This window comes from Streptomyces sp. HUAS TT11 (assembly GCF_051553595.1).
Taxonomy (GTDB): Bacteria; Actinomycetota; Actinomycetes; order Streptomycetales; family Streptomycetaceae; genus Streptomyces.
On sequence record NZ_CP196184.1, the window covers coordinates 8,883,477 to 8,996,436 of the forward strand.

Consider the following 112,960-nt stretch of genomic DNA (forward strand, 5'->3'; position numbering starts at 1 on the left):
CCCCTCGGCCTCGGCGCAATCTCCAGCAGCCGGAATCTCCCGGCCATCTTCCCCTTCGACGAAGACGACCGGCTGATGCTGTACACCGACGGTGTCACCGAAGCCCGTGACCAAAGCGGCGTCTTCTACCCACTCGCCGAACGGGTCTCCAGATGGGCGCACCACGAACCCGAAACGCTGCTCCGCAGAGTCGTCACCGACCTGCAGGAATACACCAATGGCCACCTGGACGACGACATGGCCATCGTCGTCGCCCGACGGGACGGCAAGGCCGCAGTCGCCTAACTGATCGGCTATCGGGAAGCGTGACGGCCAGAGTGCTCCCCCCTCGGGGTGGCTACTTCGCCAAGTGCTGAGTAACGAGGGTTTGGTTGGTAGGCCCGAGGGGATCGACGGGTGTTCGGAAGGGCGCCTCCTGCGCCGCATAGGCGGTTCCCGCCGTTCGGCCGGAGGCATGTCCACCACGGTGCACCACGGCAACCGCCGTAAGGGCGACGGCGAGTCCGAGGATGGTCTGGAGACTGAGCGGCTCACCGAACATGAGGACTCCCCAGACCACGGTGACGGGGGCCATCAGGAACATGAGCGCGTTGACCTTGGTGACGCCGGACCGCTTCAGGATGAGCCAGTACAGCCCGTACCCGCCGAAGGTAGGGAGCGCGACGAGCCAGATGACGGCGACCCAGAAGGTGACGTCGGCGGGCGGTGCCGTGGTTCCGGTGCCCACGGCGAGGGCCGTGAAGAGGACGGCGCTGGTGAGGCTGTGAATGGTCATGGACGTCGACGCGGCGACCGGCGTGCGCGACCGGTTTTCCAGGAAAGTGGCTGCCACCAGCGAGAACATACCGAGGAACGGTATGAGATACGCCCACCATGTCTCCGCCGTACCGGCCGACGCATCGGCCGTGGTGACCGCGGCGACACCAGCGGCCCCCAGGCACAGACCGAGCCACTGCCGGGGCGCGACGGGCTGGCGCAGCAGTGGTCCGGCGAGGGCGCCGGCGACCAAGGGCTGGACGCCGTCGATCAGGGCCGTGGTGCCGCTGGGGACTCCGAGTTGGATGGCGTAGTAGACGGTGAGGAGATAGCCGCTCTGGGAGAGCAGTCCGATCAGGCTCTGGCGGCCTACGACGCGCCAAGTCGGTCGACGCCTGAGCGTACTGGCCCGGGTGGCGGAGAAGACGAGCAGAAGGACGATCAGGGGCAGGAAGCGCCACATCAGGACAGTGGTCGCAGGTGCGCTGCCCGCGCCGAGCTTGGCGCCGATGAACCCCGAGCTCCAGCAGAGCACGAAGGAGAGGGAGAGCAGGAGATTCATGCCACCTCCAGGATGTATACAGATCGGTATACTCTCCTGGTCACTATACAGACCTGTATAGTGGGGCGGTATGAGTGGTACCGAAGAGGTGCGGCGGATCGTAATGACTCCTGCCGCACGCCGGGTCCTGGAGGCCGCCGAGCGGCTCTTCTACGAGCGGGGCATTCACGCCGTCGGGGTGGATCTCATCGCCGCCGAAGCCGGCGTCACGAAGAAGACCCTCTACGACCGGTTCGGCTCCAAGGACCAACTTGTCGTCGAGTACCTTGCCTATCGCGACGAGCGATGGAGAGACTTCCTGGCCACACGACTCGAGGCCGCAGGAACCACACCCCGGGACCGCATTCTGTGCGTCTTCGAGTCGTCCCGGGCGTGGGCGCAGGAGCACAGCTCCAAAGGCTGCAGCATGGTCAACGCCCACGCCGAGATCAGCTCTTCCTCCCACCCTGCGCATCCGGTGATCGCAGGGCAGAAGCAGTGGATGCTGCACCTGTTCGCCGACCTCACCTCAAAGGCCGTGACGACGGATTCCGAACAGCTCGCCCGCACGCTCATGCTCCTCCACGAGGGCGCGCTGGTCGCACACGGACTGGCCATCTTCCCCGACCCCATCGGCCATGCACGTGACCAGGCGCGGATCCTTCTGGACGTCGCCATGAGGGAGGAGACGCCCGGTGAGCGTCGAACGGACGACTCGTCCGCCTGAACGACTCACGTCTTCAACGTGGTGAACGTGAAGGGAGATGTGATCTTTCTCGACGGTCAGAGTGGGCATGCCACTCCCCAGGACCTATCGGAACTACGGATTCCTCAGGACTGACAAATGATCAGCCTCGATCGCGCAGCAGAGTTGGCCCAGAAATACGTGGACGAGGATCCGCTCAACTCCGAGGTGGACTTGGTCCCGATCGAGGGGTATGTGGCCGTAGTCGGTGAGGCCGCGTACTTCGGCTATCAGAACCGGGGTTACCTGGAAACCGGCGACCCGTCGCAGATGACCATCGGCATCGGCCCCGTCCGCGTGGATCTGGTGACGGGCGAATGCCGGATGCTCGGCTCTCTCGAAGCCAGCGAAATGGATCTGTTCGAAGTCGACGAGCTTTCCCTGCTGGGGCCGGGTGGCTGGAGGCTCGTCCCGCCCGAGCTGATGGACCGCTGGCGGGCCGCGTTCGACACGGAGCCGAGGGCTGCCGACCTCTCGGCGGCCTGCCCCCAGTGCGCCGCAACAGACCTCCACCGCTGGTACCGGGTGGAGGATCCTCTGGACGAGACGTTCGATGGGGTTCACGCAGTGGCCTACGGCTGGCTGACCGAGTGGTGCGCTTCGTGCCACCTCTGTTACCAGGACGGCGACACCTTCGTTCCCGACTTCTGGCAGTCTCCCTACGACGTGCCCGAGGCATACGAAGTCAAGTTTGCGCCGCGCTACATCGAGGCCGCTCGCCAGGCAAGACTCAAAGCTGCCTCGGCTCGGAACGACTGAGACCAGCGATGGCGACACCGTGCTTCCCGCTCATCGAGGAGCGGGAAACATGGACCATGAGCAGCCCCGGGCATGGGACGAGTGGTCCCTCCGCCTCGAATGGGCGCGCGCCACACGCACCTACCTTGGACTGCGGTCACACTCCGCCTCGCCCTCCGCGCCGGCAACGGCCACGCCAGCCAGCAGACAAGCGCCGTTACTCACTTTCGGGTAACGGCCTGGCGTACGCCGGAGTAGTGCGCCTGGCGCGTTCGGGCGCGGGTCAATCCGCACAACGCTCGGATAAGTGATGGGTCGTCAACCTCGCATATTCGGCATATAGATGCGTGCTGCACTTGTTTGTCTCGGTGATATGGTCGTCTTGTGACGCGATTCATGGAATGCGCGTATCACCTCCGCCTCGGCCGCAAAGTGCGGGGTGACCGCAGGTAGAAGGGGCTGCGCACCTATCGGGTCAAGCATCTTGATGCTTGGAGTGCGGATCCGGCGCTGAAGCCCATGACCAAGCTCCCGATTATTGGAGATACATGCCAAATGTCCGCGGTAGTCGTTTTCACCGAAGGGGACCCATGGTTCATCAATTCACGCAATTGGAGCGTGATTCTTGAGCGAATCATGGTCGCAGTTCAGCCCGGAGATCGACAGTCCTTCGATTGGTTCCTGAATGAAACCGGGCTTCATTTTCCATCAGTTGAACCGGTCGACCGGAACTCAGTAGCCCGAGTGGTTCTTTCGGTCGTGGAAGAGCTGCAGGTGGAAACTTCCGTCAAGACTGAGTGGGATGCGGTGGCAAGTGGCCCGTATTACGGAGATCTCGTGTCGAAGTTGAGAAACGAGATCGATGTCGAGCCGGGTGATGCGAGTGTTCTTGATGAGTAGTGGCTGGCTCCAGGTCTTGCGGAATGATTAAACGCGAGGTCGGTTGGTCGTGGTAATTTGAGAAGCCTGCCAGATCGAAGTGGCGTTCAATGTCCCGTCGAGTGCGGTTGGATTGTGCCCGCGGTCTTGCTATCACTCGCGAATCGCTACTTGGTGGGTGGTGCCCAGTGAGACCCTGCACTCCAGGATCCGGCCGTCGATGGTCCCGATGAGCAAGTGTCCTTGGGGCGTGACAGCGAGGGACAGTGCGGCGGTCGGTGCTCCGTCGACCTCGAGCTCGGTGTGCCATCGTACCGAGCCGTCGTCGGCGTCCAGTGCTGTCAAGGCGCCGGAGTTGTAGGCCACGTAGACGGTGCCCCCGTCGGTGTCGAGGGCGGTGGCGGGATGATCGGTGCGGTACTGCCACCGCACTGAGCCGTTTAGGGATCGCCGCACGACGTAGGCACCACCGGGTTGGAGCCCGTGACCGTCGTGGACGGTACCCGCATAGACAAGGGATTGCCCGATTTCGACCGCAGGACCCCCGAAATGATGCTCCTCCGGTACCCAGGAGTGTGGGAAGAGACGACGCAATGTCCCATCGGCGTGCAGGGCGGTGACCCACTTGTCCCTGTGCGGCTTGTCCGGGTCCGTACCGACCAACATGTACGGGCGGCTCGGGCGACGGACGACGAACGGGTGGTTGAACGGGTCGAAGGCGCCGACCTCCGGACCATCCACCGGACCCTCGAGGTCGAACATCAGCAGCTGTTGGGGACGCTTGCCGCGGTAGTCCAACGGCCGAAGGATCGTCCTGTGGTCGCCTGCGACGAGAACCGTGAACACGCCCGGACTCAGGGTCTCCAGCACCTGGCCTGTGTCGACAGCGATTCGGGCCAGCCGAGGTGCGGACGTCTCCCAGGTCCTTCCCTTGCGGCGACTGCGGCGTTCGGCGTTAGTCCAGACCGATGTGCCGTCGGAGGCCAGAACCAGCTGCCGGCCGCCTTCCTCGTCCTCGACCACCCATTGCAGGTCTCCTGATGGTAGCCACGACTCCGCGAGGACCCCGTCCAGAGCGGCCAGCACCCGGCCATCGTCCGTACCTTCGACAGCCCACACCCGCCGGCGTACGGACCACTGTCGACCGGCTGAGGCCGCGACGTCCGCGAGGAACCGGCGGGCCTCCGCGCTGTGGTCCGGCTTGACGACCGGGTCCGCGGGGGCGGCCAGTTCCTCGGCACCTATCGACCCCTGCCCGACGGCGCCCCAGTCTGAGCGAGCCACAACGACCGCATGACCCTGCTCGTGTGCCTGCGGGTTCTCCCAGTCGTCACACGGCGCCAAGACCAGACGAAGTGCTGTCTCACTGCGCCATTCCACGCCGAGCACCTCCCGCGAGTACTGCAGGGCGGACACCACGTCGCCGGAGTCCAGATGGATCAGCAGCAGTTCGCCTTCGAACGAGTAGCCGCCGTCGTATTGCCCGGTACCGACGGCCAACAGGGGAAGAACCGGGTGGAAGGCGAGACACCGAACGGGGTACCTCGACCGCACCAAGTGGCGACACCGCAGCCCGTCCTGCTCATAGACACCGATCCGGTGCCCCGTCCATCGGGAGTCTCCGGTCCCGCTGCCACTCCACTGGAGATGCCCGAGGTCCCCACCCACAGCGACCGTCCGCGAGCGCTCATCAGCGACGGCCAGAGCAGGTTCTCCGATCTCGGCGAATGGGCCGCCGCCGAGCACGCGTCGGACTATCGGCGCAAGGGTCATACAGGGTTCCTCCCAGGCTTTCGGCGGCGAGTGCAGTTGGGTGACGTTAGTCGGATCGGTCACGTGGTCGGCGGCGGCCGCCACCCACTCGTCCGATCGGTTGATCAGGATTCCGGGATGCCGTGTTCGGCACGTACGTGACGACCGAATGGTTACGGGTCTGGCGATGCCGGGTCACGGAGTGCGCGGGTTCCATTGGCGTGGCGCTTGGCCGGCGTAAGGCCGGGACGAGTTGTCAGCCGGCTAGGCCGATGGTCACGGTGCGCGACCCTGGAGCGAAGTCCCCGAAGGACTGCTCCCACGACTGGTCAGGCCAGTAATAGCTCACGCGGCCTTCCGAGGGCTGATAGCGGGCGGTGTAGACGGTTCCCAGTCCCTGGTCGTAGGCGGATTGATACAGCGGCGGTTTCAGCATCGCTGCCACGTCCGTGCCGGCTGCGCGCATGGCGCTCAGTCGTTCCTGGGTACGGGAGTACTGCTCCTGTTCGTCAGGCACCGGCAAGTGCTGGTGATTGGCAGCACAGGCGTCCGGTGCCTCGATCAGTGAGATGTCCGGTCCCACGAACACTGTCACCGCCTGCTCGGAGTCGACGAGGGTGACGTTCTGCGGGATTGCGATCGGTATGGATTGCAGCTTGCCGACCGCCTGGTCAACGGTGTTACACGTCTCCAGGAGGTAGCGAAGGACGATAAGGATGGCGAAGCCGGGGCCATGGACGAATCGCCCACCGAAGGTGAGAGAGACCGCGAGTCCGGCGTTGTTCATCCCGTCCAGCAAGCCCCAGGCGGCATCCTGCATTCCGATCACCGGTCGGAGGAAGCGAGAGGAGACAATGGTGCCCTCGCACTCGTCGGGGCTGAAGTCGTAGTTGCGCAGCAAGGTGCCTCTGCCGCCGATCTGGGTGCAGCCGGAGAAGAACGGTCGCAAGGTCGCGAGGGTGAGGAAGGCTTCTCCCTCGGGGCGGTCGAGCTGACCGGCGAGGCGGTCGAGCACGGGAACCAGCTCCGGCATGTGTGCCTCGAACAGCTTCCGAGCACGGTCTGCGCCCTTTGGGGTCCGGCTCTCGTCGGTCATCCACCCCTCCGCGAGCGGCCACAGGGCCTGTGTATGGGTGGCCCATCGCCCGTCGCTTCCGTTGCCGATCTCGATGGCACGGAAGGTCTTCTGCTGTTGGCTCATGGCTACCGCTCCCTTGTGGGCATCGAGTGAGGTGATGGCAACCTAGCCAATTTCGCCCGTAATTCACCAGATCAGGCTTGGCTGAGGGAGTGAGCCGAGGCGCTCGGGGATTGTGTCACCGGGCAGGCGCGGCAACTGGAAGTCCGGGGGTTCGGCTGCTGCCGGGTCGGTCTGGGCTGCGTCGAGTGCTTCCATGGCTGCGATGGCTGCGATGGCTGGGATGGCGGCGGTCGTATTGGAGGCCGGTTCTCGTGCTGTGGCCTCGGCAGCCGCGCGGGTGGTGTGGCCGCCGAGCGCGTAGCCGTGGTGCTGGTCCACGACCCGGTGCGGCCCTTCGTGCTCGGCGAAGGCGTACCGGACGGGTTGCCGGAAGCGGCGCCGAGGCATGACAGAACTCCACCCGTGCAACGGGGCGACGACGGCAGCGGGAGGACGGTTGGCCGTGGGCGGCCCGGGGTTTCCCAACGGTGAGCTCGCCCGCTACCACCACACCGGTCCGGGCTGGGCCGTGGCCGATCTCGCGGACGATCCGGTTACCTACCTGATCGCCGACCGCGTCGACGGCAACCTTCACGTCGAGCAGGTCTCGGTGCACCCGGACAGCGCGTCGCGGACTGGGCCGTTCGCTGCTGGACCGTCTGGCGGGCCACGTGGCGAGCGAGTCTGTACCCGCCCACTCACCACGTTCGCCCAGGTCCCATGGAACGCCTCGTATGACGCGCGGGCCGCGGGTCTGTATGTGTCGGGCGCTGTGAGATCACCGGGCGCATGCAAGTATTCCCAGGGACCGCAGAGCGGGCGTCACAGGTCCGGATGTTCTTGCGGACTACTCGGGACGGACCGCGGCGGCACGGGCGCGCATGACGGCGGCCGCTGCCGCGGCCAGACCCAGACCACCCACCACCAGCCCGGAGATCCCGAGGGTTCGGGCGGTCGAGTCGTCGGCTGAGGCGGTCTGCTTGGCGCTGCCCGACGTCTTCGAACCTGCCACCGGGACGGTCCGCGCGCTGCCCTGCCCTTCTCCGGCCGTGGCCGTGAGCCTCAGGGCCGGTGCCGGGTTCTCCGGCTCCTGGCCGCTCTGAGCCTCTTCGATCCAGCGGGTGATCATTCCGTCGGAGTACGTCTGCAGGGCCTTGAAGGTCAGTCGACCGGTGTGGTCGGGCAACTGGCCGAAAGCGACGTCGAAGTCCTCGTACCGGCCGGGACCGATCGTGCCGCCGGTCCAGCTGATCTCGGAGACGGCGTCGGTGATGACGCCGTCGTCGGTCTTGATCGGTGTCTTGAGCTTGGTGTGGGTGACCGTGGGGGTCCAGCCGTCCTGGGGCCGGACGAGCACGCCGAGAACGGGATCGTCGGTGGGCAGGAAGACCTGCACCTTTGTGGTGCGGGCGTCGTCCATCTCGTTCGGGACGCGGAAGGTCAGGACGCCGTCCGTGGCACCCCTGGCGTAGGAGTCCGGATGCACCCTGACGTGTGCGGAGGAGGCACCGGCCGCAGCGAGGAGGCCGACGGCGGCCGCCGCGGTGACGACGACGCCGCGGCGCATGTGGGTGCGGTTCGGGAGCATGGGTGTGATCGTGTCCGTTCCTGTGTTGCTGATCCCTGTGCCGTGGCGTGCGTGGCTGAGGTGGCGCAGTGACGACACGTTGAACACGTGGCTCGACTCGACAAAGGTTCACTGCCGTGCGCCGACAGGGCGGGGCATAGACGCCGAGGCGTCCAGGCAGCCCCGTGCAGGGGTAAGCCCACCTCTCGGAGAGGTGGGGGAGTGGGGTGCGTGGGTAGTGGCGGGGCGGGGCTCGTGAGAGGCCGGAGCCGGCGGCGGTCGCCCTCTGCGGTCGGCTGAGGGCCACGAACGATGTCGACGCGTCGTCCGCGGGGAGCCCTGATCTTCTTCGCCTTGACAGCGGTTGTTAGCCTTGGCTGTGATCGTTTTTCCCATGGCCGGCCCGAGTTCGTGATGAGCGACGCCGACTCGTTCCCGCTGGGAGCCGCAACCACCCTCGCCGAGCTGGCCCACGACCCGCATCCGCGGCTGGCGTTGCTCCGCACGCACGAGCCGGTGTCCTGGCTGCCCGAGCTGCGTGGCTGGTTGGTGACCCGTCGTGACCTCGCGTTGAGCGTGATGCGGGATGCCGAGACGTTCACCGTGGACGATCCCCGCTTCTCCACCGCACAGGTTGTCGGGCCGAGCATGCTGTCCTTGGACGGCGAACCGCACGCGCGTCACCGTGAGGCCTTCACCGCCCCCTTCCGCCCCCGAGAGGTGCACGACGGTTTCGCCTCGTTCATCGAGGAAGAGACCGACCGGCTCCTTGCCGCGCTGGAACCGGCGGGCGCCGGCGAACTGCGCCGGGCTTTCGCCGGCCCGCTCGCGGTCGCCGTCGTCACCCACGCACTCGGTCTGGTCGACACCCCGGCGGCCACGGTGCTCTCCTGGTACGACGCCATAGTGAAGTCGGTCTCCGACATCACCGCCGGGCAGATGGCCGGACCCGCCGGTACCGCGGCGTATCGGCAGCTTCGGGCGGCTGTGGAAGCCACCGTCGCCGAGCAGAACCCATCCTCGCTCCTCGTCTCCGCCGCCGGACGGCTGGCGCTGCCCGAAGTCGCCTCCAATGCCGCGGTCCTGATGTTCGGGGGGATCGAGACCACGGAAGCGATGATCACCAACGCACTGGTGCAGTTGCTGCAACACCCCGACCAACTCGCCCTGGTCCGAGAGGACCCCCGTCTGTTGGACGGCGCGATCGAGGAGTCCCTGCGCCTCGAACCCGGTGCTGCTGTCGTGGACCGCTATGCAACCCGTGACGTGGCCCTCGGTCAGGCCACGATCCGCCGCGGAGACTTGGTCAGCGTCTCCCTGACGGGCGCCAACCGCGACCCGGACGTCTTCCCCGACCCCGATCGTTTTGATGTCCGCCGGGAGAACACCCGGCTCCAACTGGCCTTCGCGCACGGCCCGCACTACTGTCTGGCCGCCCATCTCGCCCGTCTGGAGACCCGCATCGCCCTGAAGGGTCTGCTCCGGCGCCTTCCCGGGCTGCGTCTCGACCGGGACCGTCCCACCACTGCGCACGGTCTGGTCTTCCGCAAGGTCCCCGCTCTGCACGTGTTGTGGGACGAGACTGTGTGATCGCGCTGCCGTCAGGTGGTGAGGTCTCCGATGCCTTGACGGGTGCCGACGGCCGGGACAGGTGAGGTGACGGGAGTCGGTTTCGTTGTCCGCCGGTTGCCGGTTGCCGGTTGCCGGTTGCCGGTTGCCGGTTGCCCGATGCTCGACCGACAACCGGCAGCAGCAACGAGCGGTTGCCGGAACGCTCGGTGCCCGAATGCCCCCGGTTGACCGTCGCCGACTTCTCCCCACGCTGTCAGAACCCCTGCGCGCCTTCACTCGTGAGGAAGGCGCGGATATGAACGATCAAATCTTCAGGTCGGGTCGGAAGCGGACGGAACGCACCGGATGCCCTTGAAGGGGCGTGGTCAGGTCTGTTGGAGTGGGTGGATTCCGTTCCCAGGGGTTGACGGGATGCTCTGCCGAGGCCATCTTGAACGATCAAATCGGAGTTACGGTCGTCGACGAGATGCCGCCGGGGAGCCGGCTTGTGGCGCGCTCGGCGACCAGCCCGATGAACGGCGAGGAGGCCACGGTGAGTTCGTTGCGGATGGTGTTCGGCGTGGGACAGACACCCCCCGGCCCCGGGGGACCGAGGCCGCGGCGGCATGCCGCCGCGGCGATCGCCGCGATGGTGTGCGCGTCGCTGCTCGCCGGATGCGGCGACTCGGGCTCGAGCGATTCCAAGGGCGGTCCGAAGAAGTCCAACGATCGCGGTCCGATCACCTTGGCCACCGGCAAGGACACGACCGGCACCCTGCAAGGGCAGTTGGACCGCTGGAACAAGCAGCACCCCAGCGAGAAGGTCACCCTCGTCGAACTGCCGGAGAGCGCGGACCAGCAGCGTCAGCAGTTCATCCAGAACGCCCAGACCAAGTCGGACGCCTACACCGTGCTCAACCTCGACCCGATCTGGGTCGCCGAGTTCGCCGCCAACCAGTGGATCGACGAGCTGCCGGCCAAGGAGTTCCCGCTCGACAAGATGATCCCGGCCGTCGTGAAGACCGGTGACTACTTCGGCAGGCAGTACGCGATACCGTTCAACACCAATGCCGGGCTGCTCTTCTACCGCAAGGACCTGCTCGACAAGATCGGGGCCGAACCGCCCGCCACCTGGGCCGAGATGAAGCAGGACTGCGCCAAGGTGAAACAGCTGCCCGAAGGCAAGGGCGTCGACTGCTACGCGGGTCAGTTCGACAAGTACGAGGGCCTCACCGTCAACTTCTCCGAGGCGGTGGCGTCCGCGGGCGGCAGCGTCGTCGACGCCAAGGGCAAGGCGACGGTCGACACCGACGCCGCCAAGAAGGGCCTGCAGTTCCTTGTCGACGGCTTCAAGGACGGCACCATCCCCAAGCAGGCCGCCACCTACGAGGAAGAGGACGGCCGACGCGCCTTCCAGTCGGGCAAACTGCTCTTCCACCGGCAGTGGCCGTACCAGTGGACGCTGGCCAACGCCAAGGACGGCTCCAGCAAGGTGGCCGGAAAGTTCGGCGTTGCCCCGCTGCCCGGGCTCTCGGGGCCCGGAAGGTCGAGCCTCGGCGGACTCGACCTCGCCGTCAGCAAGTTCGCCAAGAACAAGGCGACTGCCCTCGACTTCATCAAGTTCTTCTCCGACGAGGAGAACGCCCGGACCAATCTCAAGGTCACCTCGGCGGCCCCGCCGTACACCGACCTCTACGACGACCCTGCGCTGCGCAAGCAGTTCCCCTACCTCGACACGCTGAAGCAGTCGCTGGCCACCGCGACACCCCGGCCGGTCGTGGTGCACTACGGTGACGCCACCGCAGCCATCCAGGAGAGTGCCGCGGCCGCCCTGAACGGCTCGAAGTCCGTCGACGACGCGCTCGCCGACATGCAGAAGAACCTCTCCGCGGCGATCTCCGAGAAGTAGGCGGGTCCCGCTCGTGTCCGTCATCGCCCCGACGCCGGGGCGCACAGCCCCGGCGTCCCGGCCCCCGCGCACCTCGCGCCGGGCCGGGACCGGCCGCCTGGCCGCGGCCCTGCTCTCGCCGACGCTCCTGGTCCTCGCCCTGGTCATCGGCTATCCGGTGGTGGCAGCCGTGCGGCTGTCGTTCCAGGTGTCGACCGAGGGCATCGACCCGCACACCGGCTTCGTCGCGAACACCAGTCACTACGGAACCGGCAACTACGCGACCGTGTTCACCGACGACCGGCTCCTGCGGCCCTGGTGGAACACCACGTCGTTCGCCCTGGCCTCGGTCACTCTCGAAGTCCTCATCGGCGTCTCCATGGCCCTCGTGATGCACCGTGCCTTCCGGGGCCGGGCACTGGTCCGCGCGGCGGTCCTGGTGCCCTGGGCCATCCCCACCGCGATATCCGGCATGCTCTGGAAATGGATCTTCAACAGTCAGGGAGTCGCCAACGACCTCCTCGGCACCCAGATCCTGTGGAGCAGCGAGGGGTTCCACGCCTGGCTCTCCGTGGTCGTCGCCGACACCTGGAAGACCGCGCCCTTCATCGGCCTGCTCGTACTCGCCGGGCTGCAGATCATCCCCGGTGAGTTGTACGAGGCGGCCCGCGTCGACGGCGCGTCCGCGTGGCGTGTCTTCTGGCGGATCACCCTGCCCCTGGTCCGCCCGGCCCTCGTGGTCGCCGTCTTGTTCCGACTGCTGGACGTACTGCGCATGTTCGACCTGCCGTATGTCCTGGTGGGGCCGCGCAAGCACTCGGTGGAGACGCTGTCGATGATCGCTTTCAACGAGATGACCAATCTGCGCTTCGGCTCGGCCGCCGCGTACGCGTCCGTCCTGTTCGTCTACATCGCCGTCGTCGCCCTCGCGTTCGTCAAGCTGTTCGGCGCCGATCTGCTCGGCCGGGGCACCAGGAGTGAGTCATGAGCACGCTGTCCTTCACACGACGTCCGCGGCGCGGTGTCGGCCAGGGCGGGCGGGGCGCGGCCTGGGCCGGGCGCCTGGGCATCGCCGTGATCGTCGCGTACTGCCTGGCACCGTTCTACTGGATGGTGGTGTCCAGCCTGCGCAGGCCGGCCGACCAGTTCTCCAACGCGCCGCTGCCCGCCCCGGCGTCCTTCGACAACTACGCGGCCGCCTTCGACCCGCACAACGGATTCGGCCGGGCTCTCGTCAACAGCCTCGTCGTCGCGGGCGTCACCACCGGAGTCACCCTGGTCGTCGGCATCTTCGCCGGATACGCCCTGGCGCGGCTGCAGTTCCGTGGCAAGACACTGATCCTGACGCTGATCATCGCCGCGTCGATGTTCCCGCCGATCATCCTGGTCGTCCCGCTGCTCCGGCTCTTCACGGACGTCGGATGGATCAACACCTACCAGGCGATGATCGTCCCGAGCATGAGCTTCGCCCTGCCGCTGGCCGTGTGGAACCTCACCGCGTTCTTCCGCCAGATGCCCGCCGAACTGGAGAAGGCCGCCCAGGTCGACGGCTGCACACCTGCGCAGGCGTTCCGCAAGGTCGTGCTTCCGCTTGCCGCGCCGGGCGTCTTCACCACGGCGATCCTCGTCTTCATCAGCGCCTGGAACGAATTCCTCATCGCCGTCAGCGTGGTGAACGACCGTCATATGATGACCGCCAACGTGATCGTGTCCCTCTTCACCGGACAGTACAAGTACGACCAGCCCTTCGGCACACAGATGGCGGCGGGCGTCGTGGTCACCCTGCCACTCGTTGCGGCCGTGCTCTTCTTCCAACGGCGGATCGTGGACGGCCTGACGGCAGGAGGGCTGAAGTAGTTGAGTGCTCCGACCGACGGCAGTCCCCTTCCCCCCGCCGACGCGTGGGTGCTGGCCACGGACGATCCTGCTTCGCCTGTCGGCTATCACCCCGCCTTCACCGGCAACGGCCGTTTCGGCGCACGGATTCCGGCGGCGGGCAACGGCTTCGCCGACGCCCCCGTACGGACTCAGTTCCACGTAGCGGGCCTTTACACCGGCCGCGACGGCAGTTGGTCGCGCAAGGCGTCCCTGCCGGCGTGGTCCACGCTCGATGTGAGCGACGGCAGCGGTTCGTTCAATGCCGCGTTCACCGACCCACCCGGAGCGCAGACAGCTGTCGACGAGAGCGAACCGCTGATCGGAGGCGACTGGGCCTCGGTGAGCAGTCCGCGCGTCGGCGCGGCCCGCGGCATCGAACGATACCGGCAGAGCCTCGATCTGCGCACCGGAGCGATCACCACCGAAGCCCGCTGGAACTCTCCCGCGGGCCGGATCACCGACGTGCGCTACGACGTGTTCACCGACCGGTCGAGGCCGCATGTGGCCGTTGTGAGCGTGACGGTCACGCCGCACTGGGAGGGTGAACTCGTCGTCACCGACGCGCTGGACGAGCGCGCCGGATCGCGCATCCGGACCGTGGAACGGGGCGGCGGCCAAGCGCGGATCTGGACGCTTGTGGAAGCCGAGGGCAGCGGCATCACGGCCGCGCTCGTCTCCGTCCTGCGGGGGCCGGACGGCGGTGCGGGATCCGCCCACGACGAGCCGGTCCCCCTGCCGGACGGAGGCGCGGCACAGACGCTTCGCGTCCGTACGTCCCCCGGACGTCCTCTGACCTTCACCAAGTACGTGGCCGTGGTGACGTCCCAGACCGCGGTCGATGCACTGAGCACAGCCCGGTCCCACGCCGAAGAGGCCGCCCGTGAGGGGTATGAGCGCCTGACGGAGGACAACCGGCGTGCCTGGCAACGGGAATGGGAGGGCGACATCGTCGTACGCGGCGATACATTGCTGCAACGCCGCGTACGGGCCTCGAAGTTCTACCTCCTCACCAGCGTGCACGAGGACTCGCCCTGGTCGCCGTCCCCCGCCGGGTTGTCCAGCGACGGCTACAACGGCCACGTCTTCTGGGACACCGAGACCTGGATCTGGCCCGCGCTGCTCGCCCAGCATCCGCACATCGCACGCAGCGTTCTCGACTACCGCCTCGCGCGTCTCGACGCGGCCCGCGCCGCCGCGGCCGAGGGGGGACACCGGGGGGCCCGCTTTCCTTGGGAGAGCGGTCTCACCGGTGAGGAGGACACCCCCGATTGGGCGCCCTTCGGACGCCTCGAACAGCACATCAGCGCCGATGTGGCCTTGGCCTTCTGGCAGTACTGGCTCGCCACCGGCGACAGGGGGTGGCTGCGTACCGCGGGGCTGCCGGTGCTGAGCGCGATCGCCGACTTCTGGGTGAGCCGTGTCACCGCCGATGCCGAGGGCCGTTGCCACATCAACGGCGTGATCCCGCCGGACGAGTACGCGGTGGGACCGCACGACGACTCCGTCTACACCAACGTCGCCGCCCGGGAATCCCTGCGCTTCGCTGCCAGTGCGGCAGAGGCCCTCGGCGAGTTCGCCGATCCGCGGTGGGCCGCGGTCGCGAACCGCATCGTCGTCCCTTTCGACGAAGTGCGGGGAGTCCACCCGGAGTTCGAGGGTTACGCGGGACGGACGATCAAGCAGGCCGACGTTGTGATGCTCGCCTATCCGTGGGAGAATCCGCAGTCTTCGCAGGTCACACGTGCCGACCTGGAGTTCTACGCAGCCCGCACCCACGAGGACGGGCCGTCGATGACGGACTCCGTGCACTCCATCGTGCACGCCGAACTCGGAGACGCCGAGGCGGCCTTCGAGTACACCCGCCGCAGCGTCGAACCGTTCGTGAGACCGCCCTTCGAGCAGTTCGCCGAGGCCCGCACCGGAGGTGCCTTCACCTTTCTGACCGGCCACGGCGGCTTCCTGCAGGAGTTCCTGTACGGCTATTCGGGGCTGCGCTGGCGTGCGGACCGGATCGCCCTCGCGCCGATCCTGCCCGCCGAGCTGGAGGGCATCACCCTGCGACGGCTGCGCTGGCGGGACCGTGTCTTCGACGTGGACATCCGGCCCGACGGCACCGCGGTGCGGCTTCACACGGGCGAACCGCTCCCGGTGGAAACGGCGGGGACGCTGCGGCATGTGCCGGCCGGGGGAGAGCTCACGATCACCACGCGGACGCCCTCACGACATCGGTGAGGGTGCCGCCGCACCTGCCGGGCCGTCAGGGGCGCAGAGAGTGCGCTTCCAGGTCGAACAGGGGTGCATCCGCGAGCGGGGCCGAACTCGCGCGTACCACCAACTCGGGTGTCAGGACTCGGTGCAAGGGCTCCGCGGGAGGTTCACCGTCCGCACCCGAGGTCCGGTCGGTGAGCCGCAGCATCTCCGCCATGACCAGCCGGCCCACTTCCTCGATCGGCTGGCGAACGCTGGTCAGCCCGAGTGCCGTGGCAGCGGGGGAGTCGTCGAAGCCCACCACGGCGATGTCCCGACCGGGGATCAGCCCGTGGTCGCGCACCGCGTGGAGTGCTCCCACCGCAAGGGTGTCGGTCACCGCGACGACCGCGGTCGGCGGGCCGGGCCTGTCCAGGAGTTCGGCCATCAGCCGGGTGCCGTTCGACGTCGTGTCGCCGCCCCGCACATCGAGTCGGTGGCTCCCCGCGAGCAGACCGTGCCGGTCCATGGCCGTCAGCCAGCCACGCGCCCGGGCATCGCCGACACTGGACCCCTCGGGCCAGCCCAGGAAGCCGATGCGCCGATGACCTGCGGCGACCAGATGGTCGATGGCGGCGGCGGTGCCCGCCGCGTTGTCGACGTCGGCCCAGCTGTACTGTTCTGTGCTGGTCGCCGTACGACCGAAGGCCGTGAACGGCACACCGGCCGCGGTGAGCCGGCCCACCCGTGGGTCGTCCGGCGTGATGTCGTAGAGCACCACGCCGCTCACGGCTCCCGCGCGCCACAGAGTCGTGCACCGCTCGGTCTCCGCGGCGACGTCCGCGGCGGTGAAGAGCAGCACATGGTGATCGCACTCCTGCCCCGCCTCGGCGAGCGCGTGCAGGAACCGGTCCTGGATGGCGGCCACCGTCTCCGCGTGCACGGGCAGGATGCGACAGCCGATCATGCGGGGCGAACTCGCCCGCAGGGAGCGCGCCATGTGGTTGGGGTGGTAGCCGAGTTCGGCGATGACCCGGGTGACCCGCTCCCGGGTCTCGGCGCGTACACGCTCCGGTGCGTTGAGCACGTTGGAGACCGTCTGCCGGGACACGCCCGCAGCCTCGGCGACGTCCGAAATCGTCACGGACTGCGCAGACGCCGGACGTGCGTCGCGAAAACCGGCTGTCACGTTCTCTCCCTCGCCCACGCTGGAACCCTCATTTTTATCGTTCATACGGAAGCTGTCGAGGCCGGACGCGCAGCCCACAGCCGTGCGCCCCAAGAAGGCCGAATGTGACCGAAGACGTCTCACGGGCGTTCATCCGCTCCGCACGGTGTCCCGACCACCTCCGCCGGCCCCTGATCGAGCTGCCGGCCGATCGGGGCCCGGCTCGACGACGGGATCGAGACGGGACACCCCCCGGTTCGACTGCGACGACACCTGCCCGGGCGAGGGGGTGTCCCGTACCGGATACGTCAAGGGATGTAAAAACGGTCCGGTTTGAGGGACCCCATGCGGTCGGAAGCCGAATGCGACGGAGTCGTCGGCTGCGAAACCAGTGCCGAGATCGGCGCCGTGTCGTCCGCAGGGTCACAACCCGACTGATTTCGGCTTCAGTTGTTGACGGCGGACATGGATGGGACTACAACCCCAGAGAGCGCTCTCATGTCTGCTGTTGCTCCATCCCCCACGCACGCCGAACCGGCTTGAGGAGACTCCGCATGCAGAGTTCCGCCAGCGCACTCACCCGCAGACCACCGGCCGGCGCCGCACGCTCACACGCGGCACTCGCCCTGGTCGTCGTCCTGATCGCCGCCTTCCTCGCGGTCATCGCACCGTCGCCCGCGCGCGCCGCCGACCAGTTGCTGTCCCAGGGCAGGCCTGCCACCGCCTCCTCGACCGAGAACGACTCCTTCCCCGCAAGCGCGGCGGTCGACGGCAACACCGGCACCCGCTGGTCCTCGGCCTTCTCCGACCCGCAATGGCTACGGGTCGACCTCGGGTCCGTCCAGCAGCTCAGCCGCGTCACCCTGAACTGGGAGGCCGCCTACGCGAGCGCCTTCCAGATCCAGACCTCGACCGACGCCAACACCTGGACCACCGTCCACTCCACCACCACCGCCACCGGCGGAACCCAAAACATCGCCATCACCGGCAGCGGCCGTTACGTCCGTGTCTACGGCACCGCGCGGGGCACCCCCTACGGCTACTCGTTGTGGGAGTTCCAGGTCTACGGCCCCGGCGGCACCACCACCCCGCCGGACGACTTCTGGGGCAGCACCAGCGACATTCCCCCGGCGAGCAACGCCGTCGAGGTGAAGATCCTCAACCGAACGAACGGCAAATACCCCGACAGCCAGGTGTACTGGAGCTTCAACGGCCAGGTGCACTCCATCGCCGAGCAGCCTTATCTCGACATGCCGGCCAACTCCGCCGGCCGCATGTACTTCTACCTCGGATCGCCCAACGGCCCGTACTACGACTTCATCGAGTTCACGGTCGGCAACAACGTCTTCAACGGCAACACCACCCGGGTCGACGCCTTCGGCCTGAAGCTGGCCATGCGTCTGCACACCAAGGACGGTTACGACGTCGAGGTCGGCGAGAACCGGCAGACCTTCGCCGAGGACCGCGCCACCACCTTCCAGCGCTTCACCGACGCCGTTCCGGCCCCCTTCAAGGTGCTGGCCCAGACCCAGGGCCCGTACCGGATCATCGCGCCCGGCAGCGACCCGAGCTTCCGCGCGGGCGGTGCCAACGCGAACTACTTCACCGCGTACGCCCAGTCCGTGGGCGTGAACGCCGCCACGTCCGACATCTTCGGCTGCGCGGCCTCCCTGGCAGGCAACCCGGACATGTGCGCCGCCCTCAACCGCCACGTCGCCACCCTGCCGGCCTCCCAGCAGTCCGACCCCGCCCAGTTCTACAAGGCGGCACCGGCGAACTACTACGCCAAGTTCTGGCACGACAACGCCATCAACCACCTCGCCTACGGCTTCCCCTACGACGACGTGGCCGGCCAGTCCTCCTTCATCTCCCACGCCAACCCGCAATGGCTTCTGGTCGCCGTCGGCTGGTAGCCGATCCGGTGGCGCGGACGCCGAACACACGCTGATTCCCTGACCGGAGGGTCCGGCCGGGTCACACCGACCCGGCGGGACCCTCTTGGCGCCGGTGCGGCGACAGCGAGGGTGGAGTCCGGCCGCCCGGCCGCTCGGACTTCGGCCACGGTTTCCAGGACGGTGCGGGTGACGCCGGCGGTGTGCACGGCGGCGGAGAACCGCTGCGGTCCTCGCGGCAGAGCGGCGATGCCGGCGGTGCAGCTGCCACTCGTCCGACCGGCCACACCTCCGTGCAGGCACACTCGGGTGACTGCCCGTCGGTCATGCCTGGCCCGACCGGCGGACGCGCGCTGAGGAGGAGGGGCTCGGGGCGTCAGAGCCAGCCGTTTCGGCGAAAAGCCCGGTACAGCAGGCCCGTCCCGAAGGCCATCGCGGCCAGCGCGCACGGATAGCCGTAGCGCCAGTCCAGTTCCGGCATATGGGCGAAGTTCATGCCGTAGACGCCGGCGATCAGGGTGGGGATGGCCAGGATGGCTGCCCACGCGCTGATGCGGCGCATGTCGTCGTTCTGCCAGGTGCCCACCTTCGCCAGGTGGGCGTCCAGGACGGAGCCGAGCAGGTCGTCCAGGGCGCGGACTTCGACGTCGGTGCGAGTGAGGTGGTCGGCGACGTCGCGGAAGTACGGCACCATCTGCCGCGGCCAGTCGTCATGCGGTGCGGTGAAGTACTGCACGACGGGGACCAGAGGCTGGACGGCGTCGCGGAACTCGACCACTTCCCGCTTGAGCGTGTAGATCTGCTCCGTCAGGTCCTCGCGGGCGGGTGAGAACATACACCGTTCCAGGTCGGTGAGGTCCGCACGGACCTGGACCGCTGCCTGCAGGTAGGCGTCGACGATCACGTCGATGACCGTATGCAGGACGCTCACCGGTCCGAGCCGGGCCCGTCGCGGGGCGGCTTCCAGCCGTCCGGCCGCTTCCACGGTCGGGTCGAGTGCGCCGTGGCGGACAGTCAGCGCGAAGGACGGGCCGAGGAAGATCATCACTTCGCCGGTTTCCACATCAGCGCTGTGTTCGACGAACCACAGGGTCTTCACGGCGACCGACAGCACATCACCGTAGCGCTCCTGCTTCGGCCGCTGGTGCGCGTGGACGGCGTCCTCGATCGCCAGGGGATGCAGCTGCAGGTACTTGCCCAGCTGCTGCAGCTCGTCCTCGCGGGGTCGTCCGTCCGGATCCAGGCGAACTCGCCGGGCTTGAGAACCGCCAGGCGGTCCAGGGTGTCCTGGCATCCTCCGTCTTCCTGCCGGACGTCGACCTTTTCGGACTCCCCCGTCTGCTCTCGGTAGATCACACACTCCATGCCCTCTCGGGTGCTTCCACCGCCACGTTCCATGCGCAGGCAGTGGGCAGACCCACCAGTCGAACGCCATCCGCACCTCGTGGGCACAAAACCTTCACATGAATCGGCTGTGGGTCGAGCTCTGGTGGGAACCCGGCCGACGCCACCCACCGGGAAGGAACTGCGCTGTGATCGTTGTCGCCGTGTTGCTGCTGCCCGTTCTGGGTGCGCTGCTGTACGCCATGGACCACATCGAGAACCGGTTGTCGGCCGGGCCGCGGGTGCCGCGCCACGCCCGGAGACGTCACCTGCGACTGGTACACGACGCCGGCCCGTCCGCCGTTGAGAACGGTCCGGCCGGGCAGACCGCGCAGCACATCGATGCAGCGTGACGCGGCCAGGGCGAAAAGAGCACCTCGACCACGACGAGGCTCCTGAACGTGAGGTCCCGCCGCCCGAGGAGGTGGGCCCCGGCCCCGCGGTGGAGCGGCGCGCCCCGGATACGCCTACGCAGTTTCCGAAGAAGGCGTGGGGGCGGTGCTGAAGGGCGGCCTGCGGGAGTTCAAGGACGACGAACTGACCGATCGGGCCGCGGCACTCACGTACTACGGACTGTTGTCACTGTTCCCCGCTCTGCTGGTCTTGGCGTCGCTGCTCGGTCTCACCGGAAGGTCCACCACGGACTCGGTGCTGAACAACCTCGAGCAGTTCACTCCGGGCTCCGCCCGCGACATCATCACAGCGGCCGTCTCGCAGTTGCAGAACAGTGCCGGCATCGGGTCGATCATGGCGGTCGTCGGTTTCGTCCTCGCGGTGTGGTCCGCCTCGGGGTACGTGGCCGCATTCATCCGTGCGGCCAACCGGGTCTACGACATGCCGGAAGGCCGCCCGGTCTGGAAGATCCTTCCCGTGCGGGTCGGGGTGACGGTCGTCCTGATGGTGCTCGCCGTCGCCAGCGGCCTGATCGTCGTCTTCACCGGCACTCTGGCCCGTCAGGCCGGTACGGCCCTCGGGATCGGCGACACCGCGCTCACGGTGTGGTCGATCGCCAAGTGGCCCGTCCTGGTGGTCCTGGTCACGATCATGATCGCGCTTTTGTACTGGGCCACCCCGAACGCCAGGGTGAGGGGGTTCAGGTGGATCACACCGGGCAGCTTCCTCGCCCTGGTCATCTGGCTGGTCGCCTCCGGTGCCTTCGCGCTCTACGTCGCCGACTTCGCCTCGTACAACAAGACCTACGGCACCATGGCCGGTGTCATCGTCTTCCTGATCTGGCTGTGGATCACCAACCTGGCGATCCTTCTGGGCCTGGAGTTCGACGCCGAGACCGTACGGCAGCGGTCGATCGCCGGCGGTCTACCGGCGGACAAGGAGCCCTACGCCGAGCCGCGCGACACACGGAAATGGGATGAGCAGGACCTGCGTCGACTGGACGAAGCGTGACCGTCGCACAGCAGGTGACGGACTGATCCTGGCAGTCGGGTCGCCTACCGACCAAGTCTTGGGACAACCCCGGTTCGCGAGGTTGTTGACGGGTCTGAGACATGTACACCCCAGCGGAGGGGGCCTGGTGATGGCGGATGTGGGCGTGCCGCGCGCCCCCATGTTGCCGCCGATCCGAAAGGCGATTTCCGGCACCGGCTGCGCGCCTGCCCTGAACCTGGGCGTTCGGGGTACTCGAGCCGCGGTGAATGGGCCGGAGCGCCCGGCCCGTTGGAACGAGATGGACGGGAGGTGACCGCCGTGTCGAGCACGCAGCCGCACTCGCCCGGGACCGACCACAGCCCGCATGCCTCCGGCCAGGAGCCGGTGAGCGAGTTGGTGCAGAGGGCGTCGCAGCAGCTGGCGGAACTGGTGCGCGGTGAAATGCGCCTGGCGCAGGCGGAGATGAAGGAGAAGGCCAAGCGCTTCGGCAAGGGGGGCGGCCTGTTCGGCGGAGCCGGGTTGGTCGGCTTCCTTACGCTGCAAGCCCTGGTGGCGACTGTGATCGCCGCACTGGCGCTCCTGTTGCCGGTATGGGCCGCGGCTCTGATCGTCACCGCAGTGCTGGGTGTGATCACCGCGGTGATGGCCAGGAGCGGGAAGAAGCAGGTTGCCCAGGCTGCACCGCCTGCACCGGCGCAGACGGTCGAGAACGTGAAGGCCGATGTGGCCGAGATCAAGGAGAGCGTGCACCGATGACAAAGCCACCCCACGACGAGCCCACCGCCGCCGGCCCCGAGGAGCTGCGCGAGCAGGTCGAACAGAGCCGCGAGGAGCCCGGCCGGACGGTCGAGGCCCTCGCGGCCAAGGCCGACGTCAAGGCCCGCGCCCAGGAGAAGGCGACAGTGGTCAAGGAACAAGTCACCGCCAGGGCAGGTGATCTGAAGGAGCAGGCCGCGGTCACGGCCGGAGAGCTGAAGGACAAGGCGGCGCAGGCCGCCCGACACCTTGAGGACAAGCTGCCCGTTCCGGTGAAGGACAGGACGGCGCGGGCCATCGATCAGTCCCGTGCGGTGGCCACCCAACTGTGGCAGGACAAGGCCCCCGAACCGATGCAGCAGAAGACCGCTCAGGGTGCACGGATGGCGCGGGACAACCGCAGCCTGCTGCTGGCGGCGGCCGGTGTGGCCCTCATGGCGTGGTTGGCCGGCCGCCGTCGCAAGGGGTGAACCGTCTCGCGATCCCCAGCTGCGATCTTGTCCCTCGATCCCACGCAATGACACGGCCTTGACCGTCGATGAGGGTCGGCCTCGAAGGCGCCACGATGACCGAGATGATGGTCGCTTGGCAGCAGCGCGCCCCGAGCATCGTCGAGCATCTCACCTCCCTTGCCGCCCTCGGCCGGCCCGGCCGACCGGACGAGGGCGCTGAAGCCGCCGCCTGGCTCCACGGCGGCACCGGCCCCCGGCCGCACTGAGCCGTCCCGAGCAGCACCGCCACCTTGGGCCGGGTCTGTCGCGCCCACCAGCTGCCGCACTTCATACGGCGCTGTCCAGACCGACGAACAGCTTCGCGATGCGCCACTCGCCTTCGGTGTGCTGCAGCGTGAACGTGTAGAAGCCGGTCGTGATCACGGTCGGGCTCCCACCTGTGTTCGAGGTCAGCATCAGGTAGGCCCACACCACTGCCGTGTCGGCGTCCGCACGGTGGCAGATCATGTTGGTCAGGTGATGCCTTCGCTGCTCGGCTTGTTCTTCCGTCGCACTCCGCACGAGGTCGAGAATCGCCGCGCGCCCGACGAAGGGGCCTTGCTCAACCTCACCGGCGATCGTGGCCGTCCAGGTGGCGTCCTCGGCCAGGATGTCCTCCAGCGCCACCAGATCTCCGTGATCCAGGGCGAAGGCGTAGCGGGCCAGGGTCTGCTGGACGGCGAGCCACTCTGCAGGGTCGAGATTCACCTCTCCCGCAGGCGTTGCGTCGAGGTAGCTGCTTCCCCAGCCGAAAGCCGCAGTTGTTGTCATGTCGCACCTCGCTCGTGCTCGGTTCTCGGGTGAAAGACGGGTCGCAGCCGGCAAAGTCGGCCGCCTGGTGTGCGATGAGAGGACGGAGCGCGTGGCGTGCCGGTCCGCGATCGTTCGCTGTACCGTCAGCGCGCCGGAGGGTTGCCGTCGGCGACGGGGCGTCGTCGGGCGCGAGGATTGCGACCGTCTTGGTGATCTCCTGCAGCGAACCGAATCGAGTCCGATGGAATCGACCGAACGGGTCCGCTCGGTTCGCCGCCACCGGTATCGCGGTCACTTGGCCCGGAGACGCGGCCCGAGGTCTCCACGTCGGCGTCTCGTTGGCCACGTGGGTCCGAAGGGCGAGCGCAGGCCGCGCCGATGAGACGGGTCGTCCCTACGCGACGGTGAGCACGATCTTGCCCTGGATGTGCCCTCGGGCGGCGCGTTCGTGCGCCGCTCGGGCATCCGCGAGTGAGAACGTGCTGTCGATCGCGACGTGGACCGTGCCTGTGTCGAGCAGACGTCCCAGTTCGGCGAGCTGCGCGCCGTTCGAGCGGACCTGGGTGCCCGAGACCGTGACGCCCAGCCTCGCGGTCTCCTCGTCGTCGTATTCGCCGAAGAACACGGGGAACAGGGCGCCGCCGCGCTTCAGCGTGCGCAGGAAGCGGTTGCTGTTGCGGCCACCGACGGCGTCGAGAACAAGGTCGACGTCGTGCACGAGTTCCTCGGGACGACTCTTGGTGTAGTCGATGAACTCGTCGGCGCCCAGCTCGCGCAGGAACGACTCGTGCGCGCCCGATGCCACCGCGATGACATGGGCGCCCTTCCACTTCGCCAACTGCAGTGCGAAGTGCCCTACGCCACCCGCGGCGCCGTTGACGAGCACTGTCGTGTCGGGGGCGAGGGGCACCGGGCGATGCCGCGCCGCCTGGAACGGCGAGGGGCGGTCGTGTCCGAGCTCGATCAGGAACTGCCACGCCGTCAGCAGGGCCATGGGCGCACCGGCGGCATGTATGTGATCGATGCCGGTCGGCTTGTGTGCGAGGTCCGACGCGGGCGCGGCCACGTACTCGGCGTATGCGCTGCCGTCGAAGCTGGGAAAGCGCAGGAGACCGAAGACTTCATCACCGGTGGAGAAGCCCTCCACATCCGCGGCGACCGCCTCGACGACGCCCGACACATCCGTGCCCGGAATGATGGGCAGGTCGAACTTCGGCCTCGTCTGCGGAGGTATGTTGGTCAGCCCGTCGCGCAGGTACCAGTCCGGGGGATTGACGCCGACCGCGCGTACGCGGACGAGTACCTCGCCCGGCCCCGGCTCGGGAATCGGCACCTCGTCGTCACGCAGAACCTCGGGGCCGCCGTGCTCGTGAAGCCGGACTGCCCTCATCGTGTGTGTCGGCATCGTTTTCTCCTGCCCGCGCTGCGGGATACGCTGATCTGGATCGGCGATCCAGATAAATGGACCACTGATCCAAATATATGGACCACTGATCCGGATAGTCAAGAGGCACAGATGCGGGCCGACGCCAGGAAGAACCGCGACCACCTGCTCGCAGTGGCGGACACCGCCATCACCGAGCAGGGTGTGGACGTGTCACTGCGCGACATCGCGCGCAGGGCCGATGTCGGGCTCGCGACCCTGCTGCGTCACTTCCCGACGCGCGAGGCGCTGCTCGACGCCCTGCTCCGGACGAGCTTCGACGAACTGACGGCGAAGGCGGGCGCGCTCGAGACGTCGAGCTCACCCGAGGTCGCTCTCGTTTCATGGTTGCGCGACTGCGTAGCGTGGACAACCGAGTACCGTGGCGTGACGGTGCTGATGGCGGCCGCCATCGAGGACACCGAATCCGCCCTCCACGCTTCGTGCGTCACCCTGCGCGCGGCCGGTGCGCGGCTCCTCAGCCGTGCCCAGGCCGCGGGTATGGCGCGGAGCGACATCGATGGCGCCGATGTGTTTGCGCTGGTAGCCATGCTCGCTTGGCTCGGCGATCAACCCTCGCTCGCACCGCGCGCCGATCACCTCTTCGAGGTCGTCGCGGGCGCGATCCTGACGAGCGAGGGGAGCAGCGTTCCCGAGGCGGAACGCCACCTTCGGGCCAGTGACTGACATCGGACGAGCGGACCCGACTGCTCGCTCGACGGGAGGGCGACGCCGAGTGCACCGAGGCGGTCAACGGTGCGGGCGGCGAGCTGCTGCCCACCCGGAAGTGCACGACCGCCGCCGAGCGGCTCACCGCCTTGTCCCTCCGACGGTCGACGCTGCCCGCCGCCGTCCTCTTCCGCCTCCGGCGCATCCGCGTCGCGCAAGGGGCGCGGCGCACCATCGTGACGAACCGGTTCCGTGCCGAGTCCTCCAGCATGACCAGTCGGAACGACCCCAGCCGTCGTGCCGTTTGAGATGCGAAGAAGGCGGCAGGCTCGTGTGTCCGTAGGGCGGGGGAAGTCGGGTTGTGCGACCACGTGGACCGTGGGCTTGATCGCTGGCGGTTGCCCCGCCGCGGCACGGCGGGCGGTGGAGGCTTCCCGATGTCCGGGGCCGATTGCAGGATGTCCGGGGCCGGTTGCAGGCAGGCGGTGTCCCGGACCGACCGGGTGGGCCTACTCGGTGTCCATGCCGCCGGGCAGGAGGCCCCCCACCGTGCGCTCCAGTTGCCCGATGCGGTCGGCGAGGCCGTCGGCGTCGGCTTCCGTCCGGTTGCGCAGCAGCAGTTCGATCTGGGTCAGTCGCTCGGTGATCTCCGTGAGCCGATCGGTGTCGGCCGCCACCGCGCGCAGGGCCAACTGGCGGTTCTTGCGATGCAGATCGAGAAAAACGCTGATCTTGGTACGTAGCACCCAGGGGTCGACGGGCTTGGTGATGAAGTCGGCGGCGCCGATGGCGTATCCCCGGTAGGCGTAGTCCGCGCCGGCCTCGGTTCCGGTCACCAGGATGATGGGCACGTCCTTGGTCTGGTCGAGGCGCTTGATGTTGGCAGCCGTCTCGAAGCCGTCCATGTCGGGCATCCGGACATCCAGGAGAACCACCGCGAACTCCTGGCGTAGCATGCACTTGAGTGCCTGCTCACCCGACTGCGCGCGGACGAGGCGCTGGTGGAGAGGGCCGAGTACGGCCTCGAACGCGACGAGGTTCTCCTCCATGTCGTCGACGATGAGGATGCTGCACTGGTCGGCCGGATTGATGCTCATGGTGCGTCCCTCGGTGGGTCGTCGGCACGGTGGTCCGTGGCCTCCGGTTCATCGGCGGCACCGGGATCCTGCGCCGACTGCGGGGCGTCGTTCTGCGGGTCGAACAGATCACAGATGACGGACAGCAGGCGGTCGACGTTCACCGGCTTGGGTACGTAGTCGTCGGCACCGCTGTCGATCGCCTTGTCACGGTCTCCGGGCATCGCCTTGGCGGTGATCGCGATGATCGGCAGATGGGCGAGGCGGGGCGTGTTCCTGATGCTGCGGATCGTGTCGTATCCATCCATCTCCGGCATCATGATGTCCATGAGGACCAGGGACACCTCGGGGGAGCGTTCCAGGACCTCGAGGCCTTCCCGGCCGTTCTCCGCGTACTTCACGGTGATGCCGACACGTCCCAGCACATGGGTGAGGGCGAAGACGTTGCGGATGTCGTCGTCGACGATGAGGATGTGACGACCCGCCAGGACGCGGCCCGGGCGCCCGCTGAGCCATTCCTTGAGCCGTGTCGTCTTGGGCCAGGAGTCCTCACGGCCGTCGGGCGCCGCCGTGACGCCCATGCCCGACAGGTCGTCGGCGAGGTGCTCCGGAACCGACAGCCCGGCGTCGAGGTCCTCCGCACGGTGGAGTGCTTCCTCCGTCGAAGTGTCGTCGTCGGTGACATCGGCCGCTGCCCGGGCTTCCGTGGTGAGCATGGGCGTGACGCCGGCGGCACGCAGTTCCGCCAAGGCCTGCGTGGCGGTGGCGCCGGGGTAGTGCGAGGGGATGTACAGGGTGAATCGGGAGCCCGCGCCCGGCTCGCTCTCGGCGACGATCTTGCCGCCGAGCATTCCGGCTATCTCCCGGCTGATGGACAGGCCGAGTCCGGTGCCACCGTACTTGCGGTTGGTGGTGCCCTCGGACTGCTGGAACGCTTCGAAGATGATCGGAAGCTTCTCGGGTGCGATGCCGATCCCGGTGTCCTTGACGGAGAACGCGATGACGGATTCCGCGTCCCTGAGGGTCTCCTCGCCGAACTGCTCGCCCGGCACCCGGGTGACGCGAAGCTCGACACTTCCCGAGTGAGTGAACTTCACCGCGTTGGACAGCAGGTTGCGCAGGATCTGCTGCAGCCTCTGCTCGTCGGAGTACAACTCGGTCGGCACGTCCTCGCCGACCGCGATGTCGAAGCCCAGACCGCGGTCGATGGTCATCGGCCGGAAGGTGGCATGGACGTAGTCGAGCAACTTGATCAGCGGCAGCGTCTTCGGACGCACGTCCATGCGTCCGGCCTCGATCTTCGACAGGTCGAGGATGTCGCTGATGAGCTGGAGCAGGTCCGAACCCGAGCGGTGGATGGTCGTCGCGAACTGCACCTCCTGGTCGTTGAGATGCCCGTCCGGGTTGTCGGCGAGCAGCCTGGCCAGGATCAGCAGCGAGTTGAGCGGCGTGCGCAACTCGTGCGACATGTTCGCGAGGAACTCGGACTTGTACTGCGAGGCGGTGGCGAGCAGTGCCGCCTTCTCTTCCAGTTCCGCGTTGGAGCGCTGGAGTTCGTCCGACCGTTCACGCAACTCGGACGTGAGCCGTTGGGACTCCGACAGCAGCGACTCCGTACGGGAGTTGGCGATGATCGTGTTGATCGACACGCCGATCGTGTTGGCGAACTGGTCGATGAAGGCCAGGTGCACATCGCTGAACTTGCTGAGCGAGGCCAGCTCGATCACTCCGAGCACCTGGTCCTCGAACAGGATGGGGATGATGACGATGCTGGCCGGGTAGGCCGTGCCCAGGCCGGAGTTGATGGTGATGTAGTCGGGCGGCACGTCCGTGATGAAGATGCGTTGCTGCTCCTGTGCGGCCTGGGTGATCAGTCCGCGTCCCGGGGTGCCGGTACCCGGGAGCGGACTGCCTCCGCCGGCCTGGTCGGTGCCGTACCCGGCGATGAACTGCAGGCCCTCGCCGGGCGGTGCCCCCGCCTCGGCGAGGAAGAACGCACCGAACTGCGCGTTCACGAGCGGGGTCAGCTCCCGCAGGATCAGGTCGGCGACCTCCACCAGGTCGCGGTGGCCCTGCATCAGCGCGGCCATGCGGGTGAGGTTCGACTCCAGCCAGTCCTTCGCGCGGGTGGTCTCGCGGAGGTTGGAGACCATGAGGTTGATGTTGTTCTTCAGCTCGGCGACCTCGCCCTGTGCCTCGACCGTGATCGCGCGGGACATGTCGCCCTGGGTGACCGCGGAGGCCACCTCGGCGATCGCGCGGACCTGGGTCGTCAGGTTGAGGGCCAGTTCGTTGACGTTGGTCGTCAGGCGCTTCCAGGTGCCGTAGACGCCCTCGACGCGTGCCTGGCCGCCGAGCTGGCCCTCGCTGCCGACCTCCCGGGCCACGCGGGTGACCTCGGAGGAGAAGGACGAGAGGGTGTCGACCATCGTGTTGATGGTGGTCTTCAGCTCCAGGATCTCGCCGCGGGCGTCCACGTCGATCTTCTTCGACAGGTCGCCCTGGGCGACGGCGGTGGCGACCTGGGCGATGTTGCGGACCTGGGAGGTGAGGTTGTCCGCCATGAAGTTGACGTTGTCGGTGAGGTCCTTCCACACTCCGGAGACCCCTCGGACCTGGGCCCGGCCGCCCAGCCGACCTTCGGTGCCGACCTCGCGGGCCACGCGTGTGACCTCGTCCGCGAAGGCCCGCAGCTGTTCGACCATCGTGTTGACGGTGTCCTTGAGCTCGAGGATCTCGCCGCGGGCGTCGACGGTGATCTTCTTGGAGAGGTCGCCGTTCGCGACCGATGTGGTCACCTGGGCGATGTTGCGGACCTGCGAGGTCAGGTTCGACGCCATGAAGTTGACGTTGTCCGTCAGCTCCTTCCAGACCCCGCTCACCCCGCGCACCTGGGCCTGACCGCCGAGGTTGCCCTCGGTGCCGACCTCGCGGGCGACCCGGGTCACCTCGTCGGCGAACGCGGAGAGCTGGTCGACCATCGTGTTGATGGTCGACTTCAGTTCCAGGATCTCGCCCTTCGCCTCGACCGTGATCGTCTTGCCGAGGTCGCCCTGGGCGACGGCGGTGGCGACCTGCGCGATGTTGCGGACCTGGGAGGTGAGGTTGTCCGCCATGAAGTTGACGTTCTCCGTCAGGTCCTTCCACACCCCCGACACGCCTCGGACCTGGGCCCGGCCGCCGAGCCGTCCCTCGGTGCCGACCTCGCGGGCGACCCGGGTCACCTCGTCGGCGAACGCGGAGAGCTGGTCGACCATCGTGTTCACGGTGTCCTTGAGTTGAAGGATCTCGCCGCGTGCGTCCACGGTGATCTTCTGGCTGAGGTCGCCGTTGGCGACCGCCGTGGTCACCTGGGCGATGTTGCGGACCTGAGCCGTGAGGTTCGACGCCATGAAGTTGACGTTGTCGGTGAGGTCCTTCCAGACCCCCGAGACGCCCGGCACCTGCGCCCGTCCGCCGAGCTGGCCTTCCGTGCCGACCTCGCGGGACACCCTCGTCACTTCGTCCGCGAACGCCCGCAACTGGTCGACCATCGTGTTCACGGTGAGCTTCAGCTCCAGCAGCTCGCCGCCCGCCTCGACCGTGACCTGTCGAGTCAGATCGCCGCGTGCGACCGCAGTGGTCACGGTCGCGATGTCGCGCACCTGGGCTGTCAGCCGGGAGCCCATGGTGTTGACTGCCTCGGTCACATAGCGCCAGTCACCGGCGAGTCCCTGCACCGTGGCACGCCCGCCGAGGCGACCCTCGATCCCTTCCCGGGCGACGCGGTTGAGCTCGCCGGTGAAGAGCGACAGCTGCTCCACCATACGGTTCGCCCCACGCCCCAGGCGCCGTAGATCACCGCGGAGCTGGCGCTTGCCGTCGTGCAACTCGGCGCGCTGTGTCAGATCGCCGTCCGCCACGGCATTGAGGACGCGGGTGGCGTTGACGACCGGGACGGCCAGTGCTTCCAGCAGGGTGTTGGCCGCCTCCACGTTCGCGGTCCACCCTCCCTGCCCGGGACTGGCTGCCAGCCGCTCGTCGAGCCGCCCCTGCCGGACCACCTCCCTGCGCACTCTGTCGAGCTCCGAGGCCAAGTGCGCGTTGCGCGTGACGATCTGGTTGAAGACCCCCGCCATTTCGGCGAGGACTCCTTCGGGGAGATTCCCGGTACGGACGGTGAAATCGCCGTCACACAGGGAATTCATGGCTGCGAGCAGCGGGCGCAATTCGGCCACGCGTATCCACTCGCCGTCCGGAGCGGGGGCGGGCGGTGCGGTCTCGGGCTTGGTCTCAGCGCGCTGCTCCCGGAGCTCGGGCCCAAGGTGAGCGAGATCAGGGTGGGTGGCAGATTCCATGGCAACCCACTTCCGGGCAGACGATTACCTCCCGTTTAGACTACATTCGTCTTATATGCCTCGACAGTGAGCTTGGCCTGGAGTCGCCAGTGAGGTCCTCCCTTGATCCACGTCCGGCCGTCGCACGGATGCGCATTCCCGCCAACGAGCTCGCGGCCTCGGCAGTACGCAAGTTCGTGCGTGCCGTACTCGCCGAGCGGATGACCCTGCAGTTCCCCGGGGCGCCGACCGTCAACGACCGCCTGGTGGACGACGCCGTCCTTCTCGCCGATGAACTGGTCGCCAGTGCCGTCACGCACACGGGATACGAGGTTGAGGTCGCATGCCGCCTGGAAGCGGGCCACTGCTCCCTGGTCGATTTCTCCGAGGGCGGCTCCGGGCGGGTCGCTCTTGTGGTCGAGGTGCTGGAGCGCGACCCCTCCGCTCCCCCCGACGACGCGGCCACCGGCTCGCCCGGTGAAGGGAAGGGCGTGCAAGGCCACGTGCGGGGCTATGGCCGGCAGCTCGTGCGATCGCTCGCCGAGTCGTGGGGCGTGACGTACCGGTGCTCCGGGAAGGCCACCTGGTTCCGTCTGGAGTGCGCCCTGGCGAGCCCGCTCTCCACCATGGGCGAGACGGACATCGAGCGCCTCACCGAGGCTGTGCGCCACGAGCCCTCGGCCGTCGAGCCCCTTGCGGCCGGGCTGCCCCCCGACCGCCGGGTCCGCAGTACCGACTGGGCCGAGCGCGAGGGTCAGTCGTTCCTCGCCGAGGCCGGAGAACTCCTTGCCGGGCAGATGGACGAGGACATGGTCGCGGCACTCGCCGGCCAGCTGCTCGTGCCCAGGCTCTCCGACTGGTGCGGGGTCTGGCTGACCACGGAGAACGACGACATGCGGATCTCCCACGTGTGGCACGTGGACGAACGCCGGATCCGTGAACTGCGCCTGTCGCTGGAGAAGGAGCGACCGCCCGTCAGGCTGAGCACCACCTGTGTTCCGTGGCCCTGGCCCGACTGTCTGGGCGCCGAGAGCGCCGCCGGTTCGGCCTTGGCGTTCCCACTGGTGGTGGGTGGGCGGTGCCAGGGTGCACTGCTGATCGGCCGGGCAGGTCTGACCCGGATGACCGACGCCGTCGTGCGGCTCGTCGAGGACGTGGCCCGACGCGTAGCCCAGGCGGTCGTCACGGCGCGCCACTACACCCGACAGGCCAGCATCAGCCGGACGCTCCAGCGTGGGCAGCTTCCCACGTGCCTGGCCCCGATTCCGGGCGTGGACACGGCGATCGTCTACGAGCCCTGGGGAGAGGGGCAGACCGTGGGCGGGGACTTCTACGACCTGTTCCCGCTGGGAGAGCGGCGGTGGTGTTTCCTGCTCGGCGACGTGTGCGGCCACGACCTTGAAGCGATGTCGGTCACCGGCCTGGCACGGCACCTCGTACGGCTGCTTGCGCGCGAGGGTCACGGCATCGAGTCCTTGCTGAACCGGTTGAACCTCGCCATGGCCGAGGAGGCGGCCGAAGCCGTGACGTACCGCGGCGAGCGGGAGGGATCGCGGTTCCTGAGCCTCCTGTACGGGGAGTTGGAACCCGATCTGGCCGCAGGTGGCGCACGGTGCACGATAGCGAGCGCCGGGCACCCGCCTCCGCTGCGGCTGGCGATCGACGGCTCGGTCACACCGGCGACGAACCCGCAGATGCTGCTCGGCGTCGATGAGCACGCGGAGTTCCGCGCCAACACCTTCACCTTCGCGCCGGGCGAGACACTGCTGTGCGTCACCGACGGAGTGACCGAACGGCGCAGGGGATCGCGGCAGTTGGACGACAACGACGGTCTGGCGGAGGTGCTGCGAGGATGCATGGGGCTGGGTGCGAAGGCGGTGGCGGAACGAGTCCGGCAAGCCGCCCACGACTTCAGCACCGAGCCCTTGGGCGACGATCTGGCCGTGCTGGTCCTGGAGGCGGTGCCGGTGCTGAGGCGTGCGGGGTTGAGGGGCACGACGGCGTTGCGCGGTGATCGGGCCTGTTGATGTCGGAAGGCATTGGAAAGGGTGACTGACGGCGACCATGTAGGTGCCGCCTGTACTGGCCGGGCACATGACCGAAGTCGCCGTTCCGTCGGCCTTGATGCGCACACGTACTGCCGGATTTGCGTAGAAGGAACGTTCTATATAATGGGTACGTGTCGAAGTCAATGTCTGCATCGGGTCGCCGTTCGGAAGCGCGTGAGCGGCTGTTGAGCACGGCGAGCCGGCTCTTCTACACCGAGGGCATCCGGGCCGTCGGTGTCGACCGGGTCATGGCGGAAGCGGATGTCGCCCGGGGGACCTTCTACCGGCACTTCGACGGCAAGGACGATCTCGTCCGGGCCTACCTCGAAGCAACCGATCAGCAGATCCGTGCCCGCATCGCCGCCGCCCAGAAGGAGATCGATGACCCGGCGGTCTTCCTGCAGGCAGTCGCCCGGGGTGTCGGGGAGGAACTGTGCGGTGCGGGCTTCCGCGGTTGTCCGTTCATCAACGCCGCCGCCGAATACCCGGACCAGGACAGCGCCATCCATCAGGCCGTGCTGACGCACCGCTCCTGGTTCCATCAAGTGCTGCAGGACGCCTTCGCGCAGACCGGCGCGGCCGACGCCGTGCGGTCGGCCGACGTCATGGTGGCCCTGCGGGACGGCGCCATGGTGGCCGGCTATCTGAGCGATCCGCAGAAGGCGAGCGACACCCTGGTGCACGGCGTCGCCTCACTCGCGGCCGCGGGCTGACCACCGGCGCTTCCCGCCCGGTGTGTGAGGTCCGCCCGGCATCACGCGTCCGGCCCCCGCCCCGTCGAGCAGTCGGGCGGAGGCCGGTGGGCGGAGCAGTGTTACTCGGCGGTCGCGGCGCGCTCCACGAGCTTCGTCACGGTGCCCGGGTTGGTCAGCTGGACGGCGTGGGGGGCGTCGACCTCGGTGGTGTGGGCGTGCGCGCGCGATGCCATGAACCGTTCGGCGGCGGCAGGGATGGCATGGTCGGCGCGGGCGACGAGGTACCACGAGGGAATGGTCTTCCAGGCAGGCGTGCCGGAGGGCTCGCCGAGGCCTTCTGCGCCGGCGGGGCGCTGGGTGGCGGCGAGCTCCGCGGCTTCGGCCTTGCTGAGCCGGTTGCTGAGGAAGACGTCGCGGAATTTGTCGGGCTTGAGGTACAGGTCGGTGCCCGTACTGCCGTCGGGCTGGGTGAAGGGAACGGCGTTGAGGGCCGTGGGGACGGGCGCGTCGGGGTCGTCGCTGAGGTGGCTGCCCGGGAACTTCACGCTGAGAGCCGCGGCGCTTTCGCCCTTGTCGGGTGCGAAGGCGGCGATGTAGACGAGTGCTTTGACGTTCGGGTTGCCGGTGGCGGCGTTGGTGATGACCGCGCCTCCGTAGGAGTGGCCGACCAGGATGATCGGACCGTGGATCGTCTTGAGGTAGTCGGCGAGGTAGGCGGAGTCGCTGCTGAGGCCGCGCAGTGGGTTGGCCGGGGCGGTGACCGGATAGCCGTCGGCCTGAAGGCGCTTGACGACACCACTCCATCCGGCCGAGTCGGCCCAGGCGCCGTGCACGAGGACGACGGTCGGCTTGGCCGCGGTGTGATGGCCGGCGTGGTGACCGGCGTGGTGCGTCGGGTCGGCTGAGGCGGTCGTGGCGAGGCCTACGGCGAGAGCGAGGCCGGTTGCGCCGAGGACGGCACGTCGGACCGGGCGGTTGAACACCGGGATTCTCCTTGGATCGTTGGGCGACGGACTGCTGGTGCTGTCCGTCGAGAGTGGGGGGGCGGCCTCGGCCAGGGGAGGGGAACCGACCCGCGCAGTTCGAGGGCGGCAGCGCGGACAGCGGTGTGTCAGCTGCGGCTGTGGCGAGTCGCCCAGTCGAGGGCGTAGTCGGCGACTTCTTCCCATCCGTCCTGGCCGATGATGAAGTGCGAGCGGCCGGGGAACTCGTGGTACTCGGTGACGGCCGGAGACTTCCGGTAGAGGCGCCAGTTGGCCTTGTTGACCTTCGGTGGCACGATGTGGTCCTTCTCACCGGCGATCAGCAGCAGGGGAGCACGCCGCGGGTTGCGGGCGTCGATCTTCGTGACGGCACGGGGGTTGAAATTGGCGAATGCCCCTTGGAAGAGCACACGGGCCGATCCCGGCACCTGGTAGCGCTCGTTGACGACGGCGGACTCCTCCTCGCTGAGGGTGTTGGTGAAGCCGTAGTGGAACTGCCGCGGCGTCAGGGCGATGGCCTTGTTCTTGTTGGCGGGGTTGCCCAGGACCGGCCAGGCCGATTTCAGCGTGGAGTAGGGCAGCGGAAGGACCCCTTTGACAGGTGCCGAGTCGATGGCCACGCCGGCACTTCCGAGGCCGCGGTCCAGCAGGATCTGCGTGACGGCCCCGCCGAAGGAGTGCCCGATGATGACGGGTGCCTCGTCCAGGCTGCGGACGACCTCCTCGTAGCGGGCGATCACTTCGCGCAGGCCCACCCCGGCGATACGGGAGGGGTCGCGCCGGATCTCCTCGACCTCGCCGTCGAGCCCGGGCCAGGCGGGGGCGATGACCCGGTGTCCCTGCGACCGGTAGCGCTCGGTCCATCCCTCCCAGCTGCGCGGGGTCATCCAGAGCCCGTGGATCAGCACGACAGTGCGGGCGGGTGAGGTGCCAGTCATCGGAACTCCAGTAGATAGAACGTTCTGTCCACCCAGACGATAGGCGGGGATCGTTGCCCGGAGCAAGCGAGCCGGGGGACGGCTGCGTCACATTCAGGGCGCAGGGCGCAACGCCCCGCGTGGTGGGAGAGCCGGCCTGGTGTGGATGACGGGCGGATGTGGTCGGGCAGACCGGGGCCACCGTGCTTCTTGAGCCGATGAGCGGTGGAGCCCGGACGCCCTGAGGTTCCGCCGGTGGCGCGCGTACAAGCCTTCGGCGCGCGCCGGAACGCCCCTGCCGCTACTCGCAGCGGGGGAGCGGTCCAGTTCCGCGATCGGACCTCACCCGTGCCGGCGCTCCCGGGCGATCTGCCCGACTGGCTCGCGAAGCGGCTGAGCGCGAAAGGCGTGCGGTCCGCCTGACTACCTGGCGAAGCGGCTGAGCGCGAAAGGCGTGAGGTCGATGGTGGAGGTGCCGTCCGTGACCGATTCGGCCAGCGCCTCGCCGATCGCCGCGGAGTGCTTGAAGCCGTGGCCCGAGCAGGGGGAGGCGATCAGTACCCGCTCCCGGCCCGGCAGACGGTCGATGACAAAGGCCTCGTCCGGTGTGACGGTGTACATGCACACTTCCGAGCGTGCGGCGCGAGCGGACACCTGCGGCAGCCGACCGTTGATCATGGTCCGGTGGAAGGCGGCCGCCTCCCCGGGAGCGACGAGGCGATCGAGCTGGTCCGGGCTCGGCGTGCGGTGATCGAGCTGCCCGGTGGCCACCTTGAGCGTCGCGCCGTCGACGGACGGGAACCCGTAGAAGTACTCCTCCGGGCGGCTCACCCCTTCCCAGATATAGGTGGGAAGTCGCTCGGGGGCGAAGTCCTGCCCGGAGCCCTCGAGCTCGAACCAGTGCAGGACCTGGCGGTAGACACCGAAGAGCCGGGCGAGGCCGGGATCGTCGAGCAGGCCCGCCAGCCAGCCACCCGCGCACAGCACGACCTGGTCGGCGGTGTACGTGGCCGCGTCGGTGCGGACGGTGACGGCCGACGCCGTGGCCTCGACCCCGAGGACCCGCTCCCCGCGATGAAGCTGCGCGCCGTACCGCTCCGCCAGCTCCAATTGGGCGTTGATCGCCGCTTCGGGCCGGACGAAACCGCCACCGGGCTCCAGCAGACCCACGCGACCTGCGTCCACACGGAACTGCGGGAACCGGTCTCGCAACGCGGCCGCGTCCAGCAGTTCGTACTCGATGCCGAAGGCCGCCGCGGCCCTTTCGTGGACGGCGAAGGCGCCGGGGTCGACGGCAAGGTCGGACAGGCTCAGAACGCCGCACTCGGTGAGCACCGAGACTCCGGTCTCCGCCTCGATCCGCCGCCACCACTCGTGGGAGCGCACCGCCAGGGGCGCATACTCCGCGCCCTCCAGAGTCAACCGGCGGGTGATCCGCGTCTCGCCGTGGCTGGAGCCGAACGTGTGCGGCGGGCTGTGGCGGTCGATACCCAGCACCTCGACACCACGGCGCGCGAGCTGATGGACCGTGGCGCTGCCCATGGCCCCCAGGCCGACCACGATCACGTCCATGTCCGCACAGCCCCCGACGCTCGCTCCCCTGACCTGGGCTCACCCTACACAGCGAGGTCAAGGGGAAGATCGGCGGCGGCGTGGGCTCTGATCGGCCGCTCCGGCCACGGGCGACGGCGGGTCGTTCAAGGCGCGTGAGTCGTTCGCGGACTATCGGCGGGCGTCACCGCCCCGGCCACGATCTGCTCGTGGTCCGGGGCGGTGGGACGGCCGCCGTCACGGGAACAGGCGGGAAGGCATGGTGCTCGCAGGGGGGCCGGGTCAGCCGGTGATGCTGGCCTTGCCCGTCTCCAGGTGACCGGTGAACCGCTGGGACCAGCCGTGGTCGCAGTCGGCCGTGACGGTCACGTCGTACCAGCCGTTGCTGATCTCCAGCGCATCGACGGCCCACGCCTCACTGCTGTGGGAGGCCACCCGCACCTTCTTCGGGGCGCCGGAGACGTAGCGGTTGTGGGTGATGGTGAACGTCACCGGCTTGTGGCCGTTGTTCCGCAGCGCCAGCTTCAGCTTCGGGTGCGCAGTCGACCGGCCGTCGTAGTAGCTCGCCTCGACGACGAGGTCCTTGCCGGCGGTGCCTGCGTCACCGATGAAGCGGCGCAGGAACCGGTTCGGGCCCGTGACGGTGAGGTCGTACGCGGTGTCGCTCTCGGAGGAGCCCACGGGGCCGACTCCGTTGACCGTGCCCTTGGCCTCGACGGTGTACTGACCCGGGAACTTGGCCGGGTACTCGGCCAGCGTCGGGAGGCCGCCCAGGTTGTTGTAGACGGCGAAGTGGCTCGCCTTGGTGACGAACCGGGCCTCGTTGGAGAACGCCAGCTCCGCCGTGCCGTGGGCGAACCCGGTCAGGTTGGCGTTCGGCTGGTACGGCAGCGGACGGGCCGGCTTGCTGCCCTTCTCCTGCGTGGGCATCGTGTTGTCGCCCGGCAGCGGGGTGTAGCGGGTTTCGGGGATCAGGTCCCCGGTGTCGGGCAGGTGGGGCAGCCCGTAGACCGGTGAGGTGAAGTCGAAGGCCCCGGTGAGGTCACCGCAGACCTTGCGGCGCCACTTGCTGATGTTGGGGCTGACGGCCGGCTTGCCGATCGCGGTGGTCCACTTCTCCATGAACTGGATGACCGAGGTGTGGTCGGAGACCTCGGAGGTGACCCAACCGCCACGCGTCCAGGGCGAGATGAGCACCAGCGGCACGCGGAAGCCGAGACCGACCGGCAGCGGCTCCTTCACTCCGTACTGGCTCATGGTGCCGGCGACGAACTCGTCCTCCTCGCCCGGCGCCGGCAGCGGCGGCGGAACGTGGTCGAACTGGCCGTCGTTCTCGTCGTAGTTGATGACTACCAGGGTCGAGTTGAAAACCTCCGGGTCCGCGTTCAGCGCCTCGAGGACACCGCGGAGGAAGTACGCGCCGTTGCTCGGGGAGGTGACCGGGTGTTCCGAGAAGAACTGGTTGTTGACGACCCAGCTGACCTGCGGCAGCGTGCCGTTCACCACGTCCTCGCGGATCGCGGCGTTGATGTTGTCGGCGTTGCCCGCGAGGCCGGTGGCCGGCTCGGGGACGTTCTTGACACCGTTGTCGTAGTAGACGTTGCCCGGAGCGGCCGTGCCGCCCTGGGTCGGGTCCAGCTTGGCGAAGGTGTTGAAGTACTCCAGGCCGTTGTCGCCGTAGTCGTCGGCGCACTGGTAGACCCGCCAGCTGACGCCCGCCTGCTGAAGCGTCTCGGCGTAGGACTCCCAGGGCAGGAACTTGCCGCGCTCGTCGCCGCCGTCGTTGGCCGTGAAGGTGCCGTGCTTCTTGGCGGCGTTGATCGTGCCGCTCCACAGGTAGGTGCGGTTCGGGCCCGTCGCACTGAGCACGGAGCAGTGGTACGCGTCACCCACCGTGTAGGCGTCGGCGAGGGCGTAGTGGAACGGAAGGTCCTTGCGGTCCAGGTAGCCGAGCGTGGTCGGGCCGCCCTTGGCGTAGTACCAGCCGTTCATCAGGCCGCCGTACCAGGCGCCGTGCTGGTCGGTCCAACCGTGGCTGGTGCCACCGTAGTTGGCCGCACCCATCTCAGGGCTGGGCGGTGTGGCGCCGTCCCAGGTCTTCGCGCCGCTCAGTCGCCACGGGTACTGGGTCTCGGAACCCTCGGTCAAGGTCTTCGGCTGCTCCCAGACGGACTTGCCGCCGGGCAGCTGGATCGTCGCGTGGTCGCCGAAGCCGCGTACACCCTTGAGCGCGCCGAAGTAGTGGTCGAAGCTGCGGTTCTCCTGCATGATCACGACGATGTGCTTGATGTCGCGGATGTCACCGTGCTTGTGGCCGTGGTGACCGTGCTCGTGGCCGTGCTCGGGGCTCGCGGCCGCGACGCCGGGCATCGCGGCACCCATGGCGGCCGCACCGGTGACGGTGGCGGCGGTGCCCAGGAATTTTCTACGGGACAGTGCGGACATTCTCGATTCCTCCAGATCCGGTGGCAATCGAGACACTGGTGGCGCGATCTTGCGGTAAGGCGTCCGGAATCCGACATGCGAGTAGCTGGACGCCCAAGAACAGCTGAGTGGTACACAGATTTCTCGACCCGCCGTGCGCGTGCGGAGCGGCCCTCAACGGTCCGCATCGCCCCGGCCGTGCCCCTGACCGGGGCGCGGCCGGTCCCCGTCCTTGCCGACGAAGCCCACCGTGTGCGGGACACGGGCCGAGTGATCGCGGCAGGGCACCACTGTCACTCCGACAAGGCGCGCTGACGCGCTCGTGAAGGTGCACCACTGCCACTCCGGCCGAGTCGCGTTGGCGCGCTCGTGGGGGTGCATTCACTCCTCGACCGGCAGCGCAACCCCACCGACTCGAACACCACGCAGACCACGGCCCCGTGCGCCGCCTCGGCGGGTCCTTGGACGCAATCCTGTGAGCGGCCTCGATCCCGTCGGCTGTGCCCGCCCTGCGGCGCCGTCCAGGCTCAGCGCCTGCCGACCGTGTCCTGCCCGCCCACCGATTCCCGCAGCTCCTCGCCGCGTGCTTCCGGGACTTCGGCCGGTGTCCTGTCCCTCGGTGCCGACCGGCCGAGCCGGGCCGTCAGACGCAGGGCCACCGGTTCCGTGTAGCGGGCGGCGAGCGGGCCGAGGATCACCAGGATGAGCACGTACGCCGTGGCCAGTGGGCCGAGCGAGGGCTCGATCCCCGCGGTGACCGCAAGTCCCGCGATGACGATGGAGAATTCGCCGCGTGCCACCAGGGTCCCGCCCGCACGCCAGCGGCCCTTGGCGGAGATTCCGGCTCGCTTCGCGGCCCAGTACCCGGTGGCGATCTTCGTGAGTGCGGTGACGGCGGCCAGGACGAGTGCGGGCAGCAGCACCGGTGGAATGCTGGACGGATCGGTGTGCAGTCCGAAGAAGACGAAGAACACCGCGGCGAACAGGTCCCGCAGCGGCGCGAGCAGATTGTGCGCGCCCTCGGCGACCTCGCCGGACAGGGCGATACCGACAAGGAACGCGCCGACGGCGGCAGAGACCTGGAGCTGCTGGGCCACGCCCGCGACCAGGAGGGTCAGACCCAGCACCACCAGCAGCAGCTTCTCGGGGTCCTCGTTGGAGACGAACCGGGAGATGTGCCGCCCGTAGCGCACCGCCAGCAGCAGCACCAACCCTGCGACGCCGAGCGCGATGGCCAGCGTGATGCCACCCGCGGCGAAACCGGTCCCGGCCAGCAGCGCGGTGATGATCGGCAGATAGACCGCCATGGACAGGTCTTCCAGCACGAGGATGCTCAGGATCACCGGGGTCTCACGGTTGCCGAGCCGCCCGAGATCGCCGAGCACCTTGGCGATGACGCCGGACGAGGAGACCCAGGTGACACCGGCCAGGACGACCGCCGCGACCGGGCCCCAGCCCAGCAGCAGTGCCATCGCGGCGCCGGGCACCGCGTTGAACGCCATGTCGACCAGCCCGGCCGGGTACTGGGTCTTGAGGTTGGAGACCAGATCGCTGGCCGTGTACTCCAGGCCCAGCATCAGCAACAGCAGGATCACGCCGATCTCGGCGCCGGTCGCCACGAACTCCTCGCTCGTGTTCAGTGGGAGCAGCCCGCCCTCACCGAAAGCCAGACCGGCCAGTAGATACAGGGGGATCGGCGAGAACCGGAAGCGCGCGGCGAATCGGCCCAGCAGGCCGAGACCGAGGATGATCGCGCCGAACTCCGTCAGGAACACCGCAGAGGAGTGCACCGCGATCAGTCCCGTCCGAGAATCGCGGCCGAGGCATCCACACCTTCGCGCGTGCCGATCACGATGAGCGTGTCACCGCCGGCCAGCCGGAAGTCCGGTCCGGGAGAGGGGATCGCCTCGGCGCGGCGCAGCACGGCCACGATCGACACGCCGGTCTCCGTGCGCATCCGCGTCTCGCCCAGCACCCGCCCGTTCCAGTACGACGTCGCCGCCAACTCGATCCGCTCGGCGACCAGTCCGAGCTCGGTGGTCGACAGCAGACTCGAGCTGTGATGCTGGGGCATCATCGCGTCGATGAGCGTCTCCGCCTCCCCGGAGGTCAGTCGTACCGACAAAGCACACGCGTCCGGATCGTCATCCTGGTAGGCACTCAGCGTTCGTGAACCGTCGCGGTGGGCCACCACCGACAGGCGACGCTGTTCTCGCGTGGTGAGGTCGTAGCGCACGCCGATCCCCGGCAACGGCGTACTGCTCATTCGCGTGGTGCCCACGGTTGCCCCTCCTGTCCGAGCGGATGTCCTTGACCGTCTCTTTGGAAAATCTTGATGCCACCTTAACGGCTGCCTCGGATACGGCCGAAGGTGCCCACTTGCGGACGGTCGGCCGGCAGCGGGCTCCGCGGCCTGTGGGCGAGGGAGCCGGAGAGGGGCCGCATCCTCGTCGTCACCTTGGTTCGGTCGGCTTCCGCTGCTGCCGATCGATCAACGCGGCTCGGGCTACCGGAAGACCATGGCCGTCGACATTCAAGTGATCTATCTCACGCGGCCCGAGTCCCGGTTGCCGCGGATCTGCCCCCGGGGGCTACGTGTGCCCGCCGGAGGACGGGACGGCCCGTTCCGTGTCGGACGAGGTGGGCGACGCGCCGGCGAGCTCGCGTTCGAGGTCGTCCAGGGCGCGACGGGCGATGATGACGCGCTCGAGCAGCGCCTGCTGCGCGACCGGGACGGATGCCGGTCGAGGCGCCGGCGGCGAGGGGTCCTGTTCCATGTGGCGGGCTTCCTCGAGGGAGGTCAGTACGACTCCGATGAGGACGTTGACGAGGACGAAGGAAGCAAGCAGGACGTAGGAGGCGTAGTAGAGGAGGCTCCAGCGAGAGACCTCGAGGCCCGCGTGCACGGCGTCGGTGATGCCGTCGAGAGTCATGAGCAGGAACAGGGTGAGGACTGCGCGGCCGACGGAGCCGTAGTGCTCCGGGTCGTGGTGAGCGAAGAGGACCCAGCCGACCATCGCGTAGAGATACAGCAGCAGGGCGCCGACGAGGAGGAAGCTGACGGTGCCGGGCAGGCTGCGGCCGACGGCGACGAGGACGATGCGCAGCTGGGGCAGGAACCGGGCCGTGCGCAGCACACGTGCCAGGCGCAGCAGCCGTAGGACCGTGGTGTTCTCGCGGACGACGGGCAGGAAGGTGCTCAGTACGACGGCGAGGTCGAAGAGGTTCCACGGGTCGCGGAAGAAGTCGCGGGGGCGGTCCGCGTGTGCGCCCAGACGCAACAGGATCTCCGCGGTGAAACCGGCCACGCAGATGTGCTCGGCCAGGCCCAGCCGGCCGCGCCAGACCGTGGCCAATCCGGCGTACGTCTCCATGCCGAGCAGTGCGGCGTTGGCGAGGATCAGGCAGAAGACGGTGACGGCGAACCACCGTGCCTCGGTGACCGCGCGGCACCATTGTGCCGTGGCCCGTAACGGGGTCGGCCGCATGGTCGGAGCGCCGTCCGTCATCCCGCTGTGTTCCTCCGTGCAGCACACTGTTCCCGGCCATCCGGGCCGGAAGGCGGGCTTGTTGAGAGATCGCGCTCTGCGCGAGACTTCTACAGTAATGTAGTAGACAGTGGCCCGCGCCGATGTGCCGGCCGGTCGTCGTTCGCGGAGAGGGAGTTGATCTGATGTTCGGCCTGAGTGAGCTGGCGCTTGTGCTCCTCGTGGTGGTCGTCGTGCTCGGGGTGAAGAAGCTGCCCGAGTTGACGCGTTCCGCGGGCAAGGCCACACGGATCTTCAAGAGCGAGGCCAGGGCGCTGAAGGAGCAGGACTCCGCTGCGGGACCGGACGCCGGACAGGTCGTCGAAGGCACCGTCCTGCGGCGCGACGACCGGCCCGCTCGGGACTGACACCGCACCCGGCTCGCCCGTGCGACCGGATGACGTGTGGTCGGTTGCTGCTGCTCGGCGGAAGGTGCGCTGCGGGGCTTACGATTTAGCGCTTGTGACGTGGTGACTGGCGGAAGGGAGAGGACGTGAGCGACCGGCGACAGCGTCCCCGGCGGCGAGGGCAGGGTGAGCTGGAAGGGCTGGTCCTGTCGGCCCTGCGCGAGGCGCGCGGCCCCGCGCCGGCAGGCTGGGTACAGGAGCGTCTCGGCGGAGACCTCGCCTACACGACCGTGGTCACCATCCTGACGCGATTGCTGGACAAGGGGGCGGTGACCCGGGAGCGGGTCGGGCGGTCCTTCGTATGGACGCCGGTCTCGGACCAGGCCGGGCTCGCCGCACGCAAGATGCGCAAGCTGCTCGACGGCGAGAGCGACCGGGAGGCCGTGCTGGCCCGCTTCGTGACCTCTCTGGAGCCCGATGACGAGCGTCTCCTGCGGCAGTTGCTGGGCCCGCTCGGCCCGGAAGGAGAAGACTGAAGCCTCATGGGGGTGTTCGTCTTCCTGCCGCTGGTGCTGCCGTTGACGGCCTGGCCGGTGGCGCGGCTGGCCGAGCAGCATCTGCACCCGCGGACCGCGACATGGCTGCTGTCGGTGGCGGCGGGGGTCCTGGCCCTGTGCAGCACGGTGTGCCTCGCGCTGTTGATGGTGGTGGGCACCGCGCAACTGCCGGGCAACCCGCTGCCGGACGGCTGGTCGGACGAGGAGGTCCGTGATGCCGTCCCCTATGACGAAGTCGCGGGAACGGCCGCCATTCCCGCCCTACTCGCTGTGATGGCCGCCTGTTCGCGCGTGCTGTGGCGTCACCACCGGGTCCGGCGGCGGGCCGAAGAGGCGCTTGCCGGGCTGCCGAGGAGGTCGGTGGCGGTGCTGCCGGACGAGGTGCCCTATGCGTATGCGCTGCCCGGGGGCCGGCGGGGCCGGGTCGTGGTGTCCACGGCCATGCTCGCCTCCTTGAGCGGGCAGCAGCGGCGAGCTCTTTTCGCCCACGAGCGAGTGCATCTGGCCGGCCACCATCACCGGTTCCTGCTGGTGGTGCGGCTGGCGGCGCAGGCGAACTGGTTTCTTCGGCCCCTGTGCACGGCGGTGTCCTACACCGTTGAACGGTGGGCGGACGAGGAGGCGGCGGCCCGGCTGGGAAGTCGTCGGGTGATGGCGCAGACGATCGGCAAGGCGGCGCTGGTCTCGCGGGGTGCCCCTGCGGCGACACTTGCCGCAGTGGCCTCGGGCGGCCCCGTCCCGCGCCGGGTGGCCGCGCTGCTCGGGCCGCCTCCCGCCGTGCGTGCCTGGCCGCCGGCCTTCACCGCGGTGGGCCTGGCTGTGTGGACCGCCGCGGCGGGCACCATGGTGTCCGCGCTGTCGTCGGCGAACTCCGCCGTCACCCTGTTCCTCGTGCTCAAGACGGCCACGCCCTGGTAGCGGGCGAGCCGTGCCGCTCGAGGCGGCACGGCTCGTGTCGAGGATGCGTCGCGATTACAGGTCGAACTCGTGCGGCGGGAGGTCGAGGGTGAAGCACGCCTCCCGGACGATGGCCTGCTCGTCCTTGTCGAAGTCGCCGTCGGCGCCGCCGATGACGATGCCGATCTGGATGACGGCGCGGGCCTCGGCGGGCTTCTTCTTCGCCTTGGCGATCTCCTGCAGCACACTGACCTTGCCGAAGGCGAAGTCGGCGGTGAGTTTGGCGAGGTTGTCCTCGAAGCGACGGCGCAGGTCGTCGGCGGGGAAGTTCTGCAGCACCTCGTTCGTGGCGATGAGTTGGGCGACGCGCTGCCGCTCCGACGGGTCGATGGTGCCGTCCGCGGCCGCGACGAGCGCGCACATCGCCATGGAAGCGTCGCGGAAGGCGCCACTCTTCAGATCGTTCTTCTTCGCCACCAGTTGGGTCTGCATGGTGGCAGCGGATTCCTTGATGCGGTCCCACAGGGCCATGAACGCTCCAGGTCTCGAACGGGAGTCCGTGCCGCATGCGCAGCCCGGACTCCCTTGATTCTACATTTTTGTAGAAGCTTGCACGGGGCGACGGGACGATTCCGGGCCCGCCTTCGCTATCGGCGTGTCTTTCGGGAAGTCGCCTGTTCCGTCGAGGATTTCGGCGGTGACCGCTCCGCCGCCGGTACCGGGGCGCCGCGGTGAGGGTCAGCGGTCGCTGGACAGGGCGAGGAGTTCGGCGAAGAGGCCTCCGGCGTGGACGAGGTCGTCGTAGCGGCCTTGTTCGGTGATGCGGCCGTGTTCGAGGACGACGATGTGGTCCGCGAGTTTGGTGTTCTCCAGGCGGTGTGTGACAACGATGGTGATGCGGTCGGCGGCGATCGCCTTGATCCGCTCGAAGACCCGGTGCTCTCCGCGCGGGTCCATCTGCGAGGTGGGCTCGTCGAGGATGAGCAGGGCCGGACGCCGATACAGGGCACGGGAACAGGCGATGCGCTGCCACTGCCCGCCGGAGAGTTCGGCACCGCCGAAGATTTCACGGGCGAGGAGGGTGTCGAGGCCGGTGGGGAGATCCTGGATCGCCTCGCGCAGGCCGACCGCGTCGACGGCTTCCCAGACGGGGTCGTCGTGGTGGGTGCGGGGTTGTCCCAGGGTGATGTTCTCCCGCACACGCAGCGGCCACTGCGCGAAGATCTGCGGGACGAGCCCGGTCTGTCGCCAGACGGACTCAGGGTCGACCTCGGCGAGGTCCATGCCGTTCCATGTGACACGGCCCTTGTCGGCCAGGTAGATCCCGGTGATCAGGCGCGTGAGCGTGGACTTGCCGGAGCCGTTGGCGCCGACGACCGCGAGGATGTCACCGCGGCGCAGCGTGAGCGAGACGCCGGCGACGGCAGGTTTGTCCTTGCCCGGGTACTGGTAGACGGCCTCCTCCAGGCGGATCTCGGCCACCGGCGTGTCGACTTGGAGTGGGCCGCGCCTGGGGGCGCGTGCGGATGCGTCGTCGAGGAAGGCCTGCATGTCGGTGAGGTAGAGGCTGGTGTGGAAGAGCGCAGCGCCGTTGACGATCACTTGGGAGAGGGCGGCGAGTGTCGTCTGCACGGCGACGACGGCGGTCGCGGCGAGAGCGAGTGCGATCCTGCCCGTCACCGCCAGCCACGCCAGCGCGCCCCAGGTGGCGACGAGGAACACTCCGGCGGCCAGCGAGGACAGCAGGCCGATGCGCAGGGTGCGGGGAGCGGCGGCCAGCGTGCGGGTGTCGCAGCGCTCGGACAGCGACCGGTACCAGAAGACGAGGTAGTCCGTCATCGAGTTCGCACGGACCTCGTCGCCGTACTTGGGGGTCGTGGACCACCAGCGCATCATGCCGCGTACGTTGCGGTCGGCCACGTTGGCGTAGTGGATCTCGTAGTCCACCCGCGCGGTCAGGACCGCGCCGACACCGGCAGGGAGCACGGCGAGCAGCAGCAGGGGAAGCAGCAGCGGGTTGAGCACGGAGATCGCCGCTGAGGCGGTGACCATCTTCACGAGGGCGGACAGGAAACGCTGAGCGTCGGTGACCATGACATGGGTGCGGATCACGCCCATCTCCGCGGCTTCCTGGCGATCGGAGAAGCCGTCGACGGTGTGTGCGGAGGCCTCGACACGGCAGACCGCCTCGACCAGGGCCGTGTCCGTCTCGGTCGTCAGTCGCGGCGTGATGCGTCGTTCGGCATAGGTGGCGACGGTGCCTGTGACGCGGGCGAGGCCCGCGGCGATCCCGACGACCACGAGCGCGGGGGCAGCCTGGTGCAATCGGTCGGTGACCGTTCCGTCCGTGAGGAGGGGGTGCATGGCCCGGGCGGTCGCAGCCAGGAGGACGGCGGCGGCGACACCGGTGAGTACGGGGCAGGCCAGCAACAGGGCGACGGCCGTGCGGTCGATGCGCCAGGCCAAACGCACGATGCGGCGCAGCACGGTCGGGATCTGCGCGCACAGTTTGCCGAACGATGCCTCACCCAGTGGGTTGATGGAGTACTCACCGGTGTACGTGATCTCGGCGGGCGGTGGTGGGGGGACACGGCCGGCCTGGTCATGTGCGGTTTCTGTCGAGGCCAATGGGGCTCCTCCGGATCGATGTCGAGGACGCGCTGCGGCGACATCGAGGTCAACGAAACCGGCCTGCAACTCGAACACACGTATTTCGGTCGGCGTGAAATCCGCATGGGCAAGCGAAATGGGGCCCGTGCAGGCGGCATGGACCCAGGATTCGCGGGGGAGTTGCCGCACGCGGGTGTGGCCGAAACGCCGGAGCAGATGCCCAGGGGACCAGTGGGTTCGTGGTGGGGTGTTCCGGCGGGCCGAAGGTCCACTGGACGCGGACCGAACAGAGCCCTTCATCTCCTCGTGGAGCTACAGGAATTGGGCGAGGAGGGGACGCTGGATCAGCGACGGTGGTGAGGCCCCGGGCCGAGCCACCGTGCTCCGGCGCCCGTCGGTCAGGGCGCGGTGAGGTAGGTCCAGTGTTCGGCGACGGTGAAGCCGAGCGATGCGTACATGGACACGGCCATGTCGCTGGCGCGCAGGTAGGCGGTGCGCGCGCCCCCGTGGTGGCCCTGGCGCACGACGTGCTCGGTCATCAGGGCCCCGTACCCCCGCTTGCGGTGCGCCGCCACGGTCGAGATGTTGAAGACGCCGATATGGCCGTCGACGAGGATGCCCATCCCCGTGGCCACAGGGATGCCGTCGACCTCGCCGAGGTAGGCGGTGATGCCGGGGGCGTCCAGCACGGCCGCCGTGAACAGCGGGGTGAAGATCTCCTTGGGCGCCTGGAAGCCTGCGCCCAGCGTGGTGGCGTAGAGGTCGGCTTCCGCTCCGTCGACGGCTCGCATCCGCAGCGGCGAGTCGGAGGGCGCGCCGTCCGGTGCGGCCTCGAGGTCGCGCACCATGAAGGGCTCCCAGGACTGCGCCGTGAGGCCGTGCGTGGCCGCCGTCCGCACGATCGCCTCTGCGGGCCGGGACCGTACCTGGACCGACCACGACACAGGTCCCGCGTACTGCGCCGCCGTGCTCGCCGCCCGGTCGGCGAGCAGTTCGACCTGGTCAGGCGCGGGGACGCGGGCGAGGCAGAAGACTCCGTTGACGGAGGGCGCGGGGCTGCCCGTGACCACCATCCATGTCTCGTCCCGGCCGGCCTCCTGGCGCATGCGGGGGTCGGCGCCGGCGATGTGGAGCAGTGCGGCGCCCCAGGCGCGCGCTGCGGCGTCCACACGGGACGGCTCGAGGAGATCGGCGTTCATGCGCCGATCCTATGATCGCGTCCGACGTGGTCGCTTCGGGGACCGTCGGTGTGCGCACCCGGGGCCGATCGTGAGCAAACCGGTTCACGGCGGGGACACACCGGACACCCGGAGGGCTCTCATTCGAGGCAGCCGGTGAGCCGCAGATAGCAGTGGCGGGCCGCGGAGAGCAGTTCTTCGGTTTCCCGGGCCGGCCCGCATCCGGCGACCTGGTAGGTGCGGCCGGGAGTGAGGCGGGCGAGCGCCTCGGCCCATACGTCGGGTTCCGCGTGCCAGCGGGGGAGGTCGCCGGTATCCGCGAGGTCGCCGAAGCAGGGGTCTTCGGCGACACACAGCACCTCGTTCACGTCGCGCCCCGGCGTCGAGAGGCGGAGTGTCGCGACGGGCCAGGCCTGGAGGTCGTCACCGGGGAGTGCCGGTTCGCACATCAGTACCAGTGCTTCGAGTGGTCGTCCGTCGTCACCGAGTGTGTTCACGACGCAACCGTGGCCCACCGGCCAGCCGCCGGTTCCGTGCGCCTCCGGCTGGACGTCCGCGGAAGGCTCGGCGGTCTCCCCGTCGCGCCGGATCGTGCTTGCGACGGTCGCGTCGACCGTGATGGCGATCTTGGGCATCGGCACCTCCTCCGGTCACCAGGTCCTGGTCCGAGTAGAGGCCGTCAGTGCTTGCGGGGCGCGGTTGCGGCGGGCCGGCGTCACCATCCACGTCCCACGACCAGTGTCCCGCGCCGACGCGATCGCTCCAAAGGACGCCCGGTATGGCGCAAGGTCCTCGGCCGCGGGATCCGGAGCCCCGTCGAGAGACCCCGGCGCGTCACGTTACGCTGGTGACAGCAGCGGCCCCATGGGCCGCACGGCGGTGGGGCCCGCCGTACCCAACCGCGGCGATGTTGCCGCCAACGGTCCCTGCTTGCAATGGAGTGCGTCCTGGGCATGCCCGGCGCTGTGCGAGTAGGAGACCCGTATGGGAGAGGCCCGATCCCGAGTGATCAACGAACCCACCGATCCGGACGTCGATCTGCGTGTGCCCGCGCAGCGGCGTGAGCTGCGCCGTGGGCAATGGCAGGTCATCGCGGCCGTGGCGGTCGGCGGTGTCCTCGGCGCCTGCGCCCGCTACGCAGCGGCTCTGCTGTGGCCGACCGCGCCGGGCGCGTTTCCCTGGACGACGTTCTGGGTGAACGTCATCGGCTGTGCCGTCATCGGTGTCTTCATGGTGATCATCACTGATGTGTGGGCGGCTCACCGGCTGGTCAGGCCCTTCTTCGGCACCGGCGTCCTGGGCGGCTTCACCACCTTTTCCACCTACGCCGTGGACATCCAGCGCCTGGTCGACGGCGGTCACGCTCCCATCGGGCTTCTTTACCTGGCCGCCACCATGCTGGCGGCGCTCGCCGCTGTGTGGAGCGGGGCCAACCTGACCCGCCGCGTCGTCGAGTGGAGGCAGTCATGACGAGACTGACCGGAACCGCCCTGCGGATGACGATTCTCATCGGCGAGAACGACACCTGGCATCACAAGCCCCTCTTCTCGGAGATCGTGCACCGTGCGCACGCCGCCGGTCTCGCCGGCGCCAGCGTGTTCCGCGGAATCGAAGGATTCGGTGCCTGCTCCCTGATCCACACCTCGCGGCTGCTGTCGATGAGCGAGGACCTGCCCGTCGCGATCGTCATCGTGGACTCCGAGGACCGGGTGCGCGCCTTCGTGCCCGAGCTGGACGAACTGGTCGGTGAGGGCCTGGTGATCCTCGACGAGTGCGAGGTCATCCGCTACAGCCGTGACAGGAAGGAGACCGCGTGAACTGGCTCTTGGTCATCGCGGGCGCCTTTGTCGGAGCACCGATGCGGTATCTGACCGACCGGGCCGTGCAGTCGCGGCACGACACCGTCTTCCCGTGGGGCACCTTCACCGTCAACGTGGTCGGCTCCATGACCCTCGGATTCATCACCGGGGCGGTCCTCGCCGGCGGTATGTCGTCCAACCTCCAGCTCCTGGTCGGCACCGGTCTGTGCGGGGCGCTGACCACGTACTCCACCCTGTCCTACGAGACGCTGCGGCTCGCCGAGGAGGGCGCCCGCTTCTTCGCCGCGGCGAACGCCGTGGCCAGCATCGTGGCGGGCCTCGGCGCCGCCTTCACCGGGGCCGCACTGGCCCAGTCGATCTGGGCCTGACCGCGGTGCGCGGCTGCTGTCCGTCCGGCAGCACCATGAACGGCGTCGTGTCGGCATCGGGTGGGCGACGGCTTGCCGCGAGGCCTCGGCACGGCATCCCCTTCTCGGCGAGCGCTGTCGGGGATCACCAAGCGGTTCCGACGGCGCACGTACGGCCGCGCCGTGGTCGTCGCCGCTGCCGAGGAGCGGCGGCGAGCCAGGGGCGCCGTCCTGCACCGGGTCCGGATCCGACCGTCTTGAGCACCGTCCGGCCGGGACGGACGTGAGTCGGCCGCGGCCGGGCGGCGCCGTACGAGCGACCCCGCTATGTCGTCTTCGCGTGCGGGTTGCCGAGGTAGGGAAACTCGTTGAGAAGGTCGGTGTGCGGCTCGAGCCCGGTGGGCGGGATGTCGCCCTTCGAGAGGAACGAGAGCCGGTAGTTGATGACATCGTCGGTGAAGACGCGGCCGTTGGGGTACTGCGCGGGCTTGGACGGGTCGAAGACCAGCATGTCGGGCAGGATGCGGTCGGCGTCGATCGCCGCGATCGCCTCCTCGCGCGTGTAGTTGCCGGTATGGCCCATGAGGTGGACGAACTGGTCGGTCCAGCGTTCACGGTCGTTCACCGGCTCGCCGGCGTTGTACTCCAGCTTCGTCTCGTCGGTGTTGAAGAAACTGCTGACCGAAGGGTGACCGGCACGGTCGGCATGGATGAGACGGCCGTTCTCCCGCACGCTGCAACGACCCCAGACACGGATCTCGGAGTCGTCGTGGAGCTCGCTCGTCGGTACTTCCAGGGCCATCGAGAACACGTTGGCCTCCAGGTTGGAGTCCACGCCCGTCCATGGCGACTTGCCGCCCAGATGGGGGGCGGTGAAGTTTCTGCCGCCGCTGGTGTCGAACAGGTTCTTGATCCCGTCGTAGTCGAAGAAGAAGGCGTCGCTTCGGCTGCCGGCGAAGAACGTACAGGCACCGGAGGAGACGGGGTGCGCCGTGGTACCGAACGACACCTCGGCGTCGCTCACCACCTTCTGGCCGACGGCTTCGGGTGATCGGGCCTCATCTCCCTTGGCGACGTGGACGCTGAACGTCTGACGACCGTCCTGCGGGGGAGAGAAGACGAAGCTGACCGCCGTTTCGGCGAGGTAGTCCCCATTGCTGTCGATGTTCAGGCGGTAGATGGCATCGGGGTGCAGGGCGTCGGCGTTCGGGTTGGCATTGAGGATGAGAACCGTCTTCGCCGGGTCGGTGAGGGATTGGAACGCGAAGAGGTCGCAGAGGTCGAGTCGCTGGTCTCCGAGCGGCGGGCCGAGGCTGAGACCGGTGAAGTGATTCGACATCCTGCATGTCCCTTCGCTGGTGACGGGCAACCCCCAGTCGGGGTCAGGGCGCTGGGGTATCGCGGGTGACTCGTCCCTGCGGACAAGGAGCGGCACATGCGATGCGGACAGTGAAGCACAAATACTCATAAATGGGGCGGAGTCGTTACCTCGTACGTCGGACGGACGGGAATGGACGGCCGGACCTGTGCTCGCTCGCGACGGCCTTGCCGGAGAGGGTTGTTGGCCGTCGCCCGTCGTCCCGTGGCCGGAGTTCTTCCGGCGCCCGCTCCCGCTTCTGCATCCACCGGCACGGCTGGCACACTGGGCCCCGTGTCCAGCAACCTTCGGATCGGCCTGCTCGGGGCTGCCGCCATCGCGCCGAGTGCGCTGATCAAGCCCGCACGTCTGCTGCCGCGGGTCGCCGTGACCGCCGTCGCGGCTCGGGACCGACAACGCGCCGAGGCGTTCGCCCGAAAGCACGGCATCCCGGTCGTGCACACCGACTACGACGCACTGCTTGCCGACCCGCAGGTGGACGCCGTGTACGTGCCCCTGCCCAACGGGCTGCACGCCGAATGGACCGTGAAAGCCCTCGAGGCCGGCAAGCACGTGCTGTGCGAGAAGCCGTTCGCCGCCAACCGTGCCGAAGCCGAACGCGTCGCGGACGCCGCCGACGCCGCGTTCGCGCGCAGCGGCCTGGTGGTGATGGAGGCCTTCCACTACCGCCACCACTCGCTCGCCGAACGGATGCGCGCGATCGTGGAGGGCGGCGAACTGGGGAAACTGCGTCACGTCGAAGCCGAAGTGTGCTTTCCACTGCCCCGGTTGAGCGACATCCGGTACGACTACGCGCTTGCAGGCGGCGCGACGATGGACGCAGGCTGCTACGCCGTGCACGTCGTCCGGCTGCTCGGCAGCGGCGACCCCGCGGTGACTTCGGCCAGGATGCTGACGCTGCGCAAGGACCCGCGCATCGACCGTGCGATGAGTGCCGAACTCGAATTCCCGGACGGGGTGACCGGCCGGGTCCGGGCGTCCATGTGGTCGCGTCATGTGCTGTCGATCCGGGCCCGCGCGGTCGGCGTGAGCGGCGAGCTGAGCGTGACCAATTTCCTGATGCCCCAGCTCTACCACCGGTTGACGATCCGCGCGCCGCGCGGCGCGGGAGGGCGCGCGGTGCGGCGTGAGCGTGTGCCGCGGAACCCGTCGAGTTATGCCAGCCAGCTGGAGGCGTTCGCCGCCGCTGTCCTCGACGGCGGTCCGGTCCTCACTTCCGCCAGGGACGCGGTGACGAACATGGGCGTCCTCGACAGCATTTACCGCGCTTCCGGGTTGCCGCCGCGCGGTGAATCGAAGGACCAGGCCTCGGCCGGGTGACCCGTTCCGGCGACCGCCGGGGGCCGCGAAACACGTGTGCGGCCGAAGGCGCGTGGGGGAGCTTTCAGTCCCGGATGTCCTGCAACAGCCACTCACGGGGGATCTCGTGGCCCAGGCCGCGTTCACGGGCACGCTCGTAGACGATCGCCGCGAGGGCGTGGAACTGGGCGCCCTGGATGTTGCCGCGTTCGGAGAACGTCACCTGGTGGTCGTCGTCCCGGGCCCGGGCACGTCCGGCCAGTACGGCCTCGAGGTGGACGACCCGTGTGTCGCCCGGAGGCCGGCGCGATCCGCTGCCGTGCTGATGGCGGTCCCAGACCGCGGCCTCCGGGCGGGCGCGGTAGGTCACGTACTCGTCGTCGGTCGCCCAGCCGGGCGCCGACGACGGCACGCTGGCGCTGCCGAGCCGCAGCCACACGTCGAAGCGCTCTCGTGCGTGGGAGTCCGGGCGTCCGCCGATGCAGGTGACGTGCGTGCCCGGGTGCAGCCGGCGGCCCAGGACGACGTCGCCGACCGCGTCGGTACAGCCGGCCACGAGGTCGGCGCCGCGATGGGCGGTCTCGGGGTCGTCGACCGCCACCACCTCCAGGCCGTGCAGTTCCCGCATCCGGGCGGCGAAGCGTTCGCGGTGGGAACGGGTGGGGCTGTAGACCTGCACCCGTTCCAGGGGGCGGACGGTCAGGAAGGCCTCGATGTGGCTGCGCGCCATGCCGCCGGAACCGAGCAGGCCCAGCACACGGGCGTCCTCCCGGGCACCGAGACGCGCGCCGATGGCCGAGTCGGCACCTACGCGCAGGTGCTGCAACAGCCCGTCGTTGAGCAGCGCGACGGGCTCTGCGGTGCGGGTGTCCAGCAGGAGCACCAGGCCGCAGAACTTCCCGGGCCGCACGCAGTACTTCTCCTGCGTGCGACGGCCGGGGGGACCGGCTTCGGTGAGCACGTCCGACTTCATCCGGATGGCCGCATAGCCGCTGCGCGCCGAGCCGCCCTCCATCGTCCCCCACTGGTAGACGCGCTCGTCGTCCACCGGCAGGGCCAGATCGATGCGGGGGCGGCACACGCCGATCCCCTCGGCCAGATCCCGGTACGACTCCTCGAGCGCGCGCACCACGTCGGGCATCGTGAGCACGGTGGCCGTGACGTCGTTGTTCAGGACGAGCATGATCCTCCGTTCGGCCGTGCAGGGGAGGGGACGGGCCTGGGCCCGGAGAGAACCGCGGGGCCGTTCAGGGACGCAGGGGCACGCTCGGGCCCTCGTGTTCCGCCCGGGCCGCAAGGTGGCGCCACATCGCCGACACGTTGAACCCCGGGCCGAGGTCGGGCAGTTCGTCGATGTCCTCGACGGGAATCGGGCGCAGAGGCGCGCCGGTGGCCGCCACGGCCAGGGTCGTGCGCGCCAGGGAGTCCACCGCCAGGGCCCGGGTGACGGCCTCGGCGACGGCGTGGGCGGGATCGCCGGTGCCGACGGCCACGAGTCCATGCCCGCGCAGTACGACCACGGGGCGGTCCCCCAGGTGGTCCGCCATCTCCTCGGCCAGGTCACGCCTGCGGATCAGGGCCGAGCGGGGCCAGACGGGGATCCCGTCCTGGGCGAGCCGGGCGGCCGGAATGTCGTACGAGCCGATGAGGGGGAGCCAGGGCAGGTCGGCCACGGACGCGGCGACCACAGCGGGCGGATGGGCGTGCACCACGGCCGTGACCTCCGGCCGTGACCGCAGGATCTCGGTGTGGATGGGCAGTTCGCTCGGCGCCTTCCATCCGGAGGGGGTCGGGCCGGTGCCGGCGAGGTCAACCTGCTGCACGTCCTCGACGACCGTGAAGGCGAGCCCGCGCTCGGCGGGGCCGCGTCCGCGGATCAGCAGGGTGTCCGGGCCGGTCCGGGCGCTCACGTGGCCCAGGATGTGTTCGACGAGGCCTGTGACGGCGAGTACACGACAGGCGACGGCGACGCGGTCACGAAGGGCTTCGTAGGACTCCACCTGGATTCGCACACCCCTTGGATCGCGTCCACTGCATTGGCCTGTTGGTATGACTTTAAGCCATTGCGACGAAGGGCGTCAATAAAGCTCCTGGTCATGGGACAATGCGCACATGCCATCGCGACCCAGCCAGGCTCAGCGTGCTGACACCGAAGCCGAGAACCCCGTCAAGGCGGCCGCACCGGCCGAGGGCCTGTTCAAGGCGGTTTCCTCGAGTCGTGTCTCGCAGCTGATCGTCGACCAGATCCGGATGCTCCTGAAGGAGGAGCGCCTGCAGCCCGGTGACCGGCTGCCCAGTGAGCGCGAGCTGTGTACGCAGTTCGGGGTGAGCCGGGTGACCGTGCGTGAGGCGCTGCGCAGCCTGGAGGCCAGCGGCCTTGTCGAGATCCGGCTCGGCGCCCGCGGCGGCGCGTTCGTGACGGCGCCGTCGTCGCGGCGGGTGGGCGAGGGGCTCGCCGATCTGCTGTCGCTGTCTCCGCTGACCGCCACCGAGGTCACCGAGGCCCGGCTCGTGTTCGAGCTCGGCATCGTGCCTCTCATCATCGAGCGCGCCACGGAGGAGGACCTCGACGCGCTCCGCGCCCTGTGTGACGAGCATGCGGAGGCGGTCAAGCAGGGCACCTACGACATGGAGATGTCGGCGGACTTCCACACCCGGGTCGCCGCGTGCACGCACAACGGCGCGATCGAGATGCTCGTCCAGTCCTTCCACGGCCCGCTGCTGATGAGCCTGCGTGAGGCGCAGAGCATCGAACCGCAGATGGGGCACCGCGGATCGAAGGAGCACCGCAAGTTCGTCGAGGCCATCGCCGAACGTGACGCCGAGGCCGCGACGGAGATCATGCGTACGCATCTGCAGCGGACGGCGTCCAGGGTGAAGGGCGACGGCCGGCGCGGCTGATCCCGAAAGTGCCATGCCCCGGGTCCGGTTGGGCCCGGGGCTCTTTTGTGCTCCCGGCGAAGGCATTATGGTTAGACCATAAGGCGTTTGAAAGGCTTCGGCCATCACAGGAGGCACCATGGGCAAGAAGGGACGAGTCTTCGTCCGCGGCCTGACCTCGGAGACGTACGGGCTCGGTGAGTTCCGTCGCAGGCAGCTCGCCGTCCAGCGGGTCCGCGACGACTCCGTGGTCGTCGACGACGCGAAGGTGGCGCACTCGGGCGACAGCGAGAAGTCCCGGACGTGGTGGCGGGTCGGACCCGGGGACGAGGACTTCCTCACCCAGACGATCCAGGTCCACTTCGTCGAACTGCCGCCCGAGTCAAGCAATCACGGGCACGGACACCAGAACGAGGCGGCCTTCTACATCCTCCAGGGCCGGGGCTACGAGATCCACGACGACCAGCGTTACGACTGGACCAAGGACGACCTCGTCTTCGTCCACACCGACTCGGTGCACCGCCACTTCAACCCCTACGACGAGACGGCCACCGCGCTGGTGGTGAAGGCCAAGAGCACCTGGATGTTCATGGGCCTGTGGCAGCAGGGCCGCAGCGGCCCGGTCGAGCGCGAGGCCGCGTTCGGGCCCCGTGAGGACTGGTCCCGGATCTGGACACCCGGCGTCACGGACCGCAAGAAGGTCATCTCCCTGGCCGACACCACCTGGGAGAACACCCCGCTCGGCCGTGTCCGGGTGATGTCCTCGCCGGAACGCACCGACGCCCGCATCTTCTCCATCGACGCCTTCGAGCTCGACATCCCCGCGGGCAGCCGCTCGGGCAAGTACTGGAAGATGGCCGACGAGGTGTACTACGTGCTCGACGGCAGCGGATACGCACTCCAATGGGAGGTCGAGGCGGAGATCGCGGAGAAGTACTACGCGCGGGTCGCCCTGGAGCCGACCCGGCACGAGATCACCAAGGGCGACACGCTGTACGTGCCGCAGAACCACGTGTGCCAGCTCTTCTCCTACGACGGTACGCCGCTGCGGCTGCTGTCCGCGCAGAACCGCGTCTTCAAGCACCTCGGGTACGACACGGTGCACTTCATGGAGGACGCTCCCGAATACGGGGCCGGGCAGAACGCCTGACGCACCGGAACACTTCGGCCCCGCACCCTGCCAGGTGTGGGGCCGAAGTCATCCCGTGCACATGTCTGTCACGGGCGAGACGTCGCGGCCTCCTCCGCGGCGGCGACGAGGTCGTCGACGCTCAACAGAGCCGGCTCCCGGGCCGTCTCCAGGCGCAGCGCGAGCGCCCCGTGCACGGTCTTGCGGATCCGCCGCCCGTCCAGACCGGTCAGCAGCTTACCCACCCGCTGGTGCAAGGCCGTGTCCTCGGCCAGCGCGGCCAGTTCGGGCCACTGCGCCGCCAGGCCCTGCAACGAGTCGGCCACGATCAGCGGGACCACCGACTCGTCGGGCAGTTCGGTGTGCACCACGAGGTCGGCGCGGGAGAGGAACGCCTCGTCGACGGCCTCGGCGAAGTTCGTCGTGACGACCAGCAGGGTGCCGGGGCGCTGCGCCCGCAACGAGTCCAGACCACTGAGCACGGCGTCGGTGGCCCGGTGGACGTCGACCGGGTTGGTGTCGAAGGACGCCGCGTGGCGCCGAACCGCGAGCGCCTCGACCTCGTCGACGAGAACCAGGGTGTGGGGCCGGCGTGCGGCCAGCTCCGGGAGCGTCTCGCGGAACAGCCGTGAGACGGCACGCTGGCTCTCGCCCAGCATCTCGCTGGGGAAGGCGTGCGGATCGACCTCGACGAGCGTCGTCGCACCGTGCGGCGCCACAGTGCGTGCGGCGGCCTGCGCGAGCCCCTGGGCCAGCGTCGTCTTGCCGGTGCCGGGCGGTCCGGCCAGCACGATCAGACCGTGCGGTGCCACGGGCGAACCCGCGAGCCGCCGCCCGTGCCTGAGCACGAGGACGGCGGTCGCGAGCAGCCTCTCCTTGACCCGTGGGTCGATGATTACCGAGTCCCACGGCCCGTCATGGTGATCGGCGGGCAACGCATGGATCCCGGCGACGCCGTGCGGCAGTGCAGTGCTCACCGCTTGCGGCCCCCGTTCAAGGCCAGGTGGGGCGCGTGAGCGCCGGCCACTGGACGGTCGTGGGGTCGCCGGCCTGCGCGTCCCGGATGTGCTCCGGCGGCTCCTCGAACAGCACCAGTGGATCGCACAGGGCGCGCATCGTCTCCAGCAGACTGTCGAACATGTGGATGCGCACCACCTTGGCCGTGCGGTCCGTCGCGGAGTTGATGTGCTGGTGCCACAGGAAGTGGTCGACGACGATGATGTCGCCCTTCTTCCACGGGTGCCGCTCGCCGCCTTCCGGCTCGGCGCCCAGGTAGCTCTCGCCGCTGCCCTCGACGACATACAGCCACGCCTCGCCGGGATGCCGGTGCATCGACTGGGCGCGGCCCGGAGCGATCTCGAACATCGCCATCGTGATGCCGGAGGCCTGGTAGCCGATGGCGCGGTCCAGCAGGAACGTGGTGCGCGTGCCGCGCGGGGTGTTGCGCAGCTCCAGCTCGTCCCAACTGGTGTGCAGCCGGCCCGAGCGGCGCGCCTCCTGGTCGCGGGCGAGTCGCCGCAGCCGCGTCGCGTACGGGTCGGCGCCGTCGCGTCCCGGCGAGAACGGCGGGCGCGGCGGCAGTTCGGACACCGGGGTGTGGCCCGCGTCCTCGAGAACGGCCATGCCCATCGTCTCCAGCAGCGGTGCGCTGGAGAAGGTGAGGTAGCGCGTCGTGGTCTCGCCCTCGTTGCCGCTGCGGTGCCAGGACCAGGCGGGCAGGTGCAGCGAGTCACCCGGTCCCCAGTCGATGCGTTTGCCGTCGATCTCGGTCCAGCCCCGGCCGGCCACCACGAACACCATGGCGTCCCACGAGTGCCGGTGCAGCATCGTCACGGTCCCTGGGTCCAGTTCATGCGCCAGCGCGTCCATCGTGCGGGTGGGCCGGTCGCCGTCGGCTCCGACGTAGACGCCCACGCGGCTGCCCCGCTCGGTGGGGTGCATCTCGACGTCCTCGAGGGCGACGACGGTGCGTTGGTTCTTCCGCCACTCCTCGATGAAGGCGGCTCGTCGACGCTTCTGCACGTGGTAGTGAGTGACCTCGGTCGTGGTGTGCGTACTCAAGCGTGTCTCCCAACGGAACGAAATACACACGGAGTCGGAGGATCAGGAGGTGATCAGGAGGTGGCCGGCTCGGCCGTGGGCACGCTGTACTCGCGTACCGTGCGGCTGCGGGCCGCGCTCGCGCCCGACACGGCGGCAGGGACCAGTCCGCCGAGGGTCAGTGCCAGAACCGGGCCGAGCGCGCCGGCGGCCAGGCCCATTACCGAGTCGCCGATCGCCGGACCGCCGCGCGAACACATCTGGTAGATGGCGGAGACCCGGCCGCGCAACTCGTCCGGCGTCTCCACCTGGACCGCGGCATGGCGGACGGTGGTCGCGACCGCGTCCGCCGCCCCCAGGGCGAGGGCCATGAGGATCGCCACCGGGAAGGTGCGCGACTGGGCCAGGCCCACCACGGCCAGGCCGTACGCAGCCGTGCCCCAGAGCACGATCCGGCCCGCGCGCGCCGTGCGCACCAGCCGGAACACCCATACCGAGCCGATCAGCGCGCCCGCCGAGGGGGCCGCGGACAGCAGTCCGTAGCCGGTGGCGCCCACATGCAGGACGTCCGCGGCGAAGGCGGGCAGCAGCACCCGGTAGGCGCCGAACACCGTGGCGGTCATGTCCAGGCCCATCAACTGCCAGACCACGGGCCGTTCCGCCACGTAGCGAACGCCCTCCCGCAGGCTCCCCAGCAGGGACCGCCGCTCGCCGCCGCCCGCCAGGGGAGGCACCCGCAGCAGGGCGAGGACGACGACGAGCGCGGCATAGGTGGCGGCGTCGAAGACGTACACCGCCCCCGGGCCGCCGACGGCGATCAGCACACCCGCGAACGCGGGGCCCACCAGAATGGCCAGTTCGCGCGACGGGTTGAGCAGCGCGAACGCCTCGACGAGCCGTTCGCGCGGCACCAGCGCCGGGATCAGCGCCTGCCGCGCGGGCTGGTCGAACGTCGCGGCCGCCGTCGCCAGCAGCGACGAGACCACGACCGACCACACCGTGGCGGCACCGGCCAGGGTGATCGCGGCGAGGGCCGCCGACACCAGCAGTGCGACGCCCTGAGTGACCTGGAGCAGGCGTCGGCGGTCCAGCCGGTCGGCGTAGATCCCGCCGATCGGTGACAGCACCAGCAGGGCCACCGCCTGGGCGAGACCCACCAGTCCCACCTGCGCGGTCGAGCCGGTGAGCTGGTAGACCTGGTAGAGGTTGGCGGCGACGGCGCCCCTGGTCCCGATCTGGGAGAGGACGACGCCGCCCCAGTAGAGGTCGAAGTCCCTGTTGCGCAGTACCTCGGGTATCGCCATCGGTCAGTCGACCGGGACGAGGGTCACCTTGTCCGGGGCGACCGAGAAGTGCACCTCGGTGCCCGGCGGGATCGACAGGTTGGGATTGGACCGGTTGCGGACCTCCAGATCGCCCACCCCCACGATGTGGTCGACGACGTCGCCCATGAAGGCGCGGGTGAGGACCGTACCCGACCACTCGTTGGGCACATCGCCCCGCCGCTCGCGGGACAGGTCGACGCACTCGGGACGGATCGAGATGAGTACCGTGTCACCGACCGCGGGCGTCGCCTCCACCCCATGGGCCACGAGGCGGCCCTGTGCCGCGTCCACCTGGACCTCACCGCCTGAGACCGAGACGACCTTCGCCTCCATGAAGTTGGAGGTGCCGATGAACTCGGCGACGAACCGCGTGGCCGGCTTGGTGTAGATCTCGCGCGGCTTGCCGATCTGCTCGATGCGGCCCTCGTTCATCACCGCGATGCGGTTCGACATGACCAGCGCCTCGGACTGGTCGTGCGTGACGTAGATCGCGGTCAGATTCAACTCCCGCTGAAGGCGCTTGAGTTCGAAACGCATCGTCTCGCGCAGCTTGGCGTCCAGATTGGACAGCGGTTCGTCCAGGAGCATCAGCTCGGGCCGGGTCACCAGGGCACGGGCCAGGGCCAGGCGCTGCTGCTGGCCGCCCGAGAGCTTGGTGGCGGCCCGGGCCGCGTAGGCGCCGAGTTCGGTGACCTCGAGGACCTGGCCGACACGGTCCTCGATCTCCTTGCGGCCGGGGCGCTTGGCGCGGGGCATCACCTCCAGCGGGAACGACACGTTCTTGAAGACCGACATGTGCGGCCAGATGGCGTACGACTGGAAGACCATGCCGAGTCCGCGCTGGTTGGCGCGCATGTTGACACCGTGCTTGGAGTCGAACAGCACGCGCCCGCCCAGTGTCACCCGACCTTCCGTCGGGCGTTCCAGGCCCGCGACGGAGCGCAGGGTGGTGGTCTTTCCGCAGCCGGAGGGGCCGAGCAGCGTGAACAACTCGCCGTCGTGCACCTCGAAGTCGACCCCGCCGACGGCGAACACGCGCGTGCCCGCGTCGGATCGCCGCCCGGAGGCACGCCCGGCGGTGTCGTCGTAACTCTTCTTGAGGGATTCGACCGTCAACATCGCTGAAGGTCCCTTCGATCAGTTCGCGGAGTCGCTCTGCAGCCCGAAACGGGCACCCAGGCGGTAGGCAATGGAGACGAGGACGACGAGCAGGACGACCATGCAGACGCCCAGGGCGGCCAGGGTGGTGAACTGGCCGTTCTCGAACTGCTCCCAGATCAGCACCGACAGCACCTCTTTGCCGGGGCTGTACAGGAGGATCGTGCTGGACAGCTCACGGAAGGACACGACGAGGATGTAGACCCAGCCGGCCAGGATGCCGCCGCTCATCAGCGGCAGCAGCACGCGGCGGAAGGTCTGGAACCACGAGGCGCCGGACACCGCCGCCGACTCCTCCAGCTCGGGTGACATCTGCGCCATCGCGGACGAGGAGTACCGCATGCCGTACGGCAGGTACCGCGTGCAGTAGGACACCAGAAGGATGAGCAGCGTGCCGTAGATCGGCAGCGACATGCGCAGATAGACGAACGACAGCGCGAGACCGAGGACAAGACCGGGGATCACGATGGGGGTGAAGGCCAGCAGGTCGAGCAGCCGTCGTCCCGGGGCCTTGGTGCGCAGCACCACCCAGGAGACGATCGCGGTCAGGAGCATCACCGCTGTCGCGGCGCCCACGCCCACGATGAGCGAGTTCTTCAGCGCCGTGAAGGCCAGCGGCATGTCGAACACGGCACGGTAGTTGGCCAGGCTCATCTGGCTGAGGGTCTTGCGGGTCGGCGCCGCGTAGTACTTCAGCAGTGAGGCGTAGACGAGGACGGCGACCGGCAGGACCACCGTGAGCAGGAAGTAGAGGATCACTCCGGCGCCAACGAACGGTCGCGCCCGGCCCAGCTCGACCGGGCGCGGCCGGAACGCCTTGCCCGTCACCGTCTGGAAGTTGCGCGAGGAGCGCTGGAGCCAGCTGGAGACCAGCACGCCGACCGCCGCGATGACCAGCAGTCCGATGGCGTAGGCGCCGGCGGCTCCGTAGTCGATGGGGTAGGCCCGCAGGACGAAGTAGATCCGGCTCGTGAACACATAGATGCCGTTCTGCAGTCCGAGCAGCCCCGGCACCTCGAAGCTCTCCAGGGACTGCACGAACATCAGCAGTGCCGCGGAGATCATGGCCGGCCGCAGCAGCGGAACCGTGACGCGCCGCAGGACCGTGAGGCGGTTGGCGCCCGACATGGCAGCGGATTCCTCGAGCGAGGGATCCATCGCCCGGAAGGCGGCCACCATCAGCAGGAACGCCACCGGAGCGAGGTGCAGCCCCTGCACCCAGATCATGCCCCAGACGCTGTAGATGTTGATCGGGGAGGAGCCGAAGAGGGGCTTGAAGACGAGTGAGTTGAGAAGCCCGCTCGACGGATCTCCGAGGAAGATCCACGAGGTGGCGTACAGGATGCCTGGCACGATGAGCGGTACAAGCGACGCCGCGAAGAACAGTCCCTTGAACGGGGTGTCCGTCCGAACCTGCACATACGCGAGGGCCGTGCCGAGGACAAGTGCGAGGGCGGCCGAACCGAGGGCGAACCACAGCGAGTTCAGCATCATCTCGCCGGACTGCGAGTTGCCGCCGTAGGCACGTGCGAACGCGTTGAAGGAGAGGCCGCTGCCGTCGGCGCTGAGGAAGGTGTCGTGGACCAGGTAGCCCAGGGGCACGATCGCCAGGTATCCGACCACGACGACGGCGCCGCCGACCAGCAGGCCCTGCAGGGACAGCGGGCGCCGCAGCAGGCGCAGCAGCCGGTGCGCCCTGCGGTCCTCCGCGGGCTGTGGTGTGTGTCCGGGACGGGCCTCGGGGCCGTCGTCCCGGGCGGTCGTGGACGTGGGTGCGAGGGTCATCGGTGGTCAGCTCCCCGTCGTGGCGGCGCCGCGCAGCAGCGCGTCGTACTTCTTGTCCCAGGAGCCGTCGTCCTTGCTGAGGCCCTTGACGTCGAAGGGGACGAGGGTGAGGCCGGTGAGGCTCTTGTCCCCGGCGACCTTCGTCGACGGCGTGAGCCCGAGCTTGACGAGTTCCTTCTGGCCGTCGGTGAGCAGCCAGTTGTAGAAGAGCCAGGCGCCGGCCGGGTGCTGCGCGTTCTTGATCATGCCGACGCCGTTGGGCCGGGCGAAGGCGGGTATCTTCGACACCCCGCCCTGCGGGAGGTGGGTGACGGGGGCGCCCTTCTCGGCCGCGCGGTCCGTGATGTAGGTGTAGTTCATCGCCTCCATCGGCGACTGGCCGGCGGAGAGGAACTGCATCATCGTCGTGTGACCCTTGGACACCTTGGAGTTGGCGACGATGGCCTTCCAGAGCGTGTCCACCTCGGCCTGCGACTTGCCGTGATCCAGCCAGTACTTGGTGACGTTCTCGAACCAGTCGCTGTCGCTGACCTCGAGGGTCAGCTTGCCCTTGTACTTGGGCAGGGCGAGGTCCTCCCAGCTGTGCGGCTCGTCGGCGGGCTTGATCAGGTCGGTGTTCCACGCGGGCTGGAAGACGTTCAGCCGGCTCGCCGTCCAGTGCGCGAACTTGCCGGCCGGCTCGACCTTGTCGAGTGAGGAGCCGTTGAAGTCCGCCAGGAGGTTGTTGTCGGACAGGGCCGTCATCTCCAGGAAGTTGGTCTCCACGGTGTCCGCGCCGGCCTTGCCGGCCTGCGCCTCCTGCAGGGCCCGCTGCAGGACCGTCTCGGAGTTGCCGCGGAAGACGCTGACGTGGATGCCGTACTGCTTCTCGAAGGCCTGCGCGATCGGGGTCGCGATGTCCGCGGTCATCGAGGTGTAGAGGGAGAGAGTTCTGCCCTCCTTCTGGGCGAGCTCCTTGGCTTTGGCGACCTGTTGGTCCTTGGGGAGGGCGGCGATCTGCGCGTAGGTGCCGTCCGCCTTGGCGTTGGACGCCGTGGTGACGGCGCCGCCGCATCCGGTGGTGGCGGCCGCGACGAGTAGTCCGGCCAGGGCGAGGGTGGTGTTACGGGTCCTCATGCGGGTGCTCTCCTGGAGAAGGGCGTGAAGGGGGATGCGGTCAGCCCGCCGTGGGGACGCCGCGCAGCAGCGCGTCGTAGGCGGTGTTCCATTTCTTGGTGTCGGTCTCGGCGGTCTTCGACAGGCTGTAGGTGGTGGTACCGGCCGGGATCGGGTCCTTGTAGCCGGGCACGTTCTTGGCCGCCGGGATCCGCAGCGACTCGGCGATGATCTTCTGGCCCTCGGTGAGCACCCAGTCGGTCCACAGCAGGGCAGCGGCCGGGTGACGTGGACGGGCCATCAGAGCGATGCCGTTCGGGCGGAGGATGACCGGTTCGACGGCGGGCCGCCAGGCCACGGGCGCGCCCTTTTTGGCCGCCTTGTCGATGGTGTGGCTGTAGACCGAGAGGGCCACGGCGAACTGGCCGGCGCTGAGCAATTCACCCTGCACAGTGTGGCCCTTGACGACCTTGATGTTGGCGGCGATCTTCTTGAACAGGGCGTCCACGGCGGACGGGCTCATGCCCTTCTCCTCGGTCAGATACGTGTGCATCGACGCGTACCAGTCCCAGTCGCCGACCTCGACGGAGAGCTTGCCCTTCCACTTCGGGTCGGCGAAGTCGGCGAAGTCCTTCGGTTCCTGGCCCGCCGCGACCTTGTCGGTGTTCCAGCCGACCACGAAGGCGTTGAACCGTTCCGCCGTCCATCCGCCGAGGTTCTTCGCGGTGTCCTTCAGGCCCGCTTCGGCGGGCCCCTTGTAGGCGTGGAGCAGGTGCTGGCCGTCCAGGGCCCGCAGTTCGAGGTCGTTGGTGTCCATGACGTCGTTCTGCGGCTTGTTCGCCTGGTTCTCCTGCAGCGCACGCTGCAGAACTGTCTCGGAGTTGGCCCGGAAGGCGTGGACCTTGATGCCCGGGTAGGCCTTCTGGAACCCGTCGACGAGGTCCTGGATGTCGGTGTTGGAGGTGTACAGGTCCAGTACGCCGCCCTCGCTCTTGGCGTCGGCGAGCAGTTTGTCCGTGCGCGCCTTGCCGGCGAGGGACTCGTATGCGGCGTAGGGACTCTTGTCGGGGGCGGAGCCGGTGGTGCCCGTCGTCGGCGAGGCGCCGCAACCGGTGAGGAGAAGGCCGCCGACCAGAAGGCCGGTGGGCAGAGCACCTTGACGCATCGCACACTCCTTGGACGAAGCGGATGGCTCGAGGGCGGACGGGAAGGGCACAGAGCGTGGGGGAGCGTGCGGTCGCGCCGACGGCGAAGTGGTGAGTCGTCGGCGGGGCGGCTTGCGGCTGCGGTTCGCGTCCGTCCGTGTGCCGGGTTCCTGCATAAAACAGCAGGGTCGGTCTTATGGTCTAACCATCGGACAAGAGCTTTACTTTATTGTTACGGCCCGGGGACGAGGGGTTCACGCCCCTGGGTTTCGCGTCATGGCGAGACGGGGGTTCGGCCGGGATCCGGTCCGAAGACGAGCGACTTGATCGTGACCGGCACCGTGCGGGACGGGAAGCGCACCCGTCCGATGTCGACGTAGTCGAAGTCCCGCAGGCTCAGCCCGTCGATCACGAGCAGACCGACGGTGACGTCCAGCTCGTCCCGCAACAGCCGGCCGAGCGTGAGTGCGACATCGCCGTCGAGCACGACGTACAACGGCCTTCCCTGTGCGAACCGTTCGGCGAGCCCGTCCCGGATGCCGCGAGCGAAGGGCAGCAGCCGGTCGTAACTCGGCGGCCCGTTCCACGTCAGGGCGAGGGCGATGTCCGCACCCGTCTGCGCGACGTCCAGGGCGACCAGATGCCGGCGGACCGCCGACTCGACCGCACCGCTGTCGACCCTCTCGCCGAGTTCGTACGCCGGTCTGAGCACCTGCAGGTTGCGGCGCGGCAGCAATGCGTCGGGGTCGGAGATGAACCCGGTGTTGCCGCTGAGCTGGACGCTGTACTCCGATGCGCCCACCGCCGTCGCGCGGATGCACTCGCCCGGCGGAAGCAAGGGATACGGCAGCGCACCGTCGTCCAGGCGCTGCCGCAGCGCGCGTCCCAGGCGGCGACCGAGGTCTCCGAAGTCCGTACGCTCCCTGTCGTAGACGTACTCGGCGACCCCGCCCGAGAACATCACCCCGTCGACCGGGGCGAGTTCGTGCAACGGCTCGGTGAGGAAGAGGGCCCGGACGTGTTCGGAGGGCGCTGCCGCGGTGAGGGCCTGGACCAGGGTGTCCGCCATCGTCTCGGCCACGCGGTCCAGTTCATCGCCGCGGACTGTGTCACCGCACGTCCAGCCCGCGAACCCGGCCCGCTCGGCGTGCACACGGCCGGCCGGATCGAGCCGGACGATACGTCCCGCGGCGTCGACCACCTGGAGTCTGCCACCGATGTGCACGGCGGCGGTGGCGACGACCCGCCCCCGGTCCAGCACGGCGAGCTTGGTGGTCCCGCCACCGATGTCGACGTTGAGGATGCGCCGCCCGGTGTCGTACGACGCCTTCGCGGCCCCTGAGCCGTAGGCGGCCAGCATGGCCTCCATATGATGGCCGGCGCTCGCGTTGACCAGTTCGCCCCCGTGCTCGGCGAGGACGGCGGCGATCGCCTCCGCGTTGCGCCGGCGCAGCGCCTCGCCGGTGAGGATCACGACACCGGTGTCGACGTCGGCCGGATCGACGGCCGCCTCCTTGTACGCCACGTCGATGATGGCGCCGAGGGCTTCGGCGTCGATGTACTCGTCGCTCGCATAGGGCGTGAGCTCCACCGGGGAGCGGTGGAGGGTCTCCCGCCGCACCACGAGGTACCGGCTGGTCAGATCCTCGCCGATACGGCGTAGATGCAGGCGGGAGAAGACGACCTGGGTGCCGGAGGACCCGATGTCGATGCCCACGCTGTGCAGGGTGACGTTGTCCTGCTGCCAGATCGGGTTGTCCTCGAGCGCCCCGGCCACGTCGTCGTCGTGCACATGGTCGTGGTCGGGGAGGTACGCCGAATGAACCGTGCGCACCCCGTCGTCATGGTTGTGGTCTTCGGCGTGCCGCACGGTTCCCGCTCCTCAACTTCCTGTGTCAGACGGTGGCCGACTGCTCCGGGCTCGGCGGGAGCGTGGCGAGCTCCGCCTCGTAGACGGCGTCCATCCTGGGCTCCATCCCGTGCTTGGCCAGGGCCTCCCGGAACGTCTCACGCACATAGGTCGACTCGTCGGCGTAGTCGATCTGGTCGCCGCCGATGCGCCGGCTGATCCAGGCCTTCGGCACACCTTGGGCGTTGCGTACGGACACGACCTCGTGCTTGAAGGCGAGATAACGGCTCGGCTCGGTACCGGTGTTGAAGTGCTGGTGGAACCACATGTTCGGCGGGACGATCAAGGCGCCCGGCCCCCACTCGTAGCGGCGGGGCTCCTCGCCCTCCGGCCACATCAGGCTGTAGCCCTCGCCGGAGAGGATGATGACATGGGCGCCGGGGCCGTGCCGGTGCCCCTTCTTGTACGTCGCGGTCGGGAACTGGGAGATGTGGCTGTTCATCGACCCCTTGGCCATCGCGAAGCGGATGTGTCCACCACCCGCGCCCCGCTCCTTCGCCTCGACCAGCGGAAGGTTGACCGCGTCCGCGACGAAGTTCGTGTCGAGCAGCAGCCCCTTCTGCTCGCCCCTGGGGGAGAAGTAGTCGGGCTCGCCGTCGAAGCGGTCCGGGAAGTCCCTCGGGGTGTTGAAGACGAAGTCCGGGTCGCCGTAGAGGTTGATGACGGGAGGCAGGTTTGTCGAGGAGACGAAGCGCGCCGCCCTGCGGCCGGAGCCGTTGAAGTGCTGGTGATGGGCGTTGAGCGGAATGGCGAAGATCGATCCGGCCTGCCACTCGAAGGTCACCTCGGCGCCGGAGTCGTTCCAGACCTTCGTCGACCCCTGGCCGTCGAGGACCAGGATCATCTCCTCGAACAGCTGCCGCTGGGGGGCGAGTGCACCGCCGGCCGGGATCTCGCAGACGTAGCAGTCGTTGGAGGTGCGGGTGGCCTCGTGGTTGATGAAGACGCCCCGGCCGCCGCGTCGTTCCCACGGCTTCAGTTCGACGGTACGCAGATCGGGGATGTAGTGGGCCGCGATGATGTCGAGTCCCTCGGCGGCGACCCAGCGTGTGTAGGGGGATTCCTTCTCCGTGGCGAACTTCGCCGCCAGGGAGTCGTTGACGAGCGCATCCTTGGCCATTCGACGGCCCTTCCTGGTCGGCTCTTGCGACATGACGTGCGCTGACAGGGAAATAGGGGGTGTGGATTGGTAGAACCATAAGTCCACTACTGGAGGGCGTCAACGAGTCGCGCGCGATGATCGGAATCCCTCTGCGGCCACCTCCGCGGCAGCCGTCGCGGCGGCCGCGGGTTCCAGGTAGCGGCCGCCCCGAACGAGCGGTTCCAGGTCCTCGCCGAGGTCGTACCGCAGGGGCATGGCGGTGGGGATGTTCAGGCCCGGCACCTCCTCGCGGCTCATCCGGTCCAGGTGGGCGACAAGGGCGCGCAGCGAGTTGCTGTGCGCGACGAGCAACGTGGTGCGGCCCGCACGCAGATCCGGTACGACGGCCCGGTGCCAGTACGGCAGCAGCCGGGCCGTGACGTCGGCGAGGGACTCCGTGCGCGGCAGAAGGGAACGGGGTACGTCCGCGTAGCGCGGGTCGTCCGAGACGTCTCCCGGGGCGCCTTCGGCGACCGGTGGCGGGGCGGCGTCGTAGGAGCGGCGCCACAGCCGGAAGCGCTCCTCGCCGAACTCCTTCAGGACGTCGCCCTTCTCCCGGCCCTGCAAGGCTCCGTAGTGGCGTTCGTTGAGCCGCCAGTGCGCGGTGATCCGCGCCCCGTGGGCGCCGGCGCTCCCTGCGACCAGGTCGGCGGTTCGCACCGCCCGGGTCAGGGCCGAGCTGTGCACCGCGTCGGGCACGAGACCCGCCTCGCGCAGCAACTCGCCGCACCGTACGGCCTGTTGTTCTCCGTGCGAGGTGAGGTCGACATCGGTCCAGCCGGTGAACAGCTGCCTGGCGTTCCAGGCGCTCTCGCCGTGGCGAAGCAGGATCAGTGTTCCCATGCCGCCGATTGTGATCCCTCGTCCCGTCTCTTGTTCCCTCTTTCAGCATTCTGGTCTAATGGACAGACCACCGAACGGAGTGCGGCCCCAGCGGCATGCCCGTTCGCAGTGGATTCCGCCGATCGCGAGAGGAAACAGGGACCTTGCCCAAGGTGATCTTCGTCGGCAGCGACGGTCCCGAGTACACCGTCGATGCGACGGTCGGGGACTCGGTCATGGCAGCTGCGGTGAAGAACGGTGTTCCCGGGATCGTCGCCGAATGCGGCGGCAACCAGTCCTGCGCCACCTGCCATGTGTGGGTGCGCGAGGAGTTCGCGCCGCTGGTCGGACCGCCGGGCGACATGGAGGACGACCTGCTCGACCTGGCCGTGGCCGAGCGCCGGGAGACCAGTCGTCTGTCGTGCCAGATCCGTCTCACCCGGGAACTCGACGGGATCACCGTCGACATCCCCCCGGAACAGCCGTGAGCGCCGGGCGGCCGACGCACCGTTCCACACCGAGCTCCGCACCGATGTCCACGACCCGCCGGCGGGTCAGTACCTGAAAGGGATATGGCCGTGCTCAGAAAAGACATCAACGAGCTGCTCACCCAGACCGGATCCGGGACGCCGATGGGCGAACTGTTCCGCCAGTACTGGATCCCCGCGCTGCTCGCCGAGGAACTCCCGGAGGACGACTGCCCGCCGGTACGCGTCAAGCTGCTGTCCGAACGCATGGTGGCCTTCCGCGACAGCGAAGGGCGCTACGGCCTCATCGACGAGTTCTGCGCCCACCGCGGCGCCTCCCTGTGGTTCGGCCGCAACGAGGGCTCCGGCCTGCGCTGCCCGTACCACGGCTGGAAGTACGACGTGACCGGCCAGTGCATCGAGGTCCCCTCGGAGGCCGACAACAGCAGCTTCTGCCAGAACGTCCAATTGACGTCGTACCCCCTGGTGAAGATAGGCGACGTGCTGTGGACCCACATGGGAGACGCGGCCACCCGGCCCCCGCTCCCGGAGTTCGAGTGGGTCCACGTCCCGGCCGAGCAGACCTACACCTCCAAGCGCTGGCAGCAGTGCAACTGGCTCCAGGCCTTCGAAGGCGGCATCGACTCCAGCCATGTCACCTTCCTGCACTCCGGCGGCCTGAAGACCGACCCGCTGTTCCGGGGCGCGAAGGGCAACGAGTACAACCTGAACGACACCAAGCCCTTCTTCGAGGTCGCCGACAGCGTGGGCGGACTGTTCGTGGGCGCTCGGCGCAACGCCGAGGAGGGGCAGTACTACTGGCGGATCACACCCTGGGTCATGCCTGCCTTCACCATGGTCCCGCCGCGCGGAGACCATCCGGTGCACGGCCACTTCTGGGTGCCGATCGACGACGAGAACTGCTGGACCTACTCCTTCGACTACCACCCCGTGCGGGCCCTCACCGAGACCGAACGGCAGGCCATGATCGACGGCCATGGCGTCCACAGCAAGAACATCCCCGGCACGTACCGGCCCATGGCCAACATGGACAACGACTATCTGATCGACCGCGAGGCGCAGAAGCGCGGTGAGACCTACTCCGGCGTGGCGGGCATCGCCATGCAGGACGCCTCGCTCCAGGAGAGCATGGGGCCCATCGTCGACCGCTCCAAGGAGCGGCTCGTCCCCGCCGACAGCGGGATCATCAAGGCCCGGCAGAAGCTGCGCAAGGCCGCCATCGCACTGCGGGACGAGGGCGTCACGCCGCCCGGTGTGGATCCGGAGCACCAAAGGGTGCGGTCGGCGGCGGTGGTACTGCCGCAGGCCGAGTCCTTCCTGGACTCCTGCCGTGACGCGGTGAAGGTGACCCCCGGCGTCGCTCAGACCTCGGTGTGACATGACGACCGCGTCGATGCATCTGAGTGAGAGCGCCCGAGCGGCCTCGGCGAGCGAGTCCCGGTTCCGGATCGACGTACCCATCGCCCCGGCCCGGGCCGCACGGGTCGTGGCGCTGGACGACCGGGCCGCGGCGGTGGTGCGCCGTCTTGCCCAGCGGTCCTGGGCCCATGCCCGCTTCTACACCAGCCGCGAGGTCCGGGACGGCGACGGCCTGCTGCACGAGCTGGACGGCCCCACCGTCCCGCTCGACGAGGTTCTCGCCGGCACCGACGTGGTCGTCGTCCTCGCCACGGAGGACGGCGGCCGGGCCGCGGCGGCCGCGATCGGCAGGATCTGCGGCCGGCGGGGGATCACCACGGCGGGCGTGATCCTGGGCGACGGTTTCGAGGCCGACGACGCCGTCGCGGCTCTGCGTCCCTATGCCCGCGTGCTGCTGCTGTCCGCCGACGAGGGCGACGCCTTCGAACTGCTCACGGCCCTCAGGGTCTAGGAGGACCCGTATGCCCGAGAAGGTCACCCTGCGCGGGTTGCAGCGCATGAAGGACGAGAAGCGCAAGATCGTCGGTGTCGTGGCCTGGGACTACCAGATCGCGCGCATCGTCGACCGGGCCGGCGTCGACCTGGTCTCCGTCGGTGACACGGTCGGCGTGAACCTGTGGGGGCAGAGCAACCCCTTCGAGGTGACGATGGACCAGATGATCACCGTCACCCAGGCGGTACGCCGGGGTGTGCGGCGGGCCCTGGTGAGCGCCGACTTCCCGTTCGGCCCCTTGCAGGAGGGAACGGACAGCGCGGTCAGGGCGGCCATCCGGTTCGTCAAGGAGGCCGGAGTCGACATGGTCAAGGTGGACGCGGCCTCCGAATTCCCCGATGCCGTCACCGCGATCACGCGCGCGGGCATCCCGGTGTTCGCCCAGTTCGGGATCACCCCGCAGACGGCACTGCGGTACGGAGTGGAGTACAGCGCCGTTCCTGCGAGCGCCGACCAGGTGCCGGTGGAGATGAAGGACGCCCTTGTCGCGGAGGCCGAACGGCTTCAGGAGGCGGGTGCCGCCCTGCTCAACTTCACCAACTCCGGCCCGGTGGTGGGGGCGGCCGTGGCCGAGGCCGTCTCCATCCCGGTGCTCGGCGGCTTCGGCGGCGGTCCCTGGCTGGACGGGCGGATGCGCATGGCCCACGCGGCCATCGGCTATGCCGCGTCCGCCCTCGACGATCCCCCGGACACCTACGCCAATGTCGCCCGGATCACGCTCGACGCGATCACCGCCTACTCCGCGGACGTACGAGCGGCACGCCAGGTCGCCGGCGGTGTGCCCGTCCCGCCGGCGACCTGACAACCGGCCGGCCGTCGGGTCGGCCCGTATGACGCGAAAGGAGTGAACGACCGTGCCCACCGCCGTCATCGACGGAATTCCGACACGCTACGAGGTCACCGGTTCGGGACCGCCGCTGCTGATGTTCTCACCCGGAGGCTTCGACTCCAGTCTGGAGGGCTGGCGGACCGTGGGTGTCTACCGGCGCCTGCGTCTGCTCGACCACCTCACCGAGAGCTACACCTGTGTGACCTTCGACCGGCGTGAGTCGGGTCGGTCGGGGGGACGGTTGGAGCGGATCTCCTGGGCCGACTACGTCCGCCAGGGTGCCGGCCTGCTCGACCACCTCGGCATCGAGCGGGCGCACTTGATGGGGGGCTGCGTCGGCTGCTCCACCGTCGCCGCATTCGGGGTCGCCCGGCCGGAGCGGGTGCTGAGCATGGTGCTGTACTCGCCCGCGGGCGGGGTGAAGTACCGGATGAAACAGCACGATCGGTTCCGGCGCCATGCGGTGTACGCGGACGAGCACGGGCTGGAGCAGGTGGTGTCCCTCGCGCGTGGCTCGGACGCCGGCTTCACGAAGGATCCTCGGGTCGGTCCCTGGGCCCAGGTGATCCGTACCGACCCCGGGTTCGCCGACGCCTACGCACGGATGGACCTCGACCGCTACCGGGCGACGGTCACCGGCATGGCGCGGCTGCTGTTCGACCGGGACACCGTGCCGGGTCCCGAGCCGGAAGACCTGCTCGGGCTGGACGTACCGGCGTTGATCGTCCCGGGCGAGGACACGTCGCACGCGCCGTCGGCCGCCAGGTATCTCCAGGAATGCCTGCCCGACAACGAGTACTGGGACGTGCCGGTGGCCGAGCAGACCGAGGAGTCGGCGCCGGCCCGGGTGCTGAAGTTCCTGGCGGGAGTGCGGACGTAGGAGATGAAGGGGCCCGGCCGCTGGGGGAGGCGCGGCCGGGCCCCTGGCTCAGGTGCGCGCCGACTCCCGTTCCAGCGCGGCGATCTGCTCGAGCCGCCGCGCGTGCACCCCGCCCTTGAAGGGTGTCGTGAGCCATGTCCCGACGATGCCCTCGGCGTCCTCAGGTGACAGGATCTTCGCCGCCAGGACAAGGACGTTGGAGTCGTTGTTGCCGCGGGAGATGCGGGTGCTCCACAGGTCGTGGCACAGCCCCGCCCGGATCCCCCGGATCTTGTTGCAGGCGACGGTCTCCCCGAGTCCGCTTCCACCGAGGACGATCCCGCGCTCGGCGTGACCGTCGGTCACCTGCCGGCACACGTCCGCGCACAGCGGCGGGTAGTCGACCGTCTCCTCGCTGTGGCTGCCGCGGTCGTCGACGGTGTGCCCCTGTGCGGTCAGCCAGGCGATGAGCCGTGCTTTGAGGGCGTAGCCGTTGTGGTCGGCGGCGATGGCGATGCGCATACAGGTCCCTTCGGCTGACGGTGAGCGTGCGGTCAGGCGATCAGCGTGCGCGTGCTCTCGGCGAACAACCCCTCCAGCGGAAGCGGCCGTTCGAGGATGTGCTGGTCCACGGCGTGTCGCATGAGCAGTTCCAGCACGGCGCGGTTCGGCTCCACCCCGTACGGCAGGGGATCCGTGCCGGTCACCTCCAGTACCCGCCGGTACATGCGGTCCGTGGCGGTGGGGGAGTCGATGGCCCCGCTGTGCAGCCGGTCCACATAGAGCTGCTTGGCCCGGGCGAACGCGTCGAAGACCAGAGCACCCAACTCGGGTTGCTCCGCCAGCAGTTCGTCACGGATGACGATCAGGTGGTTGATCGGGTACAGGGCGCGTTCGCGCAGGGCGGTGAAGCCTGACTCTTCGGGTTCCGGGATCAGCGGAGCGAGGGCCGAGGACGCCGGCCTGGGTCCGATCATCGCGGCGAGGTCCCCGGCGAGCAGCGCGTCCTGAAGCGAACCGTCGGAGTCCAGGGGAACGACGTTCGCCGGGGGCCGGTACGCCGCGACGTGCTCGTCGCCCGACAGCACCCAGGTCACCTTGTCGAGGTCCACGCCGTACTCCTCCTGGAGAACCGCGCGCGCCCAGACGCCGGTGGTCACCGTGTAGCCACGGCTGACGCCGACCCTGCGGCCCTCGAGGTCCTTGGGGCTGCGCACATCCGACGCCGGGTCGTGGAAGACCGCCCCGTGGTGGAAGCCGCGCACCAGGAAGACGGGCACGGCGGTGAACCGTGCCCCGTGCGCCTTGGCGACCAGATACGTGGTCAGTGCCATCTCGCTGACGTCGAACTCCAGCCCGCGCACCATGCGCCGGAAGGCGTCGACGAGAACGGGGACTTCCTCGAACTCGAAGCGGAAGCCGCGGGGCGTGACCGCCCCTGTCTTGAGCGCTTCGTTGTTGCCCTGCGTCCGGGTCACGGTCCTGAGTTGAGGTACGGCCATGACTCGAAAAGGTAGCATGGTTAGTCCATAAGTCCATAGACTGTCGATCCGGCGGGACATCCCCGAACGTGAGGAGACGACGTCATGGCGGAACAGGTGCTGGCGGCGGTCAGAACGGCGCCCGGCCGGACCGAGCTGCAGGAGTTCCCGATGCCGGACATACCCGATGACGGAGCCCTGTTGAAGGTCGAGGTGGCCGGCATCTGCGGCACCGACGTGAAGATGTACGCGAAGCCGCCGTTCACCGACCCCGTGATCATGGGACACGAGAACGTGGGCGTCATCGCGAAGGCCGGCCGCACCTTCACCGAGCGCAAGGGACTGGCCGAAGGGGACCGGGTGTTCGTCGAGCACTACGTCGGCTGCTACCGCTGCGAGTGGTGCCACCGGGGCGAGTACCGCCACTGCGAGGCCACCGACTGGCGCACCAACCCCGACGCCCGCCGGTACGGCTACACGTCGGCGAACCACCCGTACCACCTGTGGGGCGGCTTCGCCCAGTACCTTTACCTGCCGTGGAACTCGGTCACCCACCGCGTGCCCGACGGGGTGTCGGCCGAACTCGCAGGGCTTGTCACGCCGTTGTCGAACGGCATCGAGTGGGCGCTGGTCACCGCGGGCGTCGGCTACGCCTCCACCGTCCTCATCCAGGGCCCCGGGCAGCAGGGGTTGTCCCAAGTCGTCGCCTGCAAGCAGGCCGGCGCCTCCCTCATCATCGTCACCGGCACCACCCGGGACGCGGCGCGCCTGTCCCTGGCCAGGGAGCTGGGTGCCGACCACGTCATCGACGTCACCCAGGAGGACGCCCTCTCCCGCGTCCTGGACATCACCGGCGGCCGCGGGGTCGACGTGGTCCTGGACTGCACCGCGGGCGCGGGCACCGCACCCGTGCTGCTCGGCATCGACGCGCTCAAGCGACGTGAGGGAACGATGGTGGTCCAGGGCGAACTGGCCGCGTTCCCCGACTTCCCCATGAAGAAGCTGACGGAGAAGTCGATCGCCCTCAAGAGCGCTCGCGGCCACAGCTACCGCTCCTGCGAACTCGCCCTGGAACAGCTCGCATCGGGCCGCTTCCCCCTGGAGAAACTCAGCACCCACAGCTTCCCCCTCACCGAGGTCGACCGTGCCATCCGCACGGTCGGCGGCGAGGGCGGCGAGGACGCCGTGCACGTCTCGCTCCTGCCGTGGGCGGCCGCATGAGCATCGTCGTCCGCGACCCGCGCCGCGCCGACCGGGCCACGGTCGACGCCCTGGCGGCGTTCGGCGTGGCCACCGTCCACGAGGCCCAGCATCGCACCGGGCTCCTCGACCCCGCACTGCGTCCCGTGTGGGCGGGCGCGCACATCGCGGGCACCGCCGTGACCGTCAGCGTGCCGCCCGGCGACAACTGGATGATCCATGTCGCGGTGGAGCAGTGCCGGGACGGCGACATCCTCGTGGTCTCCCCGACCTCGCCCTCCCAGGCCGGCTACTTCGGTGATCTGTTGGCCACCGCGGTCTCCGCGCGCGGCGTGCGCGGAGTGGTCATCGACGCCGGCTGCCGCGATGTGGCGGAGCTGCAGCGGATGGGGTTCCCCGTATGGGCGCGGCACATCAGCGCGTTCGGCACGGTCAAGGAGACCCTCGGTGACGTCAACACCCCGCTCGTGTGCGCCGGGCAGCACATCCGGCCCGGTGACGTCCTCGTCGCCGACGACGACGGTGTGGTCGTCGTGCCGCGGCACGACGCTCAGGCCGTGCTCGACGGCTGCCGGGCACGGGAGGAGAGGGAGGCCGTCAGCCGCACACGCTATGCGAACGGCGAGCTGAGCCTCGACGTCAACTCGATGCGTGAGCGCCTGGCCCACAAGGGACTCACGTACGTCGACCCGGAGGCCACGGATGATCATTGATGTGCACGGCCACTACACCACGGCACCCCGGCCCCATCAGGCCTTTCGGGACGCGCAGTTGGCCCGTCTCGCGGACCCGTCGCTGCCTGTCCCCGAACCCGCCGCCATCAGCGACGACGCGATCCGTGAGAGCGTCGAGACCAACCAGCTGAAGCTGTTGCGGGAACGCGGCGGCGACCTGATGCTCTTCTCGCCGAAGGCATCCGGCATGGAACATCATGTCCCGGACCCGGCGACCGCGCGCACATGGGCGCGGGTGAACAACGACCTCGTCCACCGAGCCGTCGAACTGTTCCCGCGGAACTTCGCCGCCGTGTGCCAGCTGCCGCAGACACCGGGCGGTGGGCTCGACGACGCCGTCGCCGAACTGCGCCGCTGCGTGGAGGACCTCGGGTTCGTCGGCTGCAACCTCAACCCGGACCCGTCCGGCGGCCATTGGACCTCGCCACCGCTCACCGACGCGTACTGGTACCCCCTGTACGAGACGATGGCCGAACTGGACGTCCCCGCGATGATCCACGTCTCGGCGTCCTGCAACCCCAACTTCCATGCCCTGGGCGCCCATTACCTCAACGCCGACACCTCGGCCTTCATGCAGTTCGTCGAGGGCGACCTGTTCGCCCGCTTCCCCACGCTGCGGTTCGTGATCCCGCACGGCGGCGGTGCCGTGCCGTACCACTGGGGGCGCTACCGCGGTCTCGCCGTCCGCCTGGGCCGGCCGGACCCCTCCGACCACCTGATGAACAACGTCTTCTTCGACACCTGCGTGTACCACCAGCCGGGCATCGACTTGCTGCACCAGGTGATCGGAGCCGACAACATCCTGTTCGCCTCGGAGATGCTGGGCGCCGTGCGCGGCGCGGACCCGCAGACCGGCATCGCCTGGGACGACACCAAGAGCTACGTCGACCGGGCGGGACTCGGCGACGAGCAACGGCACAAGGTCTACGAGGCCAACGCCCGGCGCGTCTACCCGCGTCTGGACGCACGCCTGATCGCGGAAGGACGGTGACGACCACCCCATGTCCCGACTGCACCTCACCCTCGCCTGCGGCGACTACGACCGCACACGCGCCCTGGAGGAGGGCACCGTCCGTCCCGACGGTATCGATCTGACGTATCTGCGGCTGCCCGTCGAGGAGACCTTCTTCCGCATGATGCGCCACCAGGAGTTCGAGGTGGCGGAGCTGTCGCTGTCCTCGTACGTCCTGTCGTTGCGCGCCGATCCGGCACCCTTCGTGGCGCTGCCCGTCTACACCTCGCGCATGTTCCGCCACGGCTCGCTGTACTGCCACACCGACGCGGGCATCTCGGCCCCGGAGGACCTGCGGGGCAAACGCATCGGCACGCCGGAATACCAGTTGACCGCCTGTGTGTGGATGCGGGGGATCCTGGCCGACCGGTACGGGGTGCCCTTCGACTCGGTCAGTTACCTGACCGGCGGGCAGGAGACACCCGGCCGCATCGAGAAGGCGGGCGTGAAGCTGCCGGACTCCCTGCGCATCAGCCGCATCCCCGAGGACAGGACGCTGGCCGAGATGCTCGCCGAGGGCGAGATCGACGCCCTGTGCACGCCACGGGTCCCGAGCCCGTTCGTCGCCGGGGACCCGCGCGTACGGCGGGTGTTCCCGGACGTCGTCGCCGCCGAGAAGGACTACTACGCCGACACCGGAATCTTCCCGATCATGCATGTGGTGGTGATCAGGCGGGACGTCTACGACCGCCACCCCTGGGTCGCGCAGTCGCTCTACAAGGCCCTGCTGGCGGCCAAGGAGGCGGCGTACGGCAGTCTGTACGACACCTCCGCCCTCCGCTTCATGCTGCCCTGGCTCACCCCCCAGCTGGAGGAGGCGCGCGCCTTGCTGGGCCGGGACTACTGGTCCTACGGCCTGGAGAGCAACCGCGAGACGCTGACCACGTTCCTGCGCTACCACCACGAGCAGGGGCTGTCGGAGCGGCTGTGGCGCCCGGAGGAGCTCTTCGCCCCCGAGTCGCTCGAATCCGCGGTGATCTGACGGCCGTCGTTCGAGCAGAAGAGGCGTGAGGCAGTCGGCCTCACGCCTCTTCGCGTGCCTGCTCCCCAGGAGGGCGAGGGGTACGTGGTGCTCAGGAGGACGGCACCACGGACCGTCCGGGGGTCAGCAGTGCCTTCAGAGGAGTGCCGCTGTCACCGGCGACGCCCGCCGGGACGGTCGTGCCCTGGGTGAGGGCCTTGCGGACCGCCATGTAGTCGGCCGGGCTGTTCACCGCGTCGATCGCGAGGAGTTCGTCCTGCCGGTAGTACAGGACGGAGAACCGCTCGCTGTCCGGCTCACCGCGCACCACGTGCTGGTCATAGCCGCCCGACAGGCCGGCGATCTGCAGTTTGAGATCTCCCTGGTACGACCAGAACCACGGCACCGCGCGCTGCGGCGCCGGGCTGCCGAGCAGCGCCGCGGCGGCGGCCGCAGCCTGGGCGACGGCGTTCTGCACGGACTCCAGCCGTACCCTGCCGAGACCCGTCATGGGGTGCGGCTGCACGGTGCAGTCCCCGGCGGCGACGATATGGGGGTGGCTGGTCCGCGCCCGGCCGTCGACGACGATGCCGCGGTCGCACTCGAGCCCGAGTTGCTCGGCGAGTTCGGTGCGTGGGAGCACCCCGACACCGATCAGCACGAGGTCGGCCGGCAGTCGGGTGCCGTCGGCCAGGCGCACTCCGGTGACGCGCCCGCGTTCGCCGTCGAACCCCGCCACCGCGGCGGAGAGCAACACCCTGGTGCCGCGCCGGACATGCGCGCGTCGGTAGAACTCCGAGACGACCGGCGCCACCGCCCGCGAGATCAGCCGATCGGCTGCCTCGACGACGGTGACGTCCTTGCCGAACCCGCGGGCGACCGCCGCCGCCTCCAGCCCGATGAAGCCGCCCCCCACGACCACGACCCGCGACGCGGTGGTCAGCCGTTGCCTGAGATGCGCGGCGTCGTCACGATCGCGCAGATAGCTGATTCCGTCGAGGTCGGCGCCGGGCGCGGCGAGCCGCCGGGGTCCGGCCCCGACGGTCAGGGCGAGCCGGTCGAAGGTGAAGACACGTCCGTTCGGGGTCTTCGCGGTACCGGATCCCGGGCGGCCGGAAGGGGAGAGGGCGACCTCGGTGACACGCTCGCCGGGGACGAGGTCGATGCCGGCATCGGTGTAGTAGGACGGTGCGCGAAGGGCGAGCGATTCCAGGTCCGTCTGCCCGGTCAGGAACTCCTTGGACAGGGGCGGCCGCTGGTACGGCGGGTGAATCTCCTCACCCACCAGGGTGATCGGCTCGGTGTCTCCCAACTGCCTGAGTGACACGGCAAGTTGGAGTCCGGCCTGGCTGGCGCCGACGATGAGCGTTCCGCCCGACATTGCGTGGCCCCTCTCGACTCCCTTTAATGTCAGACCATTATACCAAGCGCGATGGGCCGGTGGGGGTGCCGTTAATGGGAGGCCGGTGCTGTCGGTTTGTCGTGCGCGGCGCCCCGCGTTATGTTTGACAGAAATGTCAAGCATTTTGACGGTGCAGCGCAACGGGAGGTCGTCGTGGGGTACTCGAGCTCCACCGAGGTGGTGGAGGCTTTCTGGAGTGAAGTGTGGAAGGCTCGGAACCCGGACAAGATCGATGATTTCGTGGTCGAGGACTTCGTCATCACGAGCGGCGGTGAGCGCATCGAGGGCAGGGAGAACTTCAAGGCGTGGGTGCGGGACTTCCTCGACAGGATCGATGACTTCCGGTTCGATGTCATCGAGACCTTCCAGAACCAGGACGGCAGCCGGGTCGCATCACGGTGGCGGGTGAGCGGCAGGAACAACGGCGTCCTGGGCACAGCACCCGACCAGCGGCACATCACCTTCACCGGGACGGCCGTCTGGGCCGTGCGCGAGGACGGGAAGCTGCTGCACAACTGGGTGGAACGCGCCGCCTGGGAGCTGTACCAGCGATTGACGGCGCCTCAGGGCTAGGTGTGTATCGAAATTGTCGACGCTCTTTCGTGGCGGTATGCCTCACCTGCTCGCCCCGAAGCTGGCGGCGTCGGTCGAAGCCGGGGACCGGCCGGTGACTCCGAGCCGGGCGGCTGCACGCTGGCAGCCTCCTTGTGGTGGGCGATCAGCGGGACCTGGCCGCTCGACCACGAGGCGGCAGGCATCGACCCGACCAAGCTGATGGCCGCCCAGTTGCGTCGGGCGATCGGCTCCGGCCGGCTGAAGCCACGGGCGGCGACCACGTGGCCGACGGTGCAAGGCGTACTGGCCACCGTCATCGCCGAACCGCCCGAGCGGCGTCCGACCGCCGGCGAGCTACTGAACTTGAATGGGTGATGTCGGGCTGGACGGCTGCACGTGGCTCCTGCTGAGATGTGGGCTCTGATGTGCTTCACCGGGTGCCCGAGTGTGTCGCCGATAGTGGCCAGTTCCTCGTCGCCGAACCAGTCCCGTTCGGGGTTCCAGATGGCGATCTCGAAGCGGGCGAAGCCACACGGCCAGTCGTAGTCCAGTACGTCGAGCGACGTGGCGGCGCCGCAGCAGGGCACTTCCACGCCCAAGGTGGCGAAGCCGTCCTCACAGTGGCTTTCCAGCAGGTCGGCGTACCACTCGGTGCCGATCGAGGCGCCGCAGTGCGGGCAGCCGATTCGTTCCAGGTTCTCGCCGCAGTCGACGGGGGTGAGGGTGTCGTGCCAGGTGACGTCGATCTCGACCTCAACGCCATCGGCCAGGCCAGGAGCTAGGTCCGCTGCGAGCGCGGCGGTCCGCTCGGCCGCCGCCCGGTCGGGCTGCCACTGGGGATCAGTCGGGATGATCGACAGGAAGTCCTCGCTCATAGACTCACTCAATTCGTCTGGCGCAGGCGTTAGGCGGGGGTGCCGTGATCGTAGGGCCACCTGGCAGGGCCGGCTGTTCCCTGGGTTCGTTCCTCGTGGATCGCAAGGCCAGTGCCGGCGAGGCAGCCGTCGACTATGTCCGGGCGGTACTGGATCCGCCTGAGCCTGCGCTTGATGGCCTTGGTGATCTGGGCGAGGTCGGCCGCGGCGAGGTTGCCGATCTCTCGCTTGACCAGCGACCAGATGCCTTCTCGCGGGTTGGGGTCAGGTGCGCGTATGCGGGCAGTTGGAAGATGGTGAGCCACGTTCGCGGCGGCCCATTCCCTCATCCCGGCGGTCAGGTGCAGGCGCACGTTGTCCCAGACGAGCACGATCGGGCCGCCAAGCTGGATGCGGGCTCGAACGAGCATCCGAGGTGCGCTCGAGGCTGCGACGAGGCAGGCGCGGGTCTGATTCCAGCTGGCCTGCACGTCTCACGTCGAAGCAACCTGGCACCCCTGAACTTACAATTTTGGAGAAGGGGGTCGCCATGAGTGGAGGCACAGCCGGAGGATATGGCCGTGATTCAGCGGCCATCGAGCTCACAGGCAGGAATCTGGCGGAGACCTTGCATGGTTCCGTATGCGACGCCCTGCATCGACTTGACGCTGTAGCTGCAGCCGTTTACTTGCTGAACGCAGGCCATACCGAGCTGAAGGTGGGGACGATTGTCGGCAGCCCACCTTCCTTCTTCGCGTTCCCGGGGCACATAAATATTGACGCACCTTTTGCCTCAGCACGAGCGCTGACTTCAGTCAACGGTGCAGTATGTGATCCTGATCCTGTCGGTGTGGAGGAGCTAGGTCTACGACCGTCCCCGTATGTGGCCCTCGCCGCACCTGTCGGCAAGGGAAGCCAGCGCTTCGGGACGCTGACGGTTCTGAGGCTCGATACTCATGGCGCCTACGAAAGCGAAGATTGCACGGCCTTGCAGGAGATCGCGGAAACGCTGGCCGACGCCTTGGCCGATCTGTCAGCAAGCGGTACAGCGATCGCAGCAGGCCCTGCCCCGATACTCCTTCCAACGTACGAAGCGAGTGTGGACAGCCCGGGTTGGGGGCTTTCCGACTTCCCCGGTTCGGCCGGCATAAGCATGATGTACCCGCTGCGTGGTCTATCCGAATTGCTGAATCAAGCTACGACGATGGACCACGTTGTACGGGCTGCACGACACTGTCTCATGGACCCTTTCCGCGCGAAGGCTCTGGTGCTGGCCCTGTCCAGAGAGGGCCGCTTCTGGGTGCTGGGGCACAGCGGGGACTCCCTCGACATGGCGCGGAACTTGCACGGCGCACCAATCGATGCTCCCAGTCCCGCATCGCAGGCGATCCACGGCCGACCACTGTTCTTCTCCACCGGTCAAGCATGGCCCATTCCATCTATTGGTCCTGACGGCGAGCAGGTCGAGGCACACCTGCCTCTCACGGGAGGCACGCAGGCAATAGATTTGCCTATCGCCGGAGGAAGCAAAATCATAGGCGTATGTTGCCTGTCCTTTGAAGGCCCCCGTAACTTCCCGCCAGAGGAAAGGGCCGTCCTTGGCATGATGGCCGGCTTGCTGGGGGCAGCGGTGGAGCGCGTCGACCTGGCAACCAGGCATCGCGAGGTCGCGGAACATCTGCAGCGCATCCTCCTGCCAGCCGCCCTCTCGGAGCTGCCGGGGCTTACCGTCACCGCCCGTTACCGGCCCGCGACATCGGCTTTCCAGGTAGGCGGAGACTGGTATGACGTGATCAAAGTGTCCGATGACCGCATCGCACTCGTCGTCGGCGATGTGGAAGGCCATGACCTGGACAGCGCCGCTGTCATGGGCCAGGTACGCACCGCACTGACCTCCTATGCCACCGAAGGCCATCCTCCCGCCACGGTGATCGATCGCACTGGCAGGCTGCTTACCGAACTTGGCACTCAGCTGTTGGTGACCTGCTGCGTCGTCGACTTGGACATCGAGGCCGGAACGGCCGAAGTAGCCCTGGCAGGTCACCCCGAACCACTTGTGCAACGGCCCGACGGCAGCAGGGGAACCCTTCACGCGCCCTCGAACCTTCCCCTGGGTATCACTACACGGCACGCCTACCGAGGTCGTGAGCACATACTTGCTCCCGGATCCGTCCTATTGCTGTACTCCGACGGTCTGACCGATTTCGCCACCGGGCACCTCAGCGAGTCCGCGCGGTCCCTGCTGGGCGCGGTCAGCAGCGAGGCGAGTGCCGACCTGGAGCCGTTGGCCGACCGTCTTATAGCTGATCCGGACCCTCAGCAGCATGTCGACGACGCGGTGCTGCTCCTGGCTCGGTATGAAGGCGCGTTGGAAGACGGAGCGCCTCGGACGGCCGGCTTGTACATACAACGTCGCGATCTTCACGGGGTCAGGGCTGCCCGCGTCTTCGTCGACGACCACTTGCGTTCCTGGGGATTTGCAGACATGTCGGATGACCTGCAGCTCATAGTCTCCGAGATGGTGACGAATGCCCTCATACATGCAGGAAGTGATGTCGACGTCCGGCTGAGGGCCTTCGACGACCACATCCGACTGGAAGTACGCGACTCCGACAGTAACCCTCCCGTCCCCTCGCCGTTGGTGCTGCGCGAGGAGGAGAACGCCGAGGCCGAGCATGGCCGGGGCATGCTCATCGTGGATGCCCTGTCCGGGCAGTGGAACACCTCCCCCAACGGCCGTGGCAAGACCGTTTTTCTGGACCAGCCCATCCCCGTTGAATGAGTGCGTGAAGGTCCCGAAGATCGGAGGGGTGGTCTCCTCGTATCGGACGGCGTTGTACCGAAGCCGTTTGAGGCAGCGAGGAAGACGCGGCGACCTGCCTAATGGACCGAAGAGTCAACAACTGGTATGCTGGCTAAATGGGTCGCCCACGACGCTTCGACGAAAACCAGGTACTGCAAAAAGCCCGCGAGCAGTTTTGGAATCAGGGCTATACCGCAACATCCCTGGACGACCTCATGGCCGCCACTGGGCTTGGTAAGGGGAGCCTGTACGGGGCATTCGGCGACAAGCGTCAACTCTTCCTCCGTACCCTGGACGACTACCGCGACGAGCAGCTCAACGGCGTCCGGCAGATACTCACCGGACCGGGCACGGGGCTGGAGCGCCTCAGCCACCTCCTTGACGGTGCTGCCCACGGCTACGCAAATGACGCCCAACGGCGCGGCTGCTTCCTCGCTGGCAGCACCTCCGAACTGCACGGGCAGGACTCGGACGTAACCGCTCGCGCCCGTACGACGTACCAAGAGATACAGAACCTCTTGGCTGCCTGCGTGAAGGATGCGCAAGAGGAAGGCGACTTGGCAGTGGATGTCAGCCCGGAGGAAGTGGGCAATCTGTTGCTGGCGGTCCTGCAGGGCATTGAATTTCTTGCCAAGACCGACATGGATGCTTCGGCTCTCATTGAGATTGGCCGCTCATCGCTGGCGAATCTTCCGCGCCCCTGACCTTTGAGACGCCCTTGATATTCGGGCGTTCTTTCGGGACGTACGGAATCCCCTGCAGGCACAGCCGGTCCACCACCGGCCGTGGACCCGGTGGCTTTCTCCGTCCACGGCGGCAGCAACGGCTCGATCAAGGCCCCAGGTCGTCGTCCACGGTCCACGGCCGGGTACTCACATTTGACGAACTGCTGAATCACCACACCAGTCACGCCCCACCAGGACGCTTCAACAAGATCGTGTTACGAGCTCTTATTGGTCAGCAGCCACGGGACTAGCATTCGTCACGCTCCCGCCCTGCGGCTGGTGCTGTGAGTGGACGTGTGGGGGCGCTATCCACTGGGGTCCTGATACACCCTTCGCAGGTCGCAGCGTCAACTGACGAAGCCCTGTGTGCCGCGAAGCCGATCGACAAGCCCTGATCCGTCGATGCGAGCGATCACCAACCGGCTGATCTAGAGTCGAAGGAGCTTTCCTGGCGAGCAACGACTCGCTGGCGTGTGACCGATGCGGAGGAGACGGTATGGGCTCCGACTACGAGGTGCTGATCGTGGGGGCTGGACCAGCTGGGTTGCTGCTTGCCGGCGACATGGCCGAAGCCGGGATCGGTTGCACTGTCCTCGAAAAACGTGAGAAGGAGTCGGAGCTTACCCGCGCCTTCGCCGTGCAGGCGCGAACGCTGGAGCAATTTGACGCTCGCGGAATAGCCGATGAGCTTCTTCTTACCGGTATCCGGAATCCGGTTTTGCAATTCCTGAGGATCGACCTGTCTCATTTGCCGAGCAGGTACCCACATGTGCTGGTGACGCCGCAATACAACACCGAGCGAGTCCTCCGATCGCGTGCACTGGCTCGGGGTGCGGATATCAGGGGGGCCTGGGAGGTGGTCGGCCTCGAGCAGGACGCAGACGGTGTGGACGTGCAGGCTCGGACGGCGGATGGTGCTGTGCAAACGCTGCGTGCGCGCTACGTGGTAGGCGCCGACGGACGGGGCAGCACGGTACGCCAATCTCTCGGCCTTCCCTTTCCTGGCCGATCTGCGGTTCGGTCCATGATGCTTGCCGATGTGCGGTTTTCCGAACCGCCCTTGAAACCACCGACCGTTGGGGCGGTTGGGGACGCCTTCGCCATTGTCGTGCCGTTCGGCGACGGGTGGTTTCGCATCATGGCCTGGAATCGCCGACATCAGATGCCTGACAACGCATCAGTCGACTTGGAGGAGATCCGCGAGGTAGCCCGCCGAGCGCTCGGCAGCGACTTCGGCATGCACGATCCGCGCTGGCTCTCCCGGTTCCACAGCGATGAACGCCAATCCCCGCGTTACCGCGTGGGCCGGGTGTTCCTCGTGGGGGACGCCGCGCATGTGCACTCCCCTGCCGGCGGTATGGGCCTGAACACCAGCATCCAAGACTCCGTCAACCTTGGTTGGAAACTGGTGGCTGTCCTGCGCGGCCGGGCACCGGACGGCCTGCTCGACACCTACCAGGACGAACGGCATCCAGTGGGCCGCAGGGTGCTGCGGATGAGCGGCGCGCTGCTGCGTGGTGTGCTGACCACACCACGTGCCATGTGCGGTATCCGCGACTTCTCCGCCCGCACAGTGTTGCAACTGCCGCCTTTGGCCAAGCGGCTGGGCCGTGCGATTTCCGGACTCGACATTGCCTACGCCACGCCGGCCGGCGCACATCCACTCACCGGAAAGCGGGTGCCCGACCTTCCGTTGACGGATGGGCGGCGGCTGTACGAGGCGCTGCGTACCAGGCGGTTCGTCCTCATCGCGGCAACGGGCGCTTTGCCTCCTTCTGAGACTGAGAAATGGGCCGACGAGGTAGAGATCGTGTCCGCCGCTTGGCCGACCAGCAAGACTGTGTTGGTCAGGCCGGACGCCTACATCGCGTGGGCCACCTCCGAGCAGCGCCCCGAACGTCGCGCTGGTGAGATCAGGCAAGCTCTGGCCCATTGGCTCGGCGCGGATACGGGTCGCCGCGGAGGACATTCTCCGTCTTGACCGCCGGGCCTCCTGGAGGGCGGCCGGCTATCGAGCGCCATCCAGACCTTTGCACGATAAAGGCAACTGCCCGCCCAGGCCTGCGGAGGCCAGAAGCAGTAGACGGCGCCGGCTCGCCTGCCGCCCCGGCGGCTTGACCATATGTGGAGGATATGACCGCGTTTGCGCATACCGCCATGCGCAAACCAGCGAGTGCGTCGCACCGGCCGAGAAGGGGAGGCCGTCTCCACTGATTGGAGACCACCGGACTCTCGGCCACGACCAACTGAGGAGCCGAATCGCTAGGTCCGTCCGCGGCAGAAACCGCCAGGCTCCTCCAGCCTTTCGACATCGGACCCTAGCCGATCGGGCTTGCGCCTTCCTGGAAGACATTGATGAGGTTTCCGTCGTTGTCCCGGATCGCGGTCGAGATGCTCCCGTCGCCGAGATCCATCTGCTCCCAGACAATGGTCACGCCGAGATCCCGGAAGGTTTGCGTCACGCTGCCGAGGTCTTCGACTCGGAAGACGAGAGCCTTGTTGCCGATCGGGCGGACATGAGCGGGAGGTTCCGCAGTCAACTCGGGGATCCGGATGCCGTCGGCGGGTTGAAGCAGTTCGAGCCGGAAGCCGGAGCCCTCCAAGAACGCGACGTCTGCGCCGATGGCGTCGAAGCGGGACTTGGCCAGCAGCGAGAGGCCGAACACCCGGTTCCACCATGTGATCGAGACCTCAAGATCGCTAACGGAAATCGTGACGTTGTGCAGGCTGTAGGAGAACTGCGGCTGGCTGGCGGTGCTCATGGCGATCCTCGTTCAATGTCTATGGGCCGGGAGGCAAGGCGCGCAACGTCGCGCCACACAGCTCTCGCGGGGTTCCCATGCTCTCGGGCAGGCAGGCGTGGCCGTAAATCTCGACGTCGCTTGCCATTGCATTCGCACACGCGCCGGGCCAGGTAGCCACAGTAGACCTTATGTACTGGCCGGTCAAAAACCCGTCCCCAGCTCGGTCGCTGTTGCGCTCAGGTGAGATGCCACCCCCCGCATGTTGACACCCGTTCAATGTCGCGAAGTGGCTGCTATGGCACGCCACACCGACTGCAGGCCGACCGTGAGCCTGGAAGGGCGCCACGCCTGCCGCAGGCCAGCGCGCGCGGCAGCCTGATGTCCGGCTGAACTGCACTCCGCCGGCTCGACAGGAATGTCGTTCATGGTGCACGCGCAGCAGGTCGAGGAGGGCAGCTCCTCGAGTGGAGGTTCAATCACTGTGTGCACCGCCGGGGGTGACGATTGCAGCAGAGCCAACCTCTTCTTGACCGCACAGTCCATATGTGTTTGACTCGATCGTGCGACTGCAGCTGATATGTACCGGTATCCGCCCGTGAACGTCGCCCCTCTTGCAGTTCCCTGTACCCGCAGGGGAGAGGGTCGGGGTGGCTGCAGCCCCACCCCTGTGCCGCGTGTGCCGGGCTCATGCTGATGGAAGTCATTGCGGTGCATCTGTTTACGGCGTATGGAAATAACATCGAGAGCTCTTGGATTTACAGAAAGATTGGCGTGCCGCTTTCCAGAGGTTCCGTCACAAGCGCCCCGGTGTTTTTTGCAACTTGGAAACCGTTCGTGCATCGCGTTTCGGAGCTTTCGACGTCCGTTCCTTTTCCTGACGCCTTCTGTCATGCGGAACGGGCAGGTCTGCGCTCAGCCAGTCAAGAACTGTAGCGGGTGTCGCCTGCGCGGGCGGAAAGCAGGGTCAGATGCGGGCTTGCGCCCTGGACTGCGCGAAGTTGCTTCGACTCGACAAAAGGGTTGCCATCTGAGAATGGAACCCTGGCAATCGACTTAGTTCTCGTTGGCGAGCAAGAGAAACGCCCCGCGCACACAGGGCGAGGCTAATTTTGGTTGTAACTTTTTTAGTTACTTCCACTTACCGATAGGAGAAACATCATGGGAAGTCTCGAAAACAAGACCGCCGTCGTGACCGGCGCCAACAGTGGGATCGGGCTGGCAACAGCGCGGCGTTTCGCTGATGAAGGAGCGCATGTGATCATCACCGGTCGTCGTCAGGATGCGCTGGACGCAGCGGCAGCCGAGATCGGCGCCAACGTCACCGTTGTTCGCGGAGACATAGCCGATCCAGACGACCTTGACCGTCTCTTCGCGATCATTGCAGAGCAGAACCGCCGCATTGACGTTCTTTTCGCAAATGCGGGAGGCGGAGAATTCGCCACGCTGGAGCAGGTGTCGGAGCAACACTTCGATGCCACTTTCAACATCAACGTCCGTGGAACTCTGTTCACCGTACAGAAGGCATTGCCGCTCCTGAATGACGGTGCTTCGGTCATCTTGACTGGTTCTACCGCCGCCAACTCAGGTGGAGAGGCGTTCGGCGTCTATGCTGCCTCGAAGGCCGCCGTCCGCTCCTTTTCCCGCACCTGGGCCAACGAGTTGCGTGGTCGTGGCATCCGGGTCAACACCCTGGTGCCTGGGCCGATCAAGACCCCTGGAAACGCCGGCCTGGCGCCCAACGAGCAGGAGGTCAAGACGCTCCATGACTTCTTCGCGCAGCAGATACCCCTCGGCCGGATGGGCGAAGCTGCCGAAGCGGCAGCGGCAGCACTTTTCCTCGCGTCCGATCAGAGCAGCTTTGTCACAGGGGCCGAGCTCTACGTCGACGGTGGCCTGAATCAGGTCTGAGCGATTATCCGGAGGGCTCTCTTCGACTTCGTGAAAGAGAGCCCTGCCGCTGTAATTCGCGTTGAAGCGTTCGCATGCGTGCGACACATTGAGCCCTTCCAATCTCAGTGGGGTTGCCGGGGCGGCTCGCCCCTGGTTGAGCCGGGCAGAGGCTCTGAGGGCAGGATGTCTGCGTGCCCACCATGGTTGTTGAGATCCACGTGCCGTTGCTGCCCACGCCCGGCCTGCCGGACGGCTCCTACCCGTTTCCCTGGATCGAGGAGGCCGAGGACTTCCTGTCCGATCTCGAAGACCAGGGTGACGTGGAAGTCTTCGACGAGGGAGAGGAAGACGGAGACGTCTACGTCTTCTTCGTCACCGGAGCCAGTGAGGAGGCTCTCCTGGCGGTGGTGTCCCGCGTGGCCACGCTGCCTGGGGTCCCTACGGGAACCGTTGCGGTCGTCAGCAACGACGAGGCCGAGAAGTTCGGGCTCGGGCGACGGGTGGTGCTTCCACCACCTGTGCGCTGAAGGGCGGATTCCAGTGGTCGTCGCAACACAGGTTGAGTGCCGCAACGGTGTCGGTTGCGGCGGTGATCAGTGTTGCAGGTCGGTTTCGCCGCCTGGGCCTACCAGGATGGGATCGATTCCCGCGCCGGTGAGGTTCCACGACTCGTAGTCGGGGTCTGGCTTGACGTGGAGCCGAGTGCCGTCATTGAAGCCGAGGGACAGGGCGCCTTGCCCGGTGACCTCGGTTTCGGTGACGACCCCGGCGAACAAGCCGAGTAGTGGCGCCAAGGAGGTTCCGATGGCCGGCGTCAGAAGGGCCTGGTGGCCCGAGGCGTCTGTGAGGGTGAACGGTGTCTCGATGACGAGCTCACCATCGACGCGGATGCGGCCGTCTGGGCCGTGATCGGTGAAACTGTTGCGGACCCGGTGGTCGAAGGCCGTGCCCGTGACACGAGCGCCGACCAGCTCCGCGGGTACTTTCACCGCTCCCCCTGTCGAGGTTCTGCCGTGTGTCGACGGAAAGCCGACGACCGGCTCTATTGGACCTTGAACAGTGTAGACAGGCGCTCGGCCGGCGTTTCCCAGCCCAGCGTCTTGCGGGGCCTGCTGTTCAGTTCGGCGGCGACGGCGCCTAGTACTCCAGTTGTAGTTACTGATCTTCAATCCTGGGCGGTTTGACGTCGGTAGTGGCTGGCTTGGGACTGGGCCTGATGGCGACGTCGCCAGAGAGACCAGCCGAGCAGGTGGGCAGGGTCAAGGACCGGTCGGACGACGAGTGTGACGAACAGGTGCCGAATCTCGTTGCAAGTGAGCGGTATGAGTCTGTTCGGTGCGGGGACGCGGGTGTGCTCATCCGCGCGGATGACAGCCAGGAAGGCATGCGCGAGCATGGCGAGGGTGGCCCAGCGCGACCAGGCCGATAGCGGCGGACCTGGTGCTGGTCCAGGGCAGGCAGGCCCTTGCCAGTCTGGAAGAACTCCTCCACCCGCCACCTCGATCCAGCGACGCGCACGAGCGTGGCCGGCGGGACCGGTGTGGGTGAGAAGCAGCGGTAGTAGGCCAGTTCGCCGGTGTTGCGGTTGCGGCGGATCAACAGCTGATGGATTGCGGGTCGGGGGACGGTGAGGTTGATGACGGCCCAATGGTAGAAGCGGTGGCCCTTTGCTCCAGCCCCGGCGGAGAGCTTCTGCCAGGCCCGCCTCGGCAACTTCCCAACCAGGGCGTCAGCACGGAATTTTCCCGCGCTGGTGGTGACTTCCTGGGAGCAGGCCACTGCGAGGACGTAGCCGGTGCCGCGTTCCTCCAGTGCGGTTCGCAGCGTCGGGTTGCCGCCGTAGACCTCGTCACCCGCGACCCAGGCAGCGCGGTGGCCGGCGTCCAGGAACCGGGTGACCATGCGGCGGCCAGTTCCGGTTTGGTGGCGAAGCCGGTCTCCTGGTCCAGGCCCACGGCGTGGCAGCGGTCGGGGGCGGCGGTCCAGGAGCGCGGGACGTACAGTTCCCGATCCACGGCGGCGTGCCCGCGCTGACCGGCGTAGATCAGGTAGACGGCAACCTGGGCGTTCTCGATCCTGCCTGCAGTTCCGGTGTACTGGCGCTGGACACCGACCGTGCCGGTGCCCTTCTTCACGTCGCCGGTCTCGTCGACCACCAGGAGCGCACCGTCGTCATGCATGTGCTCGACAACGTAATCGCGCACGTCGTCGCGGACCTGGTCCGCATCCCACTTTGCCCGCCCCGGCAGGTGCTGCATGCCGACCGGTGTCTTCTCACCGACCCATTCGGCGATGGTCCAGCAGTTCTTGCGCAGCAGGTCCGACAGCAGCCCCAACACCAAGTCCCTCACGCGGCGCGGGGGTTCGACGCGGGCGAACCGGTCCGCGATGCGGCCCATCAGGCCCTCGAACGCCTCCTGCCAGCAGGCGGGGTCTACGCTGTGCCCTGCGGCCGTGTGATCGGTTGTCTTCACACATCGATGATCAGCGGTGGCCGCATCCCCGTGCCGACCGAGCGCCCCAGCAAGACCGCCAGCCGTGCGGCCGACCGGGAAAAGTCTGCTGCCTCCGGTCATCCCTCCTTGAGAACGCCCCGGGCGATGACCGCCTTACGCAGCCGTGCGGCCATCGAGGCCGCCTGCTCCGGCGACAGCGCCAGGACGCCGTTCTCCGTCATCAGGGTGTGGAACTGCTGCTCAGGGTAGGGGATGCCGGGCGGCAGCGCGACGATATGCCAGTGCAGATGCGCGTTGCCCTGCTGGCTGCCGAGCGAGTACAGGTACGTGCGCTCCGGCTCGCAGACAGCCTCGACGGCGAGGGCGATCTCCCGGACGAACAGCATCAGCTGGCTGTAGGCCGCCTCGTCCAGGTCGCGCACGACGTGCTCAAGGTGCGCCTTCGGCGCGACCAAGACCTTGCCTGGCACCGTCGGCCACCTGTCCAGAAACGCCACGTGATCGGCATCCTCGAAAACCGTCGCATGCGGGTAGTCCGGGTTTCCGGCCAGGAACGCACACACGAAGCACGGGCCGCTCCGAGTCCGCTCCATGTACACCTCAAGGTCCATCGACTGTCGATCCACTGACACCTGCGCACCTCTTCGCGGGGGATGCACCAGTCTGCCGCAGCCTTACGATCCCACCAACGCAAAGGGCCCCAACGACAAGATCCGGAACTGCAACTGGAGTACTAGGTGCTCCTGTGCGGCGGCGCGTAGCGCTCGGCGATGACGCCGCGCAGCCCGGCGGCGTCCCGCAGAGCGAACTGAAGCGTGGCCACTTCCTCCCACGACGCCATATCGGGAAGTGTCGGAATGCACACGAGCTCTCCCCGGTCCAGCCCGTCGAGCGCGGCCCGCACCAAGTCGTCCGCATCGACGAACGACTCGTCGGGGAACAGGGGCGAGGTCCCCGCGGCTTCGAAGAACCCGGTGCGCACGGGGCCGGGCAGCACGACCTGGACACGGATGCCGGTGGGCGCCACCTCCTGCTGCAGGGCGAGGGAGAAGTGCAGGACGTAGGCCTTGGATGCTCCATAGGCGGCACCGCGGGGCGGTGGACGGAAGGCGCCGATCGAGGACACATTGACGAGCGATCCGGAGCCGTTCTCGCCGAAGGCGATCAGCGCGGCGCGGGAAAGGCGCGTCAGGGCCGTCACGTTGACCGCGATGAGGTCGTCCAGCGTTCCGGGGTCCGCCTCGCGCAGGGGCGCCAGTCCACCCAGGCCGGCGGCATTGACGACGACGGCGAGTTCCTCGTGCTCGAGAACGGCCGTCTCGACGCGGGCAAGGTCGCCTTCGTCCGCCAGATCGGCCCGCAGGACGGTGGCTCGCCGACCCGTGTCACGGTGGATGGTCTCAGCCAACCGGGCGAGCCGATCGGCGCGACGGGCGACCAGGACGGGGTGGTAACCCCGCCGCGCCAACTGCTCGGCGTACGCGCGGCCGATTCCCGAGGAGGCGCCGGTGACCAGAGCGGCCTGTCCGTCGTGGGTGTGCATGGTGACCTTTCGGACCGCGACTTCCTGTGCTGACCGAGAGTAGTGATCCGGCCCGTCTTGTTGCCGGACGTCGACGTGTTGCCGGCTCCGTGGCGTCGGGTCGAGGTCTCGCGGTGCGTCCGGCGTTCGGACACGTGAGCGGTCGGCGACCGTCCAGGCCGAAGACCCACCGGGCGCGGCCGCCGACTTCGATAAAATGGATACGTCGGACAAATACGTCGAGCGGGCCGATGTGATGTGGAGGGCGCCGTCATGACCGAACGGATCGCCTATCGGCGGGTCTACGAAGAGACGTCCCCGAAAGACGGCAAGCGGGTCCTCGTCGACCGTGTCTGGCCGCGGGGCATGCGCAAGGAGGACGCTCACCTGGACGAGTGGCTGCGCGATGTGGCCCCGTCGAGCGATCTGCGCCATTGGTACGGCCACGATCCCGACCGGTTCACCGAGTTCCGCCGACGCTATCTGGCGGAACTGCGCGACGCCGGACACCGCGAGGCGGCCGCACACCTGCGAGATCTGGCGGCTCACGACAGTCTGACGCTGCTCACCGCCACCAAGGACGTGGACCACAGCCAGGCCGCCGTACTCGCCGAATGGCTGGGCCACAAGCGCTGACACAGGCCGGTTCGGTCACCCTCGGCCGATTCTCGACGACCCCGGTGCCCGGCCCGGTTGTCAGGTGCCTCCGGCCGAACCGGGCCGAGGAGTCCCTTGACCGCGGGTGACGGTCGAGCGGCTGCTTTTCGACCGCGGTGAGGGCTACCGCGGTTCCAGCCGCCGACAGATCCGCCGTCAACTCCTGCACATGTCGGCCCCGCGCTGGCCGACCGGGCCGAGGCCTGCGGTGAAGAACCCGTCGAGTCTGTCGACGGCGAGGTCCACGTACTGCTTCTTGTCGTAGAGGTCGACATGGCCGGCACCGTCGACCCAATACATCTCCTTGGGTCCGGTGGCGAGTTGGAACGCCTCGATGCTCATCCAAGCGGTGACCGCGCGGGTCCCGGCGATCATGAGCAGAGGCCGCCCACCGATCAGCGGGACCGCGGTGAAGGCGTCGAAGGCTGCCATCCGGTCGATGCTGGACCACGTGAAGAAGCTCGCGGAGCGGGCGTGCTGGGCGCGTGGTGTGCGGTAGTACTCAAAGCCCTCCGCGCCGTGCTCTCCTCCGAGCGCGCGGGCCTGCTCGGCGGTCTCGGGGAAGAGTGTCAGGACCGGCGGCTCCTCGCCACGGGCCGCTGCGGTGCGCGCATGGGCGGCGGCATCCAGCATCGACCGGAACACGGCCGGGTCCTGAGCCCCGTCCGCTCCCAGGCGGAACTGGCGTGCGACGTCGACGGCGCTGACGGTACCGACGGCCTTGATGCGGTGATCACTCGCGGTGGCGGCCAGCACGTATCCCCCGGAGGCGCAGATGCCGAGCGCGCCGATGCGATCCGTGTCGACATCGCTACGAGTGGTGAGGAAGGACACGGCGGCCTTCAGATCCTCCACTCGGTGGGCGGGATCTTCCATACCGCGAGGCTCGCCGCCGCTCTCGCCCTGGTAGGCCGCGTCGAAGGCCAGGGTGAGAAAACCCCGCTCCGCAAGGCGCTGCGCGTACAGGCCGGCGGTCTGCTCCTTCACGCCGCTGCCGGGGTGACCGACGACGATCGCGGGACGCGGACGCGCCGTCGGTGCGTCGGGGAGGTAGAGGTGGCCGGCGAGCGGAATGCCGGCGCTGTCGAAGGTGACATCGGTCTTCGCCACAGGATTCTCCGTTGGTGCAGTTTCTGGGTCGACCGCACCCATGCGGTGGGCCGTGTGCCCGGCACCGTGCCGGGCACGTCTCCACCGTCGGTGAGAGCGCGGGCGCGCAAAAGAGACGAGTTCATGCCTGGGAAAAAACCTGCCCCCCTTGTTCCCGCGCTGCTCGCGCGACAATGAGGAGCATGACTTCGGCATCCGACCCGCGTGCTCTCGGAGCCTTCCTCAAAGCCCGCCGAGCACAGCTGGCACCGCTCGAGTTCGGCCTGCCGCAGGCGGACTCCGCCCGCAAGGTCGCGGGGCTGCGCCGCGAGGAGGTCGCCCAGCTTGCGGCGATCAGTGTGGACTACTACACGCGGTTGGAGCAGGGCCGGGTCCGGGCGTCCGCGTCGGTGCTCGCCACCCTGGCGCGGGCGTTGCGCCTCGACGACGATCAGCAGAGGTATCTGTACGAACTCGCGGGCAGGACCGATGCGCGGCCGCGTCGTCGACGGACAGCGCAGCGTGTGCGACCCGCGATGCAGCGCCTGCTCGACCAACTGACGGGAACACCCGCCGTCGTGCTCGGCAAGCGCATGGACATCCTGGCCTGGAACGTCGCCGCCGCAGCCCTGTACACGGACTTCGCGTCGATTCCGGCAGGCCGGCGCAACTACGTGCGTCTGCTGTTCACGGACCCGGTCGTCCGGGACATGCACCGGGAGTGGGCGCATGACGCCCGCGACGCGGTCGCCGCACTGCGTATGGAGGTCGCGGCAGACCCGGACGACCCCGAGCTCGCCCGGTTTGTCGGGGAGTTGTCCGTCCAGGACGCCGACTTTCGGTCTTGGTGGGCCGAACACCGCGTCATCGGCTCCAGTTACGGAACCAAACGCTACCGGCATCGCCTGGTCGGTGAACTCACTCTCGACTGCGACACATGGAGCAGCCCGGACGGATCGGGGCAGCGCCTGATGGTGCTGACCGCCGAGCCCGGCAGTCCGTCGCACGACGCCTTGCGGATCCTCGCCTCGTGGACGGCCGAGGAGCCGAGCGGGAACGTGACGGAAGGCCGGAACCAGTGACCGCCGGTGCGCCTCCGGGGTAGAGCCCGGACCCCCTCGCGGATTCCGTGCCGGAGACGCTGACGGCCCCGGCCTGGCGCTCGGCGACGGTCCTGGTGGGCGTGGCGAGCCCTGCGTCCGGGCCTGGCGGGACACCGTCGACACCACCACTGACGCGCCACCGCAGGCCCTGCCTCTTGCGGTCCGTGACTGCCGGTGCGCGTAGTGCGGCCTCCCCGGCGTCGGACGCCGATAGCTCCATCTAGCCGTTATACCGCGTTTGCAATAGGGCGCGTCTGCAATTAATGTCGGGGGACGTAAGGCGTAGGCGTGCCCGTGTCCGCTCCGAAAAGGCTCGCGAGCCGAGCGGCCCACCTGAGTGGGTCGACCTTCGGAGAGGGGCGGCAAGTACCCATGCCCGTCCTGACGCGGGAGCGGGCCCGGCGAACCGCTCGGAGCCATCGACTCCGACGGGCGCGCAAGGCCGAGCGATCAGTTTCACAACCGTCCCAGGAGCGTTCACGCGCTCTGGGCAGTCACCGGAAAGGGCATCACCATGCCGCTCAAGGACATCCTCCCGGGCCGGATCGGCTACGGCGCCGCTCCTCTTGGCAACATGTTCCGCGCCGTCCCCGACGACCAGGCGCGCGCCACCCTTCAGGCCGCCTGGGACCAGGGCATCCGCTACTACGACACGGCCCCGTTCTACGGTGCCGGCCTTTCCGAGCTCCGCCTTGGTGAGTTCCTGGCCGACAAGCCGCGTGACTCCTACGTGCTGTCCACCAAGGTCGGCCGTGTCATCCTCGACGAACTCGAGGAAGGGGCCCGTGAACTGGGTGAGAAGGGCGGCGTCTTCGAGGACGGCCTGAAGAACAAGATCGTCCACGAATGGACCGCCGAGGCCACCGAGCGTTCCATCGAGGACTCCCTGAAGCGTCTGCGCACCGACCGCCTCGATGTGGTGTGGGTGCATGACATTGCCCAGGACTTCCACGGTGACCTGTGGCTCCAGAAGTTCGAGGAGGCCCGCACTGGAGCCTTCCGGGTCCTGGACCGGCTGCGTGACGAGGGCGTCATCAAGGCCTGGGGGCTGGGCGTCAACAAGACCGAGCCGATCGAGCTGACGCTGGGACTGGACGAGCCCCGCCCCGACGGGTTCCTCCTCGCCGGCCGCTACACCCTCCTCGACCACGAGCACGCCCTGGAACGCGTTCTGCCCATGGCTCAGGAGGCGGGTGTCGGCATGGTCGTCGGCGGCCCCTACAGCTCGGGAGTTCTCGCCGGCGGCAAGCACTTCGAGTACCAGCCCGCCTCACAGGAGATCCTCGCGAAGGTCGACACCCTGAAGACGCTGGCCGACAAGCACGGCGTGAGCCTCAAGGCCCTGGCACTGCAGTTCTCCCTGGCCCACCCGGTGACCGCTGCGGTCGTCGCGGGTGCCACCCAGCCGAGTCGCATCGCCGAGGACCGCGCCGCCCTCGACGAGACGATTCCCGCGGAGCTCTGGTCCGACCTGCGCGCCTCGCGCCTCGTCTCCGACAAGGCCCCCCTGCCGCATCGCGCCTGATCACGCGTCAACACCTTCATCCCACTGCCCACCGGGCAGTACGAGTCAAGACAAGGAAGCACATGGCATCCACGTCGGTCAGCCGGATCGTCCCGGCGTCCGCGGAACGCGTCTGGGACCTCATCGGCGGATTTCACGCCCTGCCGGACTGGCTCCCGTACATCACCGAGAGCACCGCACTGCAGGGCGGCCGCGTCCGTCGGCTGAGCAACCCCGACGGCGAGGTGATCATCGAGCGGCTGGTGAACACCAACGAGCAGGAGCGGCACTACAGTTACGCCATCCTTGAAGCGCCCTTCCCGGTGACGGGTTACCTGTCCACCCTGCGTGTCTACGACATCCCAGGTCGACCGGACAGTGCCGAGGTCGTCTGGAGCGGCCGTTTTGTACCTCAGGGCGTCAGTGACGCCGAGGCCGTCGAGTTGTTCACCGGCATCTACCGTGACGGGCTGGACGCTCTGCACAAGGCCCTGTCCGGCTGACACTCCACGCGGACGCCCTGTCGCTGCTCAGGGAGCGGTGACAGGGTCTCCGGATCGCTGATCGCCGCGGGGCTTCCGGGGTCCAGGTGTCTGCGTCACCGGTACAGCGCTGACGCCGTCGGCCGAGAACGGGGACTTCTTCACGATCGGCAGGGGGGTTGTGACAGGTGATGGTGTGGTGTCGACCCGCACGATCACCGTCCTGGCATGATGGCGGCATGGAACGTGTGCTTGGAATCGGCGGATACTTCGTGCGGGCCACCGACCCTGGGGCCCTGGGCGCGTGGTACCGGGACTGCCTGGGCCTGGACGCCGATGAGCACGGCATCTGGCATCAGGAACCAGGGATGACGGTGTTCGCGACGTTCGAGTCCGAGACCGACTACTTCGGGTCCCGCGCCCAGCCGAGCATGCTCAACTTCCGGGTCCGCGACCTGGACGCGATGCTCGCGCAATTGCGTGCCAAGGGAGCGGACGTGGCCGAGGAGACCCAGGACATGGAAGGCGTCGGTCGATTCGGTTGGGTCACCGATCCCGAGGGCAATCGGCTGGAGCTGTGGCAGCCCGCCTGACCGTGTCATCACGGTAACAGGACCCGTAATCAACCGGGTTGGCGAAGCGCGCATCTGCCAAGTCCCGGCGATTCATGCCATGGTTCGCCTGCTGCGGGCTGCCTCGCGACCCACAGGCTGCCTGGCGTGCGTCGGTCGTCGGGCCGCGCCCCGGTCAACGCGCCGCATCCACGGTGCCGTCGACGGACTTCGGCCTATTGCGGACCAGCGGTGGCTGCGGACGGAGCGACCCCGGCTTCCTCCCAGGCGCGGATGTACGACTTGATCGCACGCTGGTTGCGTTGCAGCACGTCGATGCGTCGTTCGATGCTGGTGAGCTGACGCCGCAGTCCGTCCAGGTCCTTGTTGTCCACCGGGCAATCCTGATTCTCCCTTCCTTCCTTCGCGGCGTCGAGACAGGGCAGGACCTCGCGGATCATCTCGGTCGTCAGGCCGGCTTCGAGAAGCTCACGAATCTGCAGTACCCGGTCGATGGCAGGCTCGCCGTAGGTGCGGTAGCCGTTGCCGGTCCGGAACGGGTGCAGGATGCCGACCTCTTCGTAGTAGCGAAGCAGTCGCGGCGCGACGCCCGTCTTCTCGGCCAGCTCTCCGATCTTCATATCGCTCTCCTCGATCAGTCATCCACGCCGACGGTGCGCCTCACTGGGACACCGACGGGCGACCTCGCCTTCGGCCGCTTGACCTTCACATTAATGGAAAGGTTTAGCTTTCTCGACATTCCCGGACCCGCGGAAGCGGGTTGATCGAGATTGCCTGCAGGAATGTGAGATCAAGAGATGACCACGGGCTCCACAACGAACACAGGCAGGCCGAACGGTGGCGGGTGGACCACTGACCGTATGGCCGACCAGCAGGGGCGTACCTTCGTCGTGACGGGTGCGACCAGCGGTCTCGGTCTCGTGACCGCGCGTGAGCTTGCGGCGCACGGCGGCCGGGTTCTGCTCGCTGTCCGTGACGCGACGCGGGGAGAAGAAGTGGCGTCCTCGCTGCGCAAGGCTTATCCGGGCGCCGAGGTGGAGGTGCGCAGGGTCGATCTGCTGGATCTGAGGTCGATCCGCCGGGCGGCCGAGGAGATCGGCGAGGAAGAGGCCGTCGACGTGCTGATCAACAACGCGGGCATCTCCATGGTCGAGCACTCCGTGACCGCGCAGGGCGCCGAGCGCCATTTCGCTGCGAACCACCTCGGCCACTTCGCGCTCACGGCGCTGCTGGAACCGGCGCTGCGCAGGTCGCCGGCGCCACGGGTGATCACCGTGACGTCGTACATGCACGAGAAGGGCGAACTCGATCTGGACGATGTCGCGTGGCGACGAAACTACACACCTCTGGCCGCCTATTCGGCATCGAAGCTGGCCAACGCGGTCTTCGGTGCGGAGCTCGCCCGGCGGGAGCAGCCGTCCTCGGCGCCGATCACCAGCATTCTCGCGCACCCGGGCTACAGCAACACACCGATGCAGAAGAAGGGCACCGGGGCCATGGGGATCGCCATGCGTGTCTCCGGCAAGCTCTTCGCGCAGAGCCCGGAGCGAGGAGCCCTGCCCCAGCTCTTCGCCGCGACCGAGCCCGATCTCGCCGGCGGCTCCTATGTCGGCCCTGACGGTCGGGGCGGACGGTCCGGACATCCCACCCTCGTCCAGCTGTCGGCGGCAGCCCGGGATCCAGAACTGGGCCGTCGTCTGTGGGAGCGCTCGCAGCAGCTGACCGGCATCCGCTGGCCCACGGCCGCAGTGTGACCGTGCCGTGCCGTGCGCAGGCCTGGGCGATCGCGCCGAGCCGCTGGTGGGCGGTGCCGGGACCGAGAGCACTGCGGGCGTCTTCGGCAACCTCGGCGGTCCGAGGGCTCCGGTGCCGGTCGTCATCCGGCGATGTACTCGATCTCGGGGTAGTGCGGCGCAGCCCCCCACAGCAGATGCCGGGTGTCCCGGCGACCGCGCAGCTGGAGATCGAAGAAGGCGCGCACCGTCGCCCGTACGGCAGCCACCGCCCGGTCGGCGGGGATCGTGCCGATCTGCAGAGTCCTGCGCACCGCCTCCGGGACCTGCGGTCCGATGGCCACGATGTCGGTGAAGCTGTTGTGGTCCGCGTCCGCGAGCCGGGCCTGGTCGAGGGCGTCGATGATGCCGTGTTCGCGGGCTGCGCGGATGTCGTGGACGGCCCCTGGCAGTGCGGGCGAGGCCCATAGGAGCCGACCGAACGGATCGGCGATGACCTGCACGTTCATGCCGTGTTTCTTGTGCTTTCCTGAGTAGTGGGGCCGGTCGGCCGCGATCCGATCGATCGGCAGAAGTGTCCCGTCGAGCAAGACGTACGCTTTCGCCGAGGCAGCCCGGACAGCCTCGTTGAGGGTCGGAGCGAGTGCGGCCAGCAGGTCGACGGCCTCGCTGATGTAGCGGTAGACCGTACTCGTCCCGACCTCGAACCTGCTGCGAGCTGGGCGTACGTGGTCCCGTTACGCAGATGAGCCAGCACCAGCAAGGCTTGACGTCCGGTCGAGAGCCGGCGCCAACTGTGATGCCTCTGATGGATACCGGGTGATCTTGGTCGTGAACCCGTCTACCAGGGGCTTCACCCTTGTGTTGTCCAACCAACGACCTTCAGCGGTAAGTTGGCAGAGCGCCAGTGCCGGTGAAGCGCCGATAGCATCACAGCATGTCCTCCCCGAGAGCCCGCCACTACCTGCTGACGACACTGCTGGTCGTGACACTGGTTGCCTTCGGCTACTATGCTCTGCAGCCCGTACGGGAAACTTGCACGCTTACCTCCGGACCATATGGCTCCACCTTCAGCCCAAGCAGCGTGAAAGTCTCCGGCAACGGTCGGTGCGGCGAAGAACGCACGCGCTTCATGACCTGGTTCAAGGGGTAGGCGCAGCCAACGAGCCGAGACCGCGGCGACTTCACGATGTTGATGCCAGACGCTGAGTGGGCGAGTGGTGGCCCCCGTCCAGGCCCGCTGTGGCAGTTGAAGGTGACCGGCTACTCGATGCGAGCAGTGCGAGGCGGGTTCAGCCATCAGGTTGAAAAAGGCTCAGTGAGACGGATACATGTGTCCGAACAGCGCGTTGAAACAGGAAGCCGCTCGGCGGGTTGGACGGTCCAGGCCGGAATCCTGGGACTCCGGAGCGGGGAGCACGTGAAAGGGAACGGGAGTTGGTCATGGCGGAGAAGCACGAGGGCCCGGCGGACGCGGGCCGGGAGCCGTGGCAGTGGACCGAGGACACCTGGCGAGGGCATGTGGACCGGGTGCGAGCCGGACGCTCGCTGGCACCCGCCGTGTGGCCGCAGGGTGCGCGTGTCGCGGTGGCCCTCTCCTTCGACTCCGACCACGAGACCCCCGCGCTTCGCGACGGGGAGACACGCCCCGGCAGGCTCGCCCAGGGCGAGTACGGATCCCGGGTGGCCGCGCCCAAGATCCTTCGTCTGCTCGGCCGGTACGCGGCCCCTGCCACGTTCTTCATGCCGGCCGTCTCGGCCCTGCTCCATCCGGAAGAGGCCCGAGCATATGTGTCGGAGGGCCACGAGGTCGGGATCCACGGATGGATCCACGAGCGCAACATGCTGCTGACGGCGGAAGACGAACGGGAGTTGCAGCAGCGCAGTGCCGACACTCTGGAGCAGATCACCGGTGTCCGCCCGGTCGGCATCCGCACCCCGTCGTGGGACTTCTCCGACAACACCCTTCGCATCACCCGCGACATGGGGCTGCTGTACGACTCGTCCCTCATGGCGGACGACGACCCGTACGAACTCCTCGAGGACGGGCGGCCGACCGGGATCGTGGAGATTCCCGTGGAGTGGATCCGCGACGACGCGCCCTACTTCATGATGGAGCGCTACGCCGGTCTGCGTCCCTACACACCGCCCCGGTCGGTCCTGGGTATCTGGCGGGACGAGTTCGACCAGGCATACCGCGAAGGTGGCGTCTTCCAGCTCACGATGCACCCCCACATCATCGGCCACCGCTCACGCCTGGTCGTGCTGGCCGAACTCCTGGACCACATCACCGCGCATCCCGATGTCTGGTTCGCGACCCACGCCGACATCGCCGGATACGTCGCGACCCAGGCAGGCATGGACATCCGGCACGACCCCGCATAGGACGCGGCATCCGCACGGCTCCTGCTCCCGTTCCCGTTCCCGGAGAGGATCGCCGACGGTGCACCATGCCGGTTCGCCGCAATCGGTGGCCGGTGTGCCGGCACCAGGTGCTCGGGCCGCCCTGAGCGACATGGGGGGCGCTCGCCCTTGTCGCACCCAACTGAACCGGCGCGGTCGGCAATACCGTCGAACGCATCGACCGGGCGGCTACGGCACCCTTTTTGCAGCGCGGCTCAGGGGATGATGGTCGGGACCAAACCCCCGTCGACGTTCAGTGCCGCACCTGTGGTCGCCGTCGACTGCTCCGATGCCACATAGGCGATCAGGTTCGCCACTTCCTCCGGCCGGATCAGCCGGCCGAGCAGCGAGGTCGCGGCGCGCCCGTCGGCGACGAACCGCCGTTCCTGCTCGGCGGGGTCCAGGCCGGGATACAGCTCCTCCCACATCTCCATGACACCGGAGCTGAGGGTCGGGCCCGGCAACACGCAGTTGACGGTGACCCCCGAGCCTGCCAGCTCCTGGGCCATTCCGCGCGAGACCGCCAACTGGGCGGTTTTGGTCATGCCGTAGTGGACCATGTTCGTGGGGGTCTGGACTCCGGATTCGCTGCTGACGAAGATCACCCGGCCCCAGCCGCGATCCTTCATGCGCGGTGCGTAGTGCCGTGCCAGGCGCACCCCGGACAGCACGTTGATCCGGAAGTACCGCAGCCATTCCTCGTCGGGGATCTCGAATACCGGTTGGGTGGAGAAGATGCCTGTGTTGTTGACGAGGATGTCCACATCGGGCAGTTCCTCGATCAGGGCGGCGGCACCTTCGCCGGTGCTGACGTCTGCTGCGATTCCACGGGCTCCGAGTGCTTTGGCCGTCTCACTGACATGGTCGGCGTTGCGACCGTTGACCACGACGTCGGCTCCCGCAGATGCCAGCATGTGCGCGGTGGCCTCGCCGATACCGGCGGTCGAGCCGGTGACCAGTGCGATACGTCCACTCAGATCGATGTTCATCAGCCGGGCTTCCCTTCGGTGGCGGCGCGGTCCGTGGCGCTGCGGGCTGGTGATGCGGAGCGCGGGCCCGATCATTGAAGGCGGGGGATCAGGTGGGGGAGCCGGACGGATCGCGCGCCTGCCGATGGCTGCGGCACCTCGTCGGCCGCGTACACACCCCCGGTCCGGCGGGCCGGCCGGACATCGACGCAGGAGTCGGCCTCGGCCCCGATGTCATGTGTCGGTTCCTTCATGGATGTGGTGGAGCGCCAGGTTGAGGTACTGCGCGAAGCGCGGGTAGTTCTCGCTCATCGGGAAGTGGCCGATCTGCTTCATCTCGATGAACTCCGCTCCGGGGATGGCGTTTGCGGTGCGGCGACCGTCCTCGGGTGTGGTGAGGTAGTCGTACTCACCGGTGAGCATGATCACGGGGCAGCGCTCGCCGTCGATCTCGCTCAGCCGGTGCCGCAGATCGTGGTCGACGGAGTAGAAGTACAGGTCGCCCTTGAAGGCCTCGGATCCCTGGGTGTAGTAGAACCAGGTGGCCCAGCGGTCCTGATCCGGGGACTGCGGAGCCATGAGATCCCAGACACCGCTGGCGCACACCTGGGCGGCGTTGGCGTGGGGGTGCTGCCACCAGTCGAGGTAGAAGCCGGGGGAGTAGTCGGCTCCTTCGACGGAGATGACCGCCTTGAACCGGTCCGGATGCCGCAGGGCCAGTTGCAGAGCGACGTTCCCTCCGAACGAGGAGCCCATGAAGATCGGGTTCTCCAGCTCCAGGGCGTCGCAGAAGGCGACGACGAATGCTGTGAAATGGTCCGCGGTGAGCCGGTATTCCTGCTTCCACCACTCCTGGTTCAGTGGAGGGTCGGACTTGCCGTGACGAGCCAGGTCGTAGGCGATCACCCGGTACCGACCGGTGATCTGCTCGTCCTCGAGAAGGCCCCGCCACTGGTGATTGTGGCAGCCCGCGGTGTGCTGACAGACAAGCGGCTGACCTTGCCCGTTCTCCAGGTAGAAGACCTTGTACTCGGCGTCCTCCACATCGATGGTGACGTAATGGCCCGTCACCGGGGAGATTCTGCCGCTGGCCATGAGGACTCCTCACCTTCGTGCGTCTCGGCGGACCGTGTCCCGGCCTGCGCCGCCGAGTGGGCCTGTGAGCCGGAGCAGTTCCAGCTGCCGGGTCACGCAGCGCAGGTTCTGCATGAGGACGAGCAGGTCGCCCTCGAGACGCATGCCGCGCCGGAACGTGGCCGCCCAGATGCCGTGACACATGGGTGGGGGGAATTCCCGGCAGAAGCCCTGCCAGGTCTCGGCATCGGCGCGGATCGCGAAGTCGTACGACGACAGGGGCCCGGGATCGGTGACCAGCTCTTCGACCGTGCCCTTGTGCATCCGCACCAGGAACCGATGGTGCTCCATGTCCAGAAGGAAGCTGCAGGAGTAGTACTTACCGTGGGCCTGCAGCTCCGGGTCGTCATTGCTCAGCCTGCGGAACTCGCCCACCGGATCCGACGTGGTTGGTGATGTCATGCCCATCCCTCGGGGTGTCGTCGCTCAGGCTCCGCAGCGAGCCCAGCGCTGTGAAACGGGGCGTTCCTTTTCTCAGCTTGCACGCTGCCTCCCGCTCCGCAATCCGAGCGGATGCTGTGCCGGACTCCTGGGCGAGCCGCGTGCTTGGGCATGGACTCGATCACCTGGCGGGCCGGTGCAGGGCGAGGTCGGCCTCGCTGAACCGGCCGGCGACCAAGTCGGCCTGGTGCCAGTGGGGATAGATCAGGTCCGGGGCGCTGACCTTGTCGAGCCGGTCGACGTCCTCGTCCGTCAACTGCACATGGACGGCACCGAGGTTGTCGGCCAACTGCTCGTCCTTGCGGGCACCGACGACGACGCAGGTGACGCCCGGCTTTGCCAGCAGGTAGGCGAGGGAGACCTGAGCGGGGGAGGCGTCATGCGCGGACGCGATGCCGACAACGGTCTCGATGGTGTCGTACAGCTTGTCCTCGTTGCGCACGGGAGGCTCGGACCATTCCGTGAGATGCCGGCCGTCGGTGGCGTCCTGACCACGCCGGTACTTGCCCGAGAGCAGTCCGCCCGCCAGCGGGCTCCACACCATGATGCCCAGTCCCTGGTCCAGAGACAGCGGCACCAGCTCGTATTCGGCGTCGCGCGACTCGAGCGAGTAGTAGATCTGATTGCTGACGAAGCGCTGACAGCCATGCGTGTCGGCGACACAGAGCGCCTTCATGAGCTGCCAGCCCGAGTAGTTCGAGACTCCGAGGTAGCGGACCTTGCCCGAACGCACCAGGGAGTCGAGCGTCTCCAACGTCTCTTCGAGCGGCGTCAGTCCGTCCCACTGGTGCACATGGTAGATGTCCACATGGTCGGTCCTCAGACGGCGCAGAGTCCCTTCGATCTGCTCGAGGATGTGATAGCGGGACAGGCCTTCGTCATTGGGTCCCTCACCCATCGGCAGGCGAACCTTCGAGGACAGAAGCACACGATCACGCCGGCCCGCGATCGCCTGACCGAGGATGTCCTCTGCGGCGCCCGCCGAGTACATGTTGGCGGTATCGACGAGGTTCACGCCCGCATCGAGGCACATGTCGATCTGGCGCCTGGCGCCCGCTGCGTCGGTGTCGCCGACATTTCCGAAGACGTCGCTTCCGCCGAAGGTCATGGTGCCCATGGCGAGCACCGACACCCGCAGGCCGGACCGGCCCAGTTGCCTGAATTCCATCATGATCCTCTCCGCTGTGTTGCGTGAGCGCCACGGCGGATCCGTGCTCGTGGGCTCCGAGCGGATCCAGTGAGGTCGTCGTCAGGCGACTGGGTCCGGACCCGAGCCCTCCACGGGGAGCGGTCGTGGCGTGACAGGCGTAGCGGGGGCACAGGACCGTCACCCGGCTTCAGCTGAGTGCCTTGTAAAGGGAGTCGAGGCCGTCGCGGTAGATGCCGGTGAAGAGGGTGACGACCTCTTCGTCGGTGGCTCCGTCGGGGACGAAGCGTCCCGACCACTGCACTTCGGCCGCATCGTCCCGGCCGGTGATGGAATGCACCCGCAGTGTGGAGATGTAGTCGACCACGGGAAAGGGCGCCTGCGCGATGGCGTAGCTGTAGCGGCGTTCGACGTCGTTGAAGTCCACGAGACGTTCCATGATGACGTCACCGTCGGGGTTCTTCAGCCGGCGGACGCGGCCTCCCTCCAGGAGAGCGCTCTCGGGGATGTAGGGGAGCCAGTCAGGCAGTGAACCGAAACCGCCGATCAGCTTCCATACACGTTCGGGAGATACAGGTACGAGCCGGCTCACTGATGTGGATGCCATGATGTTCCCCTCGGGCTTGTCGGTCGACTCTGACGGGTGGCCTCAGGCCCCTTCCGGAAGCGGCGCCTGAGGGCTGACCAGACCCGACTGACGCAGGTCGACCCAGAAGCCGGCGGGGATCTTCTCCTGGACGGCAGCGATGTCCTCGGCGATACGACTGGGCTTCGTGGCGCCGGGAACGGCGGCGACGGCGACCGGGTGGGCGAGGGAGAACTGCAGGGCGGCGGCCTTGATGCTCACCGCGTACCGGTCGGTGATCTCCCTGAGGCGCCGCACCTTCTCGATGATCTCCGGGGAGGCGTCCGCGTACTCGAAGTGGGTGCCACCTGCGAGTATCCCTGAGCTGTAGGGACCTCCGACGACCATGCCCACCCCCTGTTCGCCGGCCATGGGCAGCAATCGTTGCAGTGCGTGTTCATGGTCGAGCAGGGTGTAACGTCCGGCCAGCAGGAAACCGTCGGGCTGGGGCTCGTCCAGTGCGAGGGTCAACTCGATGGGTTCGGTGCGGTTGACGCCGAGTCCCCAGGCCCTGATGACACCCTCGTCACGCAGGCGGGACAGTACGCGGAACGCGCCGGTACGCGCCTCTTCGAACTTCTGCAGCCATGCGTCACCGTGGAAGTCCTGTGCGATGTCGTGGACCCAGACGATGTCGAGCCGGTCGACACCCAACCGTGCCAGGCTTCCTTCGAGGGAGCGCTCGGTGGCATCTGCCGTCCACTCGTGCACGATCTTGTTCTTGCGGCCGTGCTCGAAGAGGGCTCCCTTCTCGCCCAGGTCCCGGGCGCCGACCTCCTCCTCGTCGAGGATGACTCGACCGACCTTGCTGGACAGCACGTACGCGTCCCGGGGCTGCTGCGAGATCACCTCGCCCAGCCGTAGCTCGGCGAGACCGGCACCGTAGAGCGGGGCCGTGTCGAAGTAGCGGATGCCCTCGTCCCATGCCGCCTGTACGGTGGCGCGCGCCTCGTCGTCGGGAACCGCGCGGAACATGTTGCCCAGTGGTGCGGTACCGAAGCCGATCCGGTCGGGGATGATCTCTCGGAGCTTCACGGCGGTGTCCTTTCGAAGCTGCTTCGTGGTGGCGTCCGGGTCCGGGTTGTCCTGGGAGCCCTACGACCGGAGGGTCGTCCGTCGGCCGGGATTCCCGAGGGGCGGATGTGTGTGGACGAGCCCGAGGGCGCAGAGCGCCGCGAGGCTCGGCGCGCGCCCCGGTACGTCCGCGGGACGCCGCGATCGTGGTGCCGCGGGCCCGGACACCGGCACGTTGCCGGCGCCGGGCGACACCAGGTTCATGGCACCCAGTCGGCGGGGGAGCCGCGGGGCGCAAGGGCCGTCGAGGCGGACATGCGTGGTGCGGCCGGCCACCGTCGTCGCGGCGTACCGGGATCAAGAGGCGCAGCAACAACGACCCCGAGCGGCTGCGCGCCACAACAGGCCGTGACGGCGAGTACCACCAGGGCGCTACGGCAAACGCCGGTGGGCCGTCGGGGCTGCTCGTGATGGTGCTTGCAGGTCCGAGGAGGGCCCGACCCGTCGAACACCGAATCGAGCAGGCCGGGCGTATCGGACCACCGTTCGCCATCGATCGAGATCACGGAAGCGCGTCCGGCAAGCCCAGGCGGGGCCGACAGACGGCCGGAGCAGGGGATACTCTCGTACGGTGTCGAATCGGGCAGGAGCAACCGGACTGGGCATCGCACGGGTGATAGCGCACTGCGGAGGCAACCCGGCGGCGGCGCTGCATTATCTGACGGGCGCCATGGCCTCCGCGCCGGACCATCCGGAGCCGTATGCGGTGCTTGCCGAGCTGTGGAGAGACAAGTCTGCCGACCTGGCCGAGATCGTTCGGGATGCCGAGTCCTGGCGGGCGGTACTGGCGCACTCCTACATCAGTTTCCTCGAGGGCGACATGGACGGCGCGGCACTGGCGATCGGATCGGTCACGGGTGCGCAACCCGACATCGCCTGGGCGAAGGCCCCCTGGTTCAACGATGAACGGTTTCTCGGTTGGGTGAGTGCCGAGGCGCTGGCCGAGGCCGCGATGCGCACCATGGACTATGGCCATGATCTGGACACCGAGGGCATGCGGGAGCGGTTCCGGCCCTGGTTCCGGGCCATCGACGTGGTCTCTTCCCGACGGCCCGTGCCTGAGGCGTCGGCCAAGATGGCGATTCTGCTCCGGGCCTGCGGACTCACCGATGCCTCGTTCGCCCTCTGCAACCGGGCGGATTCCGTGCACCGGATCGTGCTGACGGAAGTGGTGCGAGCGGGCACATGGCGCAAACTGGGTTCTCTCGAACAGGCCGCGGCGGCGTTCGAGCGCGCGCTGGCCCTGGACCCGGCCAACTGGTCGCTGTGTCTGGACCTGGCCGATGTACGCGCCGAACAGGGGGACTTCGTTTCCGCGATCCGGCTGACCGAACACGGAATGAGATACCAACCGACCGAACCCACTCTCCGCGCGGCGGCGGCCGCCTACCGGGCACGGCTCACCGGCTCGCCTGCCGATCTGAACGAGCTCATCGAACTGGCCCCCCACCTGCCGAGGGGCCCCTACAGGGACCTGCTGATCGACCACGCATGTGCGGGACCCGCTCTGCCTGCCGAGCTCGTGGCTGCGGTCCGACGCATCCAGAACGGCTGAACTCCTCGAGGACAGCGTCCGTCGTTGGGCGCCCCGAAGCGTGAGCGGAGTCCGAGCTCCGGCGAATCCGCCGATCCGAAGGGCGACGGGCCTCCGCACGGTGCCGAGCCGTCTCATGCGGACGACGGGCTGACGACCCTTGCCGGACCGGTGAGGTGCGCTCTCCGGAGCGGCTCGACTGCCGGGCCATCGGCAACAGAGAAGTCGAACCCGGCTGCGTGGTGGGCGCGCGAGACGTGGCATCCACACTGCCCAGTTCGACGTCGGCCTGTCCACGGGCCGCGGCCTCGGCGATCAGCCTCTCCGTCGACGTCCGCAAGGTCTCGGGCACCGCCCAACGCTGGAACGCACCGTAGACGTCGACCAAGAGCCGTACTCCTCACCCCTCCGGCACGTCACGCCAGGGGCTCGCGGCCCTGAACCGCCACATCGCACCCTTGAACTGCCGTCGGAGGTCCGGGATCGGACCGCGTTCACCCAACGGCAAAACGGCTCGACCGACCCCCGCTCGGCATCGAAGAGATCACTACGCGCCACCCTCGACAACTATGCGGCCCAGGCCGACGGGAACGACGGGACCGGCCTCCAGGCCGGCTCGAACGCCTCGGATTCGGCCTACCTGGTCTCGCGTTGCTTCTCCGGGGCCGGCACGCTCAGCCACGTCTGCATCCGCAACGGCTACGGGTGGTGAGAGCGGCGCCCCCGTGCACGCCCGGAGCCCCGGGCGCTCACCACCGGCCACCGCACCCGCCCCGCGTCAGCGGCACGACGCCTTGTGCCGGAGGCCCCCGCCCAACAGCTCCACGTGTTCCGTGGCCGCGGCACGACCGCGGACGACGGTGACGGTGACCCGTCCGGCCGTCGGTTCCGAGAGGGCGAAGGCGTAGAGCGCACGCCGACCGTCCAGGACGGTCGGCAGTCGGCGGACCGCGACAGGTCTGCCGTTGCATGTCACCGACCGGACGATCTCACGGTCCGCGCCGAACACATGGACCTCGGCGAACGTGTACGTACTGAGCAGGGGAACGAGCGTGGGACGGACCGAAAAGGGGGTGTCGCGGCGGTCGGAGACGCACATCGTCGAGGTGAACCCGCCGTCCGTGGCGGCCGAACCGGAGCAGAAGCGTCCGTCGGCAGTCTCCCAGACGAACGTGGCAGCGCTCCGGCCGACGGCGGCGGTGAACATCCCGTGCGGGCCCGGAAGGTCCTTGGTGGACAGTTGTGCCGTGAGGTTGGCTCTGGACGCGTCGACCACCTGGCCCGGGCCGGCTGTAGCGGCCCCCGGCAACGCCGTGCGCGTCGAGGAGGTCCCCGATGACGGCTTCACCCTGGACGGGCCACCCCCCGCGGTACAGGCCACCGCCAAGAGCAGCACCGCACCGGCCACACATGCGAGAAGCCTGTTCATATCCCCCCGTCGCCCATGCCAGTCCGGAGGGTAGCGACGGGGCCAGGGTTTGTGCGTCACGGAGTCCCTCCGGCCTTCGGCTCAGGGGTTGCCGTCAAGCCGAGCCGACACGATGCCGATCGCGCCGCCGACCCGCAGGGGCACGGTGCGAGTCGGCTCCACGGTGAAGCCGGCACCGGCGATCCTCTGTGCCACGGCATCACCTACGTTGTCCCGCAGTTGCTCGCGCATCCGGTTGCGCATCCCGACCTGCCGGTGTCCGTGGTGGTGCCCTTGCTCGTCGAGGACAGCGTCGGCCAGCACCAGCCGCCCGTCGGGCCGCAGCACCCGCCGTACCTCGGCAAGCAGCGCGTCCTTCGACGTGCTGTCCAGGTGGTGCAGCATCAGGCTGGAGAAGACCCGGTCGAACGAGCCGTCCTCATAGGGCAGTTCCTGCGCGAAGCCGCGATCCAGGCGAACGGTGAGGCCCGCCCGTCGTGCCTTGCGTTCGGCACGGGTCAGCGCTTTCGGGTCGGGGTCCAGCCCTACGAGGTCCGCACTCGGGTGGCGTCGACCGGTCGCCCTCAGCAGATTTCCGGTTCCGCAGCCGACGTCCAGTACCCGCTGGCCGTCCCTCAATTCGGCCTGCTCGATCATCTCGTTGTGGACGGAGTGCA

The 112,960-nt window shown here is 68.2% G+C and carries 103 protein-coding genes and 4 pseudogenes (2 of these 107 only partly in view); 50 read left to right on the forward strand and 57 right to left on the reverse strand.

The window, feature by feature from the left end; genetic code table 11:
- On the forward strand, positions 1-285 hold the end of the coding sequence (locus tag ACSHXN_RS39950) for a PP2C family protein-serine/threonine phosphatase (RefSeq protein WP_438305901.1). 705 nt of this gene lie to the left of the window's left edge; 285 of the gene's 990 nt are visible here — the last part of the coding sequence; the start codon falls outside the window, past its left edge; the stop codon is at positions 283-285.
- A gap of 52 nt (positions 286-337) precedes the next feature.
- On the opposite strand, the gene ACSHXN_RS39955 is transcribed toward ACSHXN_RS39950, so the two are convergent.
- Positions 338-1,318 (reverse strand): DMT family transporter, encoded by a 981-nt coding sequence (locus ACSHXN_RS39955; protein ID WP_438305903.1) that lies wholly within the window; start codon positions 1,316-1,318, stop codon positions 338-340.
- A gap of 70 nt (positions 1,319-1,388) precedes the next feature.
- Between ACSHXN_RS39955 and ACSHXN_RS39960 the strand changes: the two genes are divergently transcribed.
- From ACSHXN_RS39960 to ACSHXN_RS39970, 3 genes are all read left to right on the forward strand, one after another.
- Positions 1,389-2,024, forward strand: coding sequence for a TetR/AcrR family transcriptional regulator (locus ACSHXN_RS39960; protein ID WP_438305905.1), 636 nt, complete (start codon positions 1,389-1,391; stop codon positions 2,022-2,024).
- Between the two features lie 117 nt (positions 2,025-2,141).
- A complete protein-coding gene (locus ACSHXN_RS39965) occupies positions 2,142-2,801 on the forward strand; it encodes a hypothetical protein (RefSeq protein ID WP_355141197.1) in 660 nt (219 codons plus the stop codon).
- A gap of 498 nt (positions 2,802-3,299) precedes the next feature.
- Positions 3,300-3,680, forward strand: coding sequence for a hypothetical protein (locus tag ACSHXN_RS39970; protein ID WP_438305907.1), 381 nt, complete (start codon positions 3,300-3,302; stop codon positions 3,678-3,680).
- A 132-nt stretch (positions 3,681-3,812) separates the two neighbouring features.
- Here ACSHXN_RS39970 and ACSHXN_RS39975 read toward each other — a convergent pair whose 3' ends face one another.
- From ACSHXN_RS39975 to ACSHXN_RS39990, 4 genes are all read right to left on the reverse strand, one after another.
- Complete coding sequence (locus tag ACSHXN_RS39975) at positions 3,813-5,159, reverse strand: outer membrane protein assembly factor BamB family protein (RefSeq protein ID WP_438305909.1); 1,347 nt, start codon at positions 5,157-5,159, stop codon at positions 3,813-3,815.
- A gap of 508 nt (positions 5,160-5,667) precedes the next feature.
- Positions 5,668-6,612 carry a C45 family autoproteolytic acyltransferase/hydolase gene (locus ACSHXN_RS39980; protein ID WP_438305911.1) on the reverse strand — a complete coding sequence of 315 codons (945 nt, stop codon included), beginning with the start codon at positions 6,610-6,612 and terminating at the stop codon, positions 5,668-5,670.
- Between the two features lie 63 nt (positions 6,613-6,675).
- Positions 6,676-6,999: a hypothetical protein gene (locus ACSHXN_RS39985; RefSeq protein ID WP_438305913.1), complete on the reverse strand. Its 324-nt coding sequence runs from the start codon at positions 6,997-6,999 to the stop codon at positions 6,676-6,678.
- A 439-nt stretch (positions 7,000-7,438) separates the two neighbouring features.
- Positions 7,439-8,179, reverse strand: a complete 741-nt coding sequence (locus ACSHXN_RS39990; protein ID WP_355141207.1) for a YcnI family protein — start codon at positions 8,177-8,179, stop codon at positions 7,439-7,441.
- Between the two features lie 393 nt (positions 8,180-8,572).
- On the opposite strand from ACSHXN_RS39990, the gene ACSHXN_RS39995 reads away from it, so the two are divergent.
- The 5 genes from ACSHXN_RS39995 to ACSHXN_RS40015 all read left to right on the forward strand — a co-directional run bounded on the left by ACSHXN_RS39995 (position 8,573) and on the right by ACSHXN_RS40015 (position 15,707).
- A complete protein-coding gene (locus tag ACSHXN_RS39995; protein WP_438305915.1) occupies positions 8,573-9,748 on the forward strand; it encodes a cytochrome P450 in 1,176 nt (391 codons plus the stop codon).
- 412 nt (positions 9,749-10,160) lie between these two features.
- Complete coding sequence (locus tag ACSHXN_RS40000; RefSeq protein WP_438305917.1) at positions 10,161-11,618, forward strand: ABC transporter substrate-binding protein; 1,458 nt, start codon at positions 10,161-10,163, stop codon at positions 11,616-11,618.
- Between the two features lie 13 nt (positions 11,619-11,631).
- On the forward strand, positions 11,632-12,585 hold the full coding sequence (locus tag ACSHXN_RS40005; RefSeq protein ID WP_079050892.1) for a carbohydrate ABC transporter permease: 954 nt from the start codon (positions 11,632-11,634) through the stop codon (positions 12,583-12,585).
- Positions 12,582-13,454, forward strand: a complete 873-nt coding sequence (locus ACSHXN_RS40010) for a carbohydrate ABC transporter permease (protein ID WP_438305920.1) — start codon at positions 12,582-12,584, stop codon at positions 13,452-13,454. The genes ACSHXN_RS40005 and ACSHXN_RS40010 overlap by 4 nt, the downstream gene beginning before the upstream one ends.
- Positions 13,455-15,707: a glycosyl hydrolase family 65 protein gene (locus ACSHXN_RS40015; RefSeq protein WP_438305922.1), complete on the forward strand. Its 2,253-nt coding sequence runs from the start codon at positions 13,455-13,457 to the stop codon at positions 15,705-15,707.
- 25 nt (positions 15,708-15,732) lie between these two features.
- On the opposite strand, the gene ACSHXN_RS40020 is transcribed toward ACSHXN_RS40015, so the two are convergent.
- On the reverse strand, positions 15,733-16,806 hold the full coding sequence (locus tag ACSHXN_RS40020; protein WP_438305925.1) for a LacI family DNA-binding transcriptional regulator: 1,074 nt from the start codon (positions 16,804-16,806) through the stop codon (positions 15,733-15,735).
- 578 nt (positions 16,807-17,384) lie between these two features.
- On the opposite strand from ACSHXN_RS40020, the gene ACSHXN_RS40025 reads away from it, so the two are divergent.
- Positions 17,385-18,743 carry a beta-1,3-glucanase family protein gene (locus ACSHXN_RS40025; protein ID WP_438305927.1) on the forward strand — a complete coding sequence of 453 codons (1,359 nt, stop codon included), beginning with the start codon at positions 17,385-17,387 and terminating at the stop codon, positions 18,741-18,743.
- Between the two features lie 355 nt (positions 18,744-19,098).
- Here ACSHXN_RS40025 and ACSHXN_RS40030 read toward each other — a convergent pair whose 3' ends face one another.
- Positions 19,099-20,016: a magnesium and cobalt transport protein CorA gene (locus tag ACSHXN_RS40030; protein WP_438305929.1), complete on the reverse strand. Its 918-nt coding sequence runs from the start codon at positions 20,014-20,016 to the stop codon at positions 19,099-19,101.
- A 238-nt stretch (positions 20,017-20,254) separates the two neighbouring features.
- Here ACSHXN_RS40030 and ACSHXN_RS40035 point away from each other — a divergent pair, with 238 nt between their 5' ends.
- The 5 genes and pseudogenes from ACSHXN_RS40035 (at position 20,255) to ACSHXN_RS40055 (ending at position 22,965) form a co-directional block, all read left to right on the forward strand.
- On the forward strand, positions 20,255-20,458 hold the full coding sequence (locus ACSHXN_RS40035) for a hypothetical protein (RefSeq protein WP_355141224.1): 204 nt from the start codon (positions 20,255-20,257) through the stop codon (positions 20,456-20,458).
- Positions 20,455-21,509 (forward strand): annotated as a pseudogene (locus ACSHXN_RS40040) (YihY/virulence factor BrkB family protein). The gene ACSHXN_RS40035 and the pseudogene ACSHXN_RS40040 overlap by 4 nt, the downstream one beginning before the upstream one ends.
- Before the next feature lie 366 nt (positions 21,510-21,875).
- Positions 21,876-22,247, forward strand: a complete 372-nt coding sequence (locus tag ACSHXN_RS40045; RefSeq protein WP_355804330.1) for a phage holin family protein — start codon at positions 21,876-21,878, stop codon at positions 22,245-22,247.
- Positions 22,244-22,717, forward strand: a complete 474-nt coding sequence (locus ACSHXN_RS40050; protein WP_438305931.1) for a DUF3618 domain-containing protein — start codon at positions 22,244-22,246, stop codon at positions 22,715-22,717. Before ACSHXN_RS40045 ends, ACSHXN_RS40050 begins: the two co-directional genes overlap by 4 nt.
- Positions 22,718-22,812: 95 nt before the next feature.
- Positions 22,813-22,965 carry a hypothetical protein gene (locus tag ACSHXN_RS40055; protein ID WP_438305933.1) on the forward strand — a complete coding sequence of 51 codons (153 nt, stop codon included), beginning with the start codon at positions 22,813-22,815 and terminating at the stop codon, positions 22,963-22,965.
- A 61-nt stretch (positions 22,966-23,026) separates the two neighbouring features.
- On the opposite strand, the gene ACSHXN_RS40060 is transcribed toward ACSHXN_RS40055, so the two are convergent.
- Positions 23,027-23,509 carry a nuclear transport factor 2 family protein gene (locus tag ACSHXN_RS40060; protein WP_438305935.1) on the reverse strand — a complete coding sequence of 161 codons (483 nt, stop codon included), beginning with the start codon at positions 23,507-23,509 and terminating at the stop codon, positions 23,027-23,029.
- A gap of 376 nt (positions 23,510-23,885) precedes the next feature.
- The gene (locus tag ACSHXN_RS40065) at positions 23,886-24,896 is read right to left on the reverse strand and encodes an NADP-dependent oxidoreductase (RefSeq protein WP_438305937.1); all 1,011 of its coding nucleotides are present in this window, start codon (positions 24,894-24,896) and stop codon (positions 23,886-23,888) included.
- A 111-nt stretch (positions 24,897-25,007) separates the two neighbouring features.
- Between ACSHXN_RS40065 and ACSHXN_RS40070 the strand changes: the two genes are divergently transcribed.
- Positions 25,008-25,601 (forward strand): TetR/AcrR family transcriptional regulator, encoded by a 594-nt coding sequence (locus tag ACSHXN_RS40070; protein WP_383358023.1) that lies wholly within the window; start codon positions 25,008-25,010, stop codon positions 25,599-25,601.
- Positions 25,602-26,092: 491 nt separating this feature from the next.
- Here the strand turns inward: ACSHXN_RS40070 and ACSHXN_RS40075 are convergent, their stop codons facing one another.
- On the reverse strand, positions 26,093-26,680 hold the full coding sequence (locus ACSHXN_RS40075; protein ID WP_359460709.1) for a response regulator: 588 nt from the start codon (positions 26,678-26,680) through the stop codon (positions 26,093-26,095).
- Positions 26,677-30,996 (reverse strand): HAMP domain-containing protein, encoded by a 4,320-nt coding sequence (locus tag ACSHXN_RS40080; RefSeq protein WP_438305939.1) that lies wholly within the window; start codon positions 30,994-30,996, stop codon positions 26,677-26,679. The genes ACSHXN_RS40075 and ACSHXN_RS40080 overlap by 4 nt, the downstream gene beginning before the upstream one ends.
- A 128-nt stretch (positions 30,997-31,124) precedes the next feature.
- Between ACSHXN_RS40080 and ACSHXN_RS40085 the strand changes: the two genes are divergently transcribed.
- Complete coding sequence (locus ACSHXN_RS40085; RefSeq protein WP_438305941.1) at positions 31,125-33,002, forward strand: SpoIIE family protein phosphatase; 1,878 nt, start codon at positions 31,125-31,127, stop codon at positions 33,000-33,002.
- 206 nt (positions 33,003-33,208) lie between these two features.
- Complete coding sequence (locus ACSHXN_RS40090; RefSeq protein WP_383357998.1) at positions 33,209-33,736, forward strand: TetR/AcrR family transcriptional regulator; 528 nt, start codon at positions 33,209-33,211, stop codon at positions 33,734-33,736.
- Between the two features lie 101 nt (positions 33,737-33,837).
- On the opposite strand, the gene ACSHXN_RS40095 is transcribed toward ACSHXN_RS40090, so the two are convergent.
- The 7 genes from ACSHXN_RS40095 to ACSHXN_RS40125 form a co-directional block, all read right to left on the reverse strand.
- Entirely contained in the window at positions 33,838-34,707 is an 870-nt protein-coding gene (locus ACSHXN_RS40095; RefSeq protein WP_438306534.1) for an alpha/beta fold hydrolase, read from the reverse strand.
- A 122-nt stretch (positions 34,708-34,829) separates the two neighbouring features.
- Positions 34,830-35,639, reverse strand: coding sequence for an alpha/beta hydrolase (locus tag ACSHXN_RS40100; RefSeq protein ID WP_383357997.1), 810 nt, complete (start codon positions 35,637-35,639; stop codon positions 34,830-34,832).
- A 402-nt stretch (positions 35,640-36,041) separates the two neighbouring features.
- Positions 36,042-37,190: an N-methyl-L-tryptophan oxidase gene (gene solA / locus ACSHXN_RS40105; RefSeq protein ID WP_356114390.1), complete on the reverse strand. Its 1,149-nt coding sequence runs from the start codon at positions 37,188-37,190 to the stop codon at positions 36,042-36,044.
- Between the two features lie 261 nt (positions 37,191-37,451).
- On the reverse strand, positions 37,452-39,614 hold the full coding sequence (locus ACSHXN_RS40110) for a phosphocholine-specific phospholipase C (protein ID WP_356114391.1): 2,163 nt from the start codon (positions 39,612-39,614) through the stop codon (positions 37,452-37,454).
- Between the two features lie 506 nt (positions 39,615-40,120).
- Positions 40,121-41,383 carry a cation:proton antiporter gene (locus tag ACSHXN_RS40115; protein WP_356294113.1) on the reverse strand — a complete coding sequence of 421 codons (1,263 nt, stop codon included), beginning with the start codon at positions 41,381-41,383 and terminating at the stop codon, positions 40,121-40,123.
- Positions 41,384-41,388: 5 nt separating this feature from the next.
- Entirely contained in the window at positions 41,389-41,859 is a 471-nt protein-coding gene (locus ACSHXN_RS40120) for a cation:proton antiporter regulatory subunit (RefSeq protein WP_355138475.1), read from the reverse strand.
- A gap of 325 nt (positions 41,860-42,184) precedes the next feature.
- The gene (locus ACSHXN_RS40125; RefSeq protein WP_438305946.1) at positions 42,185-43,102 is read right to left on the reverse strand and encodes an ion transporter; all 918 of its coding nucleotides are present in this window, start codon (positions 43,100-43,102) and stop codon (positions 42,185-42,187) included.
- A 164-nt stretch (positions 43,103-43,266) separates the two neighbouring features.
- On the opposite strand from ACSHXN_RS40125, the gene ACSHXN_RS40130 reads away from it, so the two are divergent.
- The 3 genes from ACSHXN_RS40130 (at position 43,267) to ACSHXN_RS40140 (ending at position 44,942) form a co-directional block, all read left to right on the forward strand.
- Positions 43,267-43,488 (forward strand): twin-arginine translocase TatA/TatE family subunit, encoded by a 222-nt coding sequence (locus ACSHXN_RS40130; protein ID WP_355138343.1) that lies wholly within the window; start codon positions 43,267-43,269, stop codon positions 43,486-43,488.
- A 125-nt stretch (positions 43,489-43,613) separates the two neighbouring features.
- Positions 43,614-44,003 (forward strand): BlaI/MecI/CopY family transcriptional regulator, encoded by a 390-nt coding sequence (locus ACSHXN_RS40135; protein WP_355138345.1) that lies wholly within the window; start codon positions 43,614-43,616, stop codon positions 44,001-44,003.
- A gap of 6 nt (positions 44,004-44,009) precedes the next feature.
- Complete coding sequence (locus tag ACSHXN_RS40140) at positions 44,010-44,942, forward strand: M56 family metallopeptidase (RefSeq protein WP_356114393.1); 933 nt, start codon at positions 44,010-44,012, stop codon at positions 44,940-44,942.
- Positions 44,943-44,996: 54 nt separating this feature from the next.
- On the opposite strand, the gene ACSHXN_RS40145 is transcribed toward ACSHXN_RS40140, so the two are convergent.
- The 4 genes from ACSHXN_RS40145 to ACSHXN_RS40160 all read right to left on the reverse strand — a co-directional run bounded on the left by ACSHXN_RS40145 (position 44,997) and on the right by ACSHXN_RS40160 (position 49,344).
- On the reverse strand, positions 44,997-45,452 hold the full coding sequence (locus ACSHXN_RS40145) for a tellurite resistance TerB family protein (RefSeq protein WP_220296027.1): 456 nt from the start codon (positions 45,450-45,452) through the stop codon (positions 44,997-44,999).
- A 207-nt stretch (positions 45,453-45,659) separates the two neighbouring features.
- On the reverse strand, positions 45,660-47,549 hold the full coding sequence (locus ACSHXN_RS40150; protein ID WP_438305948.1) for an ATP-binding cassette domain-containing protein: 1,890 nt from the start codon (positions 47,547-47,549) through the stop codon (positions 45,660-45,662).
- A 380-nt stretch (positions 47,550-47,929) separates the two neighbouring features.
- The gene (locus ACSHXN_RS40155) at positions 47,930-48,730 is read right to left on the reverse strand and encodes a GNAT family N-acetyltransferase (protein WP_383357991.1); all 801 of its coding nucleotides are present in this window, start codon (positions 48,728-48,730) and stop codon (positions 47,930-47,932) included.
- 119 nt (positions 48,731-48,849) lie between these two features.
- Complete coding sequence (locus ACSHXN_RS40160; RefSeq protein WP_355138353.1) at positions 48,850-49,344, reverse strand: inorganic diphosphatase; 495 nt, start codon at positions 49,342-49,344, stop codon at positions 48,850-48,852.
- Positions 49,345-49,693: 349 nt separating this feature from the next.
- On the opposite strand from ACSHXN_RS40160, the gene crcB (ACSHXN_RS40165) reads away from it, so the two are divergent.
- The 3 genes from crcB (ACSHXN_RS40165) to crcB (ACSHXN_RS40175) are packed head-to-tail and all read left to right on the forward strand — an operon-like array spanning position 49,694 to position 50,897.
- Entirely contained in the window at positions 49,694-50,179 is a 486-nt protein-coding gene (crcB, locus tag ACSHXN_RS40165; RefSeq protein WP_355138355.1) for a fluoride efflux transporter CrcB, read from the forward strand.
- Positions 50,176-50,526 (forward strand): DUF190 domain-containing protein, encoded by a 351-nt coding sequence (locus ACSHXN_RS40170; RefSeq protein WP_383357990.1) that lies wholly within the window; start codon positions 50,176-50,178, stop codon positions 50,524-50,526. The genes crcB (ACSHXN_RS40165) and ACSHXN_RS40170 overlap by 4 nt, the downstream gene beginning before the upstream one ends.
- Positions 50,523-50,897 (forward strand): fluoride efflux transporter CrcB, encoded by a 375-nt coding sequence (crcB, locus tag ACSHXN_RS40175; protein ID WP_355138359.1) that lies wholly within the window; start codon positions 50,523-50,525, stop codon positions 50,895-50,897. Before ACSHXN_RS40170 ends, crcB (ACSHXN_RS40175) begins: the two co-directional genes overlap by 4 nt.
- 304 nt (positions 50,898-51,201) lie before the next feature.
- On the opposite strand, the gene ACSHXN_RS40180 is transcribed toward crcB (ACSHXN_RS40175), so the two are convergent.
- Entirely contained in the window at positions 51,202-52,215 is a 1,014-nt protein-coding gene (locus ACSHXN_RS40180; protein ID WP_355138361.1) for a DUF4331 family protein, read from the reverse strand.
- 312 nt (positions 52,216-52,527) lie between these two features.
- On the opposite strand from ACSHXN_RS40180, the gene ACSHXN_RS40185 reads away from it, so the two are divergent.
- Positions 52,528-53,574 (forward strand): Gfo/Idh/MocA family protein, encoded by a 1,047-nt coding sequence (locus tag ACSHXN_RS40185; RefSeq protein WP_438305952.1) that lies wholly within the window; start codon positions 52,528-52,530, stop codon positions 53,572-53,574.
- Positions 53,575-53,638: 64 nt separating this feature from the next.
- Here the strand turns inward: ACSHXN_RS40185 and ACSHXN_RS40190 are convergent, their stop codons facing one another.
- Positions 53,639-54,736, reverse strand: a complete 1,098-nt coding sequence (locus ACSHXN_RS40190) for an ornithine cyclodeaminase family protein (protein WP_438305954.1) — start codon at positions 54,734-54,736, stop codon at positions 53,639-53,641.
- Between the two features lie 64 nt (positions 54,737-54,800).
- Complete coding sequence (locus ACSHXN_RS40195; protein WP_356114397.1) at positions 54,801-55,565, reverse strand: class II aldolase/adducin family protein; 765 nt, start codon at positions 55,563-55,565, stop codon at positions 54,801-54,803.
- 100 nt (positions 55,566-55,665) lie between these two features.
- On the opposite strand from ACSHXN_RS40195, the gene ACSHXN_RS40200 reads away from it, so the two are divergent.
- Positions 55,666-56,454 carry a FadR/GntR family transcriptional regulator gene (locus tag ACSHXN_RS40200; RefSeq protein WP_355803533.1) on the forward strand — a complete coding sequence of 263 codons (789 nt, stop codon included), beginning with the start codon at positions 55,666-55,668 and terminating at the stop codon, positions 56,452-56,454.
- Positions 56,455-56,572: 118 nt separating this feature from the next.
- Positions 56,573-57,583 (forward strand): cupin domain-containing protein, encoded by a 1,011-nt coding sequence (locus ACSHXN_RS40205; RefSeq protein WP_355803535.1) that lies wholly within the window; start codon positions 56,573-56,575, stop codon positions 57,581-57,583.
- A 68-nt stretch (positions 57,584-57,651) separates the two neighbouring features.
- Here the strand turns inward: ACSHXN_RS40205 and ACSHXN_RS40210 are convergent, their stop codons facing one another.
- The 10 genes from ACSHXN_RS40210 to ACSHXN_RS40255 all read right to left on the reverse strand — a co-directional run bounded on the left by ACSHXN_RS40210 (position 57,652) and on the right by ACSHXN_RS40255 (position 70,003).
- The gene (locus ACSHXN_RS40210; RefSeq protein ID WP_355138373.1) at positions 57,652-58,539 is read right to left on the reverse strand and encodes an AAA family ATPase; all 888 of its coding nucleotides are present in this window, start codon (positions 58,537-58,539) and stop codon (positions 57,652-57,654) included.
- A 16-nt stretch (positions 58,540-58,555) separates the two neighbouring features.
- On the reverse strand, positions 58,556-59,623 hold the full coding sequence (locus tag ACSHXN_RS40215; protein WP_438305958.1) for a cupin domain-containing protein: 1,068 nt from the start codon (positions 59,621-59,623) through the stop codon (positions 58,556-58,558).
- Positions 59,624-59,676: 53 nt separating this feature from the next.
- The gene (locus ACSHXN_RS40220) at positions 59,677-60,906 is read right to left on the reverse strand and encodes an MFS transporter (RefSeq protein WP_356294131.1); all 1,230 of its coding nucleotides are present in this window, start codon (positions 60,904-60,906) and stop codon (positions 59,677-59,679) included.
- A 3-nt stretch (positions 60,907-60,909) separates the two neighbouring features.
- On the reverse strand, positions 60,910-62,046 hold the full coding sequence (locus tag ACSHXN_RS40225) for an ABC transporter ATP-binding protein (protein WP_356294133.1): 1,137 nt from the start codon (positions 62,044-62,046) through the stop codon (positions 60,910-60,912).
- Between the two features lie 18 nt (positions 62,047-62,064).
- Positions 62,065-63,870 carry an ABC transporter permease gene (locus ACSHXN_RS40230; protein ID WP_355803545.1) on the reverse strand — a complete coding sequence of 602 codons (1,806 nt, stop codon included), beginning with the start codon at positions 63,868-63,870 and terminating at the stop codon, positions 62,065-62,067.
- A 6-nt stretch (positions 63,871-63,876) separates the two neighbouring features.
- Positions 63,877-64,986 (reverse strand): ABC transporter substrate-binding protein, encoded by a 1,110-nt coding sequence (locus tag ACSHXN_RS40235; RefSeq protein ID WP_355138381.1) that lies wholly within the window; start codon positions 64,984-64,986, stop codon positions 63,877-63,879.
- A 40-nt stretch (positions 64,987-65,026) separates the two neighbouring features.
- Entirely contained in the window at positions 65,027-66,130 is a 1,104-nt protein-coding gene (locus tag ACSHXN_RS40240; RefSeq protein WP_438305962.1) for an ABC transporter substrate-binding protein, read from the reverse strand.
- Between the two features lie 254 nt (positions 66,131-66,384).
- Positions 66,385-67,980: an ethanolamine ammonia-lyase reactivating factor EutA gene (locus ACSHXN_RS40245; protein ID WP_356114402.1), complete on the reverse strand. Its 1,596-nt coding sequence runs from the start codon at positions 67,978-67,980 to the stop codon at positions 66,385-66,387.
- 25 nt (positions 67,981-68,005) lie between these two features.
- A complete protein-coding gene (locus ACSHXN_RS40250; protein WP_355138387.1) occupies positions 68,006-69,139 on the reverse strand; it encodes an ethanolamine ammonia lyase-activating protein in 1,134 nt (377 codons plus the stop codon).
- A gap of 99 nt (positions 69,140-69,238) precedes the next feature.
- A complete protein-coding gene (locus ACSHXN_RS40255) occupies positions 69,239-70,003 on the reverse strand; it encodes a 2,3-bisphosphoglycerate-dependent phosphoglycerate mutase (RefSeq protein ID WP_355138389.1) in 765 nt (254 codons plus the stop codon).
- Between the two features lie 152 nt (positions 70,004-70,155).
- Between ACSHXN_RS40255 and ACSHXN_RS40260 the strand changes: the two genes are divergently transcribed.
- The 5 genes from ACSHXN_RS40260 (at position 70,156) to ACSHXN_RS40280 (ending at position 74,091) form a co-directional block, all read left to right on the forward strand.
- Entirely contained in the window at positions 70,156-70,470 is a 315-nt protein-coding gene (locus ACSHXN_RS40260; protein WP_425579132.1) for a 2Fe-2S iron-sulfur cluster-binding protein, read from the forward strand.
- A gap of 84 nt (positions 70,471-70,554) precedes the next feature.
- On the forward strand, positions 70,555-71,847 hold the full coding sequence (locus ACSHXN_RS40265; protein ID WP_355138391.1) for an aromatic ring-hydroxylating dioxygenase subunit alpha: 1,293 nt from the start codon (positions 70,555-70,557) through the stop codon (positions 71,845-71,847).
- A gap of 1 nt (position 71,848) precedes the next feature.
- Positions 71,849-72,340: a 3-methyl-2-oxobutanoate hydroxymethyltransferase gene (locus tag ACSHXN_RS40270; protein ID WP_355138393.1), complete on the forward strand. Its 492-nt coding sequence runs from the start codon at positions 71,849-71,851 to the stop codon at positions 72,338-72,340.
- 10 nt (positions 72,341-72,350) lie between these two features.
- Positions 72,351-73,184 carry a 3-methyl-2-oxobutanoate hydroxymethyltransferase gene (locus tag ACSHXN_RS40275; RefSeq protein WP_355138395.1) on the forward strand — a complete coding sequence of 278 codons (834 nt, stop codon included), beginning with the start codon at positions 72,351-72,353 and terminating at the stop codon, positions 73,182-73,184.
- A gap of 52 nt (positions 73,185-73,236) precedes the next feature.
- A complete protein-coding gene (locus ACSHXN_RS40280) occupies positions 73,237-74,091 on the forward strand; it encodes an alpha/beta fold hydrolase (RefSeq protein WP_438305965.1) in 855 nt (284 codons plus the stop codon).
- Positions 74,092-74,139: 48 nt separating this feature from the next.
- Here the strand turns inward: ACSHXN_RS40280 and ACSHXN_RS40285 are convergent, their stop codons facing one another.
- Positions 74,140-74,592 (reverse strand): RpiB/LacA/LacB family sugar-phosphate isomerase, encoded by a 453-nt coding sequence (locus ACSHXN_RS40285; RefSeq protein WP_355138399.1) that lies wholly within the window; start codon positions 74,590-74,592, stop codon positions 74,140-74,142.
- Positions 74,593-74,624: 32 nt separating this feature from the next.
- The gene (locus ACSHXN_RS40290; RefSeq protein WP_355138401.1) at positions 74,625-75,572 is read right to left on the reverse strand and encodes an ABC transporter substrate-binding protein; all 948 of its coding nucleotides are present in this window, start codon (positions 75,570-75,572) and stop codon (positions 74,625-74,627) included.
- A gap of 84 nt (positions 75,573-75,656) precedes the next feature.
- Between ACSHXN_RS40290 and ACSHXN_RS40295 the strand changes: the two genes are divergently transcribed.
- Genes ACSHXN_RS40295 through ACSHXN_RS40310 form a run of 4 tightly spaced genes read left to right on the forward strand, consistent with a single transcriptional unit; the run spans position 75,657 to position 79,479 of the window.
- Positions 75,657-76,772, forward strand: coding sequence for a zinc-dependent alcohol dehydrogenase (locus ACSHXN_RS40295; RefSeq protein ID WP_355138403.1), 1,116 nt, complete (start codon positions 75,657-75,659; stop codon positions 76,770-76,772).
- Positions 76,769-77,464, forward strand: coding sequence for a 4-carboxy-4-hydroxy-2-oxoadipate aldolase/oxaloacetate decarboxylase (locus ACSHXN_RS40300; RefSeq protein ID WP_355138405.1), 696 nt, complete (start codon positions 76,769-76,771; stop codon positions 77,462-77,464). The genes ACSHXN_RS40295 and ACSHXN_RS40300 overlap by 4 nt, the downstream gene beginning before the upstream one ends.
- On the forward strand, positions 77,454-78,476 hold the full coding sequence (locus ACSHXN_RS40305) for an amidohydrolase family protein (protein WP_383357979.1): 1,023 nt from the start codon (positions 77,454-77,456) through the stop codon (positions 78,474-78,476). The genes ACSHXN_RS40300 and ACSHXN_RS40305 overlap by 11 nt, the downstream gene beginning before the upstream one ends.
- Before the next feature lie 10 nt (positions 78,477-78,486).
- Positions 78,487-79,479 carry an ABC transporter substrate-binding protein gene (locus ACSHXN_RS40310; RefSeq protein WP_355138409.1) on the forward strand — a complete coding sequence of 331 codons (993 nt, stop codon included), beginning with the start codon at positions 78,487-78,489 and terminating at the stop codon, positions 79,477-79,479.
- Positions 79,480-79,570: 91 nt separating this feature from the next.
- Here ACSHXN_RS40310 and ACSHXN_RS40315 read toward each other — a convergent pair whose 3' ends face one another.
- Positions 79,571-80,839: an NAD(P)/FAD-dependent oxidoreductase gene (locus ACSHXN_RS40315; protein WP_356114405.1), complete on the reverse strand. Its 1,269-nt coding sequence runs from the start codon at positions 80,837-80,839 to the stop codon at positions 79,571-79,573.
- A 174-nt stretch (positions 80,840-81,013) separates the two neighbouring features.
- Here ACSHXN_RS40315 and ACSHXN_RS40320 point away from each other — a divergent pair, with 174 nt between their 5' ends.
- Positions 81,014-81,433 (forward strand): ester cyclase, encoded by a 420-nt coding sequence (locus tag ACSHXN_RS40320; RefSeq protein ID WP_355803574.1) that lies wholly within the window; start codon positions 81,014-81,016, stop codon positions 81,431-81,433.
- Here the strand turns inward: ACSHXN_RS40320 and ACSHXN_RS40325 are convergent.
- Entirely contained in the window at positions 81,430-82,290 is an 861-nt protein-coding gene (locus ACSHXN_RS40325; protein WP_438305971.1) for a hypothetical protein, read from the reverse strand. The genes ACSHXN_RS40320 and ACSHXN_RS40325 overlap by 4 nt on opposite strands.
- Before the next feature lie 29 nt (positions 82,291-82,319).
- A pseudogene (locus tag ACSHXN_RS40330) lies at positions 82,320-82,700 on the reverse strand (transposase); the annotation flags it as partial.
- Positions 82,701-83,152: 452 nt separating this feature from the next.
- Here ACSHXN_RS40330 and ACSHXN_RS40335 point away from each other — a divergent pair.
- From ACSHXN_RS40335 to ACSHXN_RS40345, 3 genes are all read left to right on the forward strand, one after another.
- Entirely contained in the window at positions 83,153-85,051 is a 1,899-nt protein-coding gene (locus tag ACSHXN_RS40335) for an ATP-binding SpoIIE family protein phosphatase (protein ID WP_438305973.1), read from the forward strand.
- Positions 85,052-85,188: 137 nt separating this feature from the next.
- Entirely contained in the window at positions 85,189-85,776 is a 588-nt protein-coding gene (locus ACSHXN_RS40340) for a TetR/AcrR family transcriptional regulator (protein ID WP_438305975.1), read from the forward strand.
- Positions 85,777-86,293: 517 nt separating this feature from the next.
- On the forward strand, positions 86,294-87,778 hold the full coding sequence (locus ACSHXN_RS40345) for an FAD-dependent monooxygenase (protein ID WP_438305977.1): 1,485 nt from the start codon (positions 86,294-86,296) through the stop codon (positions 87,776-87,778).
- 337 nt (positions 87,779-88,115) lie between these two features.
- Here ACSHXN_RS40345 and ACSHXN_RS40350 read toward each other — a convergent pair whose 3' ends face one another.
- The gene (locus ACSHXN_RS40350; protein WP_438305980.1) at positions 88,116-88,559 is read right to left on the reverse strand and encodes a VOC family protein; all 444 of its coding nucleotides are present in this window, start codon (positions 88,557-88,559) and stop codon (positions 88,116-88,118) included.
- A 1,140-nt stretch (positions 88,560-89,699) separates the two neighbouring features.
- Between ACSHXN_RS40350 and ACSHXN_RS40355 the strand changes: the two genes are divergently transcribed.
- Together ACSHXN_RS40355 and ACSHXN_RS40360 are read left to right on the forward strand one after the other, a co-directional pair.
- On the forward strand, positions 89,700-90,449 hold the full coding sequence (locus ACSHXN_RS40355; RefSeq protein ID WP_438305982.1) for an SDR family oxidoreductase: 750 nt from the start codon (positions 89,700-89,702) through the stop codon (positions 90,447-90,449).
- A gap of 182 nt (positions 90,450-90,631) precedes the next feature.
- The gene (locus tag ACSHXN_RS40360) at positions 90,632-90,958 is read left to right on the forward strand and encodes a hypothetical protein (protein ID WP_355138477.1); all 327 of its coding nucleotides are present in this window, start codon (positions 90,632-90,634) and stop codon (positions 90,956-90,958) included.
- Positions 90,959-91,024: 66 nt separating this feature from the next.
- Here ACSHXN_RS40360 and ACSHXN_RS40365 read toward each other — a convergent pair whose 3' ends face one another.
- The 4 genes and pseudogenes from ACSHXN_RS40365 to ACSHXN_RS40380 all read right to left on the reverse strand — a co-directional run bounded on the left by ACSHXN_RS40365 (position 91,025) and on the right by ACSHXN_RS40380 (position 94,430).
- On the reverse strand, positions 91,025-91,420 hold the full coding sequence (locus ACSHXN_RS40365) for a DUF6188 family protein (protein WP_438306535.1): 396 nt from the start codon (positions 91,418-91,420) through the stop codon (positions 91,025-91,027).
- 176 nt (positions 91,421-91,596) lie between these two features.
- Positions 91,597-92,830, reverse strand: a pseudogene (locus ACSHXN_RS40370) (IS701 family transposase).
- A 173-nt stretch (positions 92,831-93,003) separates the two neighbouring features.
- Positions 93,004-93,498: an HIT family protein gene (locus ACSHXN_RS40375; protein WP_438305984.1), complete on the reverse strand. Its 495-nt coding sequence runs from the start codon at positions 93,496-93,498 to the stop codon at positions 93,004-93,006.
- A 122-nt stretch (positions 93,499-93,620) separates the two neighbouring features.
- Positions 93,621-94,430 (reverse strand): SDR family NAD(P)-dependent oxidoreductase, encoded by an 810-nt coding sequence (locus tag ACSHXN_RS40380; RefSeq protein ID WP_356294155.1) that lies wholly within the window; start codon positions 94,428-94,430, stop codon positions 93,621-93,623.
- A 252-nt stretch (positions 94,431-94,682) separates the two neighbouring features.
- Between ACSHXN_RS40380 and ACSHXN_RS40385 the strand changes: the two genes are divergently transcribed.
- The gene (locus ACSHXN_RS40385; RefSeq protein ID WP_355803588.1) at positions 94,683-95,045 is read left to right on the forward strand and encodes a DUF488 domain-containing protein; all 363 of its coding nucleotides are present in this window, start codon (positions 94,683-94,685) and stop codon (positions 95,043-95,045) included.
- A gap of 177 nt (positions 95,046-95,222) precedes the next feature.
- Here the strand turns inward: ACSHXN_RS40385 and ACSHXN_RS40390 are convergent, their stop codons facing one another.
- The gene (locus ACSHXN_RS40390; protein ID WP_438305987.1) at positions 95,223-96,176 is read right to left on the reverse strand and encodes an alpha/beta hydrolase; all 954 of its coding nucleotides are present in this window, start codon (positions 96,174-96,176) and stop codon (positions 95,223-95,225) included.
- A gap of 182 nt (positions 96,177-96,358) precedes the next feature.
- Here ACSHXN_RS40390 and ACSHXN_RS40395 point away from each other — a divergent pair, with 182 nt between their 5' ends.
- From ACSHXN_RS40395 to ACSHXN_RS40410, 4 genes are all read left to right on the forward strand, one after another.
- Entirely contained in the window at positions 96,359-97,237 is an 879-nt protein-coding gene (locus ACSHXN_RS40395) for a helix-turn-helix domain-containing protein (RefSeq protein ID WP_438305989.1), read from the forward strand.
- A gap of 535 nt (positions 97,238-97,772) precedes the next feature.
- Entirely contained in the window at positions 97,773-98,783 is a 1,011-nt protein-coding gene (locus tag ACSHXN_RS40400; RefSeq protein ID WP_355138437.1) for an aldo/keto reductase, read from the forward strand.
- A 62-nt stretch (positions 98,784-98,845) separates the two neighbouring features.
- A complete protein-coding gene (locus tag ACSHXN_RS40405; RefSeq protein WP_355138439.1) occupies positions 98,846-99,265 on the forward strand; it encodes an SRPBCC family protein in 420 nt (139 codons plus the stop codon).
- 218 nt (positions 99,266-99,483) lie between these two features.
- A complete protein-coding gene (locus ACSHXN_RS40410) occupies positions 99,484-99,837 on the forward strand; it encodes a VOC family protein (RefSeq protein ID WP_438305991.1) in 354 nt (117 codons plus the stop codon).
- A gap of 194 nt (positions 99,838-100,031) precedes the next feature.
- Here ACSHXN_RS40410 and ACSHXN_RS40415 read toward each other — a convergent pair whose 3' ends face one another.
- The gene (locus ACSHXN_RS40415) at positions 100,032-100,436 is read right to left on the reverse strand and encodes a MerR family transcriptional regulator (RefSeq protein ID WP_355138443.1); all 405 of its coding nucleotides are present in this window, start codon (positions 100,434-100,436) and stop codon (positions 100,032-100,034) included.
- Between the two features lie 240 nt (positions 100,437-100,676).
- Between ACSHXN_RS40415 and ACSHXN_RS40420 the strand changes: the two genes are divergently transcribed.
- Positions 100,677-101,570 (forward strand): oxidoreductase, encoded by an 894-nt coding sequence (locus tag ACSHXN_RS40420; RefSeq protein ID WP_438305994.1) that lies wholly within the window; start codon positions 100,677-100,679, stop codon positions 101,568-101,570.
- 122 nt (positions 101,571-101,692) lie between these two features.
- Here the strand turns inward: ACSHXN_RS40420 and ACSHXN_RS40425 are convergent, their stop codons facing one another.
- Positions 101,693-101,893, reverse strand: a complete 201-nt coding sequence (locus ACSHXN_RS40425) for a hypothetical protein (protein ID WP_438305996.1) — start codon at positions 101,891-101,893, stop codon at positions 101,693-101,695.
- 38 nt (positions 101,894-101,931) lie between these two features.
- Positions 101,932-102,357, reverse strand: a pseudogene (locus ACSHXN_RS40430) (transposase family protein); the annotation flags it as partial.
- A 635-nt stretch (positions 102,358-102,992) separates the two neighbouring features.
- Here ACSHXN_RS40430 and ACSHXN_RS40435 point away from each other — a divergent pair.
- Positions 102,993-103,934: a polysaccharide deacetylase family protein gene (locus ACSHXN_RS40435; RefSeq protein ID WP_438305998.1), complete on the forward strand. Its 942-nt coding sequence runs from the start codon at positions 102,993-102,995 to the stop codon at positions 103,932-103,934.
- Between the two features lie 233 nt (positions 103,935-104,167).
- On the opposite strand, the gene ACSHXN_RS40440 is transcribed toward ACSHXN_RS40435, so the two are convergent.
- The 6 genes from ACSHXN_RS40440 to ACSHXN_RS40465 form a co-directional block, all read right to left on the reverse strand.
- Positions 104,168-104,941, reverse strand: coding sequence for an SDR family NAD(P)-dependent oxidoreductase (locus tag ACSHXN_RS40440; RefSeq protein WP_438306000.1), 774 nt, complete (start codon positions 104,939-104,941; stop codon positions 104,168-104,170).
- 213 nt (positions 104,942-105,154) lie between these two features.
- Entirely contained in the window at positions 105,155-106,015 is an 861-nt protein-coding gene (locus tag ACSHXN_RS40445; RefSeq protein WP_355138451.1) for an alpha/beta fold hydrolase, read from the reverse strand.
- A gap of 9 nt (positions 106,016-106,024) precedes the next feature.
- Positions 106,025-106,456 (reverse strand): hypothetical protein, encoded by a 432-nt coding sequence (locus ACSHXN_RS40450; RefSeq protein WP_355805770.1) that lies wholly within the window; start codon positions 106,454-106,456, stop codon positions 106,025-106,027.
- A gap of 160 nt (positions 106,457-106,616) precedes the next feature.
- Entirely contained in the window at positions 106,617-107,666 is a 1,050-nt protein-coding gene (locus ACSHXN_RS40455) for an aldo/keto reductase (RefSeq protein ID WP_355138455.1), read from the reverse strand.
- 166 nt (positions 107,667-107,832) lie between these two features.
- A complete protein-coding gene (locus tag ACSHXN_RS40460) occupies positions 107,833-108,249 on the reverse strand; it encodes an SRPBCC family protein (protein ID WP_355138457.1) in 417 nt (138 codons plus the stop codon).
- Positions 108,250-108,291: 42 nt separating this feature from the next.
- Complete coding sequence (locus ACSHXN_RS40465) at positions 108,292-109,302, reverse strand: aldo/keto reductase (protein WP_438306003.1); 1,011 nt, start codon at positions 109,300-109,302, stop codon at positions 108,292-108,294.
- A 610-nt stretch (positions 109,303-109,912) separates the two neighbouring features.
- Between ACSHXN_RS40465 and ACSHXN_RS40470 the strand changes: the two genes are divergently transcribed.
- Positions 109,913-110,896 carry a tetratricopeptide repeat protein gene (locus tag ACSHXN_RS40470; RefSeq protein ID WP_356294167.1) on the forward strand — a complete coding sequence of 328 codons (984 nt, stop codon included), beginning with the start codon at positions 109,913-109,915 and terminating at the stop codon, positions 110,894-110,896.
- 757 nt (positions 110,897-111,653) lie between these two features.
- Here the strand turns inward: ACSHXN_RS40470 and ACSHXN_RS40475 are convergent.
- Entirely contained in the window at positions 111,654-112,151 is a 498-nt protein-coding gene (locus ACSHXN_RS40475; RefSeq protein ID WP_356294169.1) for a hypothetical protein, read from the reverse strand.
- 234 nt (positions 112,152-112,385) lie between these two features.
- Positions 112,386-112,960 carry the 3' portion of a class I SAM-dependent methyltransferase gene (locus tag ACSHXN_RS40480; protein ID WP_356294171.1) on the reverse strand. Its footprint extends 106 nt past the window's final position, so only the last 575 of its 681 coding nucleotides appear in the window; its start codon lies off the right edge, out of view; its stop codon occupies positions 112,386-112,388.

Bases quoted from the DNA above. Each gene is read 5' to 3' on its own strand.
- ACSHXN_RS39955 (WP_438305903.1), bottom strand. From the start codon at position 1,318: ATGAATCTCCTGCTCTCCCTCTCCTTCGTGCTCTGCTGGAGCTCGGGG.
- ACSHXN_RS39960 (WP_438305905.1), top strand. From the start codon at position 1,389: ATGAGTGGTACCGAAGAGGTGCGGCGGATCGTAATGACTCCTGCCGCA.
- ACSHXN_RS39965 (WP_355141197.1), top strand. From the start codon at position 2,142: ATGATCAGCCTCGATCGCGCAGCAGAGTTGGCCCAGAAATACGTGGAC.
- ACSHXN_RS39970 (WP_438305907.1), top strand. From the start codon at position 3,300: ATGACCAAGCTCCCGATTATTGGAGATACATGCCAAATGTCCGCGGTA.
- ACSHXN_RS39980 (WP_438305911.1), bottom strand. From the start codon at position 6,612: ATGAGCCAACAGCAGAAGACCTTCCGTGCCATCGAGATCGGCAACGGA.
- ACSHXN_RS39985 (WP_438305913.1), bottom strand. From the start codon at position 6,999: ATGCCTCGGCGCCGCTTCCGGCAACCCGTCCGGTACGCCTTCGCCGAG.
- ACSHXN_RS39990 (WP_355141207.1), bottom strand. From the start codon at position 8,179: ATGCTCCCGAACCGCACCCACATGCGCCGCGGCGTCGTCGTCACCGCG.
- ACSHXN_RS39995 (WP_438305915.1), top strand. From the start codon at position 8,573: ATGAGCGACGCCGACTCGTTCCCGCTGGGAGCCGCAACCACCCTCGCC.
- ACSHXN_RS40010 (WP_438305920.1), top strand. From the start codon at position 12,582: ATGAGCACGCTGTCCTTCACACGACGTCCGCGGCGCGGTGTCGGCCAG.
- ACSHXN_RS40025 (WP_438305927.1), top strand. From the start codon at position 17,385: ATGCAGAGTTCCGCCAGCGCACTCACCCGCAGACCACCGGCCGGCGCC.
- ACSHXN_RS40030 (WP_438305929.1), bottom strand. From the start codon at position 20,016: ATGCCAGGACACCCTGGACCGCCTGGCGGTTCTCAAGCCCGGCGAGTT.
- ACSHXN_RS40050 (WP_438305931.1), top strand. From the start codon at position 22,244: ATGACAAAGCCACCCCACGACGAGCCCACCGCCGCCGGCCCCGAGGAG.
- ACSHXN_RS40055 (WP_438305933.1), top strand. From the start codon at position 22,813: ATGACCGAGATGATGGTCGCTTGGCAGCAGCGCGCCCCGAGCATCGTC.
- ACSHXN_RS40060 (WP_438305935.1), bottom strand. From the start codon at position 23,509: ATGACAACAACTGCGGCTTTCGGCTGGGGAAGCAGCTACCTCGACGCA.
- ACSHXN_RS40065 (WP_438305937.1), bottom strand. From the start codon at position 24,896: ATGCCGACACACACGATGAGGGCAGTCCGGCTTCACGAGCACGGCGGC.
- ACSHXN_RS40070 (WP_383358023.1), top strand. From the start codon at position 25,008: ATGCGGGCCGACGCCAGGAAGAACCGCGACCACCTGCTCGCAGTGGCG.
- ACSHXN_RS40075 (WP_359460709.1), bottom strand. From the start codon at position 26,680: ATGAGCATCAATCCGGCCGACCAGTGCAGCATCCTCATCGTCGACGAC.
- ACSHXN_RS40080 (WP_438305939.1), bottom strand. From the start codon at position 30,996: ATGGAATCTGCCACCCACCCTGATCTCGCTCACCTTGGGCCCGAGCTC.
- ACSHXN_RS40085 (WP_438305941.1), top strand. From the start codon at position 31,125: ATGCGCATTCCCGCCAACGAGCTCGCGGCCTCGGCAGTACGCAAGTTC.
- ACSHXN_RS40100 (WP_383357997.1), bottom strand. From the start codon at position 35,639: ATGACTGGCACCTCACCCGCCCGCACTGTCGTGCTGATCCACGGGCTC.
- solA (WP_356114390.1), bottom strand. From the start codon at position 37,190: ATGGACGTGATCGTGGTCGGCCTGGGGGCCATGGGCAGCGCCACGGTC.
- ACSHXN_RS40110 (WP_356114391.1), bottom strand. From the start codon at position 39,614: ATGTCCGCACTGTCCCGTAGAAAATTCCTGGGCACCGCCGCCACCGTC.
- ACSHXN_RS40120 (WP_355138475.1), bottom strand. From the start codon at position 41,859: ATGAGCAGTACGCCGTTGCCGGGGATCGGCGTGCGCTACGACCTCACC.
- ACSHXN_RS40125 (WP_438305946.1), bottom strand. From the start codon at position 43,102: ATGACGGACGGCGCTCCGACCATGCGGCCGACCCCGTTACGGGCCACG.
- ACSHXN_RS40130 (WP_355138343.1), top strand. From the start codon at position 43,267: ATGTTCGGCCTGAGTGAGCTGGCGCTTGTGCTCCTCGTGGTGGTCGTC.
- ACSHXN_RS40140 (WP_356114393.1), top strand. From the start codon at position 44,010: ATGGGGGTGTTCGTCTTCCTGCCGCTGGTGCTGCCGTTGACGGCCTGG.
- ACSHXN_RS40145 (WP_220296027.1), bottom strand. From the start codon at position 45,452: ATGGCCCTGTGGGACCGCATCAAGGAATCCGCTGCCACCATGCAGACC.
- ACSHXN_RS40155 (WP_383357991.1), bottom strand. From the start codon at position 48,730: ATGAACGCCGATCTCCTCGAGCCGTCCCGTGTGGACGCCGCAGCGCGC.
- ACSHXN_RS40160 (WP_355138353.1), bottom strand. From the start codon at position 49,344: ATGCCCAAGATCGCCATCACGGTCGACGCGACCGTCGCAAGCACGATC.
- crcB (WP_355138355.1), top strand. From the start codon at position 49,694: ATGGGAGAGGCCCGATCCCGAGTGATCAACGAACCCACCGATCCGGAC.
- ACSHXN_RS40170 (WP_383357990.1), top strand. From the start codon at position 50,176: ATGACGAGACTGACCGGAACCGCCCTGCGGATGACGATTCTCATCGGC.
- ACSHXN_RS40180 (WP_355138361.1), bottom strand. From the start codon at position 52,215: ATGTCGAATCACTTCACCGGTCTCAGCCTCGGCCCGCCGCTCGGAGAC.
- ACSHXN_RS40190 (WP_438305954.1), bottom strand. From the start codon at position 54,736: ATGCTCGTCCTGAACAACGACGTCACGGCCACCGTGCTCACGATGCCC.
- ACSHXN_RS40200 (WP_355803533.1), top strand. From the start codon at position 55,666: ATGCCATCGCGACCCAGCCAGGCTCAGCGTGCTGACACCGAAGCCGAG.
- ACSHXN_RS40205 (WP_355803535.1), top strand. From the start codon at position 56,573: ATGGGCAAGAAGGGACGAGTCTTCGTCCGCGGCCTGACCTCGGAGACG.
- ACSHXN_RS40220 (WP_356294131.1), bottom strand. From the start codon at position 60,906: ATGGCGATACCCGAGGTACTGCGCAACAGGGACTTCGACCTCTACTGG.
- ACSHXN_RS40225 (WP_356294133.1), bottom strand. From the start codon at position 62,046: ATGTTGACGGTCGAATCCCTCAAGAAGAGTTACGACGACACCGCCGGG.
- ACSHXN_RS40230 (WP_355803545.1), bottom strand. From the start codon at position 63,870: ATGACCCTCGCACCCACGTCCACGACCGCCCGGGACGACGGCCCCGAG.
- ACSHXN_RS40235 (WP_355138381.1), bottom strand. From the start codon at position 64,986: ATGAGGACCCGTAACACCACCCTCGCCCTGGCCGGACTACTCGTCGCG.
- ACSHXN_RS40240 (WP_438305962.1), bottom strand. From the start codon at position 66,130: ATGCGTCAAGGTGCTCTGCCCACCGGCCTTCTGGTCGGCGGCCTTCTC.
- ACSHXN_RS40250 (WP_355138387.1), bottom strand. From the start codon at position 69,139: ATGGCCAAGGATGCGCTCGTCAACGACTCCCTGGCGGCGAAGTTCGCC.
- ACSHXN_RS40255 (WP_355138389.1), bottom strand. From the start codon at position 70,003: ATGGGAACACTGATCCTGCTTCGCCACGGCGAGAGCGCCTGGAACGCC.
- ACSHXN_RS40265 (WP_355138391.1), top strand. From the start codon at position 70,555: ATGGCCGTGCTCAGAAAAGACATCAACGAGCTGCTCACCCAGACCGGA.
- ACSHXN_RS40270 (WP_355138393.1), top strand. From the start codon at position 71,849: ATGACGACCGCGTCGATGCATCTGAGTGAGAGCGCCCGAGCGGCCTCG.
- ACSHXN_RS40275 (WP_355138395.1), top strand. From the start codon at position 72,351: ATGCCCGAGAAGGTCACCCTGCGCGGGTTGCAGCGCATGAAGGACGAG.
- ACSHXN_RS40285 (WP_355138399.1), bottom strand. From the start codon at position 74,592: ATGCGCATCGCCATCGCCGCCGACCACAACGGCTACGCCCTCAAAGCA.
- ACSHXN_RS40290 (WP_355138401.1), bottom strand. From the start codon at position 75,572: ATGGCCGTACCTCAACTCAGGACCGTGACCCGGACGCAGGGCAACAAC.
- ACSHXN_RS40295 (WP_355138403.1), top strand. From the start codon at position 75,657: ATGGCGGAACAGGTGCTGGCGGCGGTCAGAACGGCGCCCGGCCGGACC.
- ACSHXN_RS40300 (WP_355138405.1), top strand. From the start codon at position 76,769: ATGAGCATCGTCGTCCGCGACCCGCGCCGCGCCGACCGGGCCACGGTC.
- ACSHXN_RS40305 (WP_383357979.1), top strand. From the start codon at position 77,454: ATGATCATTGATGTGCACGGCCACTACACCACGGCACCCCGGCCCCAT.
- ACSHXN_RS40310 (WP_355138409.1), top strand. From the start codon at position 78,487: ATGTCCCGACTGCACCTCACCCTCGCCTGCGGCGACTACGACCGCACA.
- ACSHXN_RS40315 (WP_356114405.1), bottom strand. From the start codon at position 80,839: ATGTCGGGCGGAACGCTCATCGTCGGCGCCAGCCAGGCCGGACTCCAA.
- ACSHXN_RS40325 (WP_438305971.1), bottom strand. From the start codon at position 82,290: ATGAGCGAGGACTTCCTGTCGATCATCCCGACTGATCCCCAGTGGCAG.
- ACSHXN_RS40340 (WP_438305975.1), top strand. From the start codon at position 85,189: ATGGGTCGCCCACGACGCTTCGACGAAAACCAGGTACTGCAAAAAGCC.
- ACSHXN_RS40345 (WP_438305977.1), top strand. From the start codon at position 86,294: ATGGGCTCCGACTACGAGGTGCTGATCGTGGGGGCTGGACCAGCTGGG.
- ACSHXN_RS40350 (WP_438305980.1), bottom strand. From the start codon at position 88,559: ATGAGCACCGCCAGCCAGCCGCAGTTCTCCTACAGCCTGCACAACGTC.
- ACSHXN_RS40355 (WP_438305982.1), top strand. From the start codon at position 89,700: ATGGGAAGTCTCGAAAACAAGACCGCCGTCGTGACCGGCGCCAACAGT.
- ACSHXN_RS40360 (WP_355138477.1), top strand. From the start codon at position 90,632: ATGGTTGTTGAGATCCACGTGCCGTTGCTGCCCACGCCCGGCCTGCCG.
- ACSHXN_RS40375 (WP_438305984.1), bottom strand. From the start codon at position 93,498: ATGGACCTTGAGGTGTACATGGAGCGGACTCGGAGCGGCCCGTGCTTC.
- ACSHXN_RS40380 (WP_356294155.1), bottom strand. From the start codon at position 94,430: ATGCACACCCACGACGGACAGGCCGCTCTGGTCACCGGCGCCTCCTCG.
- ACSHXN_RS40385 (WP_355803588.1), top strand. From the start codon at position 94,683: ATGACCGAACGGATCGCCTATCGGCGGGTCTACGAAGAGACGTCCCCG.
- ACSHXN_RS40395 (WP_438305989.1), top strand. From the start codon at position 96,359: ATGACTTCGGCATCCGACCCGCGTGCTCTCGGAGCCTTCCTCAAAGCC.
- ACSHXN_RS40400 (WP_355138437.1), top strand. From the start codon at position 97,773: ATGCCGCTCAAGGACATCCTCCCGGGCCGGATCGGCTACGGCGCCGCT.
- ACSHXN_RS40405 (WP_355138439.1), top strand. From the start codon at position 98,846: ATGGCATCCACGTCGGTCAGCCGGATCGTCCCGGCGTCCGCGGAACGC.
- ACSHXN_RS40410 (WP_438305991.1), top strand. From the start codon at position 99,484: ATGGAACGTGTGCTTGGAATCGGCGGATACTTCGTGCGGGCCACCGAC.
- ACSHXN_RS40415 (WP_355138443.1), bottom strand. From the start codon at position 100,436: ATGAAGATCGGAGAGCTGGCCGAGAAGACGGGCGTCGCGCCGCGACTG.
- ACSHXN_RS40420 (WP_438305994.1), top strand. From the start codon at position 100,677: ATGGCCGACCAGCAGGGGCGTACCTTCGTCGTGACGGGTGCGACCAGC.
- ACSHXN_RS40435 (WP_438305998.1), top strand. From the start codon at position 102,993: ATGGCGGAGAAGCACGAGGGCCCGGCGGACGCGGGCCGGGAGCCGTGG.
- ACSHXN_RS40440 (WP_438306000.1), bottom strand. From the start codon at position 104,941: ATGAACATCGATCTGAGTGGACGTATCGCACTGGTCACCGGCTCGACC.
- ACSHXN_RS40445 (WP_355138451.1), bottom strand. From the start codon at position 106,015: ATGGCCAGCGGCAGAATCTCCCCGGTGACGGGCCATTACGTCACCATC.
- ACSHXN_RS40450 (WP_355805770.1), bottom strand. From the start codon at position 106,456: ATGACATCACCAACCACGTCGGATCCGGTGGGCGAGTTCCGCAGGCTG.
- ACSHXN_RS40455 (WP_355138455.1), bottom strand. From the start codon at position 107,666: ATGATGGAATTCAGGCAACTGGGCCGGTCCGGCCTGCGGGTGTCGGTG.
- ACSHXN_RS40460 (WP_355138457.1), bottom strand. From the start codon at position 108,249: ATGGCATCCACATCAGTGAGCCGGCTCGTACCTGTATCTCCCGAACGT.